The sequence below is a fragment of the Citrobacter sp. SX206 genome (genome assembly GCF_024181025.1).
Lineage (GTDB): Bacteria > Pseudomonadota > Gammaproteobacteria > Enterobacterales > Enterobacteriaceae > Citrobacter > Citrobacter youngae.
Map to the genome: position 1 here is coordinate 1,727,324 of NZ_CP049738.1, position 111,124 is coordinate 1,838,447.

128 protein-coding genes, 3 tRNA genes and 2 pseudogenes (2 of these 133 cut by a window edge) are annotated in these 111,124 nt (G+C 50.6%); 96 read left to right on the plus strand and 37 right to left on the minus strand.

Going from position 1 to position 111,124, the window contains the following annotated elements; translation table 11 throughout:
* From G8S19_RS08320 to G8S19_RS08380, 13 genes are all read left to right on the plus strand, one after another.
* On the plus strand, positions 1-64 hold the 3' portion of the coding sequence (locus G8S19_RS08320) for a helix-turn-helix transcriptional regulator (protein WP_003832309.1). It extends 149 nt beyond the left edge of the window; the window shows 64 of its 213 coding nt (coding positions 150-213); the start codon falls outside the window, past its left edge; the stop codon is at positions 62-64.
* A gap of 3 nt (positions 65-67) precedes the next feature.
* Positions 68-622 carry a toxin YdaT family protein gene (locus tag G8S19_RS08325; RefSeq protein WP_252429071.1) on the plus strand — a complete coding sequence of 185 codons (555 nt, stop codon included), beginning with the start codon at positions 68-70 and terminating at the stop codon, positions 620-622.
* Between the two features lie 252 nt (positions 623-874).
* Complete coding sequence (locus G8S19_RS08330) at positions 875-1,786, plus strand: DnaT-like ssDNA-binding domain-containing protein (RefSeq protein WP_181900249.1); 912 nt, start codon at positions 875-877, stop codon at positions 1,784-1,786.
* Complete coding sequence (locus G8S19_RS08335; protein WP_082031712.1) at positions 1,698-2,243, plus strand: replication protein P; 546 nt, start codon at positions 1,698-1,700, stop codon at positions 2,241-2,243. Before G8S19_RS08330 ends, G8S19_RS08335 begins: the two co-directional genes overlap by 89 nt.
* Positions 2,244-2,258: 15 nt before the next feature.
* On the plus strand, positions 2,259-2,675 hold the full coding sequence (locus G8S19_RS08340; protein WP_253686432.1) for a PerC family transcriptional regulator: 417 nt from the start codon (positions 2,259-2,261) through the stop codon (positions 2,673-2,675).
* 5 nt (positions 2,676-2,680) lie between these two features.
* A complete protein-coding gene (locus G8S19_RS08345) occupies positions 2,681-3,019 on the plus strand; it encodes a DUF977 family protein (protein ID WP_016150447.1) in 339 nt (112 codons plus the stop codon).
* Positions 3,020-3,275: 256 nt separating this feature from the next.
* Positions 3,276-4,235, plus strand: coding sequence for a DUF523 and DUF1722 domain-containing protein (locus tag G8S19_RS08350; RefSeq protein ID WP_137379060.1), 960 nt, complete (start codon positions 3,276-3,278; stop codon positions 4,233-4,235).
* Positions 4,236-4,464: 229 nt separating this feature from the next.
* Positions 4,465-4,698, plus strand: coding sequence for a DinI-like family protein (locus tag G8S19_RS08355; protein ID WP_032943871.1), 234 nt, complete (start codon positions 4,465-4,467; stop codon positions 4,696-4,698).
* A 43-nt stretch (positions 4,699-4,741) separates the two neighbouring features.
* Complete coding sequence (locus G8S19_RS08360; RefSeq protein ID WP_137379061.1) at positions 4,742-4,987, plus strand: hypothetical protein; 246 nt, start codon at positions 4,742-4,744, stop codon at positions 4,985-4,987.
* A 128-nt stretch (positions 4,988-5,115) separates the two neighbouring features.
* Positions 5,116-5,316, plus strand: coding sequence for a hypothetical protein (locus tag G8S19_RS08365; protein WP_032943870.1), 201 nt, complete (start codon positions 5,116-5,118; stop codon positions 5,314-5,316).
* A 2-nt stretch (positions 5,317-5,318) separates the two neighbouring features.
* Positions 5,319-5,678, plus strand: a complete 360-nt coding sequence (locus tag G8S19_RS08370; protein ID WP_137379063.1) for a RusA family crossover junction endodeoxyribonuclease — start codon at positions 5,319-5,321, stop codon at positions 5,676-5,678.
* Positions 5,675-6,715, plus strand: coding sequence for a DUF968 domain-containing protein (locus G8S19_RS08375; RefSeq protein WP_137379064.1), 1,041 nt, complete (start codon positions 5,675-5,677; stop codon positions 6,713-6,715). The genes G8S19_RS08370 and G8S19_RS08375 overlap by 4 nt, the downstream gene beginning before the upstream one ends.
* Positions 6,716-6,729: 14 nt before the next feature.
* Complete coding sequence (locus G8S19_RS08380; RefSeq protein WP_052463721.1) at positions 6,730-7,161, plus strand: antiterminator Q family protein; 432 nt, start codon at positions 6,730-6,732, stop codon at positions 7,159-7,161.
* 286 nt (positions 7,162-7,447) lie between these two features.
* Here G8S19_RS08380 and cspF read toward each other — a convergent pair whose 3' ends face one another.
* On the minus strand, positions 7,448-7,660 hold the full coding sequence (cspF, locus tag G8S19_RS08385; RefSeq protein ID WP_072041427.1) for a cold shock-like protein CspF: 213 nt from the start codon (positions 7,658-7,660) through the stop codon (positions 7,448-7,450).
* A gap of 296 nt (positions 7,661-7,956) precedes the next feature.
* On the opposite strand from cspF, the gene cspA reads away from it, so the two are divergent.
* The gene (cspA, locus tag G8S19_RS08390) at positions 7,957-8,172 is read left to right on the plus strand and encodes an RNA chaperone/antiterminator CspA (RefSeq protein WP_040230721.1); all 216 of its coding nucleotides are present in this window, start codon (positions 7,957-7,959) and stop codon (positions 8,170-8,172) included.
* 407 nt (positions 8,173-8,579) lie between these two features.
* On the opposite strand, the gene G8S19_RS08395 is transcribed toward cspA, so the two are convergent.
* Positions 8,580-8,750: a YnfU family zinc-binding protein gene (locus tag G8S19_RS08395; protein WP_162835200.1), complete on the minus strand. Its 171-nt coding sequence runs from the start codon at positions 8,748-8,750 to the stop codon at positions 8,580-8,582.
* 345 nt (positions 8,751-9,095) lie between these two features.
* On the opposite strand from G8S19_RS08395, the gene G8S19_RS08400 reads away from it, so the two are divergent.
* From G8S19_RS08400 to G8S19_RS08545, 30 genes are all read left to right on the plus strand, one after another.
* A complete protein-coding gene (locus tag G8S19_RS08400; protein WP_040230722.1) occupies positions 9,096-9,284 on the plus strand; it encodes a hypothetical protein in 189 nt (62 codons plus the stop codon).
* Between the two features lie 155 nt (positions 9,285-9,439).
* The gene (locus G8S19_RS08405; RefSeq protein ID WP_001568784.1) at positions 9,440-9,718 is read left to right on the plus strand and encodes a phage holin; all 279 of its coding nucleotides are present in this window, start codon (positions 9,440-9,442) and stop codon (positions 9,716-9,718) included.
* Entirely contained in the window at positions 9,690-10,238 is a 549-nt protein-coding gene (locus G8S19_RS08410) for a lysozyme (RefSeq protein WP_149691519.1), read from the plus strand. The genes G8S19_RS08405 and G8S19_RS08410 overlap by 29 nt, the downstream gene beginning before the upstream one ends.
* Entirely contained in the window at positions 10,235-10,771 is a 537-nt protein-coding gene (locus tag G8S19_RS08415; RefSeq protein ID WP_040230725.1) for a DUF2514 domain-containing protein, read from the plus strand. The genes G8S19_RS08410 and G8S19_RS08415 overlap by 4 nt, the downstream gene beginning before the upstream one ends.
* 372 nt (positions 10,772-11,143) lie before the next feature.
* Positions 11,144-11,356: a cold shock protein CspG gene (cspG, locus tag G8S19_RS08420; RefSeq protein ID WP_003841958.1), complete on the plus strand. Its 213-nt coding sequence runs from the start codon at positions 11,144-11,146 to the stop codon at positions 11,354-11,356.
* Between the two features lie 10 nt (positions 11,357-11,366).
* On the plus strand, positions 11,367-11,555 hold the full coding sequence (locus tag G8S19_RS08425) for a cold-shock protein (RefSeq protein WP_082031717.1): 189 nt from the start codon (positions 11,367-11,369) through the stop codon (positions 11,553-11,555).
* Between the two features lie 73 nt (positions 11,556-11,628).
* The gene (locus G8S19_RS08430; protein WP_040230727.1) at positions 11,629-11,859 is read left to right on the plus strand and encodes a hypothetical protein; all 231 of its coding nucleotides are present in this window, start codon (positions 11,629-11,631) and stop codon (positions 11,857-11,859) included.
* Between the two features lie 204 nt (positions 11,860-12,063).
* Complete coding sequence (locus tag G8S19_RS08435) at positions 12,064-12,237, plus strand: GnsA/GnsB family addiction module toxin (RefSeq protein ID WP_003841960.1); 174 nt, start codon at positions 12,064-12,066, stop codon at positions 12,235-12,237.
* A gap of 288 nt (positions 12,238-12,525) precedes the next feature.
* Positions 12,526-13,032: a DUF1441 family protein gene (locus G8S19_RS08440; protein ID WP_047358011.1), complete on the plus strand. Its 507-nt coding sequence runs from the start codon at positions 12,526-12,528 to the stop codon at positions 13,030-13,032.
* Positions 13,033-13,035: 3 nt separating this feature from the next.
* The gene (locus G8S19_RS08445; protein WP_101743207.1) at positions 13,036-15,153 is read left to right on the plus strand and encodes a phage terminase large subunit family protein; all 2,118 of its coding nucleotides are present in this window, start codon (positions 13,036-13,038) and stop codon (positions 15,151-15,153) included.
* Positions 15,150-15,365, plus strand: coding sequence for a hypothetical protein (locus G8S19_RS08450; protein WP_053389961.1), 216 nt, complete (start codon positions 15,150-15,152; stop codon positions 15,363-15,365). Before G8S19_RS08445 ends, G8S19_RS08450 begins: the two co-directional genes overlap by 4 nt.
* A gap of 8 nt (positions 15,366-15,373) precedes the next feature.
* On the plus strand, positions 15,374-16,885 hold the full coding sequence (locus G8S19_RS08455; protein WP_086523775.1) for a phage portal protein: 1,512 nt from the start codon (positions 15,374-15,376) through the stop codon (positions 16,883-16,885).
* Positions 16,842-18,893, plus strand: coding sequence for a ClpP-like prohead protease/major capsid protein fusion protein (locus G8S19_RS08460; protein WP_253686434.1), 2,052 nt, complete (start codon positions 16,842-16,844; stop codon positions 18,891-18,893). The genes G8S19_RS08455 and G8S19_RS08460 overlap by 44 nt, the downstream gene beginning before the upstream one ends.
* 72 nt (positions 18,894-18,965) lie before the next feature.
* Positions 18,966-19,301, plus strand: a complete 336-nt coding sequence (locus G8S19_RS08465; protein ID WP_101743206.1) for a capsid cement protein — start codon at positions 18,966-18,968, stop codon at positions 19,299-19,301.
* A complete protein-coding gene (locus G8S19_RS08470; protein ID WP_040230736.1) occupies positions 19,301-19,657 on the plus strand; it encodes a head-tail joining protein in 357 nt (118 codons plus the stop codon). The genes G8S19_RS08465 and G8S19_RS08470 overlap by 1 nt, the downstream gene beginning before the upstream one ends.
* A 1-nt stretch (position 19,658) precedes the next feature.
* On the plus strand, positions 19,659-20,315 hold the full coding sequence (locus tag G8S19_RS08475; protein ID WP_115643208.1) for a hypothetical protein: 657 nt from the start codon (positions 19,659-19,661) through the stop codon (positions 20,313-20,315).
* A gap of 11 nt (positions 20,316-20,326) precedes the next feature.
* Positions 20,327-20,881, plus strand: coding sequence for a hypothetical protein (locus G8S19_RS08480; protein WP_149691522.1), 555 nt, complete (start codon positions 20,327-20,329; stop codon positions 20,879-20,881).
* Positions 20,874-21,491 carry a phage baseplate assembly protein V gene (locus G8S19_RS08485; protein ID WP_137345673.1) on the plus strand — a complete coding sequence of 206 codons (618 nt, stop codon included), beginning with the start codon at positions 20,874-20,876 and terminating at the stop codon, positions 21,489-21,491. The genes G8S19_RS08480 and G8S19_RS08485 overlap by 8 nt, the downstream gene beginning before the upstream one ends.
* A gap of 39 nt (positions 21,492-21,530) precedes the next feature.
* Positions 21,531-23,000, plus strand: coding sequence for a phage tail sheath C-terminal domain-containing protein (locus G8S19_RS08490; protein ID WP_149691523.1), 1,470 nt, complete (start codon positions 21,531-21,533; stop codon positions 22,998-23,000).
* Positions 22,997-23,503 carry a phage major tail tube protein gene (locus tag G8S19_RS08495; RefSeq protein WP_086523770.1) on the plus strand — a complete coding sequence of 169 codons (507 nt, stop codon included), beginning with the start codon at positions 22,997-22,999 and terminating at the stop codon, positions 23,501-23,503. The genes G8S19_RS08490 and G8S19_RS08495 overlap by 4 nt, the downstream gene beginning before the upstream one ends.
* 58 nt (positions 23,504-23,561) lie before the next feature.
* Entirely contained in the window at positions 23,562-23,861 is a 300-nt protein-coding gene (locus tag G8S19_RS08500; protein WP_115643213.1) for a phage tail assembly protein, read from the plus strand.
* Positions 23,862-23,963: 102 nt separating this feature from the next.
* Positions 23,964-25,667 (plus strand): hypothetical protein, encoded by a 1,704-nt coding sequence (locus tag G8S19_RS08505; RefSeq protein WP_149691524.1) that lies wholly within the window; start codon positions 23,964-23,966, stop codon positions 25,665-25,667.
* Between the two features lie 5 nt (positions 25,668-25,672).
* Positions 25,673-26,134, plus strand: coding sequence for a phage tail protein (locus tag G8S19_RS08510; protein WP_370528815.1), 462 nt, complete (start codon positions 25,673-25,675; stop codon positions 26,132-26,134).
* Complete coding sequence (locus tag G8S19_RS08515) at positions 26,109-26,324, plus strand: tail protein X (protein ID WP_086523767.1); 216 nt, start codon at positions 26,109-26,111, stop codon at positions 26,322-26,324. Before G8S19_RS08510 ends, G8S19_RS08515 begins: the two co-directional genes overlap by 26 nt.
* Position 26,325: 1 nt before the next feature.
* Positions 26,326-27,444 carry a contractile injection system protein, VgrG/Pvc8 family gene (locus tag G8S19_RS08520; protein ID WP_086523766.1) on the plus strand — a complete coding sequence of 373 codons (1,119 nt, stop codon included), beginning with the start codon at positions 26,326-26,328 and terminating at the stop codon, positions 27,442-27,444.
* Positions 27,445-27,483: 39 nt separating this feature from the next.
* The gene (locus G8S19_RS08525) at positions 27,484-27,837 is read left to right on the plus strand and encodes a GPW/gp25 family protein (protein ID WP_101743195.1); all 354 of its coding nucleotides are present in this window, start codon (positions 27,484-27,486) and stop codon (positions 27,835-27,837) included.
* On the plus strand, positions 27,821-28,741 hold the full coding sequence (locus tag G8S19_RS08530) for a baseplate J/gp47 family protein (RefSeq protein ID WP_086523764.1): 921 nt from the start codon (positions 27,821-27,823) through the stop codon (positions 28,739-28,741). Before G8S19_RS08525 ends, G8S19_RS08530 begins: the two co-directional genes overlap by 17 nt.
* A complete protein-coding gene (locus tag G8S19_RS08535) occupies positions 28,731-29,294 on the plus strand; it encodes a phage tail protein I (RefSeq protein WP_137379073.1) in 564 nt (187 codons plus the stop codon). The genes G8S19_RS08530 and G8S19_RS08535 overlap by 11 nt, the downstream gene beginning before the upstream one ends.
* A complete protein-coding gene (locus G8S19_RS22470) occupies positions 29,287-30,576 on the plus strand; it encodes a phage tail protein (protein WP_343287094.1) in 1,290 nt (429 codons plus the stop codon). Before G8S19_RS08535 ends, G8S19_RS22470 begins: the two co-directional genes overlap by 8 nt.
* Before the next feature lie 3 nt (positions 30,577-30,579).
* Positions 30,580-31,095 carry a tail fiber assembly protein gene (locus G8S19_RS08545; protein WP_149691525.1) on the plus strand — a complete coding sequence of 172 codons (516 nt, stop codon included), beginning with the start codon at positions 30,580-30,582 and terminating at the stop codon, positions 31,093-31,095.
* A 68-nt stretch (positions 31,096-31,163) separates the two neighbouring features.
* Here G8S19_RS08545 and G8S19_RS08550 read toward each other — a convergent pair.
* A pseudogene (locus tag G8S19_RS08550) lies at positions 31,164-31,307 on the minus strand (DinI-like family protein); the annotation flags it as partial.
* 262 nt (positions 31,308-31,569) lie between these two features.
* On the opposite strand from G8S19_RS08550, the gene G8S19_RS08555 reads away from it, so the two are divergent.
* Positions 31,570-33,129 carry an EAL domain-containing protein gene (locus G8S19_RS08555; RefSeq protein WP_199945835.1) on the plus strand — a complete coding sequence of 520 codons (1,560 nt, stop codon included), beginning with the start codon at positions 31,570-31,572 and terminating at the stop codon, positions 33,127-33,129.
* A 591-nt stretch (positions 33,130-33,720) separates the two neighbouring features.
* Here the strand turns inward: G8S19_RS08555 and ompC are convergent.
* Positions 33,721-34,902, minus strand: coding sequence for a porin OmpC (gene ompC, locus G8S19_RS08560; RefSeq protein ID WP_253686436.1), 1,182 nt, complete (start codon positions 34,900-34,902; stop codon positions 33,721-33,723).
* A gap of 439 nt (positions 34,903-35,341) precedes the next feature.
* On the opposite strand from ompC, the gene G8S19_RS08565 reads away from it, so the two are divergent.
* The 3 genes from G8S19_RS08565 to G8S19_RS08575 all read left to right on the plus strand — a co-directional run bounded on the left by G8S19_RS08565 (position 35,342) and on the right by G8S19_RS08575 (position 37,989).
* On the plus strand, positions 35,342-36,037 hold the full coding sequence (locus G8S19_RS08565) for a phosphohydrolase (RefSeq protein WP_172741535.1): 696 nt from the start codon (positions 35,342-35,344) through the stop codon (positions 36,035-36,037).
* 73 nt (positions 36,038-36,110) lie between these two features.
* Positions 36,111-37,541, plus strand: coding sequence for a DNA cytosine methyltransferase (locus G8S19_RS08570; protein WP_253686438.1), 1,431 nt, complete (start codon positions 36,111-36,113; stop codon positions 37,539-37,541).
* Positions 37,522-37,989 (plus strand): very short patch repair endonuclease, encoded by a 468-nt coding sequence (locus G8S19_RS08575; protein ID WP_101743177.1) that lies wholly within the window; start codon positions 37,522-37,524, stop codon positions 37,987-37,989. Before G8S19_RS08570 ends, G8S19_RS08575 begins: the two co-directional genes overlap by 20 nt.
* Here G8S19_RS08575 and yedA read toward each other — a convergent pair.
* A complete protein-coding gene (gene yedA / locus G8S19_RS08580; RefSeq protein WP_061068110.1) occupies positions 37,981-38,901 on the minus strand; it encodes a drug/metabolite exporter YedA in 921 nt (306 codons plus the stop codon). The two genes, G8S19_RS08575 and yedA, sit on opposite strands and share 9 nt — an antisense overlap.
* A 178-nt stretch (positions 38,902-39,079) precedes the next feature.
* On the opposite strand from yedA, the gene G8S19_RS08585 reads away from it, so the two are divergent.
* Together G8S19_RS08585 and G8S19_RS08590 are read left to right on the plus strand one after the other, a co-directional pair.
* Positions 39,080-39,991 carry a DUF808 domain-containing protein gene (locus G8S19_RS08585; protein WP_048211301.1) on the plus strand — a complete coding sequence of 304 codons (912 nt, stop codon included), beginning with the start codon at positions 39,080-39,082 and terminating at the stop codon, positions 39,989-39,991.
* A gap of 77 nt (positions 39,992-40,068) precedes the next feature.
* Positions 40,069-40,251, plus strand: a complete 183-nt coding sequence (locus G8S19_RS08590) for a YodC family protein (protein WP_061068109.1) — start codon at positions 40,069-40,071, stop codon at positions 40,249-40,251.
* 206 nt (positions 40,252-40,457) lie between these two features.
* Here the strand turns inward: G8S19_RS08590 and yodD are convergent, their stop codons facing one another.
* Positions 40,458-40,685, minus strand: coding sequence for a YodD family peroxide/acid resistance protein (gene yodD, locus G8S19_RS08595; protein WP_048211303.1), 228 nt, complete (start codon positions 40,683-40,685; stop codon positions 40,458-40,460).
* A 162-nt stretch (positions 40,686-40,847) separates the two neighbouring features.
* Here yodD and dsrB point away from each other — a divergent pair, with 162 nt between their 5' ends.
* Positions 40,848-41,036: a protein DsrB gene (gene dsrB, locus G8S19_RS08600; RefSeq protein ID WP_005127768.1), complete on the plus strand. Its 189-nt coding sequence runs from the start codon at positions 40,848-40,850 to the stop codon at positions 41,034-41,036.
* A gap of 47 nt (positions 41,037-41,083) precedes the next feature.
* On the opposite strand, the gene rcsA is transcribed toward dsrB, so the two are convergent.
* The 14 genes and pseudogenes from rcsA to fliF all read right to left on the minus strand — a co-directional run bounded on the left by rcsA (position 41,084) and on the right by fliF (position 52,589).
* A complete protein-coding gene (gene rcsA / locus G8S19_RS08605; RefSeq protein ID WP_253686440.1) occupies positions 41,084-41,707 on the minus strand; it encodes a transcriptional regulator RcsA in 624 nt (207 codons plus the stop codon).
* Between the two features lie 280 nt (positions 41,708-41,987).
* A pseudogene (gene fliR / locus G8S19_RS08610) lies at positions 41,988-42,780 on the minus strand (flagellar biosynthetic protein FliR); the annotation flags it as partial.
* 8 nt (positions 42,781-42,788) lie between these two features.
* Positions 42,789-43,058, minus strand: a complete 270-nt coding sequence (gene fliQ, locus G8S19_RS08615) for a flagellar biosynthesis protein FliQ (RefSeq protein WP_003030425.1) — start codon at positions 43,056-43,058, stop codon at positions 42,789-42,791.
* A 9-nt stretch (positions 43,059-43,067) separates the two neighbouring features.
* Positions 43,068-43,805, minus strand: a complete 738-nt coding sequence (gene fliP / locus G8S19_RS08620; protein WP_048211306.1) for a flagellar type III secretion system pore protein FliP — start codon at positions 43,803-43,805, stop codon at positions 43,068-43,070.
* The gene (fliO, locus tag G8S19_RS08625; protein WP_253686442.1) at positions 43,805-44,179 is read right to left on the minus strand and encodes a flagellar biosynthetic protein FliO; all 375 of its coding nucleotides are present in this window, start codon (positions 44,177-44,179) and stop codon (positions 43,805-43,807) included. The genes fliP and fliO overlap by 1 nt, the downstream gene beginning before the upstream one ends.
* Before the next feature lie 2 nt (positions 44,180-44,181).
* Positions 44,182-44,595, minus strand: a complete 414-nt coding sequence (gene fliN, locus G8S19_RS08630) for a flagellar motor switch protein FliN (protein ID WP_005127761.1) — start codon at positions 44,593-44,595, stop codon at positions 44,182-44,184.
* A complete protein-coding gene (fliM, locus tag G8S19_RS08635) occupies positions 44,592-45,596 on the minus strand; it encodes a flagellar motor switch protein FliM (protein WP_005127760.1) in 1,005 nt (334 codons plus the stop codon). Before fliM ends, fliN begins: the two co-directional genes overlap by 4 nt.
* 4 nt (positions 45,597-45,600) lie before the next feature.
* Positions 45,601-46,068 carry a flagellar basal body-associated protein FliL gene (fliL, locus tag G8S19_RS08640; RefSeq protein WP_048211308.1) on the minus strand — a complete coding sequence of 156 codons (468 nt, stop codon included), beginning with the start codon at positions 46,066-46,068 and terminating at the stop codon, positions 45,601-45,603.
* A 104-nt stretch (positions 46,069-46,172) separates the two neighbouring features.
* Positions 46,173-47,390: a flagellar hook length control protein FliK gene (gene fliK, locus G8S19_RS08645; protein WP_253686444.1), complete on the minus strand. Its 1,218-nt coding sequence runs from the start codon at positions 47,388-47,390 to the stop codon at positions 46,173-46,175.
* Positions 47,387-47,830 carry a flagellar export protein FliJ gene (fliJ, locus tag G8S19_RS08650; protein ID WP_005127756.1) on the minus strand — a complete coding sequence of 148 codons (444 nt, stop codon included), beginning with the start codon at positions 47,828-47,830 and terminating at the stop codon, positions 47,387-47,389. The genes fliK and fliJ overlap by 4 nt, the downstream gene beginning before the upstream one ends.
* Positions 47,831-47,851: 21 nt before the next feature.
* Positions 47,852-49,222 carry a flagellar protein export ATPase FliI gene (gene fliI / locus G8S19_RS08655; protein ID WP_005127755.1) on the minus strand — a complete coding sequence of 457 codons (1,371 nt, stop codon included), beginning with the start codon at positions 49,220-49,222 and terminating at the stop codon, positions 47,852-47,854.
* Entirely contained in the window at positions 49,222-49,929 is a 708-nt protein-coding gene (gene fliH, locus G8S19_RS08660) for a flagellar assembly protein FliH (protein WP_048211310.1), read from the minus strand. The genes fliI and fliH overlap by 1 nt, the downstream gene beginning before the upstream one ends.
* Positions 49,922-50,917 carry a flagellar motor switch protein FliG gene (fliG, locus tag G8S19_RS08665; protein WP_048211311.1) on the minus strand — a complete coding sequence of 332 codons (996 nt, stop codon included), beginning with the start codon at positions 50,915-50,917 and terminating at the stop codon, positions 49,922-49,924. The genes fliH and fliG overlap by 8 nt, the downstream gene beginning before the upstream one ends.
* Entirely contained in the window at positions 50,910-52,589 is a 1,680-nt protein-coding gene (gene fliF / locus G8S19_RS08670) for a flagellar basal-body MS-ring/collar protein FliF (RefSeq protein ID WP_048211312.1), read from the minus strand. Before fliF ends, fliG begins: the two co-directional genes overlap by 8 nt.
* Before the next feature lie 216 nt (positions 52,590-52,805).
* On the opposite strand from fliF, the gene fliE reads away from it, so the two are divergent.
* Complete coding sequence (gene fliE / locus G8S19_RS08675) at positions 52,806-53,120, plus strand: flagellar hook-basal body complex protein FliE (protein ID WP_005127749.1); 315 nt, start codon at positions 52,806-52,808, stop codon at positions 53,118-53,120.
* Between the two features lie 54 nt (positions 53,121-53,174).
* On the opposite strand, the gene yedF is transcribed toward fliE, so the two are convergent.
* Together yedF and yedE are read right to left on the minus strand one after the other, a co-directional pair.
* On the minus strand, positions 53,175-53,408 hold the full coding sequence (yedF, locus tag G8S19_RS08680) for a sulfurtransferase-like selenium metabolism protein YedF (RefSeq protein WP_000790504.1): 234 nt from the start codon (positions 53,406-53,408) through the stop codon (positions 53,175-53,177).
* Positions 53,405-54,610 carry a selenium metabolism membrane protein YedE/FdhT gene (gene yedE / locus G8S19_RS08685; protein WP_005127748.1) on the minus strand — a complete coding sequence of 402 codons (1,206 nt, stop codon included), beginning with the start codon at positions 54,608-54,610 and terminating at the stop codon, positions 53,405-53,407. The genes yedF and yedE overlap by 4 nt, the downstream gene beginning before the upstream one ends.
* Positions 54,611-54,795: 185 nt before the next feature.
* On the opposite strand from yedE, the gene yedD reads away from it, so the two are divergent.
* Positions 54,796-55,209, plus strand: coding sequence for a lipoprotein YedD (gene yedD / locus G8S19_RS08690; RefSeq protein ID WP_048211314.1), 414 nt, complete (start codon positions 54,796-54,798; stop codon positions 55,207-55,209).
* A 40-nt stretch (positions 55,210-55,249) separates the two neighbouring features.
* Here yedD and amyA read toward each other — a convergent pair whose 3' ends face one another.
* The 4 genes from amyA to fliD all read right to left on the minus strand — a co-directional run bounded on the left by amyA (position 55,250) and on the right by fliD (position 59,003).
* On the minus strand, positions 55,250-56,737 hold the full coding sequence (gene amyA / locus G8S19_RS08695) for an alpha-amylase (protein WP_137345474.1): 1,488 nt from the start codon (positions 56,735-56,737) through the stop codon (positions 55,250-55,252).
* Positions 56,738-56,805: 68 nt separating this feature from the next.
* Positions 56,806-57,177 (minus strand): flagella biosynthesis regulatory protein FliT, encoded by a 372-nt coding sequence (gene fliT, locus G8S19_RS08700; RefSeq protein WP_048211316.1) that lies wholly within the window; start codon positions 57,175-57,177, stop codon positions 56,806-56,808.
* Positions 57,177-57,584, minus strand: a complete 408-nt coding sequence (fliS, locus tag G8S19_RS08705; RefSeq protein WP_061068105.1) for a flagellar export chaperone FliS — start codon at positions 57,582-57,584, stop codon at positions 57,177-57,179. Before fliS ends, fliT begins: the two co-directional genes overlap by 1 nt.
* Before the next feature lie 15 nt (positions 57,585-57,599).
* Positions 57,600-59,003, minus strand: coding sequence for a flagellar filament capping protein FliD (gene fliD / locus G8S19_RS08710; protein ID WP_101743183.1), 1,404 nt, complete (start codon positions 59,001-59,003; stop codon positions 57,600-57,602).
* A 255-nt stretch (positions 59,004-59,258) separates the two neighbouring features.
* Here fliD and G8S19_RS08715 point away from each other — a divergent pair, with 255 nt between their 5' ends.
* The 8 genes from G8S19_RS08715 (at position 59,259) to sdiA (ending at position 66,655) form a co-directional block, all read left to right on the plus strand.
* Complete coding sequence (locus G8S19_RS08715) at positions 59,259-60,728, plus strand: FliC/FljB family flagellin (protein WP_199946902.1); 1,470 nt, start codon at positions 59,259-59,261, stop codon at positions 60,726-60,728.
* A 162-nt stretch (positions 60,729-60,890) separates the two neighbouring features.
* Positions 60,891-61,610 carry an RNA polymerase sigma factor FliA gene (gene fliA / locus G8S19_RS08720; protein WP_005127740.1) on the plus strand — a complete coding sequence of 240 codons (720 nt, stop codon included), beginning with the start codon at positions 60,891-60,893 and terminating at the stop codon, positions 61,608-61,610.
* Between the two features lie 57 nt (positions 61,611-61,667).
* Entirely contained in the window at positions 61,668-62,219 is a 552-nt protein-coding gene (fliZ, locus tag G8S19_RS08725; RefSeq protein ID WP_040232441.1) for a flagella biosynthesis regulatory protein FliZ, read from the plus strand.
* A gap of 100 nt (positions 62,220-62,319) precedes the next feature.
* Entirely contained in the window at positions 62,320-63,120 is an 801-nt protein-coding gene (gene tcyJ, locus G8S19_RS08730; RefSeq protein WP_005127738.1) for a cystine ABC transporter substrate-binding protein, read from the plus strand.
* A gap of 155 nt (positions 63,121-63,275) precedes the next feature.
* Positions 63,276-64,262, plus strand: coding sequence for a D-cysteine desulfhydrase (gene dcyD, locus G8S19_RS08735; RefSeq protein WP_115643231.1), 987 nt, complete (start codon positions 63,276-63,278; stop codon positions 64,260-64,262).
* Between the two features lie 21 nt (positions 64,263-64,283).
* Complete coding sequence (gene tcyL / locus G8S19_RS08740) at positions 64,284-64,952, plus strand: cystine ABC transporter permease (RefSeq protein ID WP_061068102.1); 669 nt, start codon at positions 64,284-64,286, stop codon at positions 64,950-64,952.
* Complete coding sequence (gene tcyN, locus G8S19_RS08745; protein ID WP_005127735.1) at positions 64,949-65,701, plus strand: L-cystine ABC transporter ATP-binding protein TcyN; 753 nt, start codon at positions 64,949-64,951, stop codon at positions 65,699-65,701. Before tcyL ends, tcyN begins: the two co-directional genes overlap by 4 nt.
* Positions 65,702-65,932: 231 nt before the next feature.
* The gene (gene sdiA / locus G8S19_RS08750) at positions 65,933-66,655 is read left to right on the plus strand and encodes a transcriptional regulator SdiA (RefSeq protein WP_048211322.1); all 723 of its coding nucleotides are present in this window, start codon (positions 65,933-65,935) and stop codon (positions 66,653-66,655) included.
* 66 nt (positions 66,656-66,721) lie between these two features.
* Here sdiA and G8S19_RS08755 read toward each other — a convergent pair whose 3' ends face one another.
* Both G8S19_RS08755 and G8S19_RS08760 read right to left on the minus strand, forming a co-directional pair.
* Complete coding sequence (locus G8S19_RS08755; RefSeq protein WP_005127733.1) at positions 66,722-66,946, minus strand: DUF2594 family protein; 225 nt, start codon at positions 66,944-66,946, stop codon at positions 66,722-66,724.
* Positions 66,943-67,056, minus strand: coding sequence for a hypothetical protein (locus G8S19_RS08760; protein WP_101743137.1), 114 nt, complete (start codon positions 67,054-67,056; stop codon positions 66,943-66,945). The genes G8S19_RS08755 and G8S19_RS08760 overlap by 4 nt, the downstream gene beginning before the upstream one ends.
* Positions 67,057-67,406: 350 nt before the next feature.
* Here G8S19_RS08760 and uvrY point away from each other — a divergent pair, with 350 nt between their 5' ends.
* The 6 genes from uvrY (at position 67,407) to G8S19_RS08790 (ending at position 70,948) form a co-directional block, all read left to right on the plus strand.
* Positions 67,407-68,063 (plus strand): UvrY/SirA/GacA family response regulator transcription factor, encoded by a 657-nt coding sequence (gene uvrY / locus G8S19_RS08765; protein ID WP_048211324.1) that lies wholly within the window; start codon positions 67,407-67,409, stop codon positions 68,061-68,063.
* Positions 68,060-69,892, plus strand: a complete 1,833-nt coding sequence (gene uvrC, locus G8S19_RS08770; RefSeq protein ID WP_253686446.1) for an excinuclease ABC subunit UvrC — start codon at positions 68,060-68,062, stop codon at positions 69,890-69,892. The genes uvrY and uvrC overlap by 4 nt, the downstream gene beginning before the upstream one ends.
* Positions 69,893-69,947: 55 nt before the next feature.
* On the plus strand, positions 69,948-70,496 hold the full coding sequence (gene pgsA, locus G8S19_RS08775) for a CDP-diacylglycerol--glycerol-3-phosphate 3-phosphatidyltransferase (RefSeq protein ID WP_003030490.1): 549 nt from the start codon (positions 69,948-69,950) through the stop codon (positions 70,494-70,496).
* A 151-nt stretch (positions 70,497-70,647) separates the two neighbouring features.
* Positions 70,648-70,723 (plus strand) — tRNA-Gly (locus tag G8S19_RS08780).
* A 52-nt stretch (positions 70,724-70,775) separates the two neighbouring features.
* A tRNA-Cys gene (locus G8S19_RS08785) sits at positions 70,776-70,849 on the plus strand.
* Between the two features lie 12 nt (positions 70,850-70,861).
* Positions 70,862-70,948: transfer RNA gene (locus tag G8S19_RS08790), tRNA-Leu, on the plus strand.
* A 168-nt stretch (positions 70,949-71,116) separates the two neighbouring features.
* Here G8S19_RS08790 and G8S19_RS08795 read toward each other — a convergent pair.
* The gene (locus G8S19_RS08795) at positions 71,117-71,455 is read right to left on the minus strand and encodes a hypothetical protein (RefSeq protein ID WP_253686448.1); all 339 of its coding nucleotides are present in this window, start codon (positions 71,453-71,455) and stop codon (positions 71,117-71,119) included.
* Between the two features lie 214 nt (positions 71,456-71,669).
* On the opposite strand from G8S19_RS08795, the gene G8S19_RS08800 reads away from it, so the two are divergent.
* Positions 71,670-72,140 carry an SRPBCC family protein gene (locus G8S19_RS08800; protein ID WP_101742204.1) on the plus strand — a complete coding sequence of 157 codons (471 nt, stop codon included), beginning with the start codon at positions 71,670-71,672 and terminating at the stop codon, positions 72,138-72,140.
* A 121-nt stretch (positions 72,141-72,261) separates the two neighbouring features.
* Here the strand turns inward: G8S19_RS08800 and G8S19_RS08805 are convergent, their stop codons facing one another.
* The gene (locus G8S19_RS08805) at positions 72,262-73,281 is read right to left on the minus strand and encodes a patatin-like phospholipase family protein (protein WP_124021006.1); all 1,020 of its coding nucleotides are present in this window, start codon (positions 73,279-73,281) and stop codon (positions 72,262-72,264) included.
* 320 nt (positions 73,282-73,601) lie between these two features.
* Between G8S19_RS08805 and G8S19_RS08810 the strand changes: the two genes are divergently transcribed.
* The 4 genes from G8S19_RS08810 to G8S19_RS08825 all read left to right on the plus strand — a co-directional run bounded on the left by G8S19_RS08810 (position 73,602) and on the right by G8S19_RS08825 (position 76,229).
* A complete protein-coding gene (locus G8S19_RS08810; RefSeq protein WP_124021005.1) occupies positions 73,602-74,744 on the plus strand; it encodes a transglutaminase-like domain-containing protein in 1,143 nt (380 codons plus the stop codon).
* Positions 74,722-75,078 (plus strand): mercuric transporter MerT family protein, encoded by a 357-nt coding sequence (locus G8S19_RS08815; protein WP_048211333.1) that lies wholly within the window; start codon positions 74,722-74,724, stop codon positions 75,076-75,078. Before G8S19_RS08810 ends, G8S19_RS08815 begins: the two co-directional genes overlap by 23 nt.
* Positions 75,075-75,356, plus strand: a complete 282-nt coding sequence (locus G8S19_RS08820) for a heavy-metal-associated domain-containing protein (protein ID WP_048211334.1) — start codon at positions 75,075-75,077, stop codon at positions 75,354-75,356. The genes G8S19_RS08815 and G8S19_RS08820 overlap by 4 nt, the downstream gene beginning before the upstream one ends.
* A 207-nt stretch (positions 75,357-75,563) precedes the next feature.
* Positions 75,564-76,229: a YecA family protein gene (locus G8S19_RS08825; RefSeq protein WP_048211335.1), complete on the plus strand. Its 666-nt coding sequence runs from the start codon at positions 75,564-75,566 to the stop codon at positions 76,227-76,229.
* Between the two features lie 26 nt (positions 76,230-76,255).
* Here the strand turns inward: G8S19_RS08825 and tyrP are convergent, their stop codons facing one another.
* Positions 76,256-77,467: a tyrosine transporter TyrP gene (tyrP, locus tag G8S19_RS08830; protein WP_048211336.1), complete on the minus strand. Its 1,212-nt coding sequence runs from the start codon at positions 77,465-77,467 to the stop codon at positions 76,256-76,258.
* Positions 77,468-77,701: 234 nt separating this feature from the next.
* On the opposite strand from tyrP, the gene G8S19_RS08835 reads away from it, so the two are divergent.
* Positions 77,702-77,941, plus strand: coding sequence for a YecH family metal-binding protein (locus G8S19_RS08835; protein WP_005127720.1), 240 nt, complete (start codon positions 77,702-77,704; stop codon positions 77,939-77,941).
* A 45-nt stretch (positions 77,942-77,986) separates the two neighbouring features.
* Here the strand turns inward: G8S19_RS08835 and ftnA are convergent, their stop codons facing one another.
* On the minus strand, positions 77,987-78,484 hold the full coding sequence (gene ftnA / locus G8S19_RS08840; protein WP_005127719.1) for a non-heme ferritin: 498 nt from the start codon (positions 78,482-78,484) through the stop codon (positions 77,987-77,989).
* A gap of 192 nt (positions 78,485-78,676) precedes the next feature.
* On the minus strand, positions 78,677-79,012 hold the full coding sequence (gene yecR / locus G8S19_RS08845) for a YecR family lipoprotein (RefSeq protein ID WP_048211338.1): 336 nt from the start codon (positions 79,010-79,012) through the stop codon (positions 78,677-78,679).
* Between the two features lie 269 nt (positions 79,013-79,281).
* Between yecR and G8S19_RS08850 the strand changes: the two genes are divergently transcribed.
* Entirely contained in the window at positions 79,282-79,920 is a 639-nt protein-coding gene (locus G8S19_RS08850) for an RpiB/LacA/LacB family sugar-phosphate isomerase (RefSeq protein WP_061068094.1), read from the plus strand.
* A 33-nt stretch (positions 79,921-79,953) separates the two neighbouring features.
* On the opposite strand, the gene G8S19_RS08855 is transcribed toward G8S19_RS08850, so the two are convergent.
* Positions 79,954-81,375 (minus strand): MFS transporter, encoded by a 1,422-nt coding sequence (locus G8S19_RS08855; protein ID WP_105242177.1) that lies wholly within the window; start codon positions 81,373-81,375, stop codon positions 79,954-79,956.
* A gap of 131 nt (positions 81,376-81,506) precedes the next feature.
* On the opposite strand from G8S19_RS08855, the gene G8S19_RS08860 reads away from it, so the two are divergent.
* The gene (locus tag G8S19_RS08860) at positions 81,507-81,758 is read left to right on the plus strand and encodes a DUF2766 family protein (RefSeq protein ID WP_005127709.1); all 252 of its coding nucleotides are present in this window, start codon (positions 81,507-81,509) and stop codon (positions 81,756-81,758) included.
* 80 nt (positions 81,759-81,838) lie between these two features.
* On the opposite strand, the gene G8S19_RS08865 is transcribed toward G8S19_RS08860, so the two are convergent.
* Positions 81,839-82,342 (minus strand): non-heme ferritin-like protein, encoded by a 504-nt coding sequence (locus G8S19_RS08865; RefSeq protein WP_048211340.1) that lies wholly within the window; start codon positions 82,340-82,342, stop codon positions 81,839-81,841.
* 546 nt (positions 82,343-82,888) lie between these two features.
* Here G8S19_RS08865 and G8S19_RS08870 point away from each other — a divergent pair.
* From G8S19_RS08870 to otsA, 6 genes are all read left to right on the plus strand, one after another.
* Positions 82,889-83,446: a DJ-1/PfpI family protein gene (locus tag G8S19_RS08870; RefSeq protein WP_101742209.1), complete on the plus strand. Its 558-nt coding sequence runs from the start codon at positions 82,889-82,891 to the stop codon at positions 83,444-83,446.
* Between the two features lie 318 nt (positions 83,447-83,764).
* A complete protein-coding gene (locus G8S19_RS08875; protein ID WP_005127705.1) occupies positions 83,765-84,754 on the plus strand; it encodes an arabinose ABC transporter substrate-binding protein in 990 nt (329 codons plus the stop codon).
* A gap of 105 nt (positions 84,755-84,859) precedes the next feature.
* On the plus strand, positions 84,860-86,374 hold the full coding sequence (gene araG / locus G8S19_RS08880; RefSeq protein ID WP_115643238.1) for an L-arabinose ABC transporter ATP-binding protein AraG: 1,515 nt from the start codon (positions 84,860-84,862) through the stop codon (positions 86,372-86,374).
* 14 nt (positions 86,375-86,388) lie between these two features.
* Positions 86,389-87,375, plus strand: coding sequence for an arabinose ABC transporter permease AraH (araH, locus tag G8S19_RS08885; RefSeq protein WP_048211343.1), 987 nt, complete (start codon positions 86,389-86,391; stop codon positions 87,373-87,375).
* 175 nt (positions 87,376-87,550) lie between these two features.
* Positions 87,551-88,354 carry a trehalose-phosphatase gene (gene otsB / locus G8S19_RS08890; RefSeq protein WP_061068092.1) on the plus strand — a complete coding sequence of 268 codons (804 nt, stop codon included), beginning with the start codon at positions 87,551-87,553 and terminating at the stop codon, positions 88,352-88,354.
* Positions 88,329-89,750, plus strand: a complete 1,422-nt coding sequence (gene otsA, locus G8S19_RS08895; RefSeq protein ID WP_253686450.1) for an alpha,alpha-trehalose-phosphate synthase — start codon at positions 88,329-88,331, stop codon at positions 89,748-89,750. The genes otsB and otsA overlap by 26 nt, the downstream gene beginning before the upstream one ends.
* Here the strand turns inward: otsA and uspC are convergent, their stop codons facing one another.
* On the minus strand, positions 89,751-90,179 hold the full coding sequence (gene uspC / locus G8S19_RS08900; RefSeq protein ID WP_048211346.1) for a universal stress protein UspC: 429 nt from the start codon (positions 90,177-90,179) through the stop codon (positions 89,751-89,753).
* 794 nt (positions 90,180-90,973) lie between these two features.
* On the opposite strand from uspC, the gene flhD reads away from it, so the two are divergent.
* From flhD to G8S19_RS08935, 7 genes are all read left to right on the plus strand, one after another.
* Positions 90,974-91,315, plus strand: coding sequence for a flagellar transcriptional regulator FlhD (gene flhD, locus G8S19_RS08905; RefSeq protein ID WP_040232414.1), 342 nt, complete (start codon positions 90,974-90,976; stop codon positions 91,313-91,315).
* Between the two features lie 2 nt (positions 91,316-91,317).
* Positions 91,318-91,896 (plus strand): flagellar transcriptional regulator FlhC, encoded by a 579-nt coding sequence (flhC, locus tag G8S19_RS08910; RefSeq protein WP_005127694.1) that lies wholly within the window; start codon positions 91,318-91,320, stop codon positions 91,894-91,896.
* A 124-nt stretch (positions 91,897-92,020) separates the two neighbouring features.
* On the plus strand, positions 92,021-92,908 hold the full coding sequence (gene motA / locus G8S19_RS08915) for a flagellar motor stator protein MotA (protein WP_032939611.1): 888 nt from the start codon (positions 92,021-92,023) through the stop codon (positions 92,906-92,908).
* Positions 92,905-93,834 (plus strand): flagellar motor protein MotB, encoded by a 930-nt coding sequence (motB, locus tag G8S19_RS08920; protein WP_061068090.1) that lies wholly within the window; start codon positions 92,905-92,907, stop codon positions 93,832-93,834. The genes motA and motB overlap by 4 nt, the downstream gene beginning before the upstream one ends.
* 4 nt (positions 93,835-93,838) lie before the next feature.
* The gene (cheA, locus tag G8S19_RS08925; RefSeq protein WP_101742211.1) at positions 93,839-95,884 is read left to right on the plus strand and encodes a chemotaxis protein CheA; all 2,046 of its coding nucleotides are present in this window, start codon (positions 93,839-93,841) and stop codon (positions 95,882-95,884) included.
* Between the two features lie 21 nt (positions 95,885-95,905).
* Positions 95,906-96,409 (plus strand): chemotaxis protein CheW, encoded by a 504-nt coding sequence (gene cheW / locus G8S19_RS08930; RefSeq protein ID WP_003839146.1) that lies wholly within the window; start codon positions 95,906-95,908, stop codon positions 96,407-96,409.
* Positions 96,410-96,761: 352 nt separating this feature from the next.
* The gene (locus G8S19_RS08935; RefSeq protein ID WP_253686452.1) at positions 96,762-100,256 is read left to right on the plus strand and encodes an autotransporter outer membrane beta-barrel domain-containing protein; all 3,495 of its coding nucleotides are present in this window, start codon (positions 96,762-96,764) and stop codon (positions 100,254-100,256) included.
* Between the two features lie 110 nt (positions 100,257-100,366).
* Here the strand turns inward: G8S19_RS08935 and G8S19_RS08940 are convergent, their stop codons facing one another.
* Complete coding sequence (locus tag G8S19_RS08940) at positions 100,367-101,638, minus strand: dicarboxylate/amino acid:cation symporter (protein ID WP_048211351.1); 1,272 nt, start codon at positions 101,636-101,638, stop codon at positions 100,367-100,369.
* Between the two features lie 407 nt (positions 101,639-102,045).
* Here G8S19_RS08940 and tar point away from each other — a divergent pair, with 407 nt between their 5' ends.
* The 8 genes from tar to flhA form a co-directional block, all read left to right on the plus strand.
* Positions 102,046-103,707, plus strand: a complete 1,662-nt coding sequence (gene tar, locus G8S19_RS08945; protein WP_061068087.1) for a methyl-accepting chemotaxis protein II — start codon at positions 102,046-102,048, stop codon at positions 103,705-103,707.
* A gap of 43 nt (positions 103,708-103,750) precedes the next feature.
* A complete protein-coding gene (gene tap, locus G8S19_RS08950) occupies positions 103,751-105,352 on the plus strand; it encodes a methyl-accepting chemotaxis protein IV (protein WP_061068086.1) in 1,602 nt (533 codons plus the stop codon).
* A gap of 19 nt (positions 105,353-105,371) precedes the next feature.
* Positions 105,372-106,238: a protein-glutamate O-methyltransferase CheR gene (gene cheR / locus G8S19_RS08955; RefSeq protein ID WP_048211354.1), complete on the plus strand. Its 867-nt coding sequence runs from the start codon at positions 105,372-105,374 to the stop codon at positions 106,236-106,238.
* Positions 106,235-107,284 (plus strand): chemotaxis response regulator protein-glutamate methylesterase, encoded by a 1,050-nt coding sequence (locus G8S19_RS08960; RefSeq protein WP_005127683.1) that lies wholly within the window; start codon positions 106,235-106,237, stop codon positions 107,282-107,284. Before cheR ends, G8S19_RS08960 begins: the two co-directional genes overlap by 4 nt.
* 17 nt (positions 107,285-107,301) lie before the next feature.
* Entirely contained in the window at positions 107,302-107,691 is a 390-nt protein-coding gene (gene cheY, locus G8S19_RS08965; RefSeq protein WP_005127682.1) for a chemotaxis response regulator CheY, read from the plus strand.
* Between the two features lie 10 nt (positions 107,692-107,701).
* Positions 107,702-108,346 carry a protein phosphatase CheZ gene (cheZ, locus tag G8S19_RS08970; protein ID WP_040232409.1) on the plus strand — a complete coding sequence of 215 codons (645 nt, stop codon included), beginning with the start codon at positions 107,702-107,704 and terminating at the stop codon, positions 108,344-108,346.
* A 168-nt stretch (positions 108,347-108,514) separates the two neighbouring features.
* Positions 108,515-109,666: a flagellar biosynthesis protein FlhB gene (gene flhB, locus G8S19_RS08975; protein ID WP_061068085.1), complete on the plus strand. Its 1,152-nt coding sequence runs from the start codon at positions 108,515-108,517 to the stop codon at positions 109,664-109,666.
* Positions 109,659-111,124, plus strand: partial view of a flagellar biosynthesis protein FlhA gene (gene flhA / locus G8S19_RS08980; RefSeq protein WP_048211356.1) — the 5' portion only. It continues 613 nt past the right edge of the window; 1,466 of the gene's 2,079 nt are visible here — the first part of the coding sequence; the start codon lies at positions 109,659-109,661; the stop codon falls past the right edge of the window. The genes flhB and flhA overlap by 8 nt, the downstream gene beginning before the upstream one ends.

The window sequence follows — 111,124 nt, forward strand, 5'->3', positions numbered from 1 at the left end:
GCTTAACGAGTTAGGGCGCACCTGCTCTCTTGATAGTGTATTTCCGCCACAAAGCGAGGTCTGAATGATGCAATCAGTAGCTTATACCCATAATAAACCACGAGTAACCGCTCCGGTGAAATCGCAAAATCAATCTAAACCCCTGCGCCGTAACGGCATTCAGCACCGTGCCATATTGGCCGCCGTTCGTGAATGGGAATCGACATTACCAGGACAGGCACAGGAACGGATCGCTCAGCTGGTGGCTGAAGAGTGGGCTAAAGCAGATGGCCGCGGAATTGTTGTTAATAAACAGAATTTATTTCGTTATCTGAAAAACGAAGGGGGGTCAGAAAAGTACACGGCTTACGTTATGCAGCTGTCAGGTTCAATCATTGCTGCTATGCCAGTTCAGATTGCCAGAAAGCACGGGTTAAGTAATGCGAACACAGAAGCGGAGCTGGTGGCCAGCGCTATCAAAGAATGCAGCGAGGCACACCAGGCCAAATTAATCGGCGCTCCGTTACAGAAGCTCGAGAAGGAAATTCGTGAAGCGGCAATCGCATTGTTCAACATGCTACCTGCTGATGCGGCGGGACCACTACTGGCGAGTTTAAGCGCCGTAGCGCCGCAATTGTTTTAATCGAGTTTTGACCAATGACCATTATTACTGCAACTCGCGGGGTGAAGTATGCCTAATCCTTTGGCTAAGGCCATGCCTAAGAGTAAGGCTAGCAACGAGCCTTACCGGAAGGTGAAGATCACCATGTGGGATGATCCGAAATTTCGAGCCTTATCACCACTCCCGCCAAGTGGGCAGAGTCTGTTTATTTACCTGCTAACTGGTCCATTCACGGGGATCATCCCCGGCCTGTATAAGGCGGGGAGGGCTGCTATGGCTGAAGAATTAAACTGGGATGTTGAAGCCTTCGACTTAGCCTTAGGCGAAGCCATAGCGTTAGGTATGGTGGAAGCCGACCTTAAAGCCAGAGTTTTTTGGTTGCCTAATGCAGTCAAACATAACCCGCCAGCATCAGTGAACGTGATCAAATCATGGGCGAGATCGTTTGAATTACTGCCTGAATGTTCACTGAAAGATAAAGCATATGAAGCTCTCAAAGCCGCCTGTTACGGGGTTTCTGACGCTATGGGGATGGCTTTTGATAAGGCTTTCGCCTTGCCTAAGGATAAGGCTAAGTCTTTGGCTAAACCTTTGCCATCAGGTATCCAGAAAGCAGTTAGCAGTAAACAGATCTTAAACCCCTCTCTTAACGCGGGCGCGATGAAAAATTCGAATGGGGAGGAACTACCATCCCCGGCCATGCCCCGATATCTGGACGGTGTTGATGAACCGATCGGGAAATTCAGCATGACAGATAGCTGGCTTCCCTCCAGAGACTTCCGACAGCGTGCCGCATCGTGGGGTATCTCCCTGCCTGAACCAGATTACCTTCTGACTGAACTCGCAGAATTCACCGCGTACTGGGAGTCGGAAGGGAAAGTTTTTACGCAAATCCAGTGGGAACAAAAATTTGCCCGACATGTAGCCCGGGTGAGAACGCAGGTAAAACCAGAAACCGGAGGTAACAGTCATGTGGGAACAGGATCAGAACCAACAGCATCCCGGGCAGTTCAGCAAATTCAGTCAGCCCACGCAGAGTGGCGCCGCAGGAATGGACTTGATGGCGACGGAAATAGCCTGGCGTCTGTGGCAGGTCATGGGGGAGGTGTATTCGAATCGATGGACCCAGAAGAACGGGGCGGAGCCTTCGCCTATCTGGATAGCCCAGATAGGTTCGATGACTGAACAGCAAATTCGGCTGGTCTGTCAGCAGTGCATGGAGCGCTGCGCAATGGGAAATACATGGCCGCCTGACCTTGCTGAGTTTGTTTCTCTGGTTTCGGAGAGTGGAGCTAATCCATTCGGACTGACGTCGGAACAGGTTATGACGGAATACCGGCGCTGGCGCAATGAGTCATATCGGTATTCAGGTAGCGATAAATATCCATGGCCTCAGCCAGTGCTGTATCACATCTGCATCGAAATGCGCAGAACCGGTGTAGAACGACAAATGACAGAGGGGGAGCTGAAACGACTGGCGGAAAAGTTACTTACGAAGTGGTCGAAGCATGTTGGTAATGGACTAAGTGTGCCACCAATTCGACGTCAACTGGCGGCGCCGCACCATCCGGCGGGACCAACGCCAGCGCAAATACTGATGGAAGAATACAAACGCCGCAAAGCGGCAGGTTTAATTAACTAAAACGAGTATTGACCAATGACCATAGAAATCTCTCAGAAAGACCGGGTAGCGATAGTGGTGCGCCATACCCCGAACTGCGTATTACGTGACGTATGTGAAGCACTGGATATTCCATCCGGTACCGCAGGTAAGTTTCTGCGCGCGTTGACTATTAGCGGCACAGTCCTGCGTACTCACAACGGAACTCAGTATGTTTATAACATCTCTCCGGATGCAGAATTACCTGACGTAAAGCTGCCCTTCATGGAAGAGAAAAGCGATCCGGCTGAAACGCAATTAGCGGAGAAAATGGCGAAAGACCTTAAGTCACGGGGACTCTGGCGGCGCGCGGCAAAGGTATATACCGACATGTTAGACATTGCCCGTAGTTCAGCTGAAGTGTCACGTATAGCGCAGCAACGTAATGAATGTCTACGTATGGCCCGGAGATGATCAGCATGCCAAGACCAAATACACCAGAAGAGCAGGCGGCACTTATTCGGGTGATCATTGAAGAGGTGAAAATCCGTGGACGCTTAACCGTTAGCGAGGCATCACAGATGTTGTCGCTGCATCGTCAGACTGCTGAGAAGTATTTCCGCGTCGCAGCCGAACGCGGCGAACTCATTCGTTACGGTCGTCTTGGTTTGTTCAGGGATCAGAAGGCTGTGATTGATTTCGATCTCCAGCGTTTTTCATACGGATCGAGTAAACCTGTTATTGAGTTACCTGCAGATTTTCGGGGAAGTGCAGTTATGCGCCGGGTTATAGATATCGTGGGGAGGATGCCAGCATGACAACCGAAAAACGGCGGAACATGGCTTTCACTACTCGACGTTGAGCATGTCCTGCTAGTGGTAGGCGTAAGATTTAAGGATGAGTGAAGGAACCTCAACTTTACGGCTCTATCTGATTCCTTTTCATTACGCTGGCGATGTCCTCATGGTTATGCTTATCTGTAATAAGAATGATATAAATAGATTAGGTATTATCATTTGAACAGTCACGATTTTCCTTTCGCGAAGTGGGCATTGAATTAACGAGGGTATCGATATGAACACTCAACCAGCTATCGGGATTAGCGGATGCTTGACCGGAACAGCTGTGCGGTTCGACGGCGGCCATAAACGAATGGGTTTTGCGATGGATGAACTGGCTCAGTGGGTAACTTTCAAGCCTGTCTGTCCGGAGATGTCCATTGGTTTATCTGTTCCCCGCCCAGCATTGCGCCTGGTTCAAACCAATGAAGGTTATATTCGCATGCGTTTTAGTCACGAGCCTGGTGAGGATATAACTGACAAAATGACTGAATTCACAACTCCATATATCCGAGGGCTTAGCACCTTGTCTGGCTTTATTGTCTGTGCCAAATCACCGAGTTGCGGTATGGAGAGAGTGAGGTTGTATGACGAAATGGGAAATCGTGGGCGGAAAGAAGGCACGGGCCTTTTTACTGGTGCGTTAATGGAAGCATATCCGTGGTTGCCGGTTGAGGAAGATGGACGTTTGCACGATCCGGTACTGAGGGAGAATTTTGTCGAGCGCATCTTTGCTCTCAATGAACTTAACATCTTAAGGGCTAATGGCCTTACGCGTCATGGGATACTTAGTTTCCATAGTCGCTATAAGCTCCAGCTTTTGGCTCATAACCAAGCAGGCTATCGTGAAATTGGGCCTTTTGTTGCTTCGATGCATGAGTGGAATGATTTGGAAGCATTTTTTGTTCTTTACCGAGAAAAGTTAATGGCAATCCTCAAGAAGCCGTCCTCACGGAAAAACCATACCAACGTGTTGATGCACATCCAGGGATACTTCCGTAACCAGTTGAATACACGTCAGCGCGGAGAACTGCGTGACGTTATTCTCAACTATAGCAGTGGACTCTTGCCGATACTCGCTCCACTTACTTTGCTAAAGCACTATCTGGCTGAATATCCAGATCGCTATTTGCTTACTCAGAACTATTTTGACCCCTACCCGGATGATTTAGCCCTACGCCTGATGGTTAATTAGTTTTTGAATACAGCCTTTAAACTATTTAATCTCTGGATCTTTAACCCGCTCCGGCGGGTTTTTTCTTATCTATACAGTGTTGCCACTCAGATTTAGTGAATCCCTAATGCTAGGAAAAGCTCAGTGTATACAACGGCATGGCTTTGGCAAAAAGTGCTATTAACCACTTGAATATGAGATTCAATAGGTATACTGTATGAATGTACAGTATTTTGATGTAGAGGGAATTATGAAGGTAGAACTTACGATCAACAAATCAAAAGACCTGCCGCGCGGAGCCATACCCGCACTTGAGAAAGAGCTGCTTAAGCGACTTCAGAATCAATATGGAAATTGTTCTCTAGTTATCCGCACGGCTGGCGGTGATAGCTTGACAGTTTTTGGTGGCGATAAGGGCGATAAAACGAAGGTGGAGGAAATCCTCCAGGAGACCTGGGAAAGCGCTGACGACTGGTTTTATTAGTTTTTTGGGTATTACTTTATCCCGATTGCATGGGGGAGTTTAAGTGAAAGAAAAATTAGAATTGCCCAAAAAAGGCTACGCAGTCATCAGATGTCACGATGGAGTCATCGTTGCCAGGCTGCGATCATTTCCTGAGTGTGAGCGCGCACTGATGTACCGTCGCGGTAGCATGGTGTCTTTCATGCCTCTTCAGGATGATGAAATTATTGGTACACCTACGTTGTTTACTCAGATGCTGGAAAGGGCTGGTTATCGCGTTACCCAGAAATCTGTTACACTCCCGTCATAGGCCTGAACAACCTATACCTGCTGCGCCACAGGAGAAAAGCCCATGGCGCAAGATCAATTCAAGCAATCCCACATACTGACGTTAACCAACGCCAGCGATTTTCTTTTTGCCGCATCCAGAGGTGCGTTATGAAGAAAAGCTGGTTTCAACACACCCAACTCACCACTGAGCAGGCTGACGAACTGGAAGCCCGCTATAAAGCAAAGCAGATTAAGACCAAGCGTAGTCTGGATAATGACTTTATTCACTGGACGATCAGCGCGTTCTTGCCGGAAGTATCTAAGCCTCCTCGTCAGGACAGAACCTGGCAACAACGGATCTGGAGGTGAATGTGAAAGTCTACGATATCACCCCAATGGGCAAGCCCAGAATGACGCGTGCTGACAAATGGAAAAAACGCCCCGAGGTTCTGCGTTACTGGGCTTTCTGTGATGAAGTTCGTCTGCGGGGTGTTGAGCTGGCGGAAAGCGGTTCACATGTCACCTTCATTCTTCCGATGCCAGCGAGCTGGAGCAAAAAGAAACGGGCTGAGTTCAATGGTAAACCACACCAGGCTAAACCTGATTTCGACAACATGATGAAAGCCCTGATGGATGCCATTTACGAAGATGATGCTCACATCTGGGATTCACGCGTCACTAAATTATGGGGAGAGAAGGGGCAAATAATTATCGGGGAGATTGCAGAATGAGGGCGTTGCTTAAACCCGTGGTTGCGCGTGAACTTGGAATTGTGCTGCTCAAGCCGGGCAGTGAGCTGATGTCATTATTCAGTTCTGAGCGTGTACTGGTGGAAAGCCAGCCAGCAGGTATGGAGCGTTTGCCTGCAGGCCGTGTTCCTGACGTTCGCCAGCCGCTTGCGTGTGACGAGTCCCTGCGACCGTTCTTCCTGGATGAAAAAGTTATTAAGGCAGTTGGTGGTTTGAGTGGCCTTGATTACTGGCTTCTGCGTTATGGCGGAGGCTGCTGCCAATGGCCACACAGCGATTACCATTATCACGAGTTAACCACTCTGCGTCATGAACCCGGATCGGTTCTTCTGTGTGGACATTGTGATAACCATTTGCGTGACCACTACAGCGAGCAACTTGCAGAGCTGGCGAGACGTAATGTTATTAGCTGGATTATCAATAGCATTATGGTGGCGCTTAATCAGGATCCATCCAGAGAACTGTCGCTTGCGGAGCTTTGCTGGTGGGCGGTACGTATGGGGGTTACCGACGCAATTCCCGAATCAGTAGCCTGCCGGGCGCTTCGTATTCCTTCAGAAGAGCATCAGCCAGTCATGCGTGAATGCGATATCGAACCTGGCGTGTCCTCCACCAGCATCATTACAGCCAAAGCCAGCACAGTAACCGTGAACATGGCACCAGCACAGGTGCCAGCGGTTAAGCCCGTAATTAGTGTTCTGGTCGATCCTGAGTCCCCGCAAACCTTTATGAAACGTCCAAAGCGGATCCGCTGGATGGCTCCCAGATATCTGGCATGGATTAAAACTCAACCCTGCGAATGTTGTAGGCGACCGGCAGATGATCCGCATCACCTGATTGGCCATGGACAGGGGGGGATGGGAACAAAGGCGCACGACTTGTTTGTTATACCACTGTGCAGAGAACATCACGATGAGTTGCATGCTGATCCTGTGGCATTTGAAGCGAAATATGGTGACCAGTTGATGCTTGTTTTTCGCGTTATAGATCGTGCGCTGGCAATCGGCGTACTGGCATGAATAGAGGAGATAACATGCGAGATATTCAGATGGCTTTAAAACGATGGGGCGGTTGGGTCGCTAGTGATAGTTCAGGAGTGAACTATTCTCCAGTAGCAGCAGGATTCAAGGGGCTGTTGCCCCAGACATGCAAAACCAGATTGTCTTGCAGTGATAACGATGGGTTAATTATTAATTGCGCAATGGCCAGACTTAAGAAACATGATCCTCTTTTGTGTGTGATGCTTGAATGGTATTACGTCCATTGTATTCCCGTTCGTGTTATGGGGAAAAAGTTGGGAATTTCCCATACGCAAGTATTAAAGCGACTGCAGGCTGCTGAGGGTTTTATTGAAGGTTGCTTGGCGATGGTGGATGTAACTCTGGAGATGGATATAGAATGCCCGAGAAAAAATACTGGCACATATAAAGCAAAAAGGGTTGTGGAATTCCAAAAAGCTATTTAGTCTGTTAAGTATTGTTATTTCGCACCGCAATTTGTAATAACATCTGCTTGAATTTGCAGTGTTTTCCAGATGATACCATGATTCCTAGCCCCTGCTTTCAAGCTGGGGCCAGCAGGACGCGGCGAACTAACAGGTTAGATGAAAAGAAGTATAGTCGCTATCAGCGTGCAGCATGAGCTCTTAAGACCTGTCAGCCAGTCGTTTAAGTAGATTTTCGGATACATATGAAACTCTCCCTGTTTTTAAATTATCTATTATGATTCCAGAAGTCAGAGGGGGCTACAAGTCATGAGAGATATACGTTCGCTGCCGACGGGCCTCGAAGACCATTTATTCGACAAAACTCAACGCGTAATCCGGGAAGGAGTACTTCTGAGTCACGGAGGTTTAGAGCTGAAATGTGAAGCTGCACATCTTTGCGACCATCGGAGGGGGAGATTAGACCTTTTCCGCTTTTGCAGTCAAAGGCTGTGACAATACCTGTCATTTTACGAGACAAAAAAATTCCTTAAAGCTAATAACGAGGTGCACTATACACATGCTCATAGATAATGCCAGAAATACTTTTCGGCCATCGTGAGATCTGGATGGCTAAAATAAATATTGATTATTATATACGCCCATGCGTTAATGATTGTGTCGGTTTTAAGATCAGACAAAATACAAAGTAGTTTACTAAAGCAGTTCTCATTTCAGGTGTTGTATATTTATCCCTTCTTTGAGTCTCTCCACTAAGCGCTAAGTAGTTTCTGTAATAAAACCATGTTCGCCGGAAGGCCAAATTAAGGAATGAAAATGTCAAATAAAATGACTGGTTTAGTAAAATGGTTTAATGCTGATAAGGGATTCGGTTTTATCTCTCCTGCAGATGGTAGTAAAGATGTATTTGTTCATTTCTCTGCTATCCAGAGCGATAATTTCCGCACCTTGTTTGAAGGCCAAAAAGTCTCATTCTCCATTGAGAATGGTGCTAAAGGTCCGGTTGCCGGCAGTGTAGTTATCACAGAGTAAAATCCTTTTTTTGTCTGTATGCGATAACGATGACGGCTAAGGCCTGAGTAGATATACTGACAGAAGTAATGGATGTATTGTTGGATCAGTAGCGTTAGAATGTTACTGATCCAGCATTAAAGGCAACGGTGAGCATATTTCATCTCTATCTTGAAAAGAAAGTATACTGACCATTGTCGTTGAGTGTAGGTTCACTGCACGGAAAGTTTAACGGTAGAGACTAACTGCTTGCCTTACACTACTAAAGTATGCAAGGGGATGGTTTTCCCAGATATCATCATAATTACTATTCATTGAATATGAAAATACTAAACCCGCAGCCAGCGGGTTTTTTATTATCTGTAACTTGAATAATCTTAAAATACAGACGTAGTGATTCTGTGCGAGAAACGGTATCTCAAACAGATTCAGGCTGCTTCTTTTTGATTCGTCTGGAATACTTTATTGCAATGAGGACAGATTAAAAGGGAACCTTTTTGTACTCTTGAAAAACTGTGTTCAGATTGCTGGGTACAGTTTGGGCAGGTACATTTGACAAGATAGTTACGGCGTGATTTAGAGTCTTTACGTTCTGACATAGGCTTTTCCTTGATGGATGGACTTCAACTTTACCTTAATTTGCCCAGGAAATCTTAATTTTATGAAAAGATAGGAAGCTGATAAAAATATCGGTGACTGAATTGATATAGCCATTAGTAAGGTAACGCGCATAGATTGATTGTAATGAGTCGCCGAGAAGATAGTGGTTAGCGGTGAATAGCACTAAGAAAAAGTCTCGTAAAGAACCTGAGTATGAGAATGCCCCTATCTGAGAAAACGGACAGTGACCTAATGGGACGTCTCACCCTTGTCCGTTGTGTTTTCTTGCACAAACAGCATATGAGTCTTCCTTTACAATATGATTTTTAGTTATTGGGGGAGATATGAAGGAAGGGTATTACTGGATTCAGCATGTCGGTGTTGTACAGGTAGCGTACTATACGAATGACACTGTTGATGATCTGGAAACAGGTAAAACAATCACAGGTGTCTGGCATCTGACCAGAGGCGATGACATTTGCCATAACGGTGAAGCTGAGGTGCTACAAGGCCCAATCACTCCACCAATGTAAACACCCGTACTTACTCCGAGGCTGCCGCATGGCGGCCTTTTTCATTTCAGGCTCACGGGTATCACTCACTACGTGCTTTGTTGATAAATCCAGCACGTGAAGCCTGACCCTTTTCATACACACACAGCGCCATCCGAAAAATCGGAGGTGAGGCTATGACCAGAATGAGCACCATTTACAGCAGACTTTCATATGGAACAGGAACCACGCTGACCGGCTGCGGTGTATCAGCGAAGGCATATGCCGAAACAGCTAAAACAGCAAAAGAGGTGTCCTGGATGTTGGCCGACAGAATTGCAGGGTTAAGCCTGAGCGACTGGGCAATTATTGTCGGTATCGCATGCACAGTTATCACCTGTGCAGTGAACTGGTATTTCCGCTGGAAAGAACGGGAGGATCGGCGCAATGGCTATGCCACCAAAGCTGAAGAATAAACTGAGTGCAGCTGTCGTTGGTTTGATTCTTGCCGGGGCATCCGCGCCCGTTATTCTCGATCAGTTTCTGGATGAGAAAGAGGGGAATAGTCTGACGGCGTATCGCGACGGCGGAGGGCTCTGGACGATTTGCCGTGGCGCCACGATGGTTGATGATAAGCCGGTAGTTCAGGGCATGAAACTGTCTGCTGAGAAGTGCGCCCAGGTGAATGGCAAAGAACGCGACAAGGCGTTGGCGTGGGTTGAGCGAAATATCAAGGTACCACTGACCGAACCACAGAAAGCCGGGATCGCATCTTTCTGCCCATATAACATCGGTCCCGGAAAATGCTTCCCGTCTACTTTCTATAAGCGAATTAATACAGGAGACCGTAAAGGTGCATGTGAAGCCATTCGCTGGTGGATTAAAGACGATGGTCGCGATTGTCGCCAGACCAAAGGCCAGAAAAATGGCTGCTATGGGCAGGTAGAGCGACGAGACCAGGAAAGCGCGCTGACGTGCTGGGGGATAGACCAGTGAGCCTGCGCTATCAGTTTATTGCCATTTTGCTGCTGGTGGCCGTCGCATTCATCGGCGGAAATGCCTGGAGTAACCGTGGCTGGGAAAGTAAGTGGGCGGAACGTGATAGTGTGGAATCATCGCAAATGGCGAACGCGCAGACCGCAGCCCGCATGATTGAACAAGGGCGAATTATTGCTCGGGATGAGGCCGTTAAAGATGCACAAGCACAAGTCGCTAAATCTGCTGCCACTGCTGCTGGCTTGTCTGCCACTGTTAGCCAGTTGCGCACCGAAGCAACAAAACTTGCCACCAGCCTGGATGCCGCAAAGCACACCGCAGATCTTGCCGCTACCGTCAGAAGCAAAACAGCCAGAGCCGACGTCACAATGCTCGCCGACATGCTCGGAAATATTGCAGCAGAAGCTAAATATTATGCTGAGATTGCTGACGACCGCTTCTATGCCGGATTAACTTGTGAACGCGTATATGAGGTTATGAGAAATACCAATAATGGACGCATAGAAAAAAGGCAAAATAAAGATAAAAATTAAGAGGTTGGCACTTTTACATGTGATGGATATGAATTATCCAATGAATGAAATACGACTCATCCCTGAGTCAAAATCCCTGACAACTTAGGATGCTAGATAAAGGTCTTAAGCAGCATGACATGATTTTCGATTTAAGCTATTTAAATTAATTTTTATGCTCAAAGTTATGTGTTATTTCCTTACAAAACTAAATCTTGCTATGTTTGGTTAATCATGCGTTAATGAATCTCTGGTTTGTTACGAATTTATCTGAAGCAGTCGCTGAAGTAATTTTATTCCTTGTTCCTGTTGAGATTTCCTTGTTAGCTTTTCTCTCTGATAATTTTTTTCGGACCAATCTGCCCAAGGGCCCACTCAATTAAGGTAATGATTATGTCTAATAAAATGACTGGTTTAGTAAAATGGTTCAATCCTGAAAAAGGTTTTGGGTTTATCACCCCTAAGGACGGCAGTAAAGATGTGTTTGTACACTTCTCTGCTATCCAGAGCAATGATTTCAAAACTCTGAATGAGAATCAGGAAGTTGAATTTAGTGTTGAACAGGGACCCAAAGGACCCTCGGCAGTTAATGTCGTGGCTGTATAAGGTAACTGTTATTACTAATAATATTCACTTCAGATGCCCGTGTTGTCACGGATCTCAATACAGAACGTCAAACTTTGATGTTACTGAAAAAAATCCTTTCGGAGCAAAATGTATTTTTTGCAAATCAACAATGATAACATTTGATAATGTTGCACTATACATTCGTTCTGGTCAGTCTTCGTTAGATTTTAGAAAATAAATTTCAGGCTCCTTATGGAGCCTTTTTTGTATGCTTAACTGTTCATTTATGTAAGAACCATCACGGTATAATTATGAAAAAAGTAATTGTTTTTTTTAACTCAGAACCGGCAGTAGTTGTATCTGTAATGAAGGGTGTTACGACGATAATGCGTGAGTTTCCCAATGGAGAAAAAGCTCATTTATCCGTGATGTCTGCGGGATTCCCATCTCTGACTGGAGACCATAAAATAGTTTATGTGGCTTCTGACCGTGATGTCAGTTCCGAAGAGATTCTCGAGGCTGCATCGAAGCTTTTGAGATGAGAACTGGTTGTTTCGTGACCTACCCGGATTTTAGTACAGTAGTTTGTGGGGGCGCGAGCTCTTTTGCATGAAGATTGTACTGCAACCTCTTGATAATTGAGTCTTTCCATTCTATCTTTTAAACATGTCAGCGCTTATACAAGTGCTCCACGGGGAATGTAACATGCTTGGCGTTGATACGTTAGAGATCAAGAGAGGTAAACAATGAACGTCGAAGATTTAAAAAGAAAAACTGAAGCGGATATTTCTGAATTCATCACAAAAAAAATTATTGAACTCAAAAAGAAGACGGGAAAAGAAGTTTCCGACATCCAGTTTACTGCTCGTGAAAAAATGACTGGGCTTGAAAGCTATGATATTAAAATTACATTAATCTAATTGGTATAAGACTCAGTTCGAGTGAAAAGCATTATCTTGAAAGGTAATGCTTTTTTATTTCTGTCATAAAATTTAGAACGTTGTCAAAGCCTTCACTTCTAAGCATAGATTTTCTGCCTACCTTTTAACGGGTCCTTCTGGCGATTCTGAACACCGAGGGGGCGAGGACACGCGGAAAACGGCTGGTTTTTTGCATTTTATCGGCATCATCATCATTCCCTTAACTTGTTGATATTTCAGTCGTGAAATTATTTACGATGTCGAAATGGTTAAATATTGTTCATCATTATGGATAACGAACTGAAAAACCTTCGCCTCAATATCAATCAGCTGGCAGCGGTGACCGATCTTCATCGTCAGACGATCTCCAGCAGGCTGAATAATGTTGAGCCTGCTCCGGGCAGTAATTCTCGTCTCAAGCTTTATTCTGTTGTCGATATTCTCCGGGAACTGCTGGGCCGGACCACGGCACCCGAGCTGGTGGATATCGATAAGATGTTACCGCCGGATCGTAAGGCATGGTTTCAGTCTGAACGCGAGAGGCTTAAATTCCAGCAGGAAACAGGTGAGTTAATCCCGGCATCGACAGTGACCCGAGAATTTTCATCGATGGCAAAAGCCGTCGTTCAGGTGCTGGAAACGCTGCCGGATATTCTTGAACGTGATTGCGCGATGACGCCTGCAGCTGTCGTTCGGGTGCAAAAAGTCATTGATGACCTGCGAGATCAGATAGCCCTGAAGGTTGAGCAGGCAGATACACCGGAACAGGAGGACAGTTCGCCAGAAGAGGAGTAAGCCATGCGACAGGCCACGGCGGCGGAGCTAAGAAAAAACACTGCCGGGATCATCAGAGCACCGCGCCGAATGCCTGTAGCCGAAGCCGTACATAAATATATGCGTGTTCCGGTCGGTGTGGGTAACTCCGTTGAGTGGGATCCTAATCTTGCCCCTTATGTTGTGGAGCCGATGAACTGCCTGGCATCACGCGAATATGATGCTGTCATTTTTGTTGGCCCTGCCCGAACGGGTAAAACCATTGGTCTGATTGATGGCTGGGTGGTGTACAACGTTGTCTGCGATCCGTCTGACATGCTCATCATTCAGATGACGGAAGAGAAAGCGCGCGAACACTCCAAAAAACGTCTGGCCCGAACATTTCGTGTCAGCCCGGAGGTGGCATGCCGGCTGAGTCCCTCACGCAATGACAACAACGTGCATGACCGGACTTTCCTTGCCGGGAACTACCTGAAGATAGGCTGGCCGTCTATCAACATCATGTCATCCTCAGATTTTAAGTGTGTGGCGCTGACGGATTACGATCGCTTCCCGGAAGATATCGACGGGGAAGGGGATGGATTTTCGCTTGCTTCAAAACGTACCACCACCTTTATGTCGGCGGGGATGACGCTGGTCGAGAGTTCACCGGGCAGGGAAATCACCAATACGAAGTGGCGGAGAAAGTCACCTCACGAAGCCCCTCCCACGACCGGGATCCTGTCTTTATATAACCGCGGCGATCGTCGCCGCTGGTACTGGCCATGTCCACATTGCGGGGAATACTTTCAACCAGCCATGGAGGCGATGACAGGCTACCGGGAAACGTCTGACCCGGTAAAGGCCAGTGAAGCGGCGCATATTGATTGTCCGCATTGTAGCGGCATGATTACCGCCGACAGGAAGCGGGAACTGAACGGAAAGGGTGTCTGGTTGAGAGAGGGACAAACTATCGACCGTGAGGGCAACATCACCGGAGAAGCCCGACGCTCGCGCATTGCCTCGTTCTGGATGGAGGGACCAGCGGCGGCATACCAGACATGGGCGCAACTGGTCTACAAATTACTGACGGCGGAACAGGACTATGAGGCCACCGGAAGCGAAGAAACGCTCAAGACCGTAATTAATACTGACTGGGGGCTTCCTTATCTTCCCCGTGCAGCCAGTGAGCAGCGACGTGCTGACGTGTTGATGCTGCGGGCAGAAGATTATGGCAAACGACTTGTGCCGCCGAAAGTCCGTTTTCTTCTTGCGTCGGTGGATGTGCAGGGTGGGAAGAAGCGCCGTTTTGTCGTCCAGATCATCGGGTACGGTGAAAACGGCGAACGCTGGCTGGTGGACCGCTATAACATCCGCCAGTCCCTGCGTTGTGATGAAAATGGTGAGGCACAGCAGGTGCATCCCGGATCCTATCCGGAAGACTGGCAACTGCTCATCACGGATGTCCTCGAAAAAACCTATGCATTGCAGTCAGACCCTTCACGGCGGATGCCCATTCTTGCAATGGCTGTCGACAGCGGCGGGGAAGATGGGGTAACGGATAACGCCTATAAATTCTGGCGCCAGTGTCGTCGTGACGGACTGGGTAAACGGGTTTACCTGATAAAAGGTGACAGCACCCGACGCCAGAAAATCATTACCAAAACGCACCCTGACAACACAGGCCGAAGCGATCGCCGGGCGGATGCGCGTGGTGAGGTTCCGGTATATCTGTTGCAGACAGACCTGCTGAAAGATCAGCTCAGTAACAACCTTGAGCGTGAAACACCCGGTGCCGGGTATATCCATTTTCCTGACTGGCTGGGGGAGTGGTTCTACGAAGAACTGACCTACGAAGAACGTGGCACGGACGGAAAATGGCGCAAGCCCGGAAAAGGCAATAACGAAGCCTTTGACCTTTTCTGTTATGCCCATGCCGTCGCTGTCCTGCGTGGTTATGAAAAAATCCGGGACTGGGAACAGCCCCCGACTTGGGCTGCCGCTCAGGAGAGTAATTCAAACATCATAGACGGGGATCGCCCCAGGGAGATTGCTGTGAAAAAAACGGTACCTGTACGTTCGTCTCCTGTTTCTGTAACTGAACAGCCCAGCCCGCTTTCTGGTGGCTGGCTGGGTGTCAGTGACAACGGAGGCTGGCTGTGACGAAATCAGAAATTCAGCAGATGCTGGTAACTGTGCGCCAGGCTTACCGGGATTCTCTGGACGGTAAAAGCGTGTCATTCACGGGGGTTAATGGCCGGGCAATTACCAACCATGACCCTAAAGCCCTGCGTGACGAGCTTGAATATTGGGAAAGGCGCTGGCGCGCTGTCTCAAACCGCAGCGGCTCGTTCAAACTCGCTAACTTTCTGTAAGGCAAATCATGGGATTTTTTGAAAAGGCACTGGGCGCAATATCGCCCGGGTGGGCGGCATCACGCGCACAAAACCGACTCAGACTCAGAGCCTATGAGGCAGCAAATCCGACTCGCCTGCATAAGGGGAAACGTGAATCCCGGTCGGCGGACACCGCTGTATTTGCAGCCGGTACTTCATTACGAGAACAGGCCCGCTGGCTGGATGAAAACCATGATCTGGTGATTGGTCTTTTTGACAAGATGGAGGATCGGGTCATCGGTGCTCACGGGATCCACGTTGAACCGCAGCCGCTGGATCTTGAAGGTAATCTCCACTCTGAGTTTGCTGGTCAGTTATCCGCGCTCTGGGCGGAATGGTCGGTTCGTCCGGAAGTGACCGGGATGTTTACCCGTCCGGAAGCAGAGCGGCTTTTGTTACGTTCAGCACTGCGTGATGGCGAGGTGTTTACACAGATGGTACGGGGAAATGTAGCCGGGTTGCAGCATTCAACCCAGGTACCGTTTTCTCTTGAACTGCTGGAGGCGGATTTTGTTCCGTTTAACCTGAATAGTACCTCCGGGCAGCAGATCCGCCAGGGGATTATTGTCAATGCCTGGGGCCGACCGACGGGTTACAGAGTTTATAAGAACCATCCTGCCAGTTTTGCCGGACTCAATGCTGGTTTAAAAACTGTTTCGGCTGACAGCATGCTGCACCTGGCTATGCGTAAACGGCTTCACCAGTTAAGGGGGATTAGCCTCATCCATGGCGTGATCACCCGACTCTCCGATATTAAGGATTATGAAGAGAGTGAGCGCGTGGCGGCACGTATTGCGGCGGCGCTGGGTTTCTATATCAAACGTGGGGATGCTCAGTCTCTTGATACAGAAACCGAGTTTTCAACACCGGGTGGACAGCGCCATTACGATATTGCGCCGGGGATGATTTATGACGAGCTAAAGCCAGGCGAGGATCTGGGCATGGTGGAGTCGAATCGCCCGAATGTTCATCTGTATGAGTTCAGAAATGGTCAGATGCGCGCTGTGGCGGCGGGGACACGTGGCAGTTATTCCAGCATCGCGCGGGATTACAACGGTACCTACAGTTCACAGCGGCAGGAGCTGGTTGAGAGTTTTGAAGGTTACAACGTTCTGCAGCAGTGGTTTGTTGGGCAGCAAAGCCGTCCTGTATACCGAAACTGGCTGGCAATGACGTTGCTCAGCGGCGTTACCATCCCCAAAGATGTCGACAAAAAATCCCTTTACAACGCGCTCTATCTTGGGCCAGTCATGCCATGGATTGATCCGGGAAAAGAGGCTGCTGCCTGGAAGGCAATTGTCCGTGGAGGGGCAGGCACAGAAGCCGAATGGACGCGCGCACGTGGTAAGAATCCGCAGGAGGTGAAACGTCAGCGTCTCCGGGAAACCCAATTCAACCGAGAAAACGGGCTGGTGTTTGACTCAGACGCCGCCAACGATAAAGGAGTGCTCCCTGATGCAGCAAATGATAAGCCCGCCCCGTCGCGGGACGATGATTAATCCCCGTGCCAGTGTGGCTGGTATCGATGCCGCAAACGGTCAGTGCTGGTATGAGATACGCGCCCTGGCTGCAGGGCGCGTGGAAATATTTCTCTATGACGTGATCGGCGGCTGGGGGATTACCGCTCAGCAGTTTGTCTCCGAATGTAAAGAGGCCGGAGTGTTTGAGGCCAGTGCCGTCGATCTGCATATCCACAGCCCGGGCGGCGATGTGATGCAGGGATTTGCCATCTTTAACACCTTGTCCCGTCTGAAAGCGAAGCTGGATATCTGGGTAGATGGCGTGGCTGCAAGTATGGCTTCAATGATTGTCTGTCTGCCTGGCGCCACGGTGCATATGCCGGAAAACGCCTGGCTGATGGTGCACAAACCGTGGGGCGGGATCGCCGGGGATTCCGATGATATGCGTGATTACGCTGCCTGGCTTGATCGTAATGAAGCGCTGATGCTCAGTGCCTACATGAACAAGACCGGGCTGGGGCAGGAAGAACTGGAAGCGATGCTGAAAGCTGAAACCTGGCTTAATGGCGCGGAGGCGGTGGAAAAAGGTTTCGCTGACACGCTTGAACCAGAACTGCAGGCCGCGGCCTGTGTGAATCAAAATAAACTGAAGGATTATCAGAATATGCCAGAACAGATTAACAACCTTTTTGGGCCGCGCGCCGAAGCCCCTGCAAGTCAGCCGCAACCCACCCAGCAACCGATGGCAGGAAATATCGACATTACCGCGCTGGCCGCCCAGCTCCAGCAGCAGATGCAGGCAGCGAATACTGAACGAGTAAGCGCAGTTTCCGCTGTGTTTGATGCATTTCCTGCGTTCGGCTCGCTGAAAGCGGAATGCATCACGGATATTTCCTGCTCAGCGGAACAGGCCCGCACCAAATTGCTCAATGCGCTTGCGGCAGGGACTACCCCGAGTGCCGGAGCGGGTGCAGTTCACATCCACGCGGGTAACGGGAACATTGTTGGTGATTCCATTCGTGCGGCGGTAATGAACCGTGCGGGCTATGCGCAGGCGGAAAAAGATAACGCCTACAACGGGTATACCCTGCGCGAACTGGCCCGCGCCTCGCTGGTGGATCGTGGTATCGGTATTTCTGGTGTCGGTACAGCACAGGCGATAGTTGGGCTGGCGTTCACCCACAGCAGCAGCGATTTCGGCAATATCCTGATGGATGTGGCGCATAAGGCGGCATTGCTTGGCTGGGATGAGGCCAGCGAAACATTCGAACAGTGGACCCGTAAAGGCACACTGACCGATTTCAAAACCGCGCACCGCGTTGGACTGGAATCACTGGCATCGCTGCGTAAGGTTCGCGCTGGGGCGGAATATAAATATGTCACCATTAAAGATCGTGGTGAGCCTATTGCACTGGCCACCTATGGTGAGCTTTTCAGCATTGACCGCCAGACTATTATCAACGACGACCTGGATATGCTGACGCGTATCCCTCAGGCAATGGGGCTTGCTGCGCGAGCCACTGTCGGCGATCTGGTCTGGGCGGTACTGACCAGCAACCCGAAAATGTCGGACGGTAAGCCGTTGTTCCACGCCGATCACGGCAACCTTGTTACAGCCGATCTGACTATTGAAGGGCTGGATACTGCGCGTAAGGCAATGCTGCTGCAAAAATCCGGCGATCGCCGTCTGAATATTCGTCCGGCCTACATGCTGACGCCAGTGGCAATTGAGTCACGGGCAAATCAGCTGATTAAATCCGCCAGTGTACCGGGTGCAGACGCGAACAGCGGGATCGTTAACCCGATCCAGAACTTTGTGACCGTGGCTTCTGAGGCCCGCCTGGATGACAGCAGCCCGACCGATTATTACCTGACCGCTGCGCAGGGGCGCGACACCATTGAAGTGGCGTATCTCGACGGTATCGACACGCCATATCTGGAACAGCAGCAGGGCTTCACTGTGGACGGCGCCGCATTCAAGGTGCGTATTGATGCGGGGGTGGCTCCGCTCGACTGGCGCGGGCTGGTTAAAGTCACCAAAAAATAATGACCGCCGCCTGGCGGTTTTTTTATCCCTGAAGGCGGCGCTGGTCGCCTTTTCCTTTTATGGAGAAAAAACATGGCGAAGAACTATCAGCAGGACGGTACCACACTGGATTATCACAATGCGGGTGTTGATGCCGTTTCATCCGGTGCGCTGGTGGCGGTCGGCGGAATTGCCGGGGTGGCACACAGCGATATTCCTGCTGGCGAGTGGGGAACACTGCATATGGCCGGTGTTTTTTTGCTGCCTAAAGCGGCAGAAGAAATTTCGGCAGGCCAGAAACTGTATCTGGCTGGCGGCAAGCTGACGGTGGCAAAAGGCGATGATGCAACGCCAAATCCGGTTGTCGGTTCCGCCTGGGGAGCAGCTGAGGCGGATGATGCTGATGTTGCCGTCCGCCTGGGGTTCTGATGAGCCGGTTCCGGGAACGTTTGGCTAAAGCAGATGCCCGGATTAACCGGGCGTTTGCCGAAGAAGTGCCTGCATGCCTGCAAACGGGTGAAGGCCCGCGTCTGGTGACCGTGATTTTTGAATCACCGGATGCGCTGTCGGGTGTACCGGGTGGCGGGGAAATTCAGAACCATTCCCCGGCGTTCAGTGCAATGACTGCGGATATTTCCGGTCTCGAAAAACATGACGGTGTGGTGATCAACACCATCCCTTACCGGGTGACACATATCGGCGCGGATGAAGAAGGGCGGACCCGCGTCACGCTGGCATATGGGGAACCCGGCAAAACACAGCCTCAGATCGATAAATGGAGCTGATATGGCGCGGGAGTCTCGACTGCGGCGGGATTTACCCGTCGATATTGATGTGGATGTTATCTGGCGAATTGCGGACAGTATTGGTGCGACGCAAAAACAGTTCCGTGCAGCATACTCGCGCGCGCTCAGGCGTACTGCCGCCACGCTGCGAAAGAAAGCGATGGCGGATCTGAAAGACGGGCTGGCCCCACGCAGTATGGATCTGGTCCGGCGCCGTTTGCTGTCTTTTCGTCTGGACAGGGGATCGCAGCTGGATAATTTCCGGCTCTGGTTCGGGCTGAATGCCATTAAGGTGAAAGACCTTAAAGGACGAATCAACGGGCGGCTGCGACCGCACCATACCCGGCGTGACCGCAACACGGGGCGTTTTATTAAAGCGCGCCGCCAGGCCGAAAACGCCGGATTTTCCCCGAAAGGTAATCTGCTGAGCGAACGGTCGTTTGAAAACGGGGAGGTGTCCCGTTCAAAACGGGATAATCGCCGGACGGTGGTTATTCGTGATCCCCTGACCCGCCGGACACGCGAAGCAGAAATTGATATCTACGAACCGATGCTGAACTACGTCGAGGACAACGCATTTGCCCAGGCGATGGAGATTTTTATGCATCACTTTGAAACCGACATTCGCGGGCGCGTAAAAGCCCGTATTTCTGTCTGAGGTAACGAACGATGGCCGAGCCACTGTTGCTGGGGCGGTATCACGATGCCGTGACTGACGCATTAAAAAAAATCGGATGGGTGCGTGATACCGGTGCGTATCCGGAACGAAATATTCCCCGCTTTTCGGGCCTGACCACGCCCGCGGTGTATTTCTCGATTAACAGCTGGGAACAGGGCGGAGGTAATGAGGGGCAACTGGGCGTTAATTTAACCTGTGATCTCTTCGTGGTGGTGGATGCTGCCGGATCGGGTGTGAGTCAGCCTGAGATTTTTGTCAGAACCGCTGCGGCCGATATTACCCAATGGATTGACGGGCAGCAGTTTGGTATGGGCCATATTGAGCCTGCGGTTTTCACCACGGCTGAACGTGATGAGTTTGATCCGCGAATGGATGATTATCTGGTCTGGCGTATTTCATTCACCCAGGCGGCTGCATTTGGTACTGACCCCTTTGCAAACAATGGCATGCCTCTGCAGCAGGCCTGGCTGGGTGCTGCACCTGATACGGGCCGTAATCATGTGGATGACTATCAGCTTATCTGGGAGGCTCAGCCCGATGAGTGATATCGCAGGCGACCTGCAGCGCAGACTGGCGAACCTTGTCCGGCGCGGCGTTATCCACTCCGTCAGGCACGATCGCATCCCAAAATGTCGGGTGGATTTGGGGGATATCATCACGACCTGGCTGCCGTTGTGCCAGGGGTTTTCCGGAACAAACCGCGCTGATTCAAATCCTTATGCCGTGGGGGATGCGGTTACGGTCCTGTCCGAAGCCGGAGAACTCAACAACGGACGGGTGTTTCCCGGCTGGAATACGGGAAAGCTGCCGGTGCCGGAAGGAAGCGACAGTGAGCACATTACCCGTTACAGCGACGGGACTGAGATCCGTTATGACAGGGAAGCGCATGCCCTGACGATTACGCTGGCTGATGGCGGAACCTACAAAATTGTCGGTAAAGGTACGCTGGATGGTCCGGTTGAAATTACGGATACCCTGACGGTCCAGGGCAAAACCCAGATTAATGCTGACACGTTGGTTGCAGGAAATATCGGCGCGTCAAAGGAGATAACGGATAAATCCGGCAGTATGAGCAAGATACGTGAAGTATTTAACAACCACGATCACCCCGGCGACAGCGGTGGGCTCACCGATAAACCCAATCAGAAAATGTGACCTGCTGCGGCAGGTTTTTTTTATGCCTGGAGAAAAAGCATGTCTCAGTTACATGGCGTTGAAACTATTGAACTCACCTCGGGTACGGTGGCGGTTACCACGATCCAGACAGCCATTATCGGCCTGGTAGGAACGGCACCGGATGCGTCGGGCGGAACCGCCGCATCGGGATCATCCGGTACACCCATTCTCGATAACGTTATCGACTTCACTGCAACCATTAAGGGGCGGCAAGGCAATGTCATCAATGTCGCTGCGCTGGCCGGACAGCCGGCAGCCGAAAATCCTGCTGCGGTTGTGACGTCAGCAAGCTGGGATCCTGAATCGCTGACACTGAACATCACGCTGGGTTGTGATGAGCACGGTGTTATCACGGCTAAACCCGGAGACGTTGCTGAGGCTGTCGGTGGTGTTGATGGCGCAAAAGTCAGCGCGAGCGGGCGCGGTGACGGGATTGTCCAGTCCTTCAGCCTGCAATTAGCGGGGGGTGAAGATGAACCCTTTCCACTCAATACGCCGGTGGCGGTTGTCGGCACCACGCTGTTATCCCGCCTGGGTGAAAAAGGTACGCTTAAACAGGCACTGACTGATATTAACGATCAGCGTAATGCGCTGACGGTGGTGGTGCGTGTTGCGGATGAAAACGATGAGGCAAAACGACGCGCGGCGGTACTGAAGGGGATCGGCACCCTGTCATCAGCGAAATCTGTTACGACGTACCAGCCGCGTATTGTGATTGCACCGGGTTTCAGTGAGGACGATGCGGTTGGTAAGGGGCTGGAAACCGTGGCCGGGAAATTGCGCGCCGTCGCATATGTTGACTGCGCCTCCGGTGCGACGCTGCAGGAAGTGGTACAGCGTCGCCAGTCCTATGGCGCACGAACTGAACTGTTGCGCCCGCGGGTCCAGGCGAGTGATGCAGATGGCCAGCTGGTTTATCGCCCATACTCTGCGTTTGCTGCCGGATTACGCGCCCGCATCGACTTTGAAAAAGGCTGGTGGTGGAGCAAGTCGAACCAGGACATCAACAACATCCTCGGTGTTGAGCAGATCGATGAATTTATCCTCGGGGATGAGAACTGCGATGCAAACCTGCTCAACATGCAGAACGTGTCCACCATTATCCGCCGGGCGGGTTTTAAACACTGGGGGAACCGCCTGTGTGCAACCAATCCTCAGTGGCGTTTTGAATCTGTCCGCCGTACTGCTGATGTTATTGAGGACAGCATTCAGGAAACCATGCTGGAGTATGTTGACCGCCCACTGGACCGGGAAAATGCGGATGACATTATCGGCACCATCAATGCCTATATGCGGCAACTGGTCGGTCTTGGCGCCATATTCGGTGGGCGGGCCTGGCTGGATGAAGAACTGAACACCGCGGAAACCATGGCGTCGGGTGTCCTGTACATCAACTATGACTTTGGTCCGAAATCGCCGACTGAACTTATCAGCCTGCGCGTCCGGGTGAACAATAACTATGCGCTTGAGGAGATGCTTGCAGCATGAGCGATAAAAACACACTACGCGTCTGGACCTTCTTCCGGCAGGGGATCCGTATTCAGGGGGCGCATGAATTTACGCCGCCGTCTCTGGCAATTGTTAAAACGGATATGCGTACCGGCGCACAGGATGCGCCTACCCCGGTTGATGACGGCATGGAAGCACTGACCTGTCAGGTTAAATTTTATGGGATAGATACGGACATGCTGGCCAGCTTCGGTTTTGTCAGTGGCAGCCGTTCACGCTTTACGGCTTATCAGGGCTATCTCGGTAACGGTACTGCGCGCGGTACGGTTGAGGAAATTGAGGGGTTTGTACAGACCGTCACGCCGGATGCGCGGGGGAAGGACACGCTTTCCGAAAATGCTGTGACGGTTGATATTGCTGTCAGCTACTACCGTCAGTCACTGGACGGGCGAGAACTGTTTGCCATTGATACAGAGCGTTTTGCCCGCCGGGTGAATGGCGTTGATGTCCTTTCAGGTCTGGCTGCCAAAGTGCGTCTCTGATTTCACTGTTATCTCACCACTGTAACGGCCTGCGGGCCGTTTTTTTATGGAGCATCCTATGAGCTTTCCTGGTGAAACCCGCGTTATAAAACTGTATTCCCCCGTATCACTTGATAACGGGGTTGTGATCGATGAAGTCACCATGCGTGAACCGCTGGTTCGTGATCGCATCACTCATGCCAAAGACCGCGGCAACGAAGAAGAGAAAGAAGCCCGCATGATTGCGCTGCTGTGCAATCTCAGTGAACAGGATCTCTGGCTGATGACGGCGGCAGATTACTCACAACTGCTGGATGCCTTTAACGTTTTTATGCTCCCGCCCGCGAAGCGACCGAAGGCGGACTCCTCCGGGCAATAAGATTTCTGGGGCGGCGGCTGCATTTCCCGATGGCGGAATACCTCGATATGCCGTTCAGCACTTTCTCTGTTTTTTTGACCGACGAACTGGAGACGATGAACCGTGGGCGCAATAAGCCAGAACCTTAAGGCCGTCATTACCTTTGGCGGAAACCTGGATAATTCATGGAAACGATCTGCCGATGGTCTGCAAAAAAGCCTGAAAGATGTCGGAAAGCAGTCTGAGCGACTGACAAAAGACCAGACCAAACTGGCAGCAGAAATCAAACGCGCCAAACTGGCCGGTGAAAGCCTGGGCGATTTGAAGCGCCGCTATACCGATGTTTCCAGGGAAATCCGCAAAACGGAGGCAGAGCAACAGAAACTGAATGTACAGATGCAAAAAGCACAGCGCATTCAGGCATTCAAAGGAGCCGGTAAAGGTCTGTTCCGGCGCGGTCTGGGGATCGCCGGGCAGGTGGGCGGGATGTTTGGATCCGGGCTGGCTATTGGCGGTGGCGGCGTGGTGGCTTCAGCACTTGGCACACTGATAGCGCCAGCTGCCACCAATGCTGAAACGGCAACCCGCACGAATGTGGCAAAAAGTTACGGCGTGGACGTGGCCACGTTTAATGCCTGGGATTCTCTGGCGAAGCAGTACGATATGAATGCGGAAAACATTGGCGATCTCTTTGAAGAGTATCTGCACAAATCCGGGGAGTATAAACAGAACGGTAAGCAGAGCTCGCTGCAGGATGCCTTTGAAACGCTCGGGTTCAAAGCAGGTGATTTTGCCGGGCTCAGTGATATGGCGCAATTCGACAAAATTGTTGAACGGGCGCTCAGCCTTCAGGATGAGTCAAAAGCTTCCTTCGCACTGGATTCTCTTTTTGGCGGGGAAGCGAGCAAACTTCTGATGCTTATCAAGCAGTCTGGCCGGAGCTACCGCGACCTGATGGACGAACAGCGGCGCTACAACCTTGTGACCAAAGAGGGCGCTGATGGGGCAGTTGCGGGTAATCAGGCTATCAATAATCTCCGCACTGTTTTCTCTTCTGCGGTCGCAGAAATTTCCGGCCAACTGGGAAATGAACTGGCGCCTGATATCAGGCGCCTGACGGATGATCTTGCCGACTGGTTCAAAGGTGGTGGTGTCAGGCGCATTGTGACTTTTCTGCGAAACGATCTCTATCCCGGCGTTCTGTCTTTCGGGCAGGGGGTGGTTTTTGTCGGCAAAATTATTTACGCCTTGGCTAAAAAACTGTCCTGGCTGTTGCCAGATGACCTGAATGACCAACGTGATGTACTCAAAACGCTTGCTGCTAATGGGGTAGAAAGAGCGCGCTTCAGGGCCAGTCAAAACGGACAGGGGGAATGGTTCGAACAGCAACTGAAAGATCGCCCGGATCTGCCGGAAAAAGTTAAACGCTCCTGGGAATCAACTCGTGGGCTATTTGGCTTTGATTCTGACGATGAGACTTTTAACAAATCACTCGAAAGGTATCTGTCACCAGAAGGCGGCGATACGCTTTTAAACTGGAACACAGCGCTACAGAGGAACAAGGGGCGTTCAGTGCAACCACCCTCTGATTCGTCGGGGGGAGATATCGGGTACTGGGATACCTTACTTCAGCGTATGGACAATCTGGATAAACAGCCACCATCCAGGCAGGTTACAGACAACCGAAAATTCGAATACCGATTCGAAATTAATGCCGCGCCGGGACAGGATGAGAAAGCCATTGCCGATGAAGTGACAACGGTGACGAAAAACAATTCTGCCTTTAATGGTGATAACAGCCTTCTGGATGGGGGACTTCTCTGGTGAGTGAAATTATCCCGATCTTTGAAGATTCCGGTCAGCGCAGTACCGGCGCATTACGGGGTGGGCAGGAAGCCCGCGTCATGATGATGCTGGGGAATTTTGCCTTTTCGATTGATACAACGGCTTATCATCAGCTCACCCGTGAGGCCAGCTGGCGCTGGAGTGAACAGGAACGCATTGGCAAACAGGACCTTCTTCAGTACACCGGAAAGCCCGGGCGTACTGTCAGGCTTGAAGGGCAGTCTCACGCCTTTTTCCGTAAAGGCGTGGAAGGGGTGAATGATTTATTTGATCTTGCCGATCAGGCTAAACCCCAGCAGCTTGTCAGCGGAGAAGGTGATGTGCTTGGGTGGTGGGTGGTGACCGACTTTTCAGACACGACGAGTAAGTTTTTACCGGGTGGCGGTCACCGAAATAAAAACTGGACGATGACGCTGAAACACTATGCCGACGATCTATCAAACCCGTGACGGGGACGTACTGGATGCGATTTGTGCCGTGCATTACGGTACTGAAAATCTTTCAGACTCAGTGACTCAGGTTCTGGAGGCCAATCAGGGGCTGGCGGAGCAGGGGGCTGTGTATCCTTCCGGCTTGTATATCACATTGCCGGATCTGGTAATGCCCGTTGCGGAATCGCCATTTAGTTTATGGGATTAATATGGCAGATCAGACAGCAAGGCCGGAATATGCGCCGGCATTCAGCATACAGGCCGAAGGGAAAGATATAACCCGGGTGCTGCAAGAGTGCCTGAGTGAACTGACCCTGACGGATTATGGTGGGGCAACAGCAAAAGCAGATGAACTGAAAATCAGTCTCATCTCTGAAACGCTGGCGCTTCCCACCAAAGGTGCCCGGCTTCAGGTCGCTCTGGGATTCAATGAACAACTGATCGATAAAGGCTGGTTTGTTGTCAGTGGCGTCTCGAGCGGTGGCCCGCCAAGGCGTATCGAGCTGTATGCGACCGCCGCGCCGATGAATGCACAGAAACAACCCGGAGACGTGACAAGCCAGAAGACACGGAGCTGGGATAACCTTCGCCTTGCCGATATTGTCAAAACCGTGGCCACCGACAACGGGCTTATTCCCCGCGTGGCCGACGCACTGAAAGATATTCATATCAGCCACATCGATCAGGTGGCGGAATCTGATGCCAACCTGCTCGCAAGGCTTGCACGTGACTACAATGCAGTGAGCAAACCATCAGGCGGTTACTGGCTTTTTTTGCAGCAGGGAGCCACGGTAACGGCTTCAGGGAAACAGACTGGCGGGATAACCATCACACCGGATGAAGTATCAAACTGGTCCTACAGTGAAGGTGAGCGGGGGAGTTCGACGGGGAAAGCTACGGGGAGCGGAGGAAAAGCCAAAGAGAAAATCGGTGTGCGTTATTACGACGAGGAGGATGGTACGACAAAGACCTCCACGGTTGAACATGATGGCCCGGCGATGATCAATCCCTATACCCAGTCGGAGAAAACCACTGCCGAGCAACAGGCAAACTCCAGGAAAACCCAGGCGAAACGTAACGAGCAGAAAATGACGCTCACGGGGCCATGTCGCCCCAAACATGTTCCGCTGACAGCAGAGGCAGGTGTGACGACTTCCGGTTTTGGCTCCCGTGAGGATCGGGCCTGGGTGGTTGAGTCTCTGGTCTTTTCTCTGACGTCAGCAGGATTCAGCTACACCTACAACCTTGTCGTGGACATTCGTAAACCCGCAGCGGCTTCGAAAAAATCAGAAAAGCAGGACAAAACAGGCCCGTCCTACTTCGGTTAACCCTTCCGCCATCCGGCGAATCAGCAACGGAATTTAATCATGAACGGTGTAAACAACCGGACCGGAAAACGCCTGTCCGGCGTCGCCCATTTGCGCCAGTCCGTCAGCGACATACTGACCACGCCCATCGGGAGCCGGGTTCTTGTCCGTGACTATGGCAGTGATCTGTTTTCGCTGGTGGATAACCCACGGGATGATATGACCCGTCTACAAATAATCGCCGCGTCTGCGACCGCACTGGCCCGGTGGGAGACGCGGCTGAAGGTAACCCGTGTGCTTGTTTCCTTTCCTGAAGGGAAGTCCGGCTGTGTACTGGATATCGAGGGGATCAACAAGGAAACCAATTTACCTGTCAGAACGGGAGACATAACGATTTATGGCAAGCAGCTATGACGTGATCAACCTGTCAGAACTGGACGTACCGGATGCCATTGTGGTGCCGGATGCGACGGAAATCTTCACCCGGTGGCTGGCGCGCCTGCGGGAACTTGATGAGCAGTTTGATGCGCTGGTGGAATCCGATCCGACGTTTAAACAGGGGGAAGTGAATGCCTATCAGCTGACGCTGGCTTTTCAGCGGGTTAATGATGCCGTGCGGGCGGTATTTCTCGCGAGTGCAAAAGAGGCTGACCTTGACCAGATAGGTGCCGCATTCAACGTTAAGCGGCAGGTGATTAAGCCCGGCGATCCACTTGCTGTTCCGCCTGTGGAGCCTGAGCTGGAAGGCGATGCGGCATTTCGCGAACGTATCCAGCTTTCATGGGCACAGCTGAATACAGCAGGCGCGCGTAACGCTTACCGCTTTCATGCAAAGTCTGCCGATACAGATGTGCTGGATGCAGATGCCTATGGGCCGGAAACCCATAACCGGCCCGGCTACGTTGATGTCTATGTCCTGTCCCGTACCGGGGATGGGACAGCGGGACAGCCCCTGCTTGATAAGGTTAACAGCACACTGAATGCGGATGAAATCCGCCCGTTAACGGACTATGTGACGATAAAAAGTGCCACGATTGCAAACTATGCTGTTACGGCAGAACTGGAAATTCCGGAAGGACCGGACGCCAGTACGGTGCTGAATAATGCCATCGATGTTTTACGGTCATACACCACGCTTTCCCATCGGATTAAAACCGTCGTCCCCCTGTCTGCCATTTATGCAGCTCTGCAGCAATCCGGTGTGGTCAGGGTAAGACTGATTTCTCCGGTGGCAGATCTGGAAGCGGAAGCGGGTAAAGCACCGTGGTGTACCGCCATCAATGTCACCCGCAGGGAGGTCAGCAGCAATGACGGCTAAGTTTCGATCCCTGCTGCCTCCTGGCGCATTTCATGAAGAGCGGGCGCAGGAGCAGGCCAGCGCTGAGCAAATCGCCACTCTCGATACCAATATGGTGCGCAAGTCCAAAAACCCTGATACCTGCCCGGCGCATCTTCTCCCTTGGCTGGCCTGGGAGCATGCTGTTGATTTCTGGGATGACAGCTGGACAGAGGCGCAAAAGCGGCAGGTGATAAAAGATGCCGCTTATGTTCATCAGCACAGGGGAACGGCCGGGGCGGTACGCCGTTCTCTTGGGTCAGTGAACCTGCCCACGACCGTGGTTGAGTGGTGGGAAGACACCCCACGCGCTGTACCTTACACCTTCCGGATCGAAGTACAGAGCAGTGAAGGGGTCAGTGACGCTCTCTATCATCAGATCCGCCAGCTTACTGACCGTGCCAAGAACCTGCGTAGCTATCTGAGCAAAATTGATGTGATGGCGAATGTGGGTATGGACGGTGCTTTTTATTTTTCGGGTGCGACAACAGCGCATATCGATGTGGACATTTTTGCCGGGGAATCTCATGGCTGATTACTACTCAATTATCACTAACCGGGGTAAAGAACTGGAGGCAGAGGCGCTTGCCAGTGGTCGTCTGATTGCACTGACTCACTTTGTGGTGGGTGACAGTAATGGCAAGCAGGTCAGGCCTGATCCGGCGCAAGTCCGGTTGATTAATGAAACTTACCGGGGAGATATCGCTGATCTGGTTGTGTCCCCGGAACAGTCCACGCAGTTAATGGCGAAAATCGTTCTGCCGACCGGGATTGGTGGATTTACCGTTCGTGAAGTCGGTTTAATGACGGATACCGGAGAACTTTACGCGGTGGCAAACTGCCCATCGATCGATAAACCTGTTGGTGGTGTCAGTGTAAATATGCAGTTTCGCCTGGCAGTATCAGATACCTCAAGCATCACGCTGAATGTTTCCACAGGAGACGGATTATTTCTGCGTATAGACCAGAACCTGAAAGAGATAAAAGCGCGTGGCGCGGAAGCACAAAAAACATCGCGGGAGTCAATTGGTGTCGTTGATGGTTCTACACAACAAAAGGGATTGCTCCAGCTTAACAGTGCGGTGAACAGCACCAGTGAAACACAGTCAGCGACTCCACTGGCTGTCAAAATCGCGATGGATAATGCGAATGCGCGACTGGCTAAAGACCGGAACGGCAATGATATTCCTAATCCGCAGTTGTTTGTCCAGAATATCGGTTTAAAGCCCACGGTTGATAAGGCTGCTAATGCCGTTGATAAAAACGGCGACACAATGACCGGGGGACTGACGCTGGTAGAAAGTGATATTGTCCTAAAAACATCCAGTTCAGACAGCCCGCAGTACACAATTATTAATACCACAACGGGGGCATCTGTGAATATGGACCTTATTGACAGAAGGTTTCGTATTTTTGGTGTTCCGTGGGGTGGTGGTCCTGTTAAACAATTTACGTTCGATCTGGAAACTGGCGAGTTCAGTATTCCGCAGGCCAGTATAAGATTTGGGTCGGGTATCATCCAGGCTGATGCAAATATTTACGGCGCTGCATGGGGAGAGAACGGTAATTCGGGCTGGATAAATATTTGGATAAACAATCGCATTAATGAGGCGAAAACATGGGTTAACCAAAATTTTATTACTGGTGTGAAACGTGGTGCACAGAGCAGTATGGTTATGGATGGCGGACTGGTGGAAGCTCCTTCTGGCTGCGTCCTGACTGGCGGGAACGGAAACGAGAGCAATCAGGTCGGTATCGCTTTATATCGTCCTCTGCAAGTATGGCGAAATGGTGGCTGGGTAACGATTGGTGATTAAAAAATGAAATTAACTAATTTACAACGCTATATTCCTGACGAGTATTTTTTGGGTGATGATATTCAATATTTTATCGATGCCACAGGAAAGGACTGGTATAAATCGCTGTCTCAATTCACAAAGAAATACAGCCTGGCAATCGAAAACGATACTGGCATTATTCGTAGTATCAGCGAAGATGCATCACGGCTTTATCCCGGTGGTTTGACGGTTGTTGATGTTGACAGTATTCCTGATGGTTGTGACATCTTCGGGGGATGGGTTTTTGACGGGGAAAAAGTTATTCCACGCCAGTACACAGATGAAGAACTAAAGCGGCAGGCAGAAGCAAAAAAACAGGCGCTGCTTATGGAAGCCGATGCCGCGATTACACCACTTGAACGGGCAGTCAGGTTAGGCATGGCAACCGATAAAGAAATAGCACTGCTCACTGAATGGGAAAGATATTCGGTACTGATAAGCAGGATTGATACCAGTAATCCGCTGGAAATTGCCTGGCCGGACAAACCTGAACAATAGGGTGCTGTGTTGGGAATCAATCCGCTGCAGCTTTTACGAAGCGATGCTGTAGCGGATGTTGAAAGGCTTTATGCGCTTACTGACCAGAATTCAGTTTCTTCAAACATTTCCTGAACTGTCTGACTTATCTGTTCTTTCTCCTGCTTGCTGGCATCAGTGTTGATCGCCGGCAGTGTCATCATCGGTTTTATCCGAATATCAGCATCGGGGAAGAACTCTCCCTCATACTCAGTCCCCCATGGGTGCTATCATTATCACAATGTTTGTAAATGTAGGGGGACATTTACTTGATTGAAATGCAGACATAGATCTCACTTATATAGTTTTGTACTATATTATGATGTTAGTTTCTAATGAAAAGTATAAAGAAAAATCCATTATGGCCGATAACCTATTTTAATTGTATTTTCGACATTGTAAATTGATAGTGGAATGTATGGTGTCACAAAGGGTTAAGATATATTAGAGGTTGATATGATAAATAATTACAAATTGACTAAACTTAAGCCCTATGTGATATCAATCACATTTTCATTCTTGATTTTTTCCTCGTTAACTGAGGTTTCTACTTATTATATATATAAGGAACGTATCGATTCATATACAGAACGAGTATTGAATAGAAGTGTTAGTCTCATTCAACAGATTGATAAAATAAATGATGATTATGAGATATTTGATGCTTATAGTCCCTGTAGTGAACTACAACTTCATGCTGTAAGAGTCGCTCTATGGCCTTATGCACTTATAAAGGATATATCATTTATTTCTAATGGGGCAATTACTTGTACTGCGTTGTGGGGAAAGTTGCCAGCACCATTATCACTCAATATATACGATAGAAAAGTCGAAAAGGATAATTTGACGTGGTTTTTTGGCGTGTTGTTGGAAAATAATGTTAAAGCTGATTTACTAAGCAACCAGAAGTTAGCTATAACGATTTCACCATTTGCTTTTAACGGATTTGTTACAGACCATGAAGAGAAGGGGTTTTCTGCCATTGTCGGCAATAGAGACCACTCTCTTCATTTGTTTAAGTTTGGTGATCAAGTCGATCTGCTTGAGGGGGCTAAACATGATAAGTCCTATCAATTAGGACTTATTACTACGCAAAGTTGTAATGGGAAGCATGACATCTGTGTCATGGGAGGAGTTAAATTTCCTTGGGTGAGTTTCGATAATTCGTTAATAATCTTGTTGATTGCATTCACATCTACTGTAACAGGTGTCCTTTTAGGTGTTGTTTATAACCAAAGAGTTGCACGTAAACAATCATTAGCATCAAGATTAAAAAACGCCATAAGAAGTGAATCATTATATCTTGTATATCAACCTATTTATAAAATAAAAACTGGTAAGATTATTGGTGTGGAGGCACTAATTAGATGGGATGATTATGATATTGGTAGTATTCCACCTGATATATTTATTCCTATTGCTGAGGAGCATGGTTTAATTCAAGATGTAAGTAACCTTGTATTTCGAATGGTAGTAAAAGAAGCCAGGTCTCTTTCTGAAAAATTTAATGTTTTTATAAGCATTAATGTTAGTTCTCAAGATCTTTTGTCTGAATCTTTTCAAGGAAAAGTGTTTCAGATGATCGATGAATTAAATATAGAGCCTGGAATGATAATGATGGAATTAACAGAAAGACAAAGTGCGGATCTAAATTCACTCCAAAAGGTAATTTCTTTATTTAATGATAAAGGCATTTCAATAGCCATTGATGATTTCGGGACAGGCTATTCAAATTTAAACTGGCTGTCAAGTTTGCAAATAGATGAAATTAAAATTGATAAATCAATTACAGACTCTATTGATGAATACTCTATAAGTAATAATGTATTATCAGGATTAGTTGAGATTTTTAAAGATATAACCCATAAAGTCGTATTCGAAGGTGTAGAAACATCAACTCAGGTTAATTATTTAACTGAAATGTTCCCTGAGTGCGGTGTACAGGGATGGTATTACTCAAAGCCGTTACCTATAGATAAATTGACAGAGTTAGTCGAGGATGCCAATTTGCCTTAATATTTATTACTTTATTTTCATTGTTTTCACATTCTATATAACACGCGTAACCGCAGGCTATATAAAGAAGGATTTTGATATCTTGCCGCATTCAATCGGCTAGTTGGTTCAAAATTGTATGGAATGCCGCGTACAGCTTCTTCAGAGAGCAGGCGAGATAGTCTTCACGCGACATTGACTGGGAAAATCTCCCACACATTTTCACCTCTAAGCCGTACTTTGAGGTATAGGTTTTAGCTCATAAAGTGTTGGTATATTAAGTATGGATAAATGAGTAACTAGTTGAATTTTATGAAGTGGAAATATTGTGGATATACCAGCGAGAAAAGTTAAGTTATTGAAAATAGTACCGATAAAATCGGTCTCGAAAACCGGAGTAGGGGCAACTCTACCGGGGGTTCAAATCCCCCTCTCTCCGCCACTATTCAAACACTTGCACGCCTTGCTTTCAACGACAGCAGTCACGGATGTTTTTTTCTTTGAGTATCCTCACAAGTTTGTCGTTCTATTGCCTTCGTGACATAAAAATCCGCTTCAAATAAACAAAAAGCCCGCTTCATATGAAGCAGGCCTGATACGTATTGTGCAAAATTAGAACTGGTAGACTAAACCAATGGCAACAATATCGTCAGTTGCGATGCCATTGCTTTCATAGAAGCTGTCATCTTCATCCAGCAGGTTGATTTTGTAATCAACGTAGGTGGACATGTTTTTGTTGAAGTAATAAGTCATACCCACATCAACATATTTGACCAGATCTTTGTCGACGTAACGCCAGTTACCATGGCTCACTTCCTGACCACCTAAATCACTGCCCTTGGACTGCAGGTAAGCGATGGACGGACGCAGACCATAATCGAACTGGTATTGAGCTACAACTTCAAAGTTTTGCGTTTTGTTTGCGATACCGCCATTGCTTTCGCCATTACCGCCGCCGTAATAGGTCATATTGCGGGTTTCTGCATACATGGCTGCCAGGTAAACGTTGTTAGCGTCGTACTTCGCACCAACAGTCCAGGCTTCAGCTGTTTCGCCGCCAGCGTAGTTGTTGCGTTTGTTTATACCATCCTGGTAACCGCGAGCAACCTGGTCATCAGTACGATCAGAACTGGAGTACGCTGCACCGAGGCTTAAACCGAAGTCAAAGTCATAAGAGGTGGACATACCGAAACCGTCGCCGTTTTCTTTCGCCAGTTTGCGGTTTTCACTATTACCAGAACCTTCCTGACCTACGCTGCTACCTTCATTATTACCCTGATACTGCAGGGCGAAGTTCAGGCCATCAGCCAGACCAAAGAAGCCGTGGTTACGATAAGTAGCAACGCCGTTGGTACGACCCAGCATATACACGTCGGTCTGAGTGTAAGTATCACCACCGAATTCTGGCAGCATATCGGTCCAGGCTTCAACGTCGTACACGACGCCGTAGTTACGACCGTAATCGAAGGTGCCGTTTTCAGCAAAGCCCAGGCCTGCGAAAGCCAAACGAGTCCAGGAATCGCCTTTGTCACCTTCGGTGCCGTTGGCCTGAATATTATATTCCCACTGACCGTAGCCAGTCAGCATATCGTTGATCTGCGTTTCGCCCTTAAAGCCCAGACGCGCATAGGTTTGATCGCCGTCGCTGCCAGCATCGTCAGAGAAATAACGCAGACCATCGACTTTTCCGTACAGATCCAGTTTATTGCCGTTTTTATTATAAATTTCAGCCGCATTTGCTGCGCCTGCAGCTAATAAAGCTGGGAGAAGCAGTGCCAGTACTTTTCTTTTCATTATGTATTCCCTTTATTTAATAATTAAAATGAATATGTAGTGATGTCCCAAAAACTACATTTTGATACTATCTATGAAGTTCATTTAATTTAAAGAATAACATGTAACAATTATATTTTAGATATTTCAAAATGTTTCTATTTGAGTTTTTTAAATTATTTTTATATATATTTATTGTTTTCATTCAAAACATAAATACATGATTATCAATTGATTTATATCTTTTGTTCTGATATCTGCCGTGTGTATTTTATATGTTTTTATTATTGTTTTTATGCTTGTCAGAATAATTTATTATCAATGCTGCATGTGGAAATTATAAATTGATATTTATTATGAATATTATTTAATAATTGATTTTTGCTATAAAAGAAGACAGACAGTGGTTCAGGGTAAAAATTATTGCTAAGGTGGTTTTCTTTATGTAAAGGGAGAGAGCATGGAACTCCACGACTGGCAGTCGAGATTTGAAGCCTGGTTACGTGAAAATCATTCAGGGCACGACGCTGCCCATGACATCTTTCACTTTCGCCGCGTGTGGCAGACGGCTCAAAAGCTGAGCACGGATGCGAACGTAGACTGGCTGGTGGTGCTGACCGCGTGCTATTTCCACGATCTTGTCAGCTTACCGAAAAATCATCCGGAACGTCATCGCTCATCGGTACTGGCAGCCCAGGAAACCTGTCGTGTACTGTCACAGGACTTTCCTGAATTTCCTCAGGATCGGCTGCATGCGGTGAGTCACGCTATCGCAGCGCACAGTTTTAGCGCAAAAATTACGCCCACGACACTTGAAGCCAAAATCGTTCAGGATGCCGATCGACTTGAGGCGCTCGGTGCTATCGGTCTGGCGCGCGTGTTCGCCGTTTCTGGCTCGCTGGGTGTGGCATTGTTTGATGCGGAGGATCCGTTTGCCCGGCAGCGTAGCCTCGATGATAAACAGTACGCGCTTGATCATTTCCAGACCAAACTGCTGACGTTGCCACTGACAATGCAAACTGAACAAGGGCGGCATTTAGCACAGCATAATGCTGACTTTTTATTGACGTATATGGCAAAACTCAGCGCAGAATTAAAAGGAGAATATGAAATGTTGGATCTTGCGGCGATTCAACCCCTTAAAGCATATCAGTAGTCGTCATTGCTGAAACGTCAATTGCACCAATTTATGTTAACCTGTCAACTATCCATTTCGGCCGGTTAAACGTATGCAGGATAATTTATCAGTAGCAGGCTCCATGAACCCGATGACAGATGATAACGAGGCCGCCGCACAGGTGATTTTGGCTAAGTTGCTTGAAATATACGATGTGAAAACGCTGGTTGCTCATCTGAATGGTGTTGGTGAGAATCGCTGGAGTCCGGCCATCTTTAAGCGTGTGGTCGCCAATGAAACATGGCATCGGCTCAGCGACGCTGAGCTGGCTCATCTGAACGCCATGCTACCGACGCCGCCTGCGCATCATCCACATTATGCTTTTCGCTTTATCGATCTTTTTGCTGGTATTGGCGGAATTCGTCGCGGTTTTGAAGCGATTGGCGGGCAGTGCGTGTTTACCAGCGAGTGGAACAAGCATGCGGTGCGCACCTACAAGGCGAATCACTACTGCGATCCTCTGCAGCACCACTTTAATGAAGATATTCGTGATATTACGCTCAGCCATCATGAGGGGGTGAGTGACGAGCAGGCTGCAGAGCATATTCGTCAACATGTTCCCGAGCATGATGTCCTGCTGGCCGGCTTCCCTTGCCAGCCATTTTCTCTGGCGGGTGTATCAAAGAAAAACGCGTTAGGGCGTGCCCACGGTTTTGCCTGTGATACGCAAGGCACGCTTTTTTTTGACGTGGTGCGAATTATCGACGCGCGGCGACCGGCTATATTTGTGCTCGAAAACGTTAAAAATCTGAAGAGTCATGACCAGGGAAAAACCTTTCGCATCATCATGCAAACGCTGGATGAACTGGGCTATGACGTGGCGGATGCAGCAGATAATGGCCCTGATGATCCGAAGATTATCGATGGGCAACATTTTTTACCCCAGCATCGCGAACGTATCGTGCTCGTCGGCTTTCGACGTGATCTGAGCTTGAAGTCAGACTTTACGTTGCGCGATATTGTCAGCCGCTACCCTCAGCGTCGAACGACGCTCGCAGAGCTGCTTGAACCGACTGTTGATGCGAAATATGTGCTGACACCGGTCCTGTGGAAATACCTGTATCGCTATGCGAAAAAACATCAGGCACGGGGCAATGGGTTTGGCTACGGTATGGTCTATCCCGGCAATCCCGATAGCGTAACGCGTACATTATCCGCACGTTACTATAAGGATGGGGCTGAAATTTTGATAGACCGTGGCTGGGATATGGCGCTGGGTGAACAGGATTTCGATGATCCCGCCAATCAGCGACATCGTCCTCGTCGATTAACGCCAAGAGAGTGCGCTCGCCTGATGGGGTTTGAGTCTCCTCAGGGTTACCAGTTTCGCATTCCGGTATCAGATACCCAGGCTTACCGCCAGTTCGGTAATTCAGTGGTCGTCCCGGCATTTGCGGCGGTAGCCAAACTGCTGGAGCCGAAGATCAAACAGGCTGTTGCGCTCCGTGAGAAAGAACAGCAGCATGGCAGACGTTCACGATAAGGCGACACGCAGTAAAAATATGCGGGCGATAGGGACCCGCGATACGGCGATCGAAAAACGTCTGGCCGACATCTTGACGGAGCAGGGGGTAACGTTTCGCGCGCAGGATGCAACGTTGCCCGGTCGCCCCGATTTTGTGGTGGATGACTACCGTTGCGTTCTCTTTACCCACGGCTGTTTCTGGCATCAGCACAACTGCTATCTCTTTAAAGTCCCGGCAACCCGCACGGCGTTCTGGCTGGAGAAGATAGGAAAAAATGTGGTGCGTGATAAGCGGGACTGCGAAAAATTGCAGTCGTTGGGATGGCGGGTCTTGATTGTCTGGGAATGCGCCCTGCGTGGGCGTGATAAACTGGATAATGAGGCACTGTCTGAACGGGTTATCGAGTGGATCTGCGGCGGCGGCGCCACCGCGCAGATCGACACTCAGGGCATTCATTTACTGTAACGACTTTTCCGATGGGGCTGCGACCGCGTCAGCTTTGACCGGGAATAAGTATTTCCCCAGCGTCACCAATACCACGGCAAAAACAATGACTCCGAGCGCCAGCCACTCGATCAACGCCAGGCTTTCACCTCCCAGCCCCGTACCTAACAGAACCGCCACTACCGGGTTGACGTAGGCATAGCTGGTGGCTAACGCCGGGCTTACATTACGAATAAGGAACATATAAGCGTTAATCGCAATAATTGAGCCGAACAGGGCGAGATATGCCACCGCCATAAAACCGGAGAAGGTTGGCATCGTGGTCAGCTTTTCTCCACTGAGCAGCGATGCGCACATCAGCACAATACCCGCGGCTAACATTTCAATAGCACCGGCCATCATGCCAACGGGCAAGGTTATACGTGAGCCGTACACGGAGCCAAATGCCCAGCTCATTGAACCAATCAGGATTAATACTGCCCCCCAGGGATTACCACTCAAGTTACCACCGCTGTTAAGCATGATGATCCCGGCGAGTCCAATTGCGATCCCCATCCATTCCAGTTTGCGTGTTTTGATGCCAAAAAAGTGGCTAAAGCACAGCGTAAACAGCGGGACGGTGGCAACCACTACGGCGGCAATACCGGAAGGAACATTTTGATGTTCTGCAACAGTAACCAGCCCATTACCCACGGCCAGCAGCAGGATACCAATTAACGCGGCGTTCAGGAGCTGGCGCAGAGGCGGTAGCTTGTGTCCGCGAAGAAGTAAAAAAAGTGTTAATAACACTCCAGCAGAGAGAAAACGTACGCCAGCCATCATCAACGGCGGCCAACTTTCAACGCCAATGCGAATAACGAAGTACGTGGAACCCCAAATGATGTACAGCGCAAATAGCGCACTGAAAAGCGGTAACAATTGCCTGAAACGCATAATCCCTCACGGTGGAAATAAAAAGGTGCAACATAGTAAACGTCAAAACTATCATGCTGGCGAGACTTATAATTGCCTGCTGTTGTTAAATAATTGTTGACCAGAAAGGTCTGTTTCAGCATGGCGTGTTTTACTTCATACTTATGGCTGCAAAACAATAATATTGAGGATTAAAATTTTGGCAGGAAGTAGCTTACTCACCTTGCTTGATGACATCGCCACGCTTCTGGACGATATCTCAGTGATGGGAAAACTGGCCGCGAAAAAAACGGCGGGTGTGCTGGGAGACGATTTGTCGCTTAACGCGCAACAGGTATCGGGCGTGCGGGCGAACCGCGAGCTTCCGGTGGTCTGGAGTGTGGCTAAAGGATCTTTCGTCAACAAAGTTATCCTGGTGCCGCTGGCGCTATTGATCAGCGCCTTCATTCCATGGGCTATCACCCCCTTATTGATGATTGGTGGGGCGTTCCTCTGTTTTGAGGGCGTGGAAAAAGTGCTTCACACCCTGGAAGCGCGAAAACAAAAAGAGACCCCAGAGGAGCGTCAGCAGCGTCTGACATCGTTGGCGGCGCAGGATCCTCTCACCTTTGAGAAAGATAAAATCAAAGGGGCGATACGTACTGACTTTATTTTATCTGCAGAGATTGTGGCCATTACGTTGGGTATTGTGGCGGATGCGCCGTTGTTGAATCAGGTACTGGTTTTGTCGGGTATTGCTTTGGTGGTGACCGTTGGCGTATATGGTCTGGTCGGTATTATTGTGAAGCTCGATGATATTGGCTACTGGCTGGCAGAAAAGCGCAGCGCACTGGCTCAGGCCCTGGGTAAGGGATTGCTGGTGGTTGCTCCCTGGCTCATGAAATCACTTTCCGTGGTCGGCACGCTGGCGATGTTTTTAGTCGGTGGCGGCATTGTGGTACACGGCATTGCGCCGCTGCATCATGCGATTGAGCAATTTGCCCAACAGCAGAGTTCATTCATTGCTCTGATGCTTCCGACTCTGCTTAATCTGGTGCTCGGCTTTATTATCGGTGGGATCGTGGTGGTGCTGGTAAAAATGGTTGCCAGGTTACGCGGAGTTTCGCACTAATTGTCGCCTGCCAGACTACGCAAAACGTCTCTTTGTCGTCTAAGGTGAAAAGGTTTCTCTTGATACAGGAGGCGGGTATGGTCTTTTCTGTCAGTGAGGAAGTCACCGCGAAAGAGGGTGGCCCACGCATGATCGTTACCGGGTATGCCAGCGGAATGGTGGAGTGCCGCTGGTATGACGGTTTTGGCGTCAAACGGGAGGCATTTCGTGAAGATGAACTGGTTCCTGGCGAACGCAGTCCGCTGCGCCAGGATGCCTGAATACCGCAGGCTGGCGTAACCTGGTGATCTCTCAACCATTAGTTATATTTATCATTTTGGTGAGAATTATTTACTTGTCAGGCAAAAAAATTGCAGATAAGGTTGGTTTCGCATCAGATTTCCTGGTGTAACGAATTTTCAAGTGCTTCTTGCATAAGCAAGCTTGATCCCGACCCGATACGGGCCGGGATTTTTTTCGCCCAAAGTCAGCGATTGATCTCCGTCACGCTAAAATCATGGATATCAAGCTCGAACGCGTCGGCCAGTTCATGCCATGTATGATAATCCCGGCCATCAACGCTGACGCGATCGGGGTCATCATGGCTGCGATGAATTTCGCTCTCGCAGATTTCGTTGATAGCTTTCAATAGCGCGTCCACATCGACGCTGACGTCACGTTTGGCCGTATCGCTGTACTCTTTCGCGGTTTTCATCCTCATACCTCTCAACCGTTAAGGATACCGGGGCACGTATCAGAATCTCTGATGCGTACAAGTTAAGTATAGACCGTCGAGAAAACCCCCAATCACGCGAGCAGGGCGCTGCCAGGAAAAGGAATTTGTTCTACACTGGCACAAAGCCACAGGAGGAAAACGATGAAGGTGAATGATCGGGTTACAGTCAAAACGGACGGTGGGCCGCGTCGGCCAGGCCGGGTACTGGCGATTGAAGAGTTTAGTGAAGGCACCATGTACCTGGTTTCTCTGGAAGACTACCCGCTCGGTATCTGGTTCTTTAATGAGTCAGGCCATCAGGATGGGATCTTTGTGGAAAAAGTGGAGTAATCCAGACGCTGATTCTGACTGGTGGTAAACCCACCAGTCAGAATGTCCTAACGCATATTCACAAAGATACCATTGGTGACGTTATCTGTGAGTCGTACAACGTGATAGATAACTTGTTTATTATGTGTCTTGATCTTTCGTTTTATATTCCCCTTATGGGATGAGACTGTCTTCGCCTTGATATTCATTTGATCGGATATCTGTATTGTTCCCTGACCGGCCATCCACATACGTAGCATGCTGGATTCGGTGCGGCTTAATGATAGTGTTGGCAGGTTCACATCAATGACAATATCCACTTCCTTTTTCAGAATATCGCCAAGAAGTTCATCCAGTGAATCTGGTTTAATCGACTTAGAACTGATTAATAAATTTTTTCTTACTAAGAGATACTCATCAAAATGGACATTGGCAATCGCCATAAATACAATAAATAAAGTGCTGGGATGTTGATTAATGATTTGCTTAATTCTCTGGCTGTTATCCGGATCGTGAATAAAGCAGTCTTCATTAATAAACACCACAGACGGCAGCAGTGAGACACAGGCGACGCTGAGTTCATCAACGCTTGAAATATCGTTGATTTCCCTTTTCTTCACCCCCCGACTTACCAGATATCCGGTCAACCCTAGCCGGGTGTAACTGCATAAATCCATAATAATCGTTGACATGGCATACCCTCACTCAATGCGTAACGATAATTCCCCTTACCTGATTATTTCATCACAACTAAACGGAATAATAACGACCCAATATGACGCTTTCGCTGTTTTCAGGCGAATTTACTATCCCGTAAAGTTGCGTATAATTTGCCAGGAAACATCTTAAAGTAAAGTAAATGTTGCGTTATGTGAGTGAGGCAAAAACAAATAAACCGCGACAGCGTTATCCTGGTGGATGTTGCCTGTATTTGAATTTAGGACAATCCTTAGTAAAACAGGATAAAAAATAAGGGTTATTATTTTGAAGGCATTTCACTGATGATGTCAGCCAGCAAATTAAAAATCTCACTGAATAAGCGCTCACAGAAGGGGGCAATTAATGGCATTAGCGCGGCCATTAATGAAATACCCACGGTCAGGGTGAGTGGGAAACCAATGACAAATATCGATAGCTGCGGCGCCATACGGTTTAACAAACCGAGTGCGAGGTTGAGTGTGAGCAGCAGCGTCATCACCGGCAGAGCCAGCATCAGACCATTGAGGAAGATGAGTCCCCCCGCCCGCGCCAGCGCGAGAAAGGCATTGCTATTAACCGGATTGCCACCGATAGGCAGAGTATGGAAGGTATCCACCAATAGCGAGATAAGCCACAAGTGACCATTAAAGGTGAGGAACAGCAGCATCGCCAGCAAATCTATCAGACGTGCCAGAACGGGCATATTCAGGCGGCTGCCCGGGTCGAAGAAGGTTGCGAAGGAGAGACCCATTTGCAGACCGATGATTTCCCCGGCGGTACGCACCGCGGCAAACGCAAATTGCATGGTGAACCCTAATGCGATGCCGATCAGGATTTGCTGCATCGCCTGCCATATCGCGCCGACAGAAAAGATGGGCACGTTTACGGGGGGAAGCAGCGGAGCGATAACCATGGTAATCATTAACCCCAGCCCCAGTTTTACCCGTTTGGGGATGGCGCGTTCGCTGAGTATCGGAGCCGTTGAAATGAGCGCCAGTATGCGCAGCAGGGGCCAGAAGTAAAGATTCAGCCAGTGGAGCCACTCAACGCTGGTCACCTGCAACATAGCGTCGTTTACCCGATGATGTAGGGAATATTGCTGAACAGCGTACGCACGTAGTCGAGCAGCAAATTAAGCATCCACGGACCGGCAACGATGATGGCAATAAAGACCGCGACAATTTTCGGAATGAAGGACAGCGTCATTTCGTTAATCTGGGTTGCCGCCTGCAGGATACTGATGATAAGACCCGTAACGAGGGCAACCAGCAACAAAGGTGCGGCAAGGGCAAGGGCAACTTTCATCGCCTCAGTGCCCATCATCATGACCGATTCAGGAGTCATTTCGCGCCTCTAACTGTAAAAGCTTTGTGCAAGCGAGCCGACAAGCAGCTGCCAGCCGTCAACCAGCACAAACAGCATCAGCTTGAATGGGAGTGCAATGGTGGCAGGTGGCACCATCATCATCCCGAGCGCCATCAGGACGCTGGCGATAACCAGATCGATTATCAGAAATGGAATGAAAATGGTAAAACCTATCTGGAATGCCGTTTTCAACTCACTGGTGACATAAGCCGGCAGCAAAATGCGCATCGGTACGGCTTCAGGCCCCTGTAACGGGCCGCTGTTTGCCAGGCGGGCGAACAGAGCCAGATCGGCCTCACGGGTCTGACGCAGCATAAACTCACGCAACGGCTGTGCGCCTTTCTCCATGGCTTCCTGCATGGAGATCTTCTCTTCGCTGAAGGGTTGATACGCATCAACGTAGATTTTGTCGATCACCGGCGACATGATGAAAAAGGTCAAAAACAGCGCCAGTCCAAGTAAAACCTGGTTCGGCGGTGCTGACGGTGTTCCCAGCGCATTACGTAACAGGCCAAAAACGATGATGATGCGGGTGAAGCTGGTCATCATCAGCAAAATAGCGGGCAGGAACGTCAGCGAGGTGATAAACACCAGCGTTTGGACGGGCAATGACCAGCTTTGTCCGCCGCCGGGCAGCGGCTGGCTAACCAGACCCGGTAGTTGGGCCAGGGCTGCTGGGCTGAACAGCCACACACCCGTCAGCGTGAGGGATAACAAACGGCGCATCAGGATCTCCCAGGACGCTTCAGCAAACTCTTCATCATGGCCTGGAAATCCGCAGGGGAGGCCGCTTTTTCTTCTGCACTGGCAGGTGCCGGGGGGAGGGTATGCAGAACGTTGATCTGCGACGCTGTAACGCCCAGCACCAGACGCGCGTCTTCGACCTCAACAATTACCACCCGCTCACGTGGGCCTAATGAGGTACTGGCTGAAACTTTCAGTCCACGCGTACCGACGCTTTTGGGGGCAAATCCCAGGCGCTTAATCAGCCAGGCGGCTCCCAGGATCAACACAATGATCCCCAGCAGCGCGCCGCTGACATGCACTAACGGTGAGCCGGGTACAGCAGCGGGCTGAGCGACGGTGGCCTGGGTATTCATCGTTAACGGCTCAGACGACGCATACGTTCAGATGGGGTAATAATGTCAGTAATACGTACACCGTATTTATCTGCGACTACCACAACTTCACCCTGAGCAATCAAATAACCGTTGATCAGAATATCCAGCGGCTCGCCCGCCAGACCGTCCAGCGCGACGACCGAACCCTGCGTCAGGCGCAGTAACTCTTTGATGGTCATGCGGGTGCGGCCCAATTCAACGGTCAGCTTGACCGGAATATCCATGATCAGGTCGATATCCTGCAGCGCACCGCTGACATCGCCGCCGCCTAACTGCTGGAATACCGCATCGGCCGCACTTTTGGTGGTCGTCGTTTTTTGCTCGTTTAACGCGTCAGCCCACAGATCGTCCAATGCACCAGTGTTCTCATCGGACGGATTATTCATGTCACTCATTTGGGCTGTTCCTCATTCAGCGAATTCAAAATCGGGTTTATCAAATGTTCTACGCGTAACGCATACTGACCATTTACGGTGCCATATTGGCTGGTCAGCACAGGTACGCCGTCCACATGAGCAATAATGCGGTCGGGTTTTTCAATCGGCAGTACATCGCCGGGTTTCAGCTTCAAAATCTGGGACAGCCGCAGCGGAATGTCAGCAAAGTTTGCTACCAGTTCCAGTTCAGAATGCTGAACCTGACGCACCAGATTATTGCGCCAGTTCTGATCTTCATTACGCGAGTTTTCCAGCGGTGGGTTTACCAGCAGTTCGCGCAACGGTTCAATCATGCTGAATGGCAGACAGATGTTAAATTCACCGGTCAGGTTGCCGATTTCAACGTGGAACGGGGTGTTCACCACGATGTCGTTCGGGGAGGTGGTGATATTTGTAAACTTCACCTGCATCTCGGAACGGACATATTCCACTTCCAGCGGGTTGATAGCCTTCCACGCGTCGCTGTAGCTTTCCAGCGCCAGTTTCAGCATGCGGTTGATGACGCGTTGTTCAGTGTGCGTAAATTCACGGCCTTCGACTTTCGTCGGGAAACGACCATCACCGCCGAACAGGTTATCTACGGCGATAAACACCAGACTCGGTGAGAACACCACCAGACCTGTCCCGCGTAACGGTTTCAGGTGGATTAAGTTCAGGTTGGTCGGAACCGGTAAGTTACGTGCAAACTCGTGGTAGGGCTGGATACGGATCGCGCCCACGGTAATATCCGGGCTGCGGCGTAGCAGGTTAAATAACCCCATACGGAACTGGCGCGCAAAGCGTTCGTTAATGATCTCCAGCGCCTGCAAACGCTCACGAACGACGCGGCGCTGAGTGTTGGGATCATAAGGACGAATATCGCTTTCATTTGCGATACCGGAAATGGGTTCGTCTTTAGTTTCGCTATCGCCGTTAAGCAATGCGTCGATTTCAGCCTGAGAAAGAATACTGTCGCCCATGTCTTTACCGCAGAATAAAAGCTGTATAAAGAACGTCGGTGACAACCTGTTTCGGCTGCCCGACAACGAGCGGAGTCGCGAGCGTCTCTTTGATAGCGGCAATCAGCTGCTGTTTGCCTTCTTCTGTTGCGAGCGTGGCGGCGTTCTGGCGAGAGAACAATAGCAGCAGACGGCTGCGCACTTCTGGCAGATATTCGTTCAGACGCGAGCGTGTCGCCTCGTCTTTCATGCGCAGTGTGATACCGATATACAGCACGCGATCCGCATCACCTAAATTGACGGTAAACGTATCCAGTGCAAAGAACACTGGGGCAGGCGGTGGAGCCGGTTCCGCTTTTACGCTGGCGGACGGTTGCTGCTGCATGCGCCAGTAGCTATAGCCCGCAGTAGCGAGGGCGGCGAGCGTAATTAACACCAGCAGAGGGATCCAAATAGCGCGTTTACTCTTTTTGTTAATCGCGGAGTCAGTCATCAGATACGGGCTTCCTGTTTCGGTACAGCTTATAGGCTGATTATCCCGTGTCCTGACCACGACAAAGCGTGGAAAAGACGCGGATAATCATGCTACCTCTGGCGTTAGGCGAAGATGTCTACTGCACCATCACCGCGAGCCGCGGCTTGCAGTGCGGCAGGTGTGGCCAGAACAGCATCATCTTCGGGAGCAAAAATATCTTGTCCATGCGCACGCCCAGCCTGTTGTTGCTGTGAAGACGACTGTTGCTGACCGGTGAAACTTTCGCTGCTGATACTGCTTTGCCCCAGTTGGATCCCGCTTTCAGCCAACTGCGTGCGCAGCATGGGTAATGCCGCTTCCAGCGCCGCGCGAACGTGGCTATGAGGCGAGACCATTTGCAGTTGCGCCATGTTGTCATCAAGCTTGAGGGAAATCTGCACTTGCCCCAGGTCCTGCGGATGCAAACGCAGTTCCGCACTTTGCTGGCCCTGGCGGGTGAACAGCGTGACGTGTTGACTCAGTGATTGCTGCCATTCATGGCTTCCCAGCGGGGCGCTCAATACCGGAGCCGCGGCAGTCGGTAACGGCTGCGCATGTGTCTGTGTGCCAGCCAGCGGAGCTATTGTTGCGCCAACGCTGGTTGGTGACGGTGAACTTTCAATCTCTGCGCGCGTTGCTGCCGCTGCCGTTAATGGGGTGAAACCAGCATTGTTGGTCTGATCCGCGCCACTGGCATGCATCGCTGTATCTGCTTTACCTTTTTTCCCTTCGCCGGTCAGTAATTCACTGGCGCTATCGGCAGTCGTGCTGGGGGCATTACCACGTAACAGCACCGACAGCGTAGCATCCGCAGGGGCTGGGGTGGCATCAACAGCCGGAGTGGTTACCTGTTGCCCTGGCAGCATAGCGAACAGCGCACTCAGGTTGGCGAGATCGTCATCGCTCAGACGGGCGGTTTTTTCATCCTGCTGTGCGGTTTTGCCCAGTGTTGTCAGGGCATTAACCTTCAGTGACGGCGTGAGCGCAGACAGCAACTGTTGTGCATCAGTCAGGTCGGCCAGCGACGCCTCGGTCTGGACCTCTTTTTGTGTCAGCAGATCGGCTAATTTTAGCGTCTGCGCGGTATCACCATTCTTTTGCAATAACCCTTTTTGCAGTTTGCTGCCTGCGGCCTGTAAATCGGCCAGTGACAGCGGGGCGCCTTTACCCTGTGCATCGCCTGCACCTAATGCACCTGCCAGCAACGCTAAAAAATCCTCGGGGGAATCTACCGCTTTGCCTGACTGAAGACCTGCGGCTACGTCGGTGTCGGTGGTAATCAGTTGGGGTAAAGTAATCATTCGGGTTTCCTCATAGCTGCACGCTGAGCAAATTCATCCATTTTTTTCTGATCCAGGCGGTTTTCAGCTAGTAACGCGGCTGTGGTTTGCCTGTCCTGCAGAGTCTGCCATGCCTGCAGTCGCTGCTTTTTATCGCGCCAACTGCTCAACGCCTGGTCCACTTTCTGCGTCCATTGGTTGAGCTGTTGGCGATGTTGCTCAATCGCTTTTTCCAGCGTCTGAATAAATTGTTGATAGTTAATCCAGCGATTACTGGTAATACCCTGACCCATATCGCTATTAAGATTGTTGCGATATTCATGCTGATAATCGATCAGCATCTTCAACTGCTCTTCCGCCTGCTGACATCCGCGGCGCATCTCGCCTAATAAGATAGCTGCGTCATCGACTTCTTTTTCAGCCAGGTCTTTAAGTGTTGCCAGCGCACCATGTTGTGCCATGACCTATGCTCTCCTGCTTAATCACACACCAGGGAAAATCAGATCCAAAGCCTGCAGGGAGTCTTCCCAGTCGGCTCGTTCAAAGATGCCTTGCTGTAAAAATGCTTCCAGCTGTGGCCATAAGGCAATGGCTTTATCCAACATGGGATCGCTGCCTTTGGCGTAGGCGCCTACGCTGACCAGATCGCGGTTACGCTGGAAACTGGACAGTAGCTGCTTAAAGTTGCGTACCCGCGCATAATGTTTCTCGCTGATCAATGCGGTCATTGCGCGGCTGATTGAGGCTTCAATATCAATGGCCGGGTAGTGACCGGCCTCGGCCAGATGACGGGACAGGACAATGTGACCGTCGAGAATGGCACGGGCGGAGTCAGCAATAGGGTCCTGTTGGTCGTCGCCTTCGGTCAGTACGGTATAAAATGCGGTCACGGAACCGCCGCCATGAATACCGTTACCAGCCCGTTCAACCAGTGCGGGTAATTTAGCAAACACCGACGGCGGATAGCCTTTCGTTGCCGGAGGTTCGCCGATCGCCAGTGCAATTTCACGCTGTGCCATTGCATAACGGGTGAGGGAATCCATAATCAGCAGCACGTGCTGGCCGCGATCGCGAAAATCTTCGGCGATGCGCGTGGCGTAGGCTGCACCCTGCATACGCAACAGCGGGGAAACGTCCGCCGGAGCGGCAATCACCACCGAGCGTGCACGTCCCTCGGCGCCAAGTATATTTTCAATAAAATCTTTAACTTCGCGTCCACGCTCGCCAATCAGACCGACAACAATGACGTCAGCCTGGGTATAGCGTGCCATCATGCCGAGCAGGACGCTTTTACCCACACCGGAACCAGCGAAAAGCCCCATTCGCTGACCGCGCCCGACGGTTAACAGCGCATTGATAGGCCGTACGCCAGTATCCAGCACGTGTTCAATCGGGGTACGTTGCAGGGGGTTAAATGGCGGGGTGATTAGCGCCCCTGTTTCCGTGGTGTCGGGTGCAGGCAACCCATCAAGCGGCTTCCCGCTGCCATCGAGAACACGCCCCAGCAGGGCAGGGCCCAGCGGTAATTGTTTCCCGCTTTGCAGCCCTTCGCCGGCGATGTTTTTCGCGTAAACGCGCGCGCCCGGCAGAACGCCTTCGACCTCTTCTAGCGGCATCAGAAACAGGCGTTGACCATTAAAGCCAACCACTTCGCTTTCGACTTCCTGGGTTTCGTTGCCATCCTGACGCTCAATGACGCAGGTGGCACCCAGCGGCAACTGCAGACCTGTGGCTTCCAGTACCAGCCCGGTGGCGCGGGTCAGACGCCCGTAACGACGCACCGCAGGCAGCAGCGACATTTTTTCTTCGAAGTTGTCCAGCGTGTTGAGCCAGCGAGTCAGGCGAGTGGTCATTACACGACTCCCGGCGCTGCCAGACGGCAGAGCTCTTGCCAGCGGGTGGCAACACTGGCGTCCAGATCGCCTTCATCAGCAGAGACTTTACAGCCACCGTGATGCAACGTTGGATCGCCACGCAGTCGCCAGCCGTGCAGACTGAGGGTCGCCCCCAGCATCTCTTCCACCCGCTGCAGATCGTCCGGATGGACGCGCAACTGCGGTTTACCGCTAAACAGCGGCTCCTGTTGCAACAGCTGTTGGATTTGCTTAATCAGCGCGGCGTTATCCACGATGGGTGTCTGGCCGATAACCTGGCGCGCCGCTTCCAGCGCCATTTGCATCAGGCGCGATGCAATGACGCTGTCCAGTGCATCCAGTGTATTCTGAAACTCACTGACCAGTTGCTGCATGCGGGCATGAATCGGCGCATGTTGGGCGCGAGCCTGGTTCTGACCCTGCTCCAGACCCTGGGCCAGTCCGTCCTGATAACCTTGTGCGTGCCCTTTTTGCCGACCTTCAGCCAGGCCGGCATTATATCCTTGCTCATGGGCCTGGAGCTGCATTTGCGCCAACTGCTGCTCAAGCTGTTGTTCCGCAGATAGCTGTGGCTCCTCTGTCTCGTCGGACGGCTGATCGTCGGTATGATCGGCCAGTATGAACTCCGCCATTGGCGGGGCGAGATCGTCAGGCGTCCAGACTTTCCATGGCAGATCGTTAGACATAGGTATCCTCGCCGCTGCCGATCACCATCTCGCCGGTCTCGGCCAGACGACGTACGATAAGCAGAATTGCTTTCTGTTCGTTTTCCACCTGCGACAAACGTACCGGACCGCGGTTGGCAAGATCGTCGCGCAGGATATCGGCGGCACGCTGCGACATGTTGCGCAGGAACTTCTCGCGTAATGGTTGCTCGGCACCTTTCAGGGCTATCAGCAGCGATTCGGAATCCACTTCCTGCAACAGACGCTGGATGCTGCGATCGTCGACATCCACCAGATTTTCGAACAGGAACATCTCGTCGATAATTTTCTGCGCCAGCTCGCCGTCGAATTCTCGTACCGCGGTAATAACCGCTTCTTCCTGCTGCGTCTTCATCAGGTTGATAATTTCTGCTGCTGTCCTCACGCCGCCCATTTTGCTGCGCTTGAGGTTCTGGCCGTCGAGCAACCCGTTCAGCACTTCGGTCAGTTCTGCCAGTGCGGCAGGCTGTACGCCGCCGAAAGTCGCGATACGCAGCATGACATCGTGGCGTAAGCGCTCGTCGAACAGCGCCAGAATATCGGCGGCCTGGCCCCGTTTGAGGTGAACCAGAATGGTGGCGATAATCTGCGGGTGCTCGTCGCGAATAAGATCGGCGGCGCTTTGTGGCTCCATAAAGTTGAGCGTTTCAATGCCGCTGGTGGTATCGCGAGTTTCCAGAATGTCTTCCAGCAGGCTGGAGGCACGTTCTTCGCCCAACGCTTTTACCAGCACGGAGCGCAGGTATTCGTTGGCGTTGATGTTCAGTGCGGCAAACTGCTCGGCTTCTTGTTCAAATTCGGCCAGAACCTCCGTCAACTGCTTGTTGGAGATCTGACGCACGTTGGCCATTGCCGTACTGAGGGCCTGTACTTCGCGCGTGGAAAGGTGCTTAAAGACCTCCGCCGCGCGATCTTCGCCAATGGTCATCAATAAGATGACGCTTTTATCGGTGCCGCTAAGATTACTCATGTTCGTTATTTATCCACTGGCGAATGACCAGCGCCACGACGCGCGGATCGTTATCTGACATTTCACGAATACGCTGGCTCATGACTTCAGCACCCAGCCGCTGGTTGTTACGGCGCTGCTGGGTCTGCTCGTCTTTGCTGAGGCGAACTTCAACCGCTTCTTCCGTTTCCTGGCGAATACGTGTTTGTTCTTGTGCGGCTTTGACCTCTTCGCTGCGACGCATCAACTGCGGACGAACCGCTTTACGCCACAGGATCCAGGCCACCAACAGAACCAGCAACCAACGGCCAGCGGACATTAGCTGATCAATAAAGGACTGCTGCTGCCAGAATGGAAGCTCTCCGCCCGCGTCATCACTTGCGGTGAAGGGGGAGTTCACGACATTCAGGGTATCGCCGCGTTTTTCAGAGAAGCCCATGGCCTCGCGGGTCAGGTCCTCAATTTGTTTCATTTGGTCGGCGGTTAACGGCAGCGGTTTGCCATCCGGTAACGTTTTATAGTTGACCACTACCGCCACCGACAGGCGCTGTACATCACCCACATTCATCTTGGTGTGACGAATGGTACGGTCAACTTCATAGTTGCTGGTTTCGTTACGCTGCGTGCTGCGCGGTCCGGCATTGGCGTTATTCGCCGTTTGCGTGGTTTGCGCATTCTGCGGGTTTTGCTGATTTGCCGGTGGTGTATTAATCGGGGCCGTATTCGCCGGCGCGGGCTGGTTAGACAGTGCGCCCGGTACGCCGCCAGGCGCTCCGCTTCCTATCTGCTCGCTGACGTTAAGCTGACGTGAACGCAGAACAGCCTGTGAGTCGTCGCCATTTGGGCTGTACTTCTCTTCGGTTTGCTCTTTGTTGGCGAAATCCAGCTGGGCAGTAACCTGTGCATGTACGTTGCCGTTACCGACAATGGGCGACAGGATTGATTCAATACGACGCTGTACGCGACCTTCAACATCGCTGGCATATTTCAGCTGCGCATCGTTCAGGTCGCGGCTGCTGGTGTTCGACTGGGTTAACAGATGTCCTGCTTGATCGACCAGCGTCACGTTGCCCGGCGGCAAGCCTGCGACAGCGCTGGAGACCAGATGCGTTACCGCGCTAATCTGACCTTCGTCCAGTGCTCGACCCGGCTCCAGGTTTACCGTGACGGAGGCAGAAGGGGCTTTTTGTTCACGTACGAACAGTGACGGTTTGGGCATCGCAAGATGGACACGGGCGCGTTTTACCGGCCCCAGTGTTTCAATGGTACGGGCTAATTCGCCTTCCAGAGCTCGCTGGTAGTTGACCTGCTCGCTAAACTGGCTGATACCAAACTTTTCCTGGTCCAGTAACTCAAAGCCCACCGCGCCGCCTTTCGGCAGGCCTTGCTGTGCCAGGCGTAAACGCAGTTCATGAACTTTATCAGCAGGGACTTCAATGGCGCCGCTTCCCTCAGTGAAACGATAAGGAACGTTCATCTGCGTCAGCTGCGTGACAATCGCGCCACCGTCCTGATCGGATAGGTTGCTGAACAGTGTGCGGTAGTCAGGTGCTTTGGCCCACAGGACCATCGCAACGATGATAGCGACGGCAGCGGCACCCGCCACAATCAGAGGGATTTTGGGATTCGCGCGCAGGCGATTTAACCACTCGAGAGGTTTCAGTTGGGTTGCAGTCGATGCTGTCGCACTCATCTCGCACCTCGTGGCTTATCGTGGACGGCGTTTTTTGCAAAGTGGAACAAGACTCACTCCCGGGTCAGCAAACTCGAAAAATTGACGGTCTCATTATTTGCGGTTTCGAATTTTTCTATGCGTTAAAAACCGAGGTTTTTTATCGTTATTTAGCGCCTTTATCTTATTGACGAGCTGGTAATCTCTGCTACGTAAAAAATCATCCAGGGGATCAGAATGTCGGCAATACAGGGGATTGAAGGGGTTATCAGTCAGCTACAGGCCACGGCAATGTCAGCGAAAATGCAGGATGTGCAGCCACAATCGACCGTGAGTTTTGCCGGTCAGCTGCACGCGGCATTGGACAGAATCAGCGATGTGCAAACCGCCTCTCGCGTTCAGGCTGAAAAATTTACCCTGGGTGAACCAGGCATTGCGCTGAATGATGTGATGACCGATATGCAGAAAGCGTCGGTTTCGATGCAGATGGGTATTCAGGTGCGCAACAAACTGGTATCAGCCTACCAGGAAGTGATGTCCATGCAGGTGTAGGTGCAATAAGCAGAGAATGTAGGCCGGATAAGCGCAGCGCTATCCGGCCTACACTTATTTTTGAATCAGATAGCGAATCGTTGGCCCATCCTGCTGAATATCCAGCACCGTGTACCCATGGTTACGCGCATCCAGCGGAATATTGTTGATTGACTGCGGGCAATCGCTGACCACTTCCAGAATTTCACCTTTCTTCAACTGCGGCATGGCTTCCAGCGTGGCGACCGCCGGGTAAGGGCACGGTTCACCGACCATGTCGAGGCGATAATCAGGGACGATATTTTTCATGCGGATTCCTTAGCAGGCGTCAGCCCTGCGCGGCGGAAGAAACGTTTTTCCCAACCGATGATGAGCATCAATGCAATAAACAACAGCAGATAAGTCACCAGTAGCCCGCCGAGCGGCCCAAAGGTGTCGAGCAGATTCACTTTATCCCAGCGAGTGGCAAGGGCAGGGGCAAAGTCATCCCAGTAGTAAGCCAGAATGGTCGAGCCGATAACGTTTCCCAGCCCCACCCACCAGTAATGCACCTGGCCCTCAACCGCGCGGTACATCCAGCCGGTCTCACACCCGCCCGCCAGCACGATACCGAAACCAAACAGTAAGCCGCCGATCACCGCATTTGGACCAGCCCACATAATCTTCGGCTCAACGCCCAGTTGCACATAGCTAAAGATACCAATGGCGCTCACCGCCATGCCGAAGATAATGGCTTTTGCCATATGGGTGCGCCCGGAAATCCACAGATCGCGGAAGGCCGAGGTAAAGCAGATTTGCGCCCGTTCAATCAGCAGGCCGAACCCAACGCCAAACAACATGGCCAGACCCAGCTTCGGCTTGTCCATTGCGGTCAATAGCGCCCAGCCGATCATGCCGATAAATACCAGCATACCGAGGCGGAAACGACGACGCGCTTGTTCCGGTTTTTGCGTCAGCGGCGAGGCGGCGGAAACTTTCTGCATTTTGACCGGAATACGAAACATCGGTAGCAGGGTAAAGCGGGCGCCAAACCATGAGCCCATAGCCGTTGCCAGCGCGAAGAACCAGGCATGCAGCGAGAACTGTGGAATGCCGGTAAAAAACGCGGCCAGGTTACAGCCCATTGCCAGACGGGCGCCGAAACCGGCGATCATCCCGCCGACCACCGCCTGCAGAATGCGGATCCGACTGCGCGGCATGCGTAATTTGACGTTGTTGGCCCACAGTGCGGCAGCGAAACAGCCGCCGAACATACCGAGGATCATCATCCCGTCGATACGCGTCAGGGGCGAACCTTCGAGGTGGATCAGTTTATAGTATCCCCACTCTTCGGCGTGCACGCCAAACAGTTGCAGGATTTGCCCACCCCAGCGGGTAAATTCGCCGGTAACGGCCCAGAAGGTTCCCGTAATGCCGAAATAGTAAGTGGAGAGAATACCCGCTGCGATAACCGCAGGGGCAGGGGCCCAAAATTTAATTAACCAGGCCTGTTTGAAGTGTTGCCATGACATGCGTTTTGCCTCTGAACTCAGAAGGTATGTAACAAGAAGCGTGGATATTACACCGATCAGAATTTTTGACTATGAGTAATAAGAGGTAACACCGTCTGGATCAATCTTTCTCCGGGCTGCCGAAAGGCTGGCGACATCAGGGCTTTAATGCCACAATCCCCTTTTCTTCGCATGCAGGATGAATGATGAAAAAATTAGCAATCGTTGGTGCATTGTTGGTGCTTGCTGGCTGCGCCGAGGTACAAAATTATAATGACGTGGTGAAAACACCAGCTCCTGCCGGTCTGGCAGGATACTGGCAGTCAAAAGGTCCGCAGCGCGCGCTGGTGAGCCCGGAAGCGATCGCCAGTCTGATTGTCACAAAAGAGGGGGATACGTTGGATTGCCGTCAGTGGCAGCGAGTGATCGCGCTGCCGGGCAAGCTAACGATGCTCTCTGGCGATCTCACCAACGTGACGGTGAAACGCGAGCTGTATGAGATTGAGCGTGACGGCAATACGCTGGAATATGACGGTATGACGCTGCAGCGGGTTGATCGCCCGACGCAGGAGTGCGCCGATGCGTTAAAGAAAACGCCGTTGCCTACGCCACTGCCATAAGCCGTACGCCCCGGTAGTCAATGGCCACCGGGGTTGAGTTTTAAATCACTTCTTCAATGACCCACACGCTGACGCTCCCGCCGTTACAATAAAACGTTGCTTCGCCGTTTTCATCGGTGACCACGCTTTCCTCGCGATTTCCCAGATAATCACGCCAGGTTTTATTGCCGTAATTCGCGCCGAGATTGATGGTCTTCTCCCCGTCATCGCCGTTAGACAGAACAACCACGCAGCCGGGATCGTCGTCCGTTCCGCTGCGGCTAAAGGCGATACAGTTAGGATGATCGAAAAAGAGCGTCTGTACGCCGTGAGCGAAGCGCTGACGTGCGAGGATCAGTTCATCAAGCTGTTCGATGATGGGCATGTCGATAGGATAAGTTTCGCCATCGTCGCCAGTGTCTTCGTAATGTGCCCCGTAAAGATCGGGGTAGAACACCGACGGCACGCCGTTTTCGCGCAGCAGGATCAGCGCGTAGGCCAGCGGCTTAAACCACGCCTCGACGGGGGCTTCCAGCGCCTGTAACGGCTGGGTGTCATGGTTCGCAACCAGCGTCACCGCATGAAAGGGATCGGCCTCCACCAGCGTATCGGTGAAAATCTGGCTCATGTCATAATCGCGACCCTGGCGGGACGCTTCGTGAAACTTCATTTGCAAAGGGGCATCAAACAGCATGGTTTTCCCCTCGACCTGGTTAATATAGGTTTGCAGCTTATCGACATCATGAGACCAGTATTCCGCGACGATAAACAGCGGCCTGGGTGCCACCTCCTGGACGTGCTCGATCCACTCTTTATAGAACCATGCCGGGATATGTTTGACGGCATCCAGGCGAAAACCATCGCAATGGGTTTGATCCATCACCCACCGTGCCCAGTATTTGAGCTCTTCGGTCACGGCATGATTGCGAAAATCGATATTTTCGCCCATCAGATAGTCAAAGTTGCCCAGTTCGTCATCGACCTGATCGTTCCAGCCTTCGCCGGTATAATCATTCACGATTTTAAAAATGCCGTCCTCGGTGGGATTTTCAATATGATCGATGCCGCTAAAGCATTTGTAGTCCCAAATGAATTGAGAGTACTGACCCGCACGGGCAGGGAAGGTGTACCGCGTCCAGGCCTCGCATTCGACAATCTCATCGTCAATCTGCGTGCGGTCATCGGCGTTTACGCGCTGAACCTGAATGTGTTCTTTCTCGTCGGCCCCCATTTTGTGGTTGACCACCACATCCAGCAGTACCGCGATATCGTTGTGCTTTAACGCGTCGATTGCCGCCAGTAACTGATTTTTATCGCCGTATTTGGTGGCAATAGTGCCTTTCTGGTCGAATTCGCCTAAATCAAACAGATCGTAGGTGTCATAGCCAACGGAGTATCCGCCGGACGCACCTTTATAGGCAGGAGGCAGCCATATCATATTGATGCCGATATCATTAAGTCCGTCCGCGCGTGCGGCGAGTTCCGACCAGAGCTGGCCGCCATCAGGGTAATACCAGTGGAAGTACTGCAATAAGGTGGGGTTTTTCATCTTCCGTGCTCCAGAAGCCGTTTGGCCGACCTCTGGAGTATGGAAGATTATTCAGACGAAGCGGGAAATTATTGTGGGGCAGTTGGCGCATCCGGAACCAGTAACATACCGGAAAGCCGACCGTAGGCGTTATTTAGCGTCTTCTGGCGGGTTGACTGACCGATCAGCGTGCTGAGTTCATCCAGACGCTGCTGCAGTAATGCTTTGAGCAACTGTTCGTTATCCAGCGTCTGTTTAATATACCCGGCAATCAAATCCTGAACGCTTCGCGTGATGCCAGATGGAGTTTGTTCTTCCATGACCACTTCAATACTTTGCAGATAGCTAACTTCCTGTTCCAGTAAAAGGTCCCATTCACCTCGCTGCGCCAGTTCCAGCAGCGAGTGACTGAGCAGCGCAATGCGCTGCCAACGGTTGATAAACTCCACGGCTGAGGTCATTAACGGGACTCCTGGGACGACGCGGTTGGTGAGATCTGTTTCCAGGCATCCGCGATGTTTCCGAGCAACCCTTCGACTTCTTCAATCGCCTGACAATCATTATTCAGATTTGCGTGCAATAAACGGCGAACCATATAGTCGTACAACGAAGAAAGATGGGTGGCGATCTCTCCTCCTTTTTCGTGGTCCAGGCCCGCCTTCAGACCATTATCGATGATATTGATTGCCTTGCTTAATGCCTCACCTTTGGCAACGATATCGCCTTGCTGCATAAACAGACGAGCGCGCACCAGGGCGCTATGTGCGCCATCAAACAACATTTCGATCAACTGATGCGGGTTGGCGCTCATCACGGCGCTTTCCACGCTGACCTGTGCATAGGCTTTGGTACCGCTCGCGGTATACATGCTTACCTCGTGTTATCAGGAATTATTCATCGCTGAAAATTGTTGGCCCAGATAGGTACTGGTGCTGTTCAGCTTACTCATCATGGAATCGAGTTGGGTAAACTGTGCTTTATAGCGAGCCACGACTTCATCAATGCTGTTACTCACGGTCAGATACTGCTTAGTCAGCAGTTTCAGGTTGGCGTTAATATTGTCTTGCGCATTGTCGATAATACCGTCATCGGCCAGATAGCTTTTTACTTCGGTGGCAATCTTGGTGGTAATACCGGTTTCTTTGCCGTCACCCACCAACAGTTCACGGGTCGCTGCTGTGTTATCTTTCAGTGCCTTAGCCAGTTTTTCTTCATCAATTTTTAACTTGCCGGTACCACCGTCCTGAGTAATGCCAATCTCAGACATGGTTTTAAACGGGGACTCGCTGCCGCTGTTAGCAAATGGCGCACGAATACCGTTTTGAATGGTACGGAGAACACTGTCGCCCAGTAATGCGCCGTTATCTGCACTGGCCGCTTCACCCGGTTCAACTTCTTTATATTTAGTCAGCGTACCAAAGGTATCGACCAGTGAGTTATAGGCTTCCACCCAGGCTTTAATTGCCGTTGTGGCCTTTTCATCACTTTTTGTTACCGTGATTGAGGCATCTTTGACTTCTTTGGTCAGTTGCAGCGTGATGCCCTGCGGTGCGTCAGTTACGGTATTGCTTTGACGTTCAATATCAATGCCGTTGACGGTCAGTTTCGCATTTTGCGCACCGACCAGTTGCTTCATTTTGCCGCTGCCCGCTTTGCTGTCATAGGACAGTAAATCGCTCAGTTTCGAATCATTCGAGACTGAGATGGTCATTTCGCTTTCAGTGCCGCTTTCCGCGGTTAACACTAACTGATAATCGTCTTCCTTAACCTTTACCAGACTTGCCGAAATACCGCTGTCCGCATCGTTAATGGCGTCACGAATATCCTCCAGAGAGGTTTCGCCTTTGCCTAACTTGATTTCCAGGGGTTCTTTACGACCCGGTTGTGAAATCGTTATGGTGCGTTCATCAACACTGGTATCGCCCAACTGTTCTTTGGTAGAGGTAATTTTGGACGTGGTTGATAGCGACTGTGCTTGTGCCAGTTTGGACACGCTGACGGTATATTTACCGGGAGCAGCACCGGCGGTTGTACTGACCTTTAAGTCTTCTGTGCTGCTGGTTGCCGTGGTGCTTTTAAACAGGTCGGCATTGTTCAGTGCGGTATTCGCCGTTTGAAATTTTTCTAATGCACTTTTCAGCGTACCGTACGCGGTCAGACGCGAGGTGTTAGCGCTCTGCTGCTGGGTAATGGGCGTTAAGCGCTTTTTCTCAGCAGTGGTTAAGTTTGTCAGCAATGTGTCCAGTGGTAAGTTCGAGCCAACGCCCAGTGATGTAAATGAAGGCATGCCTAATTCCTTGTGATTGCAAACAGTAGTTAACCGCTATATCGGCAATCTGCGCGCAAAGTTTAATAATAGTTTTGCAAAAATAATGCGCGGAATAGTGGTAATTAAAGCGGGTATTTCCGGGGCTAAGAAAAAAATGGGCGGAAAGTAAAAATTTTCTAAAGTTCGAATTTAAGGTGCCGATACATGGGTTACGGTCAGAAACCGTGGGCAACAGCCCAATAACATCAAGTTGTAATTGATAAGGAAAAGATCATGGCACAAGTCATCAATACAAACAGCCTGTCGCTGTTGACCCAGAATAACCTGAACAAATCTCAGTCTTCTCTGAGCTCCGCTATCGAGCGTCTGTCTTCCGGTCTGCGTATCAACAGCGCGAAAGACGATGCTGCAGGTCAGGCGATTGCAAACCGTTTCACCTCTAACATCAAAGGTCTGACTCAGGCGTCCCGTAATGCTAACGATGGTATCTCCATCGCGCAGACCACTGAAGGTTCTCTGTCTGAAATCAACAACAACCTGCAGCGTGTTCGTGAGCTGGCGGTTCAGTCTTCTACCGGTACCAACTCCCAGTCTGACCTCGACTCCATCCAGGCTGAAATCACTCAGCGTCTGAACGAAATCGACCGTGTATCCGGTCAGACCCAGTTCAACGGCGTGAAAGTACTGGCGAAAGACAACACCCTGACCATCCAGGTCGGTGCTAACGATGGCGAAACCATCGATATCAACCTGAAAGAAATCAACTCCAAAACCCTGGGTCTGGATAGCCTGAGCGTGCAGGATGCTTATAAGACTGTTGCAACGGCAGTGCCGGGCGATGGTACTTATAGTGATGGCGCGGATACCTTAGCAATTGCGACAGGTGCTATCGATACTGCATCGGGTGGTACTGGTGGTGCAGGTACTGTAGAGTTCAAGGATGGTAACTACTACGTTAACGTAACTGGCTCCTCCGCCGGTAATGGCCTGTATAAAGCTACAGTTACTGGTACTGCCGTTACTATTGATGGAAAAGAAACCACGCTGACCAAAGCTGATACTACTACTGTAACTAAGAATCAGGTAGAAAATAATAAACCTGATACTGGTACAGCCGCTACTGCATTGGCTGGCGCAGGTGTTACCGGTGCAACTGCTGCCAACACCACCCTGGTGAAAATGTCTTTTGAAGACAAAAACGGCAAAGCTATTGATGGCGGCTATGCTCTGGAAAACGGCGGAAAATACTACGCTGCTGACTACGATGCAAAAACCGGTAAAATCACGGCTAAAACGGTTGATTACACTGATGACAAAGGCGCTCCCCAGAAGGCAGCGATTCAGTTTGGTGGTGTGAACGGTAAAACCGAAGTGGCTAGCGTGGGTGGTAAAGAGTACCTGGCATCCAGTGTAAAAGATCATAACTTCAAATCGGGTGCCGCGCTGAACGAAGTTGCAAAAACCAAAACCGAAAGCCCGCTGGCTAAAATCGACGCGGCGCTGGCGAAAGTTGCTGACCTGCGCTCCGACCTGGGTGCGGTACAGAACCGTTTCAACTCTACCATTACCAACCTGGGTAACACCGTAAACAACCTGTCTGAAGCCCGTAGCCGTATCGAAGATGCTGACTACGCGACCGAAGTGTCCAACATGTCTCGTGCAAACATTCTGCAACAGGCGGGTACTTCTGTTCTGGCGCAGGCAAACCAGACCACGCAGAACGTCCTGTCTCTGCTGCGTTAATTTACACTTATCGCGCAAACCCCGCTCCGGCGGGGTTTTTTACATTCCGCTTTACCCGTAACCCCCAAATAACCCCCCATTTCACCCACTATTCACCCGATTAAAACCCCTGCAGAAACGGATAATCATGCCGATAACTCATTTAACGCAGGGCTGTTTATCGTGAATTCACTGTATACCGCTGAAGGTGTAATGGATAAACACTCGCTGTGGCAGCGTTATGTACCGTTGGTGCGTCACGAAGCATTGCGCCTTCAGGTGCGCTTGCCGGCGAGCGTGGAACTGGATGACCTGCTACAAGCGGGCGGCATCGGGTTATTGAATGCAGTTGACCGATATGACGCTTTGCAAGGAACGGCATTTACCACTTACGCAGTGCAGCGTATTCGTGGGGCTATGCTGGATGAACTACGCAGCCGGGACTGGGTGCCGCGTAGCGTTCGGCGCAATGCCCGCGAAGTGGCACAGGCGATGGGGCAACTGGAGCAGGAATTAGGGCGTAACGCGACGGAAACTGAAGTGGCGGAGCGTCTGGGGATCCCTGTACAAGAGTATCGTCAGATGTTGCTTGATACCAATAATAGCCAACTCTTCTCCTACGACGAGTGGCGGGAAGAGCATGGCGATAGTATTGAGCTGGTGACAGAAGAACATCAGCAAGAAAACCCGTTACAACAGCTTCTTGAGGGGAACCTCCGTCAGCGCGTGATGGATGCGATTGATGCATTGCCGGAGCGCGAGAAGCTGGTATTGACGCTGTACTATCAGGAAGAGCTGAATCTGAAAGAGATTGGTGCTGTTCTGGAAGTGGGCGAATCACGGGTCAGTCAGTTGCACAGCCAGGCTATCAAACGTCTACGCACCAAGCTGGGTAAGCTATAAGGGGTAATCTTTGCCCCTGAACAATGCCGCATAACGTATTGACTACCAGGAGTTCTCATGACGGTGCAGCAATCAAAAAGACGGCCACTAAGCCGCTACCTCAAAGATTTCAAACACAGCCAGACGCATTGCGCCCATTGCTTTAAGTTGCTTGACAGGATCACGCTGGTTCGTCGCGGGCAGATTGTGAATAAGATAGCCATCTCCCGCCTGGACACGCTGCTTGATGATGCTGAATGGGCGCAGGAGAAAAAAGAGTGGGTGGCGTTATGCCGTTTCTGCGGTGATTTGCATTGCAAAGAGCAAAGCGACTTCTTTGACATCATCGGCTTTAAACAATTTTTGTTTGAGCAAACCGAAATGAGCCACGGCACGGTGCGCGAATATGTTGTTCGCCTGCGTCGTCTCGGCAATCATCTGACCGAACAAAAAATTTCTCATGACCTGCTGCAGGAAGGGTTCCTCGACGAAAACCTCGCCCCGTGGCTGCCAGAAACCAGCACCAATAACTACCGCATTGCGCTACGTAAGTATGAGCAGTTTAAAGCCCATACACATATGGGGCATATGCAGAAATCCGCCTGGACAGCCAGTTCTGATATATATTAAAAACGAATAAGGTGTAACAGAGTCGTGTTTGTGAATTACGGCGAACGTTCTACACTTCGGTCATAAATGATGGTCACTAATGACAATATTCGGGGTAACTATGAAATTAGCACTTCTGGGACGTCAGGCGCTGATGGGTGTAATGGCTGTTGCACTTGTCGCGGGTATGAGCGCAAAAACATTTGCGGACGAAGGTCTGTTAAATAAAGTGAAAGAGCGCGGCACGCTGCTGGTGGGGCTTGAAGGGACTTATCCTCCGTTTAGTTTCCAGGGCGACGATGGCAAACTGACCGGTTTTGAAGTGGAATTTGCCGAGGAGCTGGCTAAACATCTGGGTGTGAAAGCCTCGCTCAAGCCGACCAAATGGGACGGCATGCTGGCGTCGTTAGATTCCAAACGTATCGATGTGGTGATAAACCAGGTAACCATCTCTGACGAACGGAAGAAAAAATACGATTTCTCTACCCCGTATACGGTTTCTGGTATCCAGGCGCTGGTGAAGAAAGGTAACGAAGGCGTTATTAAGACTGCTGCCGATCTGAAAGGTAAAAAAGTCGGCGTTGGTCTGGGAACCAACTATGAAGAGTGGCTGCGTCAGAACGTGCAGGGCGTAGATATTCGTACCTATGATGATGATCCGACCAAATATCAGGATCTGCGCGTAGGCCGTATCGATGCCATTCTGGTTGACCGTCTGGCAGCGTTGGATCTGGTGAAGAAAACCAAAGACACACTGGCCGTGACTGGTGAAGCTTTCTCCCGCCAGGAATCTGGTGTGGCGCTACGTAAAGGCAATGAAGATCTGCTGAAAGCTGTGGATGCAGCCATTGCCGATATGCAAAAAGACGGCACGCTGAAAGCCCTGTCCGAAAAATGGTTTGGAGCGGATGTGACGAAATAATCATCATCCGGATAAAAAAGGCGCCTTTAACAGCGCCTTTTTTTATTCCATTGCGCCTGAACGTGCATAATAAAAAGAACATCACAACAACTTCTACTCTCAGGCTTTTGGGCTGCTTGTTGCCCACAAGATGATGAGTAAACACCGGAGGCTCTATGCCACTGCATAACTTAACGCGCTTTCCCCGTCTGGAATTTATTGGCGCGCCCACGCCGCTCGAATATCTCCCGCGTTTCTCTGATTATCTCGGCCGCGATATTTTTATTAAACGCGATGACGTCACGCCGATGGCGATGGGCGGCAATAAACTGCGCAAACTGGAGTTTCTGGCGGCGGACGCGCTGCGTGAAGGCGCAGACACATTGATCACCGCAGGGGCTATCCAGTCGAACCACGTGCGTCAGACGGCGGCGGTCGCGGCGAAGCTGGGGCTTCACTGTGTGGCGCTGTTAGAAAACCCAATAGGCACGACTGCGGAAAATTATCTCAGTAACGGTAACCGCCTGCTGCTGGATCTGTTCAATACCCAGATTGAAATGTGTGATGCGCTGACCGACCCGAATGCGCAGCTTCAGGAACTGGCGACGCGGATTGAAGCGCAGGGGTTCCGCCCGTATGTGATCCCGGTTGGCGGTTCTAACGCGTTGGGTGCATTGGGTTATGTCGAAAGCGCGCTGGAAATTGCTCAGCAGTGTGAAGGGGCCGTAGAACTTTCATCCGTCGTGGTGGCGTCGGGCAGTGCAGGAACGCACGCCGGGTTGGCGGTAGGGCTGGAACAATTGATGCCGAACGTTGAGCTTATCGGTGTCACCGTTTCGCGCAGTGTTGCTGACCAAAAACCAAAAGTCGTTGCGCTGCAGCAGGCTATTGCCAGTGAGCTGGAGCTGACTGCGGCGGCAGATATTTTACTGTGGGATGATTACTTTGCGCCGGGTTACGGTACGCCAAATGAAGAAGGCATGGAGGCGGTAAAACTGTTGGCGCGTCTGGAGGGCATTTTGTTGGATCCGGTGTATACCGGTAAAGCGATGGCAGGCCTGATTGACGGTATCAGCCAGAAACGCTTTAAAGATGAAGGGCCAATCCTCTTTATTCATACCGGTGGGGCACCTGCGTTGTTTGCCTACCATCCACATGTATGACAACCAGGTAGAAAAACACTAATGCAAGAAAGTATCCAACTGGTCATTGATTCGCTGCCGTATCTGCTGAAAGGGGCGGTATTTACGCTCCAACTGAGTATCGGCGGGATGTTTTTTGGCCTGGTGCTGGGGTTCATCCTGGCGCTAATGCGTTTATCGTCACTGTTGCCTGTGCGCTGGCTGGCGCGCTTTTATATCTCTATCTTTCGCGGTACGCCGTTAATTGCCCAACTGTTTATGATCTACTACGGTCTGCCGCAGTTTGGTATTGAGCTGGACCCGATACCGGCTGCAATGATCGGTCTGTCGCTGAATACTGCGGCCTATGCGGCAGAAACGCTGCGTGCGGCCATCTCCTCCATTGATAAAGGTCAGTGGGAAGCCGGGGCGAGTATCGGTATGACACCGTGGCAGACGATGCGCAGGGCGATCCTGCCGCAGGCTGCGCGGGTTGCGCTTCCACCGCTGAGCAACAGCTTTATCAGTCTGGTGAAAGACACATCACTGGCCGCGACCATCCAGGTACCGGAACTGTTCCGCCAGGCGCAGCTGATTACTTCACGCACGCTGGAAGTGTTTACCATGTATCTGGCGGCCTCGCTGATTTACTGGGTCATGGCGACGGTGCTTTCTGCGCTGCAGAACTATTTTGAAGAACAGCTCAACCGCCAGGAGAGAGATCCGAAATGAGTACTATTGAAGTCAGAAACCTGGTGAAAAAATTTCACGGGCAAACGGTACTGCACGGCATTGATCTGGACGTTAAGCCTGGTGAAGTCGTGGCGATTATCGGGCCGAGCGGTTCAGGTAAAACCACGCTGCTGCGCAGTATAAATTTGCTGGAACAACCGGAGGCGGGCACCATCAAGGTTGGAGATATTACCATTGATACCGCGCGTTCCTTAAGCCAGCAGAAAGGACAGATTCGCCAGTTGCGCCAGCATGTGGGGTTTGTGTTCCAGAACTTTAATTTATTTCCACATCGCACAGTACTGGAAAACATTATTGAAGGTCCGGTAATTGTGAAGGGCGAACCGAAGGCGGAAGCGACAGCGCGCGCGCGTGAACTTCTGGCAAAGGTTGGGCTTGCGGGTAAAGAGAGCAGCTATCCACGGCGGTTATCCGGCGGTCAGCAGCAGCGTGTCGCTATTGCCCGGGCGCTGGCTATGCGTCCGGAAGTTATTCTTTTTGATGAACCGACCTCCGCGCTTGACCCGGAACTGGTTGGCGAAGTGCTTAATACTATTCGTCAACTGGCGCAGGAAAAACGCACCATGGTCATTGTGACGCACGAAATGAGTTTTGCGCGTGACGTTGCTGACCGGGCGATATTTATGGATCAGGGCAAGATAGTGGAGCAGGGGCCTGCAAAATCATTATTCACGCATCCGCAGCAACCGCGAACCCGTCAGTTTCTTGAAAAATTCCTGATGCAATAAAAGGTCAGAGAGCACTCATCGAAATAGTTTTTTTGGTGAGTGCTTGTTGCATAACTATTTATAATTACTGCTTTATTATTATTGCTTCATCCTGTCAGCATTGTGGGCTGTTACATTACACTCAAGTAATTTCTTATTTGTCCGATAATTTGCATATATAAAATACATTTATGTGTTAGCTTGTTTCGTACATTTGGATGATTATCAATCTCAGGGGCATTACCACTTAGTATGCAGGATCATGATTTCTTCACCTGGCGACGGAGCATGCTGTTACGCTTTCAGGAAATGGCGGCGGCAGAGGATGTCTATAACGAATTACAACTTCAGACGCAGCACTTAGAGTTCGATTTTTATGCGCTCTGTGTCCGGCATCCCGTACCCTTTACCCGACCTAAAACGGTACTTCATACGACGTATCCCAAAGCATGGGTCGCACACTACCAATCAGAAAATTATTTCGCTATCGATCCGGTACTGAAACCCGAAAACTTCAGTCAGGGCCACTTACCGTGGGATGACGCCTTGTTCCGTGACGCACAACCGCTGTGGGACGCCGCGCGTAATCACGGTCTGCGCAAGGGGATGACGCAATGCTTAATGTTGCCAAATCGGGCGCTAGGCTTTTTGTCCGTTTCACGCGCAAGTGTGCGTAATGGCCGCTATGCCCAGGATGAAGTCGAACTCAGGATGCAACTGCTGGTACGAGAAAGTCTGTCAGTACTTATGCGGCTGGAAGATGACATGGTCATGGCGCCGGAGATGCGTTTTAGCAAGCGCGAAAAAGAGATTCTGAAATGGACCGCTGAGGGGAAAACCTCTTCCGAGATAGCAATGATTCTGTCGATCTCTGAAAATACCGTTAACTTTCATCAGAAGAATATGCAGAAGAAGTTTAACGCGCCAAACAAAACACAGATTGCTTGTTATGCCGCTGCAACAGGGCTTATCTGAATAAAATGTCGTTCTGAGTGTCAGACGCAAAACCGGCTGAGAGCATCGCTGTCAGCCGGTTTCTTATCACTGACGATAGGCCTGTTTAATTTGTTTAACAGTGCTGGTAAATACCGCGGCCTGTGTTTCGTCCTCAATCAGCGCGATCTGTTTTTCCATTTTAAGAATCACGCGTCCTGCATCGGCTTGTCCCATAGCCTGCAGCATCAGCGTTAACATGGCCTTCAGGCAGGTGACTTCATTAGCCAGTTCTTGATTATTCTCAGCAGTGGAAAAATCAGGCGTACTCATTTATTTTCCTCGTTATGTTTCAATGAAAAAGTGCGATGGCAAACGTCAAGGCGGCGGAGTATACCATAAGCTCGGCTAAAAATATCTGAGGTTGTTTTTTGCACAAACAAAACCCAATGAGATTAAAATAAACAAGATGTTGCAGTGCATATATTTTCTCCATTCATTGTTTATTCCGAGTATTTTACTCGTTAATTATTGTTACAAGCTTACCTTCCTATTTAGCATTCAGCGTAAGAATATGAATTTTTTGTCACTATTCTGAAACAGCTATGCAGATATAAGCGCGGGCAAACAGCCTTCAACCGTGAAAGTTTCCACGGTTCGTACAATCTAATTTCCAAAAACGAGAGCAAAATCGAAAGTCGGGTGTTTTTTAGATTTCAAAGTTCAGATAAAACCCGTTAACATAGGACCGATTAACTATCGGTAGCGTTATCCCTATTCTGGAGATATTCCTTTGATCAACGTTTTTCTTGTTGATGACCACGAACTGGTGCGCGCAGGGATACGACGCATTCTGGAAGATATAAAAGGCATTAAAGTTGTCGGCGAGGCGTGCTGCGGCGAAGATGCGGTCAAATGGTGCCGCACTAACGCCGTCGACGTTGTGCTGATGGACATGAATATGCCCGGTATTGGCGGTCTGGAGGCAACCCGCAAAATTGCGCGTTCCTCGGCTGACATTAAAGTGATCATGTTGACTGTTCATACCGAAAACCCATTGCCGGCAAAAGTTATGCAGGCGGGAGCCGCGGGCTATCTCAGCAAGGGGGCCGCCCCTCAGGAAGTCGTGAGCGCGATTCGTTCGGTTTTTTCCGGGCAGCGCTACATTGCTTCCGATATTGCGCAACAAATGGCGCTTAGCCAGATTGAGCCAGAGAAAACGGAAACCCCGTTTGCCAGTTTGTCTGAACGCGAGTTGCAGATTATGCTGATGATCACCAAAGGCCAGAAGGTCAATGAGATCTCAGAACAACTGAATCTTAGTCCCAAAACAGTGAACAGCTACCGCTATCGAATGTTCAGTAAATTAAACATTCATGGCGATGTGGAGCTGACTCACCTGGCAATTCGCCATGGCCTGTGTAATGCGGAGACATTAACAAGCCTGTGACCGAACAGTTCGATGCTAAAGCGTTTCTGAAAACCGTGACCAGCCAGCCTGGCGTCTATCGTATGTACGATACCGCCGGGACGGTTATCTATGTCGGTAAAGCGAAAGACCTGAAAAAACGGCTCTCCAGCTATTTCCGCAGCAATCTCGCGTCGCGTAAAACCGAAGCGCTGGTGGCACAAATTCAGCAGATTGATGTCACGGTGACGCACACCGAAACTGAAGCATTATTGCTTGAGCACAATTACATCAAGCTGTACCAGCCGCGCTATAACGTATTGCTGCGCGATGATAAATCCTATCCCTTTATTTTCCTCAGTGACGATACCCATCCGCGTCTGGCGACGCATCGCGGCGCGAAGCATGCTAAAGGTGAATACTTTGGACCGTTTCCTAACGGTTATGCCGTCCGCGAGACGCTGGCGCTATTGCAGAAAATTTTCCCAATACGTCAGTGCGAAAATAGCGTTTATCGCAACCGTTCACGCCCGTGTTTGCAATATCAGATTGGCCGCTGCCTTGGGCCATGCGTCGCCGGTCTGGTGAGTGAAGAAGAGTACGCACAGCAGGTCGACTATGTACGGCTGTTTTTATCCGGCAAAGACGATCAGGTGTTAACGCAACTGATAACCCGGATGGAGAAGGCCAGCCAGAACCTTGAGTTTGAAGAGGCCGCACGCATCCGCGACCAAATTCAGGCGGTTCGCCGTGTCACTGAAAAACAGTTTGTTTCCAATACTGGCGACGATCTGGATGTTATCGGCGTGGCATTTGATGCCGGAATGGCCTGTGTACACGTCTTGTTCATTCGTCAGGGTAAAGTGTTAGGCAGTCGCAGCTATTTTCCTAAAGTACCAGGGGGAACGGAGCTGGGCGAGGTAGTTGAAACCTTCGTTGGGCAGTTCTATTTACAGGGTAGCCAGGTGCGTACCTTGCCCGGGGAGATCCTGCTTGATTTTAATCTTAGCGATAAGACGCTGTTGGCTGACTCTTTGTCTGAACTGGCCGGGCGGAAGATTAACGTCCAGACGAAACCGCGAGGCGATCGCGCCCGATACTTGAAGCTGGCGCGTACCAATGCGGCTACGGCGTTAACCACCAAACTTTCCCAGCAGTCCACTATTACCCAACGTCTGACGGCGCTGGCATCCGTGCTGAAACTGCCTGCGGTGAAACGCATGGAATGTTTTGACATTAGCCACACGATGGGCGAGCAGACCGTTGCCTCCTGCGTGGTTTTTGACGCTAACGGGCCGCTGCGCGCAGAGTATCGTCGCTATAACATTACGGGTATTACGCCGGGTGATGATTACGCGGCGATGAACCAGGTACTGCGTCGGCGTTACGGTAAGGCAATAGAAGAAAGTAAGATCCCGGATGTTATTTTGATCGACGGCGGTAAAGGCCAGCTAGGGCAGGCGAAAGCTGTTTTTGCTGAACTGGACGTGCCCTGGGATAAACAGCATCCTCTGTTACTGGGTGTGGCAAAAGGGGCAGATCGCAAAGCTGGCCTGGAAACCCTGTTCTTCGAACCGGAAGGTGAGGGGTTTAGCCTGCCGCCGGACTCCCCTGCGTTGCACGTTATTCAGCATATCCGCGATGAGTCTCACGATCACGCCATCAGCGGACACCGTAAAAAACGGGCGAAGGTAAAAAGCACCAGCACGCTGGAAACCATCGAAGGCGTTGGCCCTAAGCGCCGACAAATGTTGTTGAAATATATGGGGGGTTTGCAAGGGCTTCGTAACGCCAGTGTCGAAGAAATTGCAAAAGTGCCGGGTATTTCGCAAGCTCTGGCAGAAAAGATCTTCTACTCGTTGAAACATTAAGCCCTCTGTAGCAACATAGGGGTAATTTCACTGACAACAGATAGTTATCCGTCATATGCAATTTAATATCCCTACATTGCTCACGCTGTTTCGCGTCATTCTGATCCCATTCTTTGTATTGGCGTTTTATCTGCCATTCACCTGGGCTCCCTTCGTTTGTGCGCTGATTTTCTGTATCGCAGCCGTTACCGACTGGTTTGACGGTTTTCTGGCGCGCCGCTGGAACCAAAGCACACGTTTCGGGGCGTTCCTCGATCCGGTGGCAGATAAAGTCCTGGTGGCTATTGCGATGGTGCTGGTGACGGAGCACTACCACAGCTGGTGGGTGACATTGCCTGCCGCCACGATGATCGCGCGAGAAATTATCATTTCAGCGCTGCGTGAATGGATGGCAGAACTTGGCAAGCGTAGCAGCGTGGCGGTGTCGTGGATCGGTAAAGTCAAAACGACATCGCAAATGGCGGCGCTGGCATGGCTGCTGTGGCGCCCAAATATCTGGGTAGAGTATGCCGGGATTGCACTTTTCTTTGTCGCCGCGATTCTGACTTTATGGTCAATGTTCCAGTATTTGAGCGCTGCACGGGGAGATTTGCTTGATCAGTGATCGTTTCGCCGCAAATTTCAGCAAACGATCGTCAGTGGTGAAAAATATCGTTGACTCATTGCGTCAGGTAAGTAGAATGCAACGCATCGAACGGCGGCACTGATTGCCAGACGATAACAAAATCAAGTGATTAACAAAGTTACTTGGTGATGCGGGAATAGCTCAGTTGGTAGAGCACGACCTTGCCAAGGTCGGGGTCGCGAGTTCGAGTCTCGTTTCCCGCTCCAAATTTAAAACATCGGCATTTGCGGATGTTTGGCTGTAAAGCCAGAAGATTTCGGCGCGTTAGCAAAGCGGTTATGTAGCGGATTGCAAATCCGTCTAGTCCGGTTCGACTCCGGAACGCGCCTCCAATTTCTTCCCGAGCCCGGATGGTGGAATCGGTAGACACAAGGGATTTAAAATCCCTCGGCGTTCGCGCTGTGTGGGTTCAAGTCCCACTCCGGGTACCATGGGAAAGAACAGAATAATCAAAGCAATAAGCAGTGTCGTGAAACCACCTACGGGTGGTTTTTTTGTGCCTGAAACTTACTGACAGCTAATAGCGTGCGTCACAATACCCACCAATAAAGCAAAACCGCCAAAACGGCCCAGTCACCAACATGATTTAGCCCATTCGCTTATCGGCGAATAGGCGTGCTCAGCATAAACCCTCCCCGGGCCGGGTTGTTCATGAACCCATCACGGGCGGGGTTCTGGTTCTGAAAACCGCTCATTATGAGGGGATCGTTAATGCCATCCTCAATCGCAAAGGGTCTGTGGATCCGGCTACGGGCTCTGAGCGTAAACGCAAAATCATCCGCGCCGCCAATCACGATAACGCCATTGCCGGCAGCTAACGCAGCACTCAATTCTTGCTCTCGTTGAGCCTGACGTTGCAATGTGCCGGCTGCAGCAGATGAAGACGTCAACAGCAGTAGTGCAAGGACGGCGCATGAAAATACCCGTGGCAGTTTCATGATAAATGCCCATAAATAATGTGGCTATTAAAGTATAGCGTTTAATGGCGCTCTAATCCGGGCGGTAAAACCATTTTCTGGCGGCTGAGGCGGTGATTCTGGAGGGCCTGGCTGTGTATTAAGCACTATAATAAAAACAGCTCACAGGTGATTATGCCTGTTCGTAGCACAGGCAGGTGCCGCAGATTTTTCACCCCATAGGGGAGAGAAGGCGATGACTGACTATCAGTTTTCCACAGTCTGGCGGGTTGAGGCTTCACTGCAGGATGTCTGGGATGTTTTCTCCCACCCGGATCAGTGGCCAGAATGGTGGAGAAGCCTTGAGCGTGTTGTTGAGATCAAGAAAGGCGATATACAGGGGGTCGGAGCGTTGCATCGTTACACCTGGAAGGGTGTACTTCCGTATCGTTTAACCTTTGATATCAATGTATTAAATATTATGCAGTACTCTCTTCTTGAAGGTGCTGCCAGCGGCGAGGTTGAAGGGCGCGGGGTATGGTCTTTTATTGATACCGGTAAGGAGACGATTGTCAGGTACGACTGGAATGTACGAACCACGATTCGCTGGATGAATATACTTGCCCCACTGGCGGCGCCGGTATTTCGCTGGAACCACGATACGGTAATGCGCGAGGGAGCGAAGGGATTAGCCCGTAAACTTGGCACCCATGTGTATATATTTTGATTCAGAACCTATCCCATCAGGGCTATTTTGCTTGCCATTTCGCCGCTGGGCAGTGCTCAAACTGTTTGCGCCAATGACGTCTGCCAGGATAGGTTTTAGTTCTCTGTTCTCAGGGGCTGTTTTATCCCTGAAAGTTAAAAATCCCGCCGTTGCTAACTAACAATGCGGCAATTTCATTTAACGTCTTGTCGAATTCCGCTGCATTTTGCAGTCCTGCGTTATGCAGCCGTTCTAAATTCTCTCGCGATGCGTTATCCAGCGTTGGATCGGCACCATATAATTCGGGTTGAAGCCTGTAATAATTCGCGTTTTTTACCGTTGAGGCGATTTGTTGTAAATAGTAGGCAGTCATCTGCGGACCGCCTTCGAGCGCGATATCGATAGCGGGTTTCGCCCAGCCAAAAGGTCCCCAGTCTTTAACCTCTGAATATGAATAACCCTGCAGCTTTTTACCGGTACCCAGAGAGACAATGATCATGTCTTTGATGCCAGCGACGTTTGAAAACTTAATCGCCTCGGAATAGGCACACAGTGCTGGATCGTTCGCCACGACACCACCATCGACCAGGACATACTTTTGCGGCAATGGGGGAAGTGAGTAAATACGCGCTGCTTCGAAGTACGTTGGTGCCGCGGAGGTACCACGTAAAACATCTCTGACCAGAAAATCCCGTTTTTTGGCTACGGCAGAGTGTTGTTTGAAGATCACAGGAAGACGACTGCTGACATCATAAGCAACAAAGCAGGTTGGTTTTAATAATTCACTCAGTTTTGTATCACCGAAGGCTGTTTTTAATACTCGCTCCAGTTCCGTTGCCGAGTATTTTTCATCACTGACACCGCCTAATGAAGTGATGTTTTTCCAAATGCCGACGTCAAAAATCTCATCGCCGTCCTGAAGATAGAAGTTGACGGCTTCCTGTGCGGAAAATTTGGGGTTTCCTGTCGCGTCGGGACACACATAGGCAGAACAGAGGATGGCACCAGTACTGGTGCCTGCAACTAAATCGAAATAATCAGCGATTCTTGCTGTTGGCTTTTTTGCTCTTTCTTGTAACTTTTTCTCCAGTGCGACTAATAGCATACCTGGCAGGATGCCTCTGATGCCACCGCCATCAATAGACAGTATTCTCATCGCCATTTTGACTTCCCCTCAGTGTATGAAACATGAAAGCGGAGGACTACATGTGGAAGTGCCTGCGTTTAAATATAGACAGGTTTTCGGCGGTCTTTCCTTAATGAGAATGAGGGATCTTCATGCCGCCATTACTGTACTTTCTCGCCGGTAAGTGGCTTAATGGCGACCACGTAGTTTCTTATTTCATTCACAGTTAACAGGTCTGTTATTGATGAATAACCTCCATCGACTCGCCTTTTTATGGAAGCGTCTGTCTGCTGTGATGATCGCCTACGGTTTGTTATTCAGCCGCCGCTCAACTCTCATAACATGGACAGACAGCAATGCAACGTCGACAATTTCTCAAAAATAGCGTTCTCCTTTCCGCCGCCGGTATAGTCGGCCCTTCGATTGTTAGCCGCACGGTCCAGGCTGCTGAGCCTGCAATCGTGCCGGTGGCACGTCGGCGCTTTGTGCTATCGCAAACGTATAAGCTCAACCCACCAAAGGGGTCGAATGGTGTCGTGAAGTTGTGGATCCCTTTGCCGGTCGATACCGCATTCCAGCAAATGACGAATCTTGCTTTTAGCGGCAATTATAAACAGGCGTACGTCACAACCAACAATGCTTATGGCGCGAAAACGTTGTTTGCCAGTTGGCCTGACTCGCAGGGAGAACTGCTGATCAAGGTTGATCTCGACATTGAGACAGCCGATTGGGAACCACTGCAACATGACGCGCTAAAAAACTGGCAAGCACCGGAACAGATTACGTATCCGCTGGATGTAAAACCGTATCTGCTGCCAACAACGCACACACCGATTGATGGGCAGGTCCTGGAAACGGCGCGTAAAATTACCGGTAATGAACAAGATCCGCTGAAAAAAGCTCGCCTGATATACGAGTGGGTGAGCAGTCATATGGAGCGTGATAATGACGTTATCGGCTGCGGAACTGGGGATGTCGCGGAGATTTTGAAAAGCGGAAAGCTCAAGGGCAAATGCACCGACATGAGCTCAGTTTTTGTCGCCCTGGCCCGAGCCAGCGGCATTCCTGCACGTGAATTGTTCGGGATTCGTCTGGGGAAAGCAAGCAAGCTGGAGCGCTACTCAAAAAGCGCATTTGGCAAAGCCGACAGTGCAGGTGTTGCTGATGTTAGCGGGGGACAGCACTGCCGTGCGGAGTTCTACCTGGCGGGTTACGGTTGGTTACCATGCGATCCGGCCGATGTGACCAAAATGCGTCTGGCGGAGAAAAAAACGCATCAGGATGCGGACGTCCAGGCAGTGAATACCTATCTGTTTGGCAACTGGGAAATGAACTGGGTTGGCTTCAACTATGGTCGTGACTTTGAACTGTACCCGGCTACTGAGCAGGGAGCGATGAACAACTTTGGTTATCCTTATGCTGAAGTAGACGGTGACCCCATCAATTTCTATGACCCGAAAGCGTTCTCTTACCACTATGTCGCAACAGAACAACGCTAAAGGGGCGGGATTGACCCTGCTGACGGCCGCCGCGGCTGCCGTCACGGCTGGCTTATGTTGCGTCGGACCGCTGCTGTATCTGCTGTTTGGTATTTCGGCGGCGAGCTTTGCCGTGTTCACTCAGTTTGAGTTTCTGCGCGTTCCTCTGATGTTGCTGTCCTTAGGGCTATTATTACGCGTTTTCTGGCGACTCTACTTTTCTAAAAAGCTATGGTGTTCCGGATGGCTGTCCCTGAAGCAAGCGCGCGTTCTTTACTGGTGTGCGTTGGCGCTGATTCTGCCCGTGTTGTTTTACCCCACGATCGTGGCCTGGTTTTATGAGGTGTTTGAGTGAAGATTATTACGTTAATCGCATGTTTGCTGTTGCCATTGTGGACTCAGGCTGCCAATCAGAAAGTGGTGCTGGATATCCAAAATATGACCTGCTCGTTATGTGTCATTTCGGTCAATCAGGCGTTACGTGAAACTGATGGGGTGATTAAAGCCAAATCTTCGCTCAAGACCCGGCAGGCAGAGGCTATCGTCCCGGAGGGATTTTCTACCGATACGCTACTTAACGCGGTGGCGAAAACGGGATATACCGCAACGTTGAACCGTATTGAGCCACAATAAACCACCTTCGGGTGGTTTTGTTCTGTTTTCCGCGTATGATGCCCGGCGGCTGATGCTCCCTTTTGTGCGTTAACTACCGGAATTCCCCTCGTTTCCTGTTAACCTGAATTGGCGGTACCTGTAAGCCGCTCATGCCCATTTGGATCTGCTATCCCACCAGCCATGTAAGATAATCACAGGCAAGAATTTTTACTAAGGAAAAGCGTTATGAAAACGGGACCACTAAACGAGAGCGAGCTGGAATGGCTGGATGATGTGCTGACTAAGTACAATACGGACAAGTCTATTCTGGATGTGTCAGAGCTGGATGGCTTACTGACGGCGGTGCTCAGTTCACCGTATGAGATCGAGCCGGAGCAGTGGCTGGTCGCTATCTGGGGCGGTGCACAGTATGTTCCGCGCTGGTCCTCCGAAAAAGAAATGGCGCGTTTTATGAATCTGGCGTTCCAGCATATGGCGGATACGGCCGATCGTCTGGATGAGTTCCCGGAGCAGTTTGAACCGCTGTTCGGCCTGCGGGAAATTGAAGAGCATGAGCTAACTATTGTAGAAGAGTGGTGCTTTGGCTATATGCGAGGCGTCGCGTTGTCGGATTGGTCAACGCTACCTGATTCACTGAAACCCGCTCTCGATGCTATTGCGCTACACGGGACAGAAGAAAACTTCGAGGTGGTAGAGAAACTGACGCCAGAGGCATTTGAAGCGAGCGTCGATGCCATCCGCCTGGCTGCGCTGGACCTGCATGCTTACTGGATGGCGCATCCTCAGGAAACACCAGTCAAAGTACCGGTGAAAGTGGATGCCAAAGTAGGGCGCAATGACCCTTGTCCCTGTGGCAGCGGCAAGAAATATAAGCAGTGCTGTTTGCATTAACAGAAAGGGGCGAAAGCCCCTTTGTTTTAACCCACTTCTGGTAGTAATCCTGCTGCAATAGAAAACTGCACTGCTATCACCACGATACCGCAAATGAAGACCAGCGCCAGCGCTGGCGTGCCACCCACTACGCGGTAGTTTGCCTGTGGATTGTGTTTTCTGCTCCGCCAGGCCAGCATGGAGGGGATCAACAGAGCCAAAACGGCCAGAGCAACGCCTGCATATCCCAGCGCCATGACAAAACCTCGCGGATAGAAAAGAGCAAATGCCAGCGGTGGCAGGAACGTCACGACGCCAGTTTGCATTCTGCCGGCCACACTATTACGGCGTTGAAAGAGATCTGCCAGGTAATCAAATAACCCCAGTGCGACACCGAGGAAAGAGGTTGCCAGTGCGAGGTCGGCAAACAGATGCACAGCCAGTTCGACGTGCGGCGAAGCCACGACTTCACGTAATGCCTGTAACAAACCGTTTAAGCCAGCGTGATTGGCTAAAAGTCCCATAAATGTTGACGAGTTAATGCTACCGAGCGTGGCCAGTTGCCAGAAAATATAGGCTACTAACGGGATGGCGCTACCGCTGATAAACACCCAGCGCAGTTTACGGATGTTGCCGTTCATATAGCTGACGATGCTGGGCACGCTACCGTGAAAACCAAATGAGGTAAAAATAACCGGGATCGCGGAAAGCGCCAGGCCTTGTTGAAGCGGCAGGGTAAGCAAGTTCACCTTATGAATATGCGGCATCAACAGCGCGAGCATTACCACCAGGAAGATGATTTTGGCACTGAACAACAGACGATTGAATAAATCAACCAGTGAAGTCCCGACGCATACCACGCCACCGGCAACAAAGGTGAACAGCAATACGCCTGTGGTGGGCGAGATGCTGGTTCCGGTCCAGTCGCTGATGCTGGAGGCCAGCAGCTCGCCTGCACCACTGATGTAGGCGGCGGTCAGGGCATACATCAAGAACATCATGCTAAAGCCCGTTACCCACTGCCCGTATCGACCCAGATAGCGTTTTGCCAGTGTGCCAAGCCCGGTGTCTGCCGGTACATGCTGGTACACTTCAAGTAGCAACAGCGCGGTGTAGCACATCAGGGCCCATAACCCAACCAACAACACCAGCGTGACGCTAAACCCCACGCCTGCCGCCGCCAGCGGCATTGCCAACATACCGGCACCAATCGTGGTTCCCGCCACGATAAAAATACTACCCAGGGTTCTGTTTTTCACGCTTTCCTCTGTCCCAGAGATAATCAACGGTTATATCTGCGGCGCAGGTTAAGGCATAACGCTATTTTCGTCAAATCACCGTTACAAATGCTGTATATTAATGTTTACAGATGTTTGGGGATTAAGATGTATTAAAAATAATATTTATCTGCTCTCTGCCCGCATAAACCTGCGTTAGCGCAAAGCAGCGTTGTACGGTTCACATTAGGCTACGGGCTTTATTGAGGAGGTAGTATGGAATCTATTCACGGTCACGAGGTGCTCAACATGATGATTGAATCTGGTGAGCAGTATTCACATGCCAGCCTTGAGGCGGCAATTACCGCGCGTTTTGGTGAGCAGGCACGTTTTCACACCTGTTCAGCAGAAGGCATGACGGCGGGTGAGCTGGTCGCGTTTTTAGCGGCGAAGGGGAAGTTTATTGCCAAAGAAGACGGCTTCTCTACGCATGAAAGCAAGATCTGCCGTCACTAAGATTCTCGAATAACGGTGGCAAACAGCCACCGTTACCCAACAACATTAATTCTGTGTATCAAGGGTTGCCAGTTCTTTATCGATGAAATAAAGACCTTCGCCACTTTTACCGGCCAGCGATAACTTATCGATGACAGATTTAAATAACTTCTCTTCTTCGTGCTGCTCAGCAACATACCATTGCAGGAAATTAAAGGTCGGATAATCCTGGTGGGTCATTGCCGCATGCGCCAGTTCATTAATTTTCTGCGTGATCAATTGTTCGTGCTCATAGGTTACACGGAACAGCTCATCCAGGGACGCATATTCTGCAAACGGTGAAGAAACAGTATTAATACGCGGCAGGCTGCCGGTATCCGTCAGGTAATCGAACAGACGCTGCATGTGCGTCATTTCTTCCTGGGCGTGGCGACGCAGAAACGCGGCGGCACCTTCGAAGCTGTGATAGCTGCACCACGCACTCATCTGTTGGTAGAGCAGGGATGAATATAATTCAAGATTCATTTGCTCATTCAGTTTGTCGATCATTTCTGTTTTCAGCATGGTTCTGCTCCACGAACGTTATTATATATTGACGTGGCGCCACTATAATTTGTTATTTAATTATTTGCAAAAGGTAAAATAATAAATTTATTTATTAAAAATGCGAATGGGAATAAAACGCATTAACGCTATTAAATTGATGATATAAATAAAAATAGAATAGATGACCAGCAGATGTGCTGGTCGGAATGATTAATAATGGAAAGTGGAAGTTTGTGGTACGGCAACACCGTGACACTGCCAGGACAGCGTGATTTTGGTATTCAAACACAGAGAACCCGCATAAACGCTGCAGGTCGCAACCGGCTGGCCAAATCCGACTGCACTGGCATAACCCATGCGCTGACATGCTTTTGTCGCCGTTCCCTGAGCAACATAGTCGTCGGTACGTGCTGTTTGTAGCATGGCCTGGTTGTAAGTCAGACGAACCACGCCGGTAATGCTGCTGGCTTCGCTGACCTGAGCCTGTCTGGTGATGGTGCATCCCGTCAGCATGAGCGGTAAGAGGGCAAGAATAAAGGTCTTCATGAAATCGCTCTGAAAAATCGGTGATACGCTATCCTGACATACATCACGGCTAATCAATGGCCTGAATAGCCAGAAGATCACCTGTGATTAATCGCAACGACCCCCTGTTTATGAGTCAATTCTGAAGGCTGGCGTAAAAACCGTGAGCATCTCGATATTTTATGAAACTTAATTTCATAAAATTTGAAAGCTGATTTGCTAAATAGTAATGTGGCTGAAATGTCATGACTTACGGCGGGCCCCCCGCGACGCATTCAGGAGAATACACAATGAAAATTGCATTGATGATGGAAAACAGCCAGGCAAGCAAAAACGCGATCATTCACCATGAGCTTAAGTCTGTCGCGGATGAAAAGGGTTTTCCGGTATTCAACGTCGGGATGAGCGACGAAAATGATCACCATCTGACTTACATCCATTTAGGGATTATGGCCAGCATTCTGCTCAATTCAAAAGCGGTTGATTTCGTTGTCACGGGCTGCGGTACGGGTCAGGGGGCCATGATGTCACTGAATATTCACCCGGGCGTGGTGTGTGGCTACTGCCTTGATCCCGCGGATGCGTTCCTGTTTGCGCAGATCAACAACGGTAATGCGCTCTCGCTGGCCTTTGCGAAAGGGTTTGGCTGGGGGGCTGAACTGAACGTCCGGTATATGTTTGAAAAAGCGTTTACCGGTCGTAATGGTGAAGGTTATCCGCCGGAGCGGAAAGACCCGCAGGTGCGTAATGCAGGGATTTTAAACCAGGTGAAAGCGGCAGTAGTAAAAGAAAATTATCTTGATACCCTGCGCGCTATCGATCCTGAACTGGTGAAAACCGCCGTTTCAGGCCCACGTTTCCAGCAGTGTTTCTTTGAAAACTGTCAGGATAAAGCGATCGAAGCCTTTGTCCGTGAAGTTATTGGCTAAACCCGGTTGGCCCGATGGCGCGAACTATCGGGCTTATCGACGCTTATTTGACACTGCGCTTCCCGCATCGCGGGTAAGGCGCAGGGTATCAACCATTCCTATCAGGCAAATCATGGCGATAGCGACGAATGCCAGCCGGAAACTGATGCCGGGTATCGCACCCAGTGACAACCATTCACTCACTTGATCCCCGATACGGATCCCGATAGCCGCCAACGAAATCCCTAATCCAACAGCCAGTTGCGTCGCTGTACTAAACAGCGTATTGGCATAGCTCATCTGCGATGCAGGAACATCCGCAAATGCCAACGTGCTGACACCGGTAAACTGAATTGAGCGAAAAACGCCGCCCAGATAAAGCACCAGTAATATTACCCATACGGGAGTTTGCGGCGTGATCAGCGCACACGCCAATAGCGCCAGCACATTAAGCGCACCGTTTATCAACAGCAGCTTTTTAAAGCCTAACCAGCGTATTAACGGCGTAGTAGCGGGTTTAATCGTTAGGTTGCCAACAAACACGGCCAACACCAGCGAACCGGCATGGAAAGCATTCATACCAAACCCAACCTGAAACATCAGTGGCAACAGAAAGGGTACCGCGCTGATAGAGGCACGAAACAGCGAGCCTCCGTACATCGTGACACGAAATGTAGGCACGCGCATGGCATCCAGACGAATCATCGGCCATGCGGATTGGCGAAAATGACGCAGGGCAAACAGGAACGTGGCTATTCCAAGTGCCAGAAGTCCCGCGGTTAACCAGCCCTGCGGCTGTTGGGTTCCCAGCAGTTCCATCGCATATACCAGACTGACCATCGCGACCGATGTGGCAATAAAACCGGGAAAATCGAACGGGCGTCGCTCGTCATCATGAATATCCGGGATAAAACGCAGCGCCAGCGCGATCGCCAGCAACCCCAGTGGCACATTAATGAAGAAGATCCAGCGCCAGTTGGCGTAACTGGTAATAAATCCGCCCAGGGGGGGGCCAATTATTGGGGCCACTAAGGCAGGCCAGGTCAGGGTGGCGATTGCGGTGATTAACTGGTGTTTAGGCGTGGTACGCAGAACGGCGAGGCGGCCGACCGGCACCATCAGTGCCCCCCCGACACCCTGTAAAATGCGCATTGCCACAAAGCCTTCAATGCTGGTGGCGAGTCCACATAAGACTGAGGCGAAGGTAAAGATCGCCAGTGCCAGGGTAAATACTTTTCGGGCACCAAAACGATCGGCAATCCAGCCACTGGCAGGGATGAGAACCGCCAGCGTGATCAGATAAGCACTGATGCCGATGTTCAGATCAACGGCCTGCACGCCGAAACTTTTTGCCATATCGGGTAGGGCCGTCGCAATCACCGTGCCATCGATGAACTCCATAAAGAAGGCCCCGGCGACCAGTAGTGCAGCCGGAGAAAGACCCCGCTTATTCTCAACCGCTAAATGTTCACTCATGTTGTGCTTGCCATCTCAAACGAAATTAACTGGGTCTGTTTTTTTATTTTCAGCGCGGTTGTACTGCTTGCACCGCTACCGTTTCGAGCGCTGAATAGGTACTATGACGACCTTTCTATAAGGAGCTCACTATGTCCCAAACACTGAATGCCGATCAGGAACTGCTCTCGGACGTTGTTGCCTGCCAGTTGGTTATCAAGCAAATTCTGGATGTTATTGATGTTATTGCCCCGGTAGAAGTTCGGGAAAAAATGTCCAGTCAACTGAAAAGCATCGACTTTTCCAGCCATCCCGCGGGCGCTGATCCCGTTACGATGCGCGCAATTCAAAAAGCGGTTGCGTTGATCGAGCTGAAATTCACTCCGCAGAATGAGTCTCACTAAAATAAACCGTTGTTTCAGGTTTTAGAAAGGTTTTTTTACGCCTCTCAGAACGGGAGGCGCAGATTTGTCGCGATCGGACTTCAGTGATGTTGGTAGTTTACGACGTTTAGCAAATGCTTATCCGTTTGCGCCATACACAGCCCAGCACGTTTAGCGCTACGAACTTCATCAAGAATCGTTTGTAGCAGCACGCCATCCTGCTGCTGTTCTTTTTCCAGATCATGAAGAAAATCAACGGTTGGTGCGTCGTTCAACGCTTCTGCTTCATCCGTCAGACGTGACAGCGTACGAGAACGCTGCTGATAATCTTCCAGCGTTTTCTGAAACAGCTCTTCAAGGGACGTTAGGTCATCACCGGGAACATCGATGGCTTTGACGATGGGGTTAGCCCCTGCGTTTTTCATAAAATTAAACATACGCATCATTTGCGTCACGTTACCCTGCGCCTGAGTGCGCAGAAACGTCGCGGTGCCTGTCAGGCTGTGTTCGTAGCACCATTCACTGAGGTGAAGGTAGAGATTCGATGCGTAAAACTCAAGGTTCATTTGCGTGTTGAGTTTGTGCACAATTCCAACTGCAGCCATATCAATATCCTTATTTCCAGAAAAGAGAAGTACGTCACCAACGCCAGTACAACGGGCTGCCGTTGCACTTCACATCTACGTACGAGTAATACTGTTAGCAGAATAAATCCGTTCCGCCGGTCCTTTAGATGATCGCGAATTATATCCGCTTCCGATCGTGAATCAGCATAGCGCGTGCCTGGTATCAAGAAAATCCTTAAAACCACCTATTTATGTTTTTTTACATATTGGCATAACAATATACTTAGCCATGCCGTTTGTGTATATAAGAAATATGAATATAATTATCTGATTTATAATGTGTTTATGTAAAATAAATAAAGTGAAGTGCTGTTTCAAGTCTCAAAATTAAATTTCAGGCCGCGGTATTCTATGACGTCTGGTGATTATCACCGCTGGTTTTGATGCGAACTTCCCGGTGAAGTGATGTGTCTGGAAATTATCTGCAACCTAATTTCTTGCGCCAGATCAGTTTTAATAAATTTAACGGAATGAATTATTCGGCATTTGTTGTTGGATATCGGTGGATAAATCGAGGAGTTGTATATGAAGAAGGTGGCGGTGTTGCTGGCACCCGGTTTTGAAGAGGCTGAAGCTATTGTTACTATTGATATTCTACGTCGCCTGCAAATTGAGGTTGAGACGCTGGCCTGCGCTGAGTCTCGTGCGGTGGTGAGCTATCATGACGTGCCGATGGTGACCGACAGTACGCTGGAGGCCCGTCGGGATGCCTTCTACGACGCGATCGTGTTGCCAGGGGGACCACAGGGTAGCGTAAATCTTGCCGCCAGCGCTGCAGTCGTCCAGTTTGTCGCTCGTCATGACGATGCAGGAAAACTGATTTGCCCGGTTTGTTCGGCAGCCGCGCGGGTGCTGGCGGGTAATGGGTTGCTGAAAGGACGGCGCTACGTGTGTTCAGGTGAGCTGTGGCAAACCATCACCGACGGTGAGTATGTCGATGCGCCTGTTGTTGAAGATGGCAATCTTATCAGTGGCAAAGGGCTGGGCCATATTTTTGATTTTGCGTTTACGCTTTCTGCGCGTCTGTTAGAAGACGATCTCCCTGTTCGCGATCACGCTGACCATATTTATTACCCCTGGTAATCATTGGACTCCCGGATGTTTCGATATTCGGGAACAAGGATTCACTGGCTGATGTTATGGATTAATCTGCTATTTCTCATTTTCCCTATTCTGAAAATTGAGTTTTTTTATGTCATTTCCCGCTGAATTTATGTACGCAACTACTGTAATTCCAGGGTGTGATGCCGCTCTCTTATGGAGAATCAATTTCCCGCTAAAAATACTCTCAGCACTGGCATTGATCTTATCAATAAAAGGTAATGCCTTGTTTTACGTCCGGATTACAAAAAATCGTTTGATTTTACCCTACATAAAAGAACGTTAAAGCTGGAGTTAACCATGCACAAATTCACTAAAGCGCTGGCGGCCATTGGTCTGGCTGCCATTATGTCACAATCCGCTATCGCTGAATCCATGAAGCTCGGTTTCCTGGTCAAACAACCGGAAGAGCCCTGGTTCCAGACAGAGTGGAAGTTTGCTGATAAAGCCGGTAAAGACCTTGGGTTTGAGGTGATTAAAATTGCCGTTCCAGACGGCGAGAAAACCCTGAATGCTATCGACAGCCTGGCGGCAAGCGGGGCAAAAGGATTTGTAATTTGTACGCCGGACCCAAAACTTGGGCCTGCTATTATGGCAAAGGCGCGTGGCTATGACATGAAAGTCATCGCGGTTGACGATCAGTTCGCCAATGCGAAAGGTAAGCCGATGGATACTGTGCCATTGGTGATGATGGCAGCAACCAAAATTGGTGAACGCCAGGGCCAGGAACTGTACAAAGAAATGCAGAAACGTGGCTGGGATGTGAAATCTTCCGCTGTAATGGCGATTACCGCAAACGAACTGGATACCGCGCGCCGTCGTACATCGGGTTCGATGGAAGCGCTTAAAGCTGCAGGCTTCCCGGAAAAACAGATCTACCAGGTCCCAACCAAATCGAATGATATCCCGGGCGCATTCGACGCCGCAAACTCCATGCTGGTGCAGCATCCTGAAGTTAAACACTGGCTGATTGTCGGTATGAACGACAACACTGTGCTGGGTGGCGTGCGTGCTACCGAAGGGCAGGGGTTTAAAGCTGCAAACGTGATTGGTATCGGTATTAACGGTGTTGATGCAATTAGCGAACTCTCCAAAGCGGAAGCCACCGGATTCTACGGTTCACTGCTGCCTAGCCCGGACGTTCACGGTTATAAATCCAGTGAAATGCTCTACAACTGGGTCACCAAAGGCGCAGAACCGCCAGTGTTTACTGAAGTTACCGATGTGGTGTTGATTACTCGCGACAACTTCAAAGAAGAACTGGCGAAAAAAGGCTTAGGCGGCAAATAACTCAACTGCCGTAAAACGATCTTATCCGGCCTACAAATAACGCCCTTCGTAGGCCGGATAAGGCTACGCCGCCATCAGGCAACCGTTTAGATCCACGGAGACGTTATGCAACAGTCTACCCCGTATCTCTCATTTCACGGCATCGGCAAAACCTTCCCTGGCGTAAAAGCGCTGACGGATATTAGTTTCGACTGCTATGCCGGTCAGGTGCATGCACTGATGGGTGAAAATGGTGCCGGGAAATCAACATTATTAAAAATTCTCAGCGGTAACTACGCGCCAACCACGGGATCTATAGCGATCCGCGGACAGGAGGTTTCGTTTGCGGACACAACCACTGCGCTGAATGCCGGTGTCGCCATTATTTACCAGGAATTGCATCTGGTGCCGGAAATGACCGTCGCCGAGAACATCTACTTAGGCCAGCTTCCGCATAAGGGTGGGATTGTGAACCGCTCGTTGTTGAACTACGAGGCGGGGCTGCAGTTAAAGCATCTGGGAATGGATATCGATCCTGATATTCCGTTGAAGTATCTCTCCATCGGTCAGTGGCAAATGGTGGAGATTGCTAAGGCGCTGGCGCGTAATGCCAAGATTATCGCTTTTGATGAACCCACCAGCTCTCTTTCCGCCAGGGAGATTGACAATCTGTTTCGCGTAATTCGTGAGCTACGCAATGAGGGCCGCATCATTCTGTACGTTTCGCACCGCATGGAGGAGATTTTCGCCCTCAGCGATGCCATAACGGTGTTTAAGGATGGCCAGTACGTCAAAACGTTTACGGATATGCAGCAGGTTGATCACGACGCACTGGTACAGGCGATGGTGGGGCGTGATCTTGGGGACATCTATGGCTGGAAAGCCAGACCTTATGGCGCGGAGCGTCTGCGTCTGCATGAGGTAAAAGCGCCAGGCGTGCGTACTCCGATCAGCTTATCGGTGCGTAGCGGCGAAATCGTCGGACTGTTCGGCCTGGTTGGTGCCGGACGTAGCGAATTAATGAAAGGTCTGTTTGGCGGGACGCGTATCACACAGGGCCAGGTGTTTATTGACGAACAAGCGATAGATATCCGCAAACCCAGTCACGCCATTGAAGCAGGCATGATGCTGTGTCCGGAGGATCGCAAAGCCGAAGGGATCATCCCGGTCCATTCGGTACGCAACAACATCAATATTAGTGCGCGCCGTAAACATGTTACGGGGGGATGTCTGATCAACAACGGCTGGGAAGAGACCAATGCTGACCATCATATCCGTTCACTCAACATTAAAACGCCGGGTGCAGAGCAACTGATCATGAACCTCTCTGGCGGTAATCAGCAAAAGGCCATTCTGGGGCGTTGGTTATCGGAAGAGATGAAAGTGATTTTGCTGGATGAGCCCACCCGCGGCATTGATGTTGGAGCGAAACATGAAATTTATAACGTGATTTATGCCCTGGCTGCGCGCGGTGTTGCCGTGCTGTTTGCCTCCAGTGACCTGCCGGAAGTTCTTGGTGTCGCCGACCGCATTGTGGTGATGAGAGAAGGTGAGATCGCAGGTGAATTACTTCATGAACAGGCGGATGAACGCCAGGCGTTGAGCCTTGCTATGCCTAAAGTCAGCCAGGCAGTCGCCTGAATAAGGAGAATATGATGTCTTCCGTTTCTACATCGGGTTCAGGCGCTGCGAAGTCGGCGCTAAATCTTGGCCGAATTTGGGATCAGTACGGGATGCTGGTGGTGTTTGCCGTATTGTTCCTGGTTTGCGCTATTTTTGTGCCAAACTTTGCGACGTTCATCAACATGAAGGGGCTGGGACTGGCGGTATCTATGTCGGGTATGGTTGCGTGCGGGATGTTATTTTGCCTGGCATCCGGCGATTTTGACCTCTCGGTAGCGTCCGTTATTGCCTGCGCAGGGGTGACGACGGCAGTGGTCATTAATATGACCGAAAGCCTGTGGATTGGCGTGGCGGCAGGGTTGTTGCTCGGCGTTCTGTGCGGTCTGGTGAATGGTTTCGTGATTGCACGCTTAAAAATTAACGCGTTGATCACGACGCTCGCCACCATGCAAATTGTTCGTGGTCTGGCCTACATTATCTCCGACGGTAAAGCTGTGGGAATCGAAGACGAGCGCTTCTTTACGCTTGGCTATGCCAACTGGTTAGGACTGCCGGCACCGATCTGGTTAACCGTGGGCTGTTTTATTATTTTTGGCCTGCTGTTGAATAAAACCACGTTTGGTCGTAATACGCTGGCGATTGGGGGCAATGAGGAAGCGGCTCGTCTGGCTGGGGTGCCGGTCGTTCGCACTAAGATTATTATCTTTATTCTCTCCGGTCTGGTATCCGCCGTGGCGGGGATTATCCTGGCATCACGTATGACCAGCGGCCAGCCAATGACCTCTATCGGCTATGAGCTGATCGTGATTTCTGCCTGTGTGTTAGGCGGCGTTTCGCTCAAAGGCGGTATCGGAAAAATCTCATATGTCGTCGCAGGGGTGTTGATTCTGGGGACGGTCGAGAACGCGATGAACCTGCTGAATATCTCTCCATTCGCACAGTATGTGGTACGAGGTTTGATCCTGCTGGCGGCGGTGATCTTCGACCGCTACAAACAAAAAGCTAAGCGTACTGTTTGATGATTTAAATCCCAACTTTTTAGTCTAGCTTCCGCCAATCGCCAGCCGCTACCCGGCTGGCGATTGTTTTTCTAAATGGCGAGCACGGTCACACTGTCTATACTTATACCCGTCATACATCCTATATACGGCGCGATCCGCGCGGCGTACAGACCATGACGAGGAGGAGAATCGGGTGACAGCATCGCTAACCTTACCCCCTGAGCATCCCACAAACTGTGCTTATTTTTTCGATCTCGATGGAACACTGGCTGAAATCAAACCGCATCCTGACCAGGTTGTTGTTCCACAGGCAATTCTGCAGTTATTACATCGCCTGGCCACGCAAAATGCGGGTGCTCTGGCATTGATTTCAGGGCGCTCGATGGCAGAGCTTGACGCACTCACCACCCCTTATCGTTTCCCGCTCGCCGGGGTGCATGGGGCAGAACGCCGTGATATCAATGGTCAAACCCATATTGTGCATCTGCCTGCGGTGGTCGAGCGCGAAGCGGGGGCGTTATTGCATGCGGCGCTGGCGACGTTACCGGGGACAACGCTTGAAACTAAAGGCATGGCTTTCGCTCTGCATTACCGGCAGGCGCCTGAGCATGAGGCCGCGCTGCTGGCGTTGGCGGAACGTATTACCCATATCTGGCCGCAATTGGCATTGCAGCCCGGGAAGTGTGTTGTGGAAATCAAATCACAGGACACCAATAAAGGAGATGCAATTGCGGCATTTATGCAGGAAGCGCCGTTTGTCGGACGGACCCCTGTTTTTGTTGGTGATGATCTGACCGATGAAACAGGTTTTGTCGTGGTCAATCGCGCCGGCGGTATCTCGGTAAAAGTGGGTAGCGGGGAGACTCAGGCGACATGGCGTCTGGCTGCTGTCAGGAACGTCTGGCATTGGCTGGAACAAATCAACTGTCCGCAGCAGGAACAAGAAGCAACGAATGACAGGAGAGGTGGCTATGAGTCGTTTAGTCGTAGTATCTAACCGCATCGCCTCACCGGATGACAAAGGCAGTGCTGGCGGTCTTGCTGTAGGTGTGCTGGGCGCACTGAAGGCGGCTGGCGGCCTGTGGTTCGGCTGGAGCGGTGATACAGGCAATGAGGAACAACCGTTAAAAAAGGTTACCCGTGGCAACATCACCTGGGCATCGTTTAATCTGAGTGAACAGGATTACGAGGAGTATTACTGCCAGTTTTCGAATGCCGTGTTATGGCCCGCGTTCCATTATCGACTGGACCTGGTACAGTTTCAGCGTAGTGCCTGGGAAGGCTACCAGCGGGTTAATGCCTTACTGGTTGATAAGCTGCTGCCACTGCTTAGTGATGACGATATCATCTGGGTCCACGATTATCACTTGTTACCCTTTGCCTGCGAGCTACGCAAACGTGGTGTGAATAATCGCATCGGTTTTTTTCTGCATATTCCTTTTCCGACACCCGAAATTTTCAATGCGTTGCCGCCACATCAGGCGTTGCTTGAGCAACTGTGCGACTTTGATTTATTGGGCTTTCAAACCGACAACGATCGCCAGGCCTTTCTTGACTGTCTGACGGCGCAAACTCAGGTAACTACGCTCCGCGAGAAACAGCATCTGGCCTGGGGGAAAGCGTTCCGCACGGAAGTTTATCCTATTGGTATTGCACCTGAGGAGATTGCACGGCAAGCATCAGGATCGCTACCGCCGAAACTGGCGCAGTTAAAAGCAGAACTTAAAAATGTGAAAAATATCTTCTCTGTTGAGCGGCTGGATTACTCCAAAGGCCTGCCGGAGCGCTTTCAGGCCTATGAGGTGCTGTTGGAACAGTTTCCCCAGCATCACGGTAAGATTCGTTATACGCAGATAGCACCGACCTCGCGTGAGGAGGTACAGGCTTATCAGGATATTCGTCACCAGTTAGAGACCGAGGCTGGGCGGATCAATGGTAAATACGGGCAACTGGGCTGGACGCCGCTGTACTACCTGAATCAGTATTTTGACCGTAAATTACTGATGAAGGTCTTCCGTTACTCAGATGTTGGACTGGTGACGCCACTACGCGATGGCATGAATCTGGTGGCAAAGGAGTATGTCGCCGCACAGGACCCTGCCAACCCCGGCGTCCTGGTGCTCTCGCAGTTTGCCGGGGCTGCGAATGAGTTGACTTCTGCACTCATTGTAAACCCTTATGATCGGGATGATGTTGCAGGCGCATTAAACCAGGCTCTGACGATGTCGCTTGCCGAGCGCATTTCCCGTCATGCGGCAATGCTGCAGACCATCGTTAAAAATGATATCAACAACTGGCAGGCGCGATTTATTTGCGATCTGAAGAACGTCGCATCGCGTCATATAGAAAACCTGTCGCCTGACCCGCAGACAGCCTGCAGCAAACAGGCGTGATTAATCGCCGGCAAGCGGTACCAGCAACACATCAACCTGGCTTGCGCTGACCACGCTTTTCGCTGAGCAGGAGGCTCGCGAAAAGAAACTGTGGTTATGGTTGCCATAAATCACCAGATCAACCGCGTGTTTGCGGCATACATCCAGAATGTGTTCGTTCAATGTCCCATAGGTAATAAACGTGTGCTCAATGGGGTACTGCGCCTCTTTGCTTAACTGATCGATAAAATTATGGGTCTCTTCTTGCATGACTTCCCGCAGATCTTCCAGCATCGGAGCAGCAAACTGGTTATACAGTTCGGGGTCTGAAACCAGGGTTATCAGACTAATGCGAGCGTTGACAGGGCGAGCGATTGAAACAGCCTTTGCTAACAGTTGGTGGCTTTCGGGGGTGGCGGCAACAGCGACAAGAATGTGCGCATAGCTCATAACTCGCTCCTTTTGTTCATGAATTATGAGAGAACTTTTCAGTTTTGATCGTATAACGCCATACTGCTACGTTTCGTACGGTAATTGTGTGAATGTCATCATGATTATTCATTAATTATTCTTATAAATAGAATAATCACTTCATATAAGCTGCAAATCTGTTCTGATGATTTAAGTTAAACTCATCTCTAATAAAAACAATTTGTTAATAAAAAGTATACATCAATTAACATTTAAACGGTTATCACAGCCCGGTATTAATTAATCAGTCTTAATATTTAAGTCTTTGTTTATAAAGAGTTTAACTGAAATGTCATTTCATATTAAATCTGTGATCCAGTTCGCTATTTCTGCGCGTGATATTAACGTTCGTAAACAGAATACTATTCGCTTTTATTGCAAGATTATTCGTATGGCTGGAATCGAAAAAGATAATGGTGGTTTAAAAAATAGCCAAAATAAAAGCTGTGCTGATGGATTTATGTTAAGTGTTTAGCTTGATTATGTGATCTGCGTCACATATTCTTTAAATTCGCAGCATGGCTACGTTGTATGTGTAACGGGTGGCGGGTAGAGTTGCGTCGAATTAGGAAAAATCTTAGACATTTGTAAGAAATGATGTGAGCTTGTAAGGGACGCGGCATTCTACGAAAGGAATGTTTAGACAACGCGTAAGCGCCATCACGTTGCTATGTATTTGACCTTTTGCTTTTTTTTTACCGGGCCTTCCCGGCGACATCACGGGGTGCGGTTCTGCCGCATGAAAATAATGTTGGTTATTATGGATGCAAATAATGCATACATCCGAGTTGCTGAAACACATTTATGACATCAATTTGTCGTATTTATTGCTAGCACAGCGTTTGATCGTTCAGGACAAAGCGTCTGCAATGTTCCGCTTGGGTATCAGCGAGGAGATGGCAGATACATTGGCAACATTAACACTTCCTCAAATGGTCAAATTGGCTGAAACCAATCAACTGGTATGCCATTTCCGTTTCGACGATCATCAGACTGTAACGCGTTTGACGCAAGATTCCCGCGTTGACGATCTTCAGCAAATTCATACCGGTATTATGCTTTCAACACGCCTGCTTAACGACATCGATGACGCAGCGCGTAAGAAAAGGGCTTGATGATGAGCGAAAAAAGCATTGTTCAGGAAGCGCGTGATATCCAGTTAGCGATGGAATTAATCACATTGGGCGCCCGTTTGCAAATGCTGGAAAGCGAAACGCAATTAAGCCGTGGCCGACTCATCAAGCTGTACAAAGAATTACGCGGTAGTCCTCCGCCAAAAGGGATGCTTCCGTTTTCCACCGACTGGTTTATGACGTGGGAACAAAATATTCATGCATCGATGTTTTGTAATGCATGGCAGTTTCTGCTTAAAACCGGTTTGTGCAGCGGCGTGGATGCCGTGATTAAAGCGTATCGGTTATATCTTGAGCAGTGCCCGCAACCAGAAGAAGGGCCGTTGTTGGCGCTTACTCGTGCGTGGACCCTTGTCCGTTTTGTTGACAGTGGTTTGCTTGAATTGTCCGCCTGTAACTGCTGCGGCGGAAATTTTATTACCCACGCGCACCAACCCGCAGGTAGCTTTGCCTGCAGTTTATGTCAGCCGCCATCGCGAGCCGTAAAAAGACGTAAACTTTCCCAGAATGCTGCCGATATTATTCCACAACTGCTGGATGAACAGATCGAACAGGCTGTTTAACTGAAACGGTGTGGATAAACACTCCAGCAGCGGTAAGCGATTACCGCTGCTTTTTTTTGTCCTGACCATGAGTTAACTGCCCGACTGCGCATCCTGTCATAGTCAATTGCGAAAGGATGATGTCGTGCTTATCTTATTAGGTTACCTGGTTGTTATTGGTACAGTTTTCGGCGGTTACATGATGACCGGCGGACACCTTGGGGCACTCTATCAACCGGCTGAGCTGGTGATCATCGGTGGCGCAGGTATCGGGGCATTCATCGTTGGCAACAACGGAAAAGCCATCAAGGGGACGATGAAAGCGATCCCGATGCTTTTCCGTCGTTCAAAATACACCAAAGCGATGTATATGGATCTGCTGGCGCTGCTGTATCGCCTGATGGCCAAGTCACGTCAGCAGGGCATGTTTTCGCTTGAGCGCGATATCGAAAACCCCAAAGAGAGTGAAATCTTCGCCAGCTATCCACGCATTCTTGCGGATGCGGTGATGCTTGATTTTATTGTTGATTATCTGCGTCTGATTATCAGCGGCAACATGAACACGTTTGAAATTGAAGCGTTGATGGACGAAGAAATTGAGACACACGAAAGTGAAGCTGAAGTCCCGGCCAATAGCCTGGCGATGGTCGGTGACTCATTACCGGCGTTCGGGATCGTGGCAGCCGTTATGGGGGTTGTTCACGCTCTGGCTTCTGCTGACCGTCCGGCGGCTGAACTGGGTTCATTGATTGCGCATGCGATGGTAGGGACATTCCTCGGTATTTTACTGGCCTATGGATTTATTTCCCCACTCGCCAGCGTCTTGCGACAGAAGAGTGCTGAAACCACCAAGATGATGCAGTGTGTGAAGATAACTCTGCTCTCCAATCTGAATGGCTACGCGCCACCGATTGCGGTCGAGTTTGGTCGTAAGACGCTCTATTCCAGCGAACGTCCTTCGTTTATCGAACTGGAAGAGCATGTTCGTGCGGTGAGGAATCCAGCAGCGCAGCAGACGACCGAGGACGCATGAAAAATCAGGCCCATCCCATTATCGTCGTAAAGCGACGCAAACATAAAAATCACGGTGGTGGGGCGCATGGTTCGTGGAAAATTGCCTACGCCGATTTTATGACCGCGATGATGGCCTTCTTTCTGGTGATGTGGCTTATTTCCATCTCCAGCCCTAAAGAACTGATTCAAATTGCCGAATATTTCCGTACTCCGCTGGCCACTGCGGTGACGGGCGGAAATCGGATCTCGAATAGCCAAAGTCCAATTCCTGGTGGGGGTGATGATTACACCCAGCAGCAGGGGGAAGTGAATAAGCAGCCCAACATTGATGATCTGAGAAAGCGCATGGAGCAAAGTCGCTTGAGCAAGCTACGTGGCGATCTTGATCAACTGATTGAATCCGATCCTAAGCTGCGTGCACTACGCCCACATCTGAAAATTGATTTGGTCCAGGAAGGGCTGCGGATACAGATTATCGACAGTCAGAACCGCCCGATGTTTAAAACCGGAAGCGCAGAGGTTGAACCTTACATGCGTGATATTTTGCGGGCGATTGCGCCGGTGCTGAATGGGATCCCAAACCGTATCAGTCTTTCTGGTCATACGGATGATTATCCCTATGCCAACGGTGAGAAGGGATATAGCAACTGGGAACTGTCTGCCGATCGCGCCAATGCATCGCGTCGCGAGTTGGTCAGCGGCGGACTGGATGATGGAAAAGTATTACGGGTGGTAGGTATGGCCGCCACGATGCGTCTGAGCGATCGCGGTCCCGAGGACGCCATCAACCGCCGTATAAGCCTGCTGGTTCTGAATAAGCAGGCCGAAGAGGCCATTTTGCATGAAAACGCTGAAAGCCAGAATGAGCCGGTAAGTGTCTTACAACAGCCAGTGGCGATGCCGCCGGCAAGCGTTCCCACATCGCCACCAGCCAATCCGAGGTGATAGCGTGAGCATGGATATTAGCGATTTTTATCAGACATTTTTTGATGAAGCTGACGAACTGTTGGCTGACATGGAGCAACACCTGCTGGATTTGGTGCCTGAAGCCCCGGACTCCGAACAGCTGAATGCCATTTTTCGTGCAGCGCACTCGATTAAAGGCGGGGCGGGCACTTTCGGCTTTACCATTTTGCAGGAAACGACCCATCTGATGGAAAACCTGCTGGATGAAGCGCGGCGTGGCGAGATGCAGCTCAATGCCGACATTATCAACCTGTTTTTGGAAACGAAAGATATTATGCAGGAACAGCTCGACGCCTATAAAAACTCAGAGGAGCCGGATGCCGCCAGCTTTGAGTACATTTGTAATGCGTTACGACAGTTAGCGCTCGAAGCAAAAGGTGAAACCGCGCCCGCGGTGGTCAATAGCGCCAAACTGAGCGTTGTTGATAGCACGGCGATACCAGACGAGGTGGTTGCACAAGCCGCCCCTGTCACTGAAGAGATCAAAAAGCGGATCATTCTCTCGCGCCTGAAAGCCAGTGAAGTCGATTTACTGGAAGAGGAACTGGGGAATCTGGCGACCTTAAGCGATGTGGTCAAAGGTGCCGATACGCTGTCGGCAACGATCGACGGTAGCCTCGCTGAAGATGACATTATTGCTGTGCTCTGCTTCGTCATTGAAGCGGATCAGATTGAGTTCGAAACTATCACTGTCGCGCCGACTGTTGCAGAAACGCCAGCTGTCGCGGATGTCGTCGAACCACAGCCGCTACCGGTTGCTGCGCCTGCGCCGGTGGTCAAAGCGACCGCCAACGAAGCGCCGCATGGACGGGCAGAGCGTGAGAAACCAGCCCGCGCCAGCGAGTCGACCAGCATTCGCGTGGCGGTTGAGAAGGTCGATCAGCTGATTAACCTGGTGGGTGAACTGGTCATCACACAGTCAATGCTGGCTCAGCGCTCTAATGAACTGGATCCCGTCAATCATGGCGATCTCATCACCAGCATGGGTCAGTTACAACGTAACGCCCGCGACTTACAAGAGTCGGTGATGTCGATTCGTATGATGCCAATGGAGTATGTGTTCAGCCGTTTCCCACGTCTGGTGCGCGATCTGGCCGGTAAGCTGGGTAAACAGGTCGAACTGACGCAGGTGGGGAGCTCAACCGAACTCGATAAGAGCCTGATTGAACGCATCATTGATCCATTAACGCACCTGGTACGTAACAGCCTCGATCACGGTATTGAATTGCCGGAAAAACGCATCGAATCCGGGAAAAGCCCGATTGGTAATCTGACACTTTCTGCCGAACACCAGGGCGGGAATATTTGTATCGAAGTGACTGATGATGGCGCGGGTCTGAACCGCGAACGTATCCTGGCGAAGGCTATTTCCCAGGGGATGCCGATCCACGAAAATATGAGCGATGACGAAGTCGGCATGCTGATCTTCGCCCCGGGATTCTCGACCGCCGAGCAGGTGACGGATGTTTCCGGGCGCGGTGTCGGTATGGATGTGGTGAAGCGAAATATCCAGGAGATGGGCGGTCATGTTGAGATCCAGTCAAAACAGGGTCAGGGCACAACCATCCGTATCTTACTGCCGCTGACGCTCGCTATCCTTGATGGCATGTCCGTTCGTGTAGCCGATGAAGTGTTTATCCTGCCGCTGAATGCGGTGATGGAATCTCTGCAACCCCGTGAAGAAGATCTCCATCCGCTGGCCGGCGGAGAGCGCGTTCTGGAAGTGCGTGGTGAGTATTTACCGCTGGTTGAGTTGTGGAAAGTCTTTGAAGTTGAAGGTGCAAAAACCGAAGCAACTCAGGGTATTGTAGTGATTTTACAAAGTGCAGGGCGTCGCTACGCGTTGCTGGTCGATCAGCTAATTGGTCAACACCAGGTGGTGGTAAAAAACCTGGAGAGCAACTACCGCAAAGTGCCAGGCATTTCCGCAGCAACGATCCTCGGCGACGGTAGCGTCGCGCTGATTGTCGATGTCTCTGCATTGCAGGGGTTAAACCGCGAACAACGTGTGGCAATCACAGCCGCCTGATTGAGTAAGAAAGGGAAGAATATGACCGGTATGAGTAATGTAACTAAACTGGCCGGCGAACCGTCAGGTCAGGAATTCCTCGTGTTTACGCTGGGGGATGAAGAGTACGGTATCGATATCCTGAAAGTGCAGGAAATCCGCGGCTACGATCAGGTTACGCGTATTGCCAATACGCCAGCCTTTATTAAAGGTGTGACTAACCTGCGCGGCGTGATTGTGCCGATTGTTGATCTGCGTGTGAAATTCAGCCAGAGCGATGTGGATTACAACGAGAACACCGTGGTGATTGTGCTGAATCTGGGACAACGGGTGGTTGGGATTGTCGTGGATGGCGTATCCGATGTGCTGTCGCTGACGACCGATCAAATCCGACCGGCACCGGAATTCGCGGTTACGCTGTCAACGGAATATCTGACGGGACTGGGCGCGTTGGGAGATCGGATGCTGATTCTGGTTAACATTGAGAAATTGCTGAACAGCGAAGAGATGGCGCTATTGGATATCGCGGCTTCGCATATGGCATAAAAGTAGTCAATATTATCATTCTTTGTAATATTTAGCTGGCAGTTATTAAACGCCCTCCACAATATGGAGGGCGTTTTGCTTTTAATTTTATGTGTAGGGAAGCCAGGTAATAATGGTTGTTTTATTTTGATTTTGAATGTTTATATTTATCTTATTCACTTGGTTTATTTTTATTTTTTTCTTTAATTAAAACTAGCGAATCTTTATAGTATCTGTCGTTTGCGGGTACATATAAAATAATCTACAAGTGCAATATATAAATAATTTATCTTTTAGAATGATTTATATTGCTAATGAATATGTAATGAAGTTGTGCCTCCTGATTTTTCTATTGGCGTAGAGGGAACTAAATGTGAATGCTATATATAATATAGTCTGGAGTACGGCGCGTAATATGTTTGTGGTCGCTGGTGAGTTTTCCCGCGGTAATAATGGAATGCGTAATAGCATCAGGGTAACAGGTCTGGCAACATTAATATGCAGTGCTGCTGTCAATGCTGCCGGGTTAGGCCCACAAAACGGTGCATCAATTATTTTGAATGATAATGAAGTCGTTACAGCGAGTGGACAAACAAATACCACGGGTGTTGAGAGCATCACTACCGGCGGTGATGGCTTACAGATTAAAGGAAAAGCAACTATCAACGTATCGGGTGAAACTTTGTCTACCGGGGTTTCACTGGATAATGGCACCAAAAATGATTTAGGCACGAATACCGAAATCCATGTCGTCGATACGGATGGCACACAAAATTCAAGTAAAAATACCACCGGAATTTTGATTTCAGGTAATAACCTGGGTACAGAAGTAACAGCATCCGGTATTAATATTGATGTTTCGGGTAAAAATAATGTTTATGGATTTAAAAATATAGGCAAAGACAGTAACGTCGATCTTGGTAGTGGAAGTTCTATTACAGCCATAACTGAAACTGATTATAGTATTGGTGGGATAGGTGATGCCCGCGGTGTCTATTTATTAGGCGGTAGTGGTACTTTTACCATGGATAATGGTTTTATCCATGCTACAAGTATAGATAACACTGCGTGGGGGATTCAAAGTACGGGTAATGCTAAAATTGATTTAGGTAAAAATAGCCAGGTGGTTGTAGAGGGCAATAATATTGCAACCGGTATTGAGATAGGTACTGATGGCGTATTAGATGCCGATCAACTCACTGTCACTGCAACAGGACTGGCAACAGATTATGGTTCTGTGACAGGTTTAAAGCTGGGTAAAAATAATCATGTTGATTTGGGAGATAACAGCAGAGTAACCATCAATGGTGCCTCCGATCTTGCTGAAGGCATCTACGTTATGGGTCCCGATGCTACGTTAATCGCCAATAATATGGATATTAATATCAGTACGACTCTGGATTGCCGTACAGGGGGGTGTACCACGCGTGGCATCGCTATTAATGGGGCCGGATCACGCATTGATTTGGGCAGCGGATCGACCATCTCAATCACCGGGTTCTATGATGGGGCTGGAGTAACGATAAACCCCGCGGCAAAAGGTTCTGAATTTATTGCTGATAATCTGACGATTGATGTGACTGGGACGCAGGTAAGTGCAATATCAATGAGCACAGGTTTTATGGATTTAGGCCAAAACAGCATCATAAGCGCAGCCGGAGGGGCGACGACCCTCTGGGTGACGGGGGGCGAATTCCACGCGGACGCGCTTACCGTCAATACCGCTCAGTCTGTGGGCATCATTGCGCAGGGGGGCGATGTGATGATTGGCGCAGGCAGCGTTGTTGACGGCAGAAGTTCTGCCATGTCGGGCTCTGCGACCAGCGGTATCGCTGCGACCTCCGGGAGTACTCTTGATTTTAAAGGGGATGCCGACAATCGAAATGTTATTTACGCGATCGATGGTTACGGCGTGTCATCCCAGTTCTACGGCGCAACGGTTAATATCGCGAATACCGATATTCTCATGAGTGGGCAAAATAACCCTTACGGGCTTTGGGCGATAGGAAGTAATAATTTAAACCGTCCGGGAATAATTAATGGTGAAAACCTGACCATTGATGTGACAGCGAGTGGGGCAAATGGTTATGGCGCGGTGGTTCAGCAGGGCGGGGCAATATCGCTGACCGGTGACACTACCATTAAAACCCAGGATGGTGTCGCTATTCTTGTTCCTGTTGTTACCGACAGTGCGGGAAATCTCTTACCCGGCGGGACCGTGACCGGTTCAGGTGTAATGGATATTACGGGCGATATCATTAGCGCGGGTGAAGGCAGTATTTCACTGGATATGGCGTCTGGTTCGCGGTTGGTGGGGGCGACGTTTGTTAACACCGATCCGACGGTAGACTCCTCGCTGAATCTCTCACTGGCTGAACAGACGCAATGGACAATTACCGGTGATTCTTCTTTAACTCAATTAAATAATGCCGGAGATATTGTATTTGATACTCCTTCACAGAACGGACAATTTAAAACGCTGACGATTAATGGGAATTATCATGGCGATAACAGTCATCTTTATCTGAACACGCAGTTAGGGGATGACAATTCACCGACGGATAAAGTGATTATCACTGGTGATACATCCGGTAGCACGACGCTCTATGTCAATAACATCGGGGGGGAAGGGGCGTTAACAACAAAAGGTATTGAAGTGATTGATGTCGGCGGTCAGTCTGATGGCGTTTTTACTCAGGGTAATCAGGTGCAGACAGGTTTGTATGAATACCGATTGTATGAAGACGGCGGTGACTGGTATTTGCGTTCGCAGGCTGTCCCGCCGGTAGATCCGGATGATGGCGACGATGTTACACCGGTAGACCCGGATGATGGCGACGATGTTACGCCGGTATACCCGGACGATGGCGGTGATGTTACGCCGGTATACCCGGACGATGGTGGTGATAGTAAACCGGTAGATCCGCAATATCGGGCTGATATTGGCGCTTATCTGGGCAACCAGTGGATGGCGCGTAATCTGCAAATGCAGACCCTTTATGACCGCGAAGGGAGTCAATTACGTACCGATGATGGCAGTATGTGGATGCGCTTTAAAGCAGGTGATGCGTCGTCAACAGCGGCAGACGGTCATGTGGATATTGACAACACTTACTCGCAACTGCAAATCGGTGGTGATGTGCTTAGCTGGGATAATGGCGAGCAGAGCCTGAAGGCGGGACTGATGGTGAGCTATATCAACGCCGACACGGACAGTACAGGCAACCGTGGTGCTGATGGGAGCCGGTTCTCTGCCAGTGGTAACGTAGCCGGTTATAATCTCGGCGCTTATGCCACCTGGTTTGCGGATGCGAAGAATCACAGCGGGCTGTATGTGGATAGCTGGTACCAGTACGGCCTCTACAATAACAGCGTCGATAACGGCGATGTCGGGTCAACAGATTATGATTCGGCGGCCAGCGCGGCCTCCTTGGAAACGGGCTATCGGTACGACATCGGACTTGAAAACCTGAATACTGTCAGCCTGACGCCACAGGCTCAGGTGACATGGCAGCAATATAAAGCGGACGCGGTTGTGCAGAATGGAACGCGTATTGACGGACAAAACGGTGACAGCTGGACCACGCGCCTCGGACTGCGGGTAGATGGTAAGCTGCACAAGAATACGACGTCGGTTATCCAGCCGTTTGCGGAGGTAAACTGGTTACACACCAGCGATGATGTTGGCGTAGCATTTGATGGTGCTGAGGTGAAGCAGGATCTTCCGGCAGATCGCGCCGAGGTGAAAGTGGGTATCCAGGCGAATCTGAATAGCCAGTGGAGTATCACTGGACAAGTGGCGGGTCAAAAAGGACGTAATGACTATGGCGATCTCAGCGGTAGTTTGCTCGTACGTTACAGCTGGTAATTGATGTAAATTATCATCCAGGTGTTGTTGAAATACCCCAGCCTGTGGCTGGGGTAATCTTTGTTGATTTGCTGCTCTTGTTTACTTAGCTCGCTCTTGTCTTAAAAAAGTTAAGCCTTAATCTCTTCTGTGATGTTTTCTGAAGACTCGCTTTCTTCCAGTAAACCTTCATCCTGTGCCAGCATCGCCGTTGCAATCCCGTTACCTAATACGTTGATTGCTGAACGTCCCATATCCAGGAAGTGGTCAATACCCATCAGTAGCAGAATTCCGGCAACCGGAATATTAAAGCTTGGGATGGTTGCCGCCAGCACCACCAGCGCTGAACGCGGCACACCGGCTATCCCTTTTGACGCCAGCATCAATGTCAGCATCAGCACGGTAATTTCCGCGAAGGAAAGGTGGATGTTATAAGCCTGTGCGATAAACATGGAGGCGAACGAGCAGTAGACCATGGAACCCACCAGGTTAAACGAATAACCGATAGGCAGTACAAATGACACGATATTGGGCGAGCAACCAAATTTGGTTAATTGCTCCAGCGTTTTCGGATAAGCGGCTTCGGAGCTGCTGGTGGTGAAGGCAACCAGAACCGGGTCTTTGAGCATACTGACCAGGCGGAATACCTCTTTTTTCAGCATCATATAACCCACGGCCAGCAGGACCAGACAGGTCAGTAAAATCGCCACATAATAACCACCAATGAACGATGCGTAGTTGAGCAGGATCCCCAGGCCCTGGGTGGAGATAACGGAAGAGATAGCGGCAAAAATAGCCAGCGGCGCAACATACATCACGTAGCCGGTCACCTTCAGCATAATGTGGGAGACCACATCCAGCGCAGCAACCAGCGGTGCGTTAAATTTTTCGCCGAGCGAAGCACCACCGATTCCGAAGAACATCGAGAATACGACGATTTGCAGGATCTCATTATTCGCCATCGCTTCGGCGATGCTGGTGGGAATGGTATGCGTCAGAAAACCTTTCAGGCTCATACCACCAACGGCCAGGCCGGTATCAGTGGCTTCCAGCGGGATCGCCAGGTTCAGACCGCTGCCGGGTTGTTCGAGGGAGACCACAAACAGGCCGACCAGAATAGACAGAATAGAAGAGCTGATAAACCAGATCATCGCTTTGCCGCCCACGCGCCCGATGGTTGAGGTTTCGCCCAGGCGCATAATACCCACGGTCAGGGTACTGAATACTAAAGGTGCAATTACCATCTTAATCAGGCGCAAAAAGATGTCGGTGAGCAGCGTAATATTATCGGCCCAGGCGGTAACGACGCCGGGGGAGGCATAAGAGTGGATCACCGCACCCGACAGGATCCCCGCCAGCATGAAGATCACAATAAACAACGTGAGTTTGTTTGCATTTGCCACTAAAAAGCCCTCAGTAAGGATTTAACATTTATTGTTCTGTTACTCATTTTTTATACTTATTAAGTGGTAACGAAATATTCATCATATAAATTGGATTAAAGCGTAAGCAGATACAACTTTTTTTAATTTTTTATCCATTTTGTTGTGGTATTTGGCGAGTGGTTATGTGATCGGAGTCACACGAAAAAGGGGCGGAGAATACAAATAGCGGCAAAATCAGGCGAGTTGAAAATGTTATTTGCATGATAATTATGATGTTTTTATGTAAATGAGTTGTGGTTTCTGCGCCTCCGGCTTTCCCTCCACCCACCGGGCCTTGCTTTCCTGATGGATTTCCTTTTTGCAAACGTAAAGTTATCTCAGTGAATGCCGATAATGTTGATAACTCGTTTTCAGGAAGGTGCCTTATGTTTAACCGTATCCGCGTTGTCACAATGCTGATGATGGTGCTGGGGGTTTTCGCACTGCTACAGCTTGTTTCCGGTGGTCTGTTGTTTTCTTCATTGCAGCAGAATCAGCAAAGTTTTGTTATTTCTAACGATCTTCGACAGCAGCAAAGCGAACTCACCTCAACATGGGATCTGATGCTGCAAACACGCATCAATTTGAGTCGTTCCTCTGCGCGCATGATGATGGATGCGTCCAACCAGCAAAGCAGCGCGAAAAACGATCTGCTGAAGAATGCGAAAGCGTCATTGGCGCAAGCAGAAGCGCATTACGCTAATTTCAAAAAAATCACGCCGTTGCCTGATATGACGGATGCCAGTGGTAACGTCGATGAAAAATATCAGCAGTACCATGCGGCTCTGGTGGAGCTCATCCAGTTCCTTGAAAACGGCAACATGGATGCCTATTTCGCACAGCCAACTCAGGGCATGCAAAATGCCCTAGGCGCAGCGTTAGGTAAATATGCAGATGTTAGCGAGAAACTCTACCGCCAGGCCTTTGATCAAAGTGCAAGCGATTACCATTTTGCCCAATGGCAACTCGGCATTCTGGCTGTAGTGCTGGTACTGATTCTGGTGGTGGTGTGGTATGGCATTCGTCATGCCTTGCTAAACCCTTTGTCTCGCGTCATTGCGCATATCCGTGAAATTGCCAGCGGTAACTTAACCGCAACTCTGGCTGTCAGCGGTCGTAATGAAATTGGCGAGCTGGCCAGCACGGTCGATCATATGCAGCGTTCGCTAACCGAAACGGTAACCCTGGTGCGCGAAGGTTCGGATGCGATTTATTCCGGTACCAGTGAGATTGCCAGCGGCAACACCGATCTTTCATCCCGTACTGAACAACAGGCTTCCGCGTTGGAAGAAACCGCAGCCAGCATGGAACAGTTGACGGCTACCGTGAAGCAAAATGCGGACAATGCGCGTCAGGCCTCGCAACTGGCGAAAAGCGCCTCCGATACCGCGCAACATGGCGGCAAAGTGGTTGATAGCGTGGTGAATACCATGCACGAAATCGCCGATAGTTCGAAGAAAATTGCCGACATTATTAGCGTTATTGATGGCATTGCATTCCAGACAAACATTCTTGCGCTGAATGCGGCGGTAGAAGCTGCGCGTGCCGGTGAACAAGGCCGTGGTTTTGCCGTCGTTGCCGGTGAAGTGCGTAACCTGGCGAGCCGCAGTGCGCAGGCAGCAAAAGAGATTAAAGCGCTAATTGAGGATTCTGTATCGCGGGTTGATACCGGTTCTGTATTGGTAGAAAGCGCCGGGGAAACCATGCATGACATCGTTAATGCGGTCACGCGTGTGACTGACATCATGGGGGAAATCGCCTCGGCATCCGATGAACAAAGTCGAGGGATAGATCAGGTTGCGCTCGCCGTGTCTGAAATGGACCGGGTTACGCAACAGAACGCCTCGCTGGTGCAGGAGTCGGCCGCTGCCGCTGCCGCACTTGAGGAGCAGGCCAGTCGCCTGACCCAGTCGGTGTCGACATTCCGCCTCGCGTCACGTCCTTCATCATCAAAGACACGAGATACACGACTACCTGCGACAGCGACTCCGGCGTCACAACCGCGCCAGCTAGCCACCGAACAAGATACGCATTGGGAAACATTTTGACTGACAGCTAAACCGCGGCCTGCGCCGCCTGATGGGAGCGTTGATGTTTAATCGTATTCGAATTTCGACCACGCTGTTTTTGATTTTAATCCTCTGCGGTGTTTTGCAGATTGGCAGTAATGGCTTGTCCTTCTGGGCATTTCGGGATGGTTTTCAGAACCTGAACCAGGTCGAACAGAGTAATCAGCAACGCGCTGCGCTGGCGCAAACCCGCGCTGTGTTATTACAGGCCAGTACTGCGCTTAATAAAGCAGGCACGTTGACGGCTCTGAGCTATCCGCCAGAGGATATCAAAGCGCTGATGACGATTGCACAGGACAGCCTGGCCCAGTCCGAATCGATATTTAAACGCTTTATGGCGACGACAGAGACGGCAGAAGAGGGGAAGGCGCTGCAAAGCGCAACCGAGAAAAGTTTCAGTCAATGGCATAGCGATCTGGTTCACCAGGCAACCTGGCTGGAAAATAATCAGCTGTCAGATTTTTTGACCGCCCCGGTGCAGGCTTCACAGGATGCCTTTGATGCAAACTTTACGGCGTGGCAAAACAACATCAACCAGGTATTGCAAAAAGCAGAGGATCACAGCCAGCGTAGTTACCATATGTCCGGGGTGATTTTCGCCACCGTGCTGGTACTGGCGGCGCTATTAACGACTGCAGCGCTGTACTGGTCGCGCAAAATGATTGTACAGCCGCTGGCTATCATCGGTAGCCATTTCGACAGTATTGCGGCGGGTAATTTGGCGCGACCGATAGCGGTTTATGGGCGTAATGAGATTTCAGCCATTTTTGCCAGCCTGAAAGCGATGCAACAGGCACTGCGTGAGACGGTCAGTGAGGTACGCCAGGGGAGCTCGGCAATGCATACCGGGATCTCGGAAATCGCGATGGGTAATAACGACCTGTCCTCGCGAACTGAACAGCAGGCGGCATCGCTGGCGCAAACGGCAGCCAGTATGGAACAGCTTACCGCTACCGTGGGGCAAAATGCGGATAACGCGCGACAAGCCTCAGGCATTGCCAAAAGTGCGGCCGACACGGCGCATAAAGGAGGGGAACAGACGGCTAAGGTTGCCAGCACTATGCATGAGATTTCTGCCAGCTCGCAGAAGATAGGTGACATCACCAGTGTGATTGACAGCATCGCCTTCCAGACCAACATCCTGGCGTTAAACGCTGCGGTAGAAGCTGCCCGTGCCGGTGAGCAGGGGCGCGGTTTCGCCGTGGTCGCCGGAGAGGTCCGTAATCTGGCAAGCCGTAGCGCACAGGCAGCGAAAGAAATTAAAGGACTGATCGAAGAGTCCGTCACCCGCGTTCACCAGGGATCGCAACTGGTGGATATGGCGGCGCGCACGATGACAGAGATTGTTAGCTCGGTTACCCGGGTTAACGACATCATGGGGGAGATTGCCTCGGCCTCCGATGAACAACGCAGAGGCATTGAGCAGGTGGCGCAAGCCGTCAGCCAGATGGATTCTGTCACACAGCAGAACGCCGGGCTGGTGGAAGAAGCGGCAGCCGCCACTGAGCAGTTAGCTACCCAGGCAGATAATCTTTCCGCCTGTGTCGCGTTTTTTAAAATTGAAGAACAAACCGTAACACAACAAGAATTGGCACAACCGCAGGTTGTGCCCGTTGTATCCTGAATGTGATTGAGAAGGCGCTATGACATCATCTCTGCCCTCCGGGCAAACGTCATTATTGTTACAGATGACACAGCGCCTCGCGCTGTCTGACGCGCATTTTCGTCGGATATGTCAATTAATCTACCAGCGCGCGGGGATCGTGCTGGCCGACCACAAGCGGGACATGGTCTATAACCGCCTGGTTCGCCGGTTGCGTACCCTGGGACTGGATGATTTTGGTCGCTATCTCAGTATGCTGGAAGCCAACCAGAACAGTGCTGAGTGGCAGGCTTTTATTAACTCCCTGACCACCAATCTGACCGCTTTTTTTCGCGAAGGGCATCACTTTCCGGTGCTGTCTGACCACGCCCGTCGACACAGCGGTGAATATCGCGTCTGGAGCGCGGCAGCGTCTACCGGAGAAGAACCTTACAGTATTGCGATTACGCTGGCCGATACCCTGGGTATGGCGCCGGGTCGCTGGCGTGTTTTTGCGAGCGACATTGATACTGAGGTGTTGGAAAAGGCAAGAAGCGGTATTTACCGTCTTGACGAGCTAAAGACGTTGTCGCCACAACAGCTGCAGCGTTATTTCATGCGCGGTACCGGGCCTCATGAAGGGCTGGTGCGCGTACGGCAGGAACTGGCAAGCCATGTTGAGTTTTCCAGCGTGAATTTACTGGACAAAAAATACAACGTGCCAGGCCCGTTCGACGCCATATTCTGTCGTAACGTCATGATCTATTTTGACAAAACGACTCAGCAGGACATTTTGCACCGTTTTGTTCCACTCCTTAAACCTGACGGACTGCTGTTTGCAGGTCATTCAGAAAACTTTAGCAACCTCGTGCGCGAGTTTAGCCTGCGCGGGCAGACGGTGTATGCGCTAGGTAAGGATAAAGCATGAGTAAAATCAGGGTATTGTCGGTTGATGATTCTGCATTGATGCGTCAAATCATGACCGAGATTATTAACAGCCACAGCGATATGGAGATGGTTGCGACGGCGCCTGATCCTTTGGTTGCGCGGGATCTCATCAAAAAATTTAATCCCGACGTTCTGACGCTGGATGTTGAAATGCCGCGCATGGATGGCCTCGATTTTCTTGAAAAGTTGATGCGTCTGCGTCCGATGCCCGTGGTGATGGTCTCTTCACTGACTGGCAAAGGGTCTGAGGTCACGCTGCGGGCCCTGGAGTTGGGGGCAATTGACTTTGTCACCAAACCTCAGTTGGGGATCCGCGAAGGAATGCTGGCGTATAGCGAGATGATTGCGGAGAAAATCCGCACTGCATCGCGCGCAAAACTGGCCGCCCACAAACCCACGGCAGCGCCAGCGACCTTGAAAGCAGGACCGTTACTCAGTTCGGAAAAACTGCTGGTTATCGGCGCATCAACCGGAGGAACAGAGGCAATTCGTCATGTACTCCAGCCATTGCCGCTTTCAAGTCCCGGTATTCTTATTACCCAGCATATGCCGCCAGGATTTACCCGTTCGTTCGCCGAACGTCTGAACAAACTGTGTCAGATAACCGTGAAAGAGGCTGAAGACGGAGAACGTGTGCTTCCTGGGCATGCGTATATCGCGCCTGGCGACAAGCATATGGAACTGGCGCGTAGCGGGGCGAACTACCAGATCAAAATTCATGATGGCCCGCCGGTTAACCGGCATCGGCCTTCAGTGGATGTGCTGTTCCATTCGGTGGCGAAACATGCGGGGCGCAATGCCGTCGGGGTGATCCTGACAGGTATGGGCAACGATGGGGCCGCCGGAATGTTAGCAATGAACCAGGCTGGAGCCTGGACCATTGCGCAAAACGAAGCAAGTTGTGTGGTGTTCGGCATGCCGCGCGAGGCCATCAATATGGGTGGCGTAAGCGAAGTGGTCGATCTTAGCCAGGTAAGCCAGCAAATGCTGGCGAAAATCAGTGCCGGACAGGCAATACGTATTTGAATCAGGAGTTTATTTTTATGGCGGATAAAGAGCTTAGGTTTTTGGTTGTGGATGACTTTTCCACCATGCGTCGCATTGTGCGTAACCTGCTGAAAGAACTGGGTTTTAACAACGTTGAAGAAGCTGAAGATGGCGTAGACGCGTTGAACAAACTGCAGGCAGGGGGATTCGGATTTGTGATTTCCGACTGGAACATGCCTAACATGGACGGTCTTGAACTGCTGAAAACCATTCGTGCTGACGGCAGTATGTCTGCCCTGCCGGTGCTGATGGTGACGGCAGAAGCGAAGAAAGAAAACATTATTGCGGCAGCACAAGCGGGTGCCAGTGGTTATGTTGTAAAACCGTTCACCGCGGCGACGCTGGAAGAAAAACTCAATAAGATCTTTGAGAAACTGGGCATGTGAGGATGTGATGATGATGCAACCACAAATTAAACCTGTTGACGAACACTCGGCAGGGGACATCATTGCGCGCATCGGTAGTTTGACCCGAATGCTGCGCGACAGCCTGCGTGAACTGGGGCTGGATCAGGCCATTGCCGAAGCGGCGGAAGCCATTCCTGACGCGCGCGATCGCCTGGACTACGTTGTACAAATGACTGCACAGGCGGCAGAGCGTGCGCTGAACAGCGTAGAAGCTTCACAGCCGCACCAGGATGCCATGGAAAAAGGGGCAAAAGACCTGACCAAACGCTGGGATGAATGGTTCGAAAATCCGATTGAACTGTCCGATGCCCGTGAACTGGTCACTGATACCCGCCAGTTCCTTGGTGATGTCCCCGGTCATACCAGCTTTACCAATGCCCAATTGCTGGACATCATGATGGCGCAGGATTTCCAGGATCTCACCGGTCAGGTTATCAAGCGCATGATGGATGTTATCCAGGAGATTGAGCGTCAACTGCTGATGGTGCTGCTGGAAAACATTCCGGAACAGGGCGCTCGTCCTAAACGCGAGAACGAAAGCTTGCTGAACGGTCCGCAGGTTGACACTTCTAAAGCCGGCGTAGTGGCAAGCCAGGATCAGGTCGACGACCTGCTGGATAGCCTCGGTTTCTGATGTGTATTTGCCGGATGCGGAAGGAAACTTCTCATCCGGCTTACATGTTATTCATCGGCAATTGGCGTTAAAGCCATAAATCCCGTCTTTTTTACCGCTTACTCTTCCCATTGTTGCATGGCTGTTCTGGCATCATTCACGCCTATATCTCTATCCAGGGTCTGATGCGTGGCAGAAGAAAGCGACGACGACAAAACAGAAGCCCCCACACCCCACCGACTTGAAAAAGCACGGGAAGAAGGGCAGATACCCCGATCCAAGGAGCTAACCTCACTGCTTATTTTGCTGGTGGGCGTGTGCATCATCTGGATTGGTGGGGAGTCGCTCGCCCGCAGACTGGCCGGTATGCTGTCGGCCGGATTACGTTTTGACCACAGTATGGTCAACGACCCAAACCTGATCCTGAGTCAAATCATTTTGTTGATTAAAGACGCCATGATTGCGTTGTTGCCGCTGATTACCGGGGTTGTGCTGGTGGCATTAATCTCCCCGGTGATGCTTGGCGGCTTGATCTTCAGTGGTAAATCGCTGCAACCCAAATTCTCAAAGCTGAATCCGTTACCAGGTATTAAGCGTATGTTCTCGGCGCAAACCGGGGCGGAGCTGCTCAAAGCCATATTAAAATCCACGTTGGTGGGGAGCGTAGCGGGCTTCTATCTCTGGCACAACTGGCCGGAGATGATGCGCCTGATGGCAGAATCCCCGATTACGGCGATGGGTAATGCGCTGGATTTAGTCGGTATGTGCGCATTACTGGTGGTGCTTGGCGTCATCCCGATGGTGGGGTTTGACGTCTTTTTCCAGATTTATAGCCACGTGAAAAAACTGCGGATGTCGCGTCAGGATATCCGTGACGAATTTAAAGAAAGCGAAGGTGACCCGCACGTTAAGGGCAAAATTCGCCAGATGCAGCGTGCGGCCGCACAGCGCCGCATGATGGCGGATGTGCCGAAGGCGGATGTTATTGTGACCAACCCTACGCACTATTCGGTTGCCTTGCAGTACGACGAAAACAAAATGAGCGCGCCAAAAGTTGTGGCTAAAGGGGCCGGGCTGGTGGCATTGCGTATTCGAGAGATTGGCGCGGAGCACCGTGTCCCAACGTTAGAAGCTCCGCCGCTGGCGCGTGCGTTATATCGCCATGCTGAGATCGGTCAGCAAATACCTGGCCAATTGTATGCCGCCGTTGCCGAAGTGCTGGCATGGGTATGGCAGCTAAAACGCTGGCGTCTGGCTGGCGGCACACCGCCACCACAACCTGGAAACCTTCCGGTGCCTGAAGCACTGGATTTTATGAACGAGAAGAATACTGATGGCTAATCTGGTCGCGATGCTGCGTCTGCCCGGCAACCTGAAATCCACGCAATGGCAAATTCTTGCCGGGCCGATCCTCATTCTGCTGATCCTGTCGATGATGGTGTTGCCGCTTCCGGCCTTCATCCTCGATTTACTGTTCACCTTTAACATTGCGCTGTCGATCATGGTGCTGTTGGTGGCGATGTTCACTCAGCGCACGCTTGAATTCGCCGCATTCCCAACGATTCTGCTGTTCACCACTTTGTTGCGCCTGGCACTGAACGTCGCGTCAACGCGTATCATTTTGATGGAAGGACATACCGGTGCCGCGGCGGCAGGTAAGGTGGTGGAAGCCTTTGGTCACTTCCTGGTCGGCGGTAACTTTGCTATCGGTATCGTGGTCTTCGTCATTCTCGTCATCATTAACTTTATGGTTATCACCAAAGGTGCGGGACGTATCGCGGAAGTGGGTGCGCGCTTCGTGCTGGACGGGATGCCGGGTAAACAGATGGCGATTGACGCCGATCTGAATGCGGGATTGATTGGTGAAGATGAAGCCAAAAAACGCCGTTCTGAAGTGACACAGGAAGCCGATTTTTACGGCTCCATGGACGGTGCGAGTAAATTTGTTCGTGGGGATGCCATCGCCGGTATTCTGATTATGGTCATCAACGTGGTGGGCGGTTTGCTGGTTGGGGTGTTGCAGCACGGTATGAGCATGGGCAGTGCGGCAGAAAGCTATACCCTGCTGACCATCGGTGACGGGCTGGTAGCCCAGATCCCTGCGTTGGTTATCTCAACGGCGGCGGGGGTTATCGTAACCCGCGTGAGTACCGATCAGGACGTGGGTGAGCAGATGGTCACCCAGTTGTTCAGCAACCCAAGCGTTATGCTGCTTAGTGCGGCGGTCCTCGGTTTACTGGGGCTGGTACCGGGAATGCCAAACCTGGTGTTTCTGATGTTTACCGCGGCATTGCTGGGGCTGGCCTGGTGGATGCGCGGACGCGAGCAAAAAGCGCCAGAAGAAGCTCAGCCGGTGAAAATGCCGGAAAACAACTCGGTGGTGGAAGCTACGTGGAGTGATGTTCAGTTGGAAGACACGCTGGGAATGGAGGTTGGGTATCGCCTGATTCCGATGGTGGACTTCCAACAGGACGGCGAATTGCTGGGGCGTATTCGCAGCATTCGTAAGAAATTTGCCCAGGATATGGGGTTCCTGCCGCCAGTGGTACACATTCGCGACAATATGGATCTGCAACCTGCCCGCTATCGTATTCTGATGAAAGGGGTCGAGATTGGTAGTGGTGATGCTTACCCTGGGCGCTGGCTGGCTATCAACCCAGGTACCGCGGCCGGATCGCTGCCAGGGGAGAAAACAGTTGATCCTGCTTTTGGTCTGGATGCTATCTGGATTGAAAGCGCGCTAAAAGAGCAGGCGCAAATTCAGGGCTTCACCGTTGTCGAAGCCAGTACGGTCGTTGC

Excerpts from the sequence above, each read along its gene's own strand:
- G8S19_RS08325 (WP_252429071.1), top strand. The coding sequence starts at position 68 with ATGCAATCAGTAGCTTATACCCATAATAAACCACGAGTAACCGCTCCG.
- G8S19_RS08330 (WP_181900249.1), top strand. The coding sequence starts at position 875 with ATGGCTGAAGAATTAAACTGGGATGTTGAAGCCTTCGACTTAGCCTTA.
- G8S19_RS08335 (WP_082031712.1), top strand. The coding sequence starts at position 1,698 with ATGGGGGAGGTGTATTCGAATCGATGGACCCAGAAGAACGGGGCGGAG.
- G8S19_RS08340 (WP_253686432.1), top strand. The coding sequence starts at position 2,259 with ATGACCATAGAAATCTCTCAGAAAGACCGGGTAGCGATAGTGGTGCGC.
- G8S19_RS08345 (WP_016150447.1), top strand. The coding sequence starts at position 2,681 with ATGCCAAGACCAAATACACCAGAAGAGCAGGCGGCACTTATTCGGGTG.
- G8S19_RS08350 (WP_137379060.1), top strand. The coding sequence starts at position 3,276 with ATGAACACTCAACCAGCTATCGGGATTAGCGGATGCTTGACCGGAACA.
- G8S19_RS08355 (WP_032943871.1), top strand. The coding sequence starts at position 4,465 with ATGAAGGTAGAACTTACGATCAACAAATCAAAAGACCTGCCGCGCGGA.
- G8S19_RS08365 (WP_032943870.1), top strand. The coding sequence starts at position 5,116 with ATGAAGAAAAGCTGGTTTCAACACACCCAACTCACCACTGAGCAGGCT.
- G8S19_RS08375 (WP_137379064.1), top strand. The coding sequence starts at position 5,675 with ATGAGGGCGTTGCTTAAACCCGTGGTTGCGCGTGAACTTGGAATTGTG.
- G8S19_RS08380 (WP_052463721.1), top strand. The coding sequence starts at position 6,730 with ATGCGAGATATTCAGATGGCTTTAAAACGATGGGGCGGTTGGGTCGCT.
- cspA (WP_040230721.1), top strand. The coding sequence starts at position 7,957 with ATGTCAAATAAAATGACTGGTTTAGTAAAATGGTTTAATGCTGATAAG.
- G8S19_RS08395 (WP_162835200.1), bottom strand. The coding sequence starts at position 8,750 with ATGTCAGAACGTAAAGACTCTAAATCACGCCGTAACTATCTTGTCAAA.
- G8S19_RS08400 (WP_040230722.1), top strand. The coding sequence starts at position 9,096 with ATGAAGGAAGGGTATTACTGGATTCAGCATGTCGGTGTTGTACAGGTA.
- G8S19_RS08405 (WP_001568784.1), top strand. The coding sequence starts at position 9,440 with ATGACCAGAATGAGCACCATTTACAGCAGACTTTCATATGGAACAGGA.
- G8S19_RS08410 (WP_149691519.1), top strand. The coding sequence starts at position 9,690 with ATGGCTATGCCACCAAAGCTGAAGAATAAACTGAGTGCAGCTGTCGTT.
- cspG (WP_003841958.1), top strand. The coding sequence starts at position 11,144 with ATGTCTAATAAAATGACTGGTTTAGTAAAATGGTTCAATCCTGAAAAA.
- G8S19_RS08430 (WP_040230727.1), top strand. The coding sequence starts at position 11,629 with ATGAAAAAAGTAATTGTTTTTTTTAACTCAGAACCGGCAGTAGTTGTA.
- G8S19_RS08435 (WP_003841960.1), top strand. The coding sequence starts at position 12,064 with ATGAACGTCGAAGATTTAAAAAGAAAAACTGAAGCGGATATTTCTGAA.
- G8S19_RS08440 (WP_047358011.1), top strand. The coding sequence starts at position 12,526 with ATGGATAACGAACTGAAAAACCTTCGCCTCAATATCAATCAGCTGGCA.
- G8S19_RS08445 (WP_101743207.1), top strand. The coding sequence starts at position 13,036 with ATGCGACAGGCCACGGCGGCGGAGCTAAGAAAAAACACTGCCGGGATC.
- G8S19_RS08455 (WP_086523775.1), top strand. The coding sequence starts at position 15,374 with ATGGGATTTTTTGAAAAGGCACTGGGCGCAATATCGCCCGGGTGGGCG.
- G8S19_RS08460 (WP_253686434.1), top strand. The coding sequence starts at position 16,842 with ATGCAGCAAATGATAAGCCCGCCCCGTCGCGGGACGATGATTAATCCC.
- G8S19_RS08465 (WP_101743206.1), top strand. The coding sequence starts at position 18,966 with ATGGCGAAGAACTATCAGCAGGACGGTACCACACTGGATTATCACAAT.
- G8S19_RS08470 (WP_040230736.1), top strand. The coding sequence starts at position 19,301 with ATGAGCCGGTTCCGGGAACGTTTGGCTAAAGCAGATGCCCGGATTAAC.
- G8S19_RS08475 (WP_115643208.1), top strand. The coding sequence starts at position 19,659 with ATGGCGCGGGAGTCTCGACTGCGGCGGGATTTACCCGTCGATATTGAT.
- G8S19_RS08480 (WP_149691522.1), top strand. The coding sequence starts at position 20,327 with ATGGCCGAGCCACTGTTGCTGGGGCGGTATCACGATGCCGTGACTGAC.
- G8S19_RS08485 (WP_137345673.1), top strand. The coding sequence starts at position 20,874 with ATGAGTGATATCGCAGGCGACCTGCAGCGCAGACTGGCGAACCTTGTC.
- G8S19_RS08490 (WP_149691523.1), top strand. The coding sequence starts at position 21,531 with ATGTCTCAGTTACATGGCGTTGAAACTATTGAACTCACCTCGGGTACG.
- G8S19_RS08495 (WP_086523770.1), top strand. The coding sequence starts at position 22,997 with ATGAGCGATAAAAACACACTACGCGTCTGGACCTTCTTCCGGCAGGGG.
- G8S19_RS08500 (WP_115643213.1), top strand. The coding sequence starts at position 23,562 with ATGAGCTTTCCTGGTGAAACCCGCGTTATAAAACTGTATTCCCCCGTA.
- G8S19_RS08515 (WP_086523767.1), top strand. The coding sequence starts at position 26,109 with ATGCCGACGATCTATCAAACCCGTGACGGGGACGTACTGGATGCGATT.
- G8S19_RS08520 (WP_086523766.1), top strand. The coding sequence starts at position 26,326 with ATGGCAGATCAGACAGCAAGGCCGGAATATGCGCCGGCATTCAGCATA.
- G8S19_RS08525 (WP_101743195.1), top strand. The coding sequence starts at position 27,484 with ATGAACGGTGTAAACAACCGGACCGGAAAACGCCTGTCCGGCGTCGCC.
- G8S19_RS08530 (WP_086523764.1), top strand. The coding sequence starts at position 27,821 with ATGGCAAGCAGCTATGACGTGATCAACCTGTCAGAACTGGACGTACCG.
- G8S19_RS08535 (WP_137379073.1), top strand. The coding sequence starts at position 28,731 with ATGACGGCTAAGTTTCGATCCCTGCTGCCTCCTGGCGCATTTCATGAA.
- G8S19_RS22470 (WP_343287094.1), top strand. The coding sequence starts at position 29,287 with ATGGCTGATTACTACTCAATTATCACTAACCGGGGTAAAGAACTGGAG.
- G8S19_RS08545 (WP_149691525.1), top strand. The coding sequence starts at position 30,580 with ATGAAATTAACTAATTTACAACGCTATATTCCTGACGAGTATTTTTTG.
- G8S19_RS08555 (WP_199945835.1), top strand. The coding sequence starts at position 31,570 with ATGATAAATAATTACAAATTGACTAAACTTAAGCCCTATGTGATATCA.
- ompC (WP_253686436.1), bottom strand. The coding sequence starts at position 34,902 with ATGAAAAGAAAAGTACTGGCACTGCTTCTCCCAGCTTTATTAGCTGCA.
- G8S19_RS08565 (WP_172741535.1), top strand. The coding sequence starts at position 35,342 with ATGGAACTCCACGACTGGCAGTCGAGATTTGAAGCCTGGTTACGTGAA.
- G8S19_RS08570 (WP_253686438.1), top strand. The coding sequence starts at position 36,111 with ATGCAGGATAATTTATCAGTAGCAGGCTCCATGAACCCGATGACAGAT.
- G8S19_RS08575 (WP_101743177.1), top strand. The coding sequence starts at position 37,522 with ATGGCAGACGTTCACGATAAGGCGACACGCAGTAAAAATATGCGGGCG.
- yedA (WP_061068110.1), bottom strand. The coding sequence starts at position 38,901 with ATGCGTTTCAGGCAATTGTTACCGCTTTTCAGTGCGCTATTTGCGCTG.
- G8S19_RS08590 (WP_061068109.1), top strand. The coding sequence starts at position 40,069 with ATGGTCTTTTCTGTCAGTGAGGAAGTCACCGCGAAAGAGGGTGGCCCA.
- yodD (WP_048211303.1), bottom strand. The coding sequence starts at position 40,685 with ATGAAAACCGCGAAAGAGTACAGCGATACGGCCAAACGTGACGTCAGC.
- dsrB (WP_005127768.1), top strand. The coding sequence starts at position 40,848 with ATGAAGGTGAATGATCGGGTTACAGTCAAAACGGACGGTGGGCCGCGT.
- rcsA (WP_253686440.1), bottom strand. The coding sequence starts at position 41,707 with ATGTCAACGATTATTATGGATTTATGCAGTTACACCCGGCTAGGGTTG.
- fliQ (WP_003030425.1), bottom strand. The coding sequence starts at position 43,058 with ATGACTCCTGAATCGGTCATGATGATGGGCACTGAGGCGATGAAAGTT.
- fliP (WP_048211306.1), bottom strand. The coding sequence starts at position 43,805 with ATGCGCCGTTTGTTATCCCTCACGCTGACGGGTGTGTGGCTGTTCAGC.
- fliO (WP_253686442.1), bottom strand. The coding sequence starts at position 44,179 with ATGAATACCCAGGCCACCGTCGCTCAGCCCGCTGCTGTACCCGGCTCA.
- fliN (WP_005127761.1), bottom strand. The coding sequence starts at position 44,595 with ATGAGTGACATGAATAATCCGTCCGATGAGAACACTGGTGCATTGGAC.
- fliM (WP_005127760.1), bottom strand. The coding sequence starts at position 45,596 with ATGGGCGACAGTATTCTTTCTCAGGCTGAAATCGACGCATTGCTTAAC.
- fliL (WP_048211308.1), bottom strand. The coding sequence starts at position 46,068 with ATGACTGACTCCGCGATTAACAAAAAGAGTAAACGCGCTATTTGGATC.
- fliK (WP_253686444.1), bottom strand. The coding sequence starts at position 47,390 with ATGATTACTTTACCCCAACTGATTACCACCGACACCGACGTAGCCGCA.
- fliJ (WP_005127756.1), bottom strand. The coding sequence starts at position 47,830 with ATGGCACAACATGGTGCGCTGGCAACACTTAAAGACCTGGCTGAAAAA.
- fliI (WP_005127755.1), bottom strand. The coding sequence starts at position 49,222 with ATGACCACTCGCCTGACTCGCTGGCTCAACACGCTGGACAACTTCGAA.
- fliH (WP_048211310.1), bottom strand. The coding sequence starts at position 49,929 with ATGTCTAACGATCTGCCATGGAAAGTCTGGACGCCTGACGATCTCGCC.
- fliG (WP_048211311.1), bottom strand. The coding sequence starts at position 50,917 with ATGAGTAATCTTAGCGGCACCGATAAAAGCGTCATCTTATTGATGACC.
- fliF (WP_048211312.1), bottom strand. The coding sequence starts at position 52,589 with ATGAGTGCGACAGCATCGACTGCAACCCAACTGAAACCTCTCGAGTGG.
- fliE (WP_005127749.1), top strand. The coding sequence starts at position 52,806 with ATGTCGGCAATACAGGGGATTGAAGGGGTTATCAGTCAGCTACAGGCC.
- yedF (WP_000790504.1), bottom strand. The coding sequence starts at position 53,408 with ATGAAAAATATCGTCCCTGATTATCGCCTCGACATGGTCGGTGAACCG.
- yedE (WP_005127748.1), bottom strand. The coding sequence starts at position 54,610 with ATGTCATGGCAACACTTCAAACAGGCCTGGTTAATTAAATTTTGGGCC.
- yedD (WP_048211314.1), top strand. The coding sequence starts at position 54,796 with ATGAAAAAATTAGCAATCGTTGGTGCATTGTTGGTGCTTGCTGGCTGC.
- amyA (WP_137345474.1), bottom strand. The coding sequence starts at position 56,737 with ATGAAAAACCCCACCTTATTGCAGTACTTCCACTGGTATTACCCTGAT.
- fliT (WP_048211316.1), bottom strand. The coding sequence starts at position 57,177 with ATGACCTCAGCCGTGGAGTTTATCAACCGTTGGCAGCGCATTGCGCTG.
- fliS (WP_061068105.1), bottom strand. The coding sequence starts at position 57,584 with ATGTATACCGCGAGCGGTACCAAAGCCTATGCACAGGTCAGCGTGGAA.
- fliD (WP_101743183.1), bottom strand. The coding sequence starts at position 59,003 with ATGCCTTCATTTACATCACTGGGCGTTGGCTCGAACTTACCACTGGAC.
- G8S19_RS08715 (WP_199946902.1), top strand. The coding sequence starts at position 59,259 with ATGGCACAAGTCATCAATACAAACAGCCTGTCGCTGTTGACCCAGAAT.
- fliZ (WP_040232441.1), top strand. The coding sequence starts at position 61,668 with ATGACGGTGCAGCAATCAAAAAGACGGCCACTAAGCCGCTACCTCAAA.
- tcyJ (WP_005127738.1), top strand. The coding sequence starts at position 62,320 with ATGAAATTAGCACTTCTGGGACGTCAGGCGCTGATGGGTGTAATGGCT.
- dcyD (WP_115643231.1), top strand. The coding sequence starts at position 63,276 with ATGCCACTGCATAACTTAACGCGCTTTCCCCGTCTGGAATTTATTGGC.
- tcyL (WP_061068102.1), top strand. The coding sequence starts at position 64,284 with ATGCAAGAAAGTATCCAACTGGTCATTGATTCGCTGCCGTATCTGCTG.
- tcyN (WP_005127735.1), top strand. The coding sequence starts at position 64,949 with ATGAGTACTATTGAAGTCAGAAACCTGGTGAAAAAATTTCACGGGCAA.
- sdiA (WP_048211322.1), top strand. The coding sequence starts at position 65,933 with ATGCAGGATCATGATTTCTTCACCTGGCGACGGAGCATGCTGTTACGC.
- G8S19_RS08755 (WP_005127733.1), bottom strand. The coding sequence starts at position 66,946 with ATGAGTACGCCTGATTTTTCCACTGCTGAGAATAATCAAGAACTGGCT.
- pgsA (WP_003030490.1), top strand. The coding sequence starts at position 69,948 with ATGCAATTTAATATCCCTACATTGCTCACGCTGTTTCGCGTCATTCTG.
- G8S19_RS08795 (WP_253686448.1), bottom strand. The coding sequence starts at position 71,455 with ATGAAACTGCCACGGGTATTTTCATGCGCCGTCCTTGCACTACTGCTG.
- G8S19_RS08800 (WP_101742204.1), top strand. The coding sequence starts at position 71,670 with ATGACTGACTATCAGTTTTCCACAGTCTGGCGGGTTGAGGCTTCACTG.
- G8S19_RS08805 (WP_124021006.1), bottom strand. The coding sequence starts at position 73,281 with ATGGCGATGAGAATACTGTCTATTGATGGCGGTGGCATCAGAGGCATC.
- G8S19_RS08810 (WP_124021005.1), top strand. The coding sequence starts at position 73,602 with ATGCAACGTCGACAATTTCTCAAAAATAGCGTTCTCCTTTCCGCCGCC.
- G8S19_RS08815 (WP_048211333.1), top strand. The coding sequence starts at position 74,722 with ATGTCGCAACAGAACAACGCTAAAGGGGCGGGATTGACCCTGCTGACG.
- G8S19_RS08825 (WP_048211335.1), top strand. The coding sequence starts at position 75,564 with ATGAAAACGGGACCACTAAACGAGAGCGAGCTGGAATGGCTGGATGAT.
- G8S19_RS08835 (WP_005127720.1), top strand. The coding sequence starts at position 77,702 with ATGGAATCTATTCACGGTCACGAGGTGCTCAACATGATGATTGAATCT.
- ftnA (WP_005127719.1), bottom strand. The coding sequence starts at position 78,484 with ATGCTGAAAACAGAAATGATCGACAAACTGAATGAGCAAATGAATCTT.
- yecR (WP_048211338.1), bottom strand. The coding sequence starts at position 79,012 with ATGAAGACCTTTATTCTTGCCCTCTTACCGCTCATGCTGACGGGATGC.
- G8S19_RS08850 (WP_061068094.1), top strand. The coding sequence starts at position 79,282 with ATGAAAATTGCATTGATGATGGAAAACAGCCAGGCAAGCAAAAACGCG.
- G8S19_RS08855 (WP_105242177.1), bottom strand. The coding sequence starts at position 81,375 with ATGAGTGAACATTTAGCGGTTGAGAATAAGCGGGGTCTTTCTCCGGCT.
- G8S19_RS08860 (WP_005127709.1), top strand. The coding sequence starts at position 81,507 with ATGTCCCAAACACTGAATGCCGATCAGGAACTGCTCTCGGACGTTGTT.
- G8S19_RS08865 (WP_048211340.1), bottom strand. The coding sequence starts at position 82,342 with ATGGCTGCAGTTGGAATTGTGCACAAACTCAACACGCAAATGAACCTT.
- G8S19_RS08870 (WP_101742209.1), top strand. The coding sequence starts at position 82,889 with ATGAAGAAGGTGGCGGTGTTGCTGGCACCCGGTTTTGAAGAGGCTGAA.
- G8S19_RS08875 (WP_005127705.1), top strand. The coding sequence starts at position 83,765 with ATGCACAAATTCACTAAAGCGCTGGCGGCCATTGGTCTGGCTGCCATT.
- araG (WP_115643238.1), top strand. The coding sequence starts at position 84,860 with ATGCAACAGTCTACCCCGTATCTCTCATTTCACGGCATCGGCAAAACC.
- araH (WP_048211343.1), top strand. The coding sequence starts at position 86,389 with ATGTCTTCCGTTTCTACATCGGGTTCAGGCGCTGCGAAGTCGGCGCTA.
- otsA (WP_253686450.1), top strand. The coding sequence starts at position 88,329 with ATGAGTCGTTTAGTCGTAGTATCTAACCGCATCGCCTCACCGGATGAC.
- uspC (WP_048211346.1), bottom strand. The coding sequence starts at position 90,179 with ATGAGCTATGCGCACATTCTTGTCGCTGTTGCCGCCACCCCCGAAAGC.
- flhD (WP_040232414.1), top strand. The coding sequence starts at position 90,974 with ATGCATACATCCGAGTTGCTGAAACACATTTATGACATCAATTTGTCG.
- flhC (WP_005127694.1), top strand. The coding sequence starts at position 91,318 with ATGAGCGAAAAAAGCATTGTTCAGGAAGCGCGTGATATCCAGTTAGCG.
- motB (WP_061068090.1), top strand. The coding sequence starts at position 92,905 with ATGAAAAATCAGGCCCATCCCATTATCGTCGTAAAGCGACGCAAACAT.
- cheW (WP_003839146.1), top strand. The coding sequence starts at position 95,906 with ATGACCGGTATGAGTAATGTAACTAAACTGGCCGGCGAACCGTCAGGT.
- tar (WP_061068087.1), top strand. The coding sequence starts at position 102,046 with ATGTTTAACCGTATCCGCGTTGTCACAATGCTGATGATGGTGCTGGGG.
- tap (WP_061068086.1), top strand. The coding sequence starts at position 103,751 with ATGTTTAATCGTATTCGAATTTCGACCACGCTGTTTTTGATTTTAATC.
- cheR (WP_048211354.1), top strand. The coding sequence starts at position 105,372 with ATGACATCATCTCTGCCCTCCGGGCAAACGTCATTATTGTTACAGATG.
- G8S19_RS08960 (WP_005127683.1), top strand. The coding sequence starts at position 106,235 with ATGAGTAAAATCAGGGTATTGTCGGTTGATGATTCTGCATTGATGCGT.
- cheY (WP_005127682.1), top strand. The coding sequence starts at position 107,302 with ATGGCGGATAAAGAGCTTAGGTTTTTGGTTGTGGATGACTTTTCCACC.
- cheZ (WP_040232409.1), top strand. The coding sequence starts at position 107,702 with ATGATGCAACCACAAATTAAACCTGTTGACGAACACTCGGCAGGGGAC.